This window comes from Mesorhizobium sp. LSJC280B00, assembly GCF_000502835.1.
In the GTDB taxonomy this organism is placed as follows: Bacteria; Pseudomonadota; Alphaproteobacteria; order Rhizobiales; family Rhizobiaceae; genus Mesorhizobium.
Genome location: NZ_AYVL01000028.1, coordinates 1 through 97,133 on the forward strand (window position 1 = coordinate 1; position 97,133 = coordinate 97,133).

The window sequence follows — 97,133 nt, forward strand, 5'->3', positions numbered from 1 at the left end:
CCTTCTACAACGGCCTGGCCTACTTCCGTGCCTGTGCCGATGGATGGGCTCTGCGAGATGTGTATATGCCCTAGCTCCCACAGGGGAGAAGGAAGAAACACTCAATGCCCCTCAAACCCGATCAGCGTCCTCACCGGTACGCCGAGCGCCTCTAACCTCTCTCGGCCGCCAAGGTCCGGCAGGTCGATGACGAAGCAGGCGGCGAGGATATCGGCGCCGATCTGCCGCAATAGCTTGACGGCCGCCTCGGCCGTGCCGCCGGTGGCGATCAAATCGTCGACGAGGATTACCTTCTCGCCTGGAGAAACACCGTCCTTGTGCATCTCCATCTCGTCCAGCCCGTATTCCAGGCTGTAGGCGACGCGCACCGTCTCGTAAGGCAACTTGCCCTTCTTGCGGATCGGCACGAAGCCGGCCGAGAGCTGGTGGGCGATGGCGCCGCCGAGGATGAAGCCGCGCGCCTCGATGCCGGCGATCTTGTCGATCTTGAGGCCGGCATAGGGATGCACCAGTTCGTCGATGGCGCGGCGGAAGGCCCGCGCATTGCCGAGCAGCGTGGTGATGTCGCGAAACAGGACCCCCGGCTTGGGATAATCCGGAATGGTGCGGATCGCGGCAAGCAGCGTCTCTTCGAGCGAGGATTTCATCAAGCGGCTCTCCGGGCCTTTCAGATTCGGCTGAAGACGTGAAGGGAATTGGCCAATCGTAACCCGGTGCAGCCAAGTCCGGCTACCGCCATGTGACGCCTGACGGAAAATTGTCCGGCAAAGGGCGTGCTCAGCGACGGCTGCAATAAATCGAAATGCCTGCAATGAAAAGGGCGCCTTTCGACGCCCTCCCGGTCTCGTGTGTTGCCGGGCTCAGTGCGCCACGCCGGCCCACACCTTGCGCTTGGTCAGGTAGACCAGTGCGCCGAACAGCAGCAGGAAGACCAGTACGCGAAAGCCGGTCTTCTTGCGGTCCTCGAGATGCGGTTCGGCCGCCCACATCAGGAAGGCCGACACGTCGCGAGAATACTGGTCGACCGTCTGCGGCGCGCCGTCATCATAGGTAACCTGGCCGTCGGAGAGCGGCTTCGGCATCTTCAGCGACACACCGGACAGGAAGTACGGATTGTAGTGCGTGCCTTCCGGTATGACCATGCCCGCCGGCGGCTGCTGGTCGTAGCCGGTCAGCAGCGAGTGGATGTAGTCGGGACCGCCCTGGGCATATTGCGTGAAGATGTCGAAGACGAAGCGCGGGAAGCCGCGTTCAACGCCGCGCGCCTTGGCCAGCAGCGACATGTCGGGCGGTGCTGCGCCGCCATTGGCCGCCGCCGCCGCTTCCGCATTGGGGAACGGCGCCGGGAAATGGTCGGACGGCTTGCCGGGGCGATCGAACATGTCGCCGGCATCGTTCGGGCCGTCGTGGATCGTGTATTCGGCCGCCAGCGTCTTGATCTGCGCATCCGAATAGCCAAGGCCTTCCAGCGTGCGGAACGCCACCAAATTCATCGAATGACAGGCTGAGCAGACTTCCTTGTAGACCTTCAGCCCGCGCTGCAACTGGGCCTTGTCGTAGGTGCCGAACGGCCCGGCGAAGCTCCAGTCCATTTCCTTTGGTTCGTGTATCGGGAAATGCGTCGGCGCCGCCTCGTTGTGCGCCTCTTCCTGGGCGCGCGCTCCAGTGCCTGTGGCCCCAATGCCCGCGGCCACAAGGCCAAGCAGCGCCAGCGAGGTGAGAATCTTCTTCATGCAAATCCCCTTGAGATTCTCTGACGCGCTGTCATCGTCTCGAGCATGATCTTGTCCGAAAACCGGTTTCCACTTTTCGGGATCATGCTCAGCCTTTGGTTTCCGGCGCGGCCGTGGCGCCGGCAGGATGTCCACCGCTACCCTTGTTCTTCCCGAGCACCGCCTCGGTGATCGAATTCGGCAGCCGCCGCGGCGTCTCGATCAGCCCAAGTACCGGCAGCGCTACCAGGAAGAAGGCGAAGTAGAACAGCGTCGCCATCTGCGCCATGAACACATAGCTGCCCTCGGCCGGCTGCGAGCCCAGCCAGCCGAGCAGGATGGCGTCGGCCACGAACAGCCAGAAGAACAGCTTGTACCAGGGCCGGTAGACTGCCGAGCGCACCTTCGAGGTGTCGAGCCACGGCACCAGGAACAGCATGACAATCGCGCCGAACATGCAGAGCACGCCGCCGAGCTTGGAGTTGATGGGCCCGATATTGAAGGTGATAGCGCGCAGGATCGCGTAGAACGGCAGGAAGTACCATTCCGGCACAATGTGGGCCGGCGTCTTCAGGGGGTTGGCAACGGTGTAATTGTCCGGATGGCCGAGATAGTTCGGCAGATAAAAGACGAAATAGGCGAAGACGAACAGGAACACGATCATGCCGAACCCATCCTTGATGGTCGCGTAAGGCGTGAAGGCGAGCGTNATAGGCGAAGACGAACAGGAACACGATCATGCCGAACCCATCCTTGATGGTCGCGTAAGGCGTGAAGGCGAGCGTGTCGGTCTTCGATTTGACCTCGATGCCGGTCGGATTGTTCTGGCCGACGACGTGAAGCGCCCAGATGTGCAGCACGACGACGCCGGCGATCATGAACGGCAATAGGTAATGCAGCGCAAAGAAACGGTTCAGCGTCGGATTGTCGACCGCGAAGCCGCCGAGCAAAAGCTGCTGGATCCAGTCGCCGACCAGCGGGATGGCGGTGAAGAAGCCGGTGATGACGGTGGCGCCCCAGAAGCTCATCTGGCCCCAGGGCAGCACATAGCCCATGAACCCGGTCGCCATCATCAAGAGGTAGATGATGCAGCCGAGGATCCACAGCAACTCGCGCGGCGCCTTGTAGGAGCCGTAGTAGAGGCCACGGAAAATATGGATGTAGACGGCGACGAAGAAGAACGACGCGCCGTTCGAATGCAGATAGCGCAGCAGCCAGCCCGAATTGACGTCGCGCATGATCTTCTCGACCGAATCGAAGGCGAGAGTGCTGTCGGCCGCGTAGTGCATGGCCAGCACGATACCGGTCAGGATCTGCGCCGCCAGCATGAGCGCGAGAATGCCGCCGAAGGTCCAGGCGTAATTCAAATTGCGCGGCACCGGATAGGCGATGAAGCTGTCATAGACCAGCCGCGGCAGCGGCATGCGCGAATCGAACCAGCGTCCGATGCCGGTCTTGGGCGTATAGGTCGAGTGTCCCTCGCTCATGGAAATATCCCTTGCCTCAGCCGATACGGATCTTGGTGTCGGAAATGAACTGGAACACCGGCACCGCCATGTTCTCGGGCGCCGGCCCCTTCCGGATGCGGCCGGCGGTATCGTATACTGAACCGTGGCACGGGCAGAACCAGCCGCCGAAATCGCCTTCCTGGCCGAGCGGGATGCAGCCGAGATGGGTGCAGACCTGGATCATCACCATCCAGGCTTCCTTGCCCGGCGTGGTGCGGTTGGCGTCGGTTGCCGGGGCGTCGGCCGGCAAATTGGCGTTGCGGGCGATTGGATCCTTGAGCTCGGCGAGATTGACCGCCTCGCCGTCCTTCATCTCTTGCTCGGTGCGGTTGCGCACGACCACCGGCTTGCCCCGCCACTTCACAACGAGCGACATTCCTGGCGTCAGCGAAGAGACGTCGACCTCCACCGAGGCAAGGGCCAGCGTCGAGGCATCCGGACGCATCTGATCGATGAACGGCCAAGCGACAGCGCCCGCGCCGACCACCGCCGCCATGCCGGTGGCGACGTAGAGAAAATCACGACGGTTGGGATCCTGGGTGTCGGTTGCGCTCACGGGTGCCTGATCCTTTCGTCTCTTCCGTGCCGGCGGCCGAGCCTGTTCCCCGCTCAATCACGCCGGCCCGACAGCGCATGGCGAACAGGCTAGCGAATTCCTCCGGCATTTGGGACTTGGGTTTATGCGTGAAGCCTGTTTTTGTCCAGACGGGTGAAGGCACAAGGGCAGATTGTCGCGGGGACGTAATTTGCCCAGCGGAACGATTGGAAAACAGCAGCAAAACCAAACGGCTGCGCTCACCTCGACAGCGGACGCTGGCCCGGTTTATCCTCGCCCTATGGCGCATGTCATAGACCGCGACAAGTGGGCCGAAGCGCCCGACCACTGGCCCGACCACTGGCAGGGCGAGCTGCAATGCGGCGCCTACGGCTCCAACAGCTGCCTGATCTTCAACTACCTGCCCGAGATCGGCGGCGGCCCCAGGCTGCACAGCCACCCCTATTGCGAGATTTTTATCATCCGGACCGGGACCGGCCTGTTCACCGTCGGCGACCGGCAGATCGAGGCCACAGCCGGCCAGATCCTGATCGTGCCGCCGAACACGCCGCACAAATTCACCAATCTCGGGCCAGGCCCGCTGGAAACCACCGACATACACGAGAACGGCAGCTTCATCACCGAGTGGCTGGAATAACGCTTCCCAAACCAGTTCCGGTTCGGATCATGCGCTAGCGCCGAGCCTGGCCAGCACGGCCTTGGGAATGTTGTATTCCCGGATCACCGCGTCGTGCTTGCGCAGGCCGCAGAGTTCGCGCTGGATGAAATACCCGTGCACCGCTTCGGCTGCATCCCTGAGCAGCCGGGCACGGTCGACACTGTCGCAATTCTCGCGCAGCCTCGTCAATGTTTCCTCGACGCGCCGGCCGGCGCGGCCGAGCGCTGCCGCCTTTTCACCGAGGATTTCATGGCCAAGCAGGTCCAACGCGCTCTCCTGCGCGCCGGACCGTCCGAAATTCGATGGCATTCTCACCGCCATGATTTCACTCCGCTTTATAGAAAACTACTCCGCCGGCCGGGTCTCGGCCAACGCGCTCTCTTCGTTGAACAGGAAGCCGCCGGACTGCCGCTTCCACAGCCTGGCATAGAGCCCGTCGAGCCCGACCAGCTCGTCATGCGTGCCTTGCTCGACGATGCGGCCCTCGTCGAGCACCACCAGCCGGTCGAGTGCCGCAATGGTCGATAGCCGATGCGCGATGGCGATGACCGTCTTGCCTTCCATCAGCCTTGCCAGATTTTCCTGGATCGCCGCCTCGATGTCGGAATCGAGCGCCGAGGTCGCCTCATCGAGCACCAGGATCGGTGCATCCTTGAGGAAGACGCGGGCGATCGCCACGCGCTGGCGCTGGCCGCCGGAGAGCTTGACGCCGCGCTCGCCGACATAGGCCTCGTAGCCGATACGATCGCGATTGTCGCGCAGACCGAGGATGAACTCGTGCGCCTCGGCCTTCTTCGCTGCCGCGACCACCTCGGCGTCGGTCGCTTCCGGCATGCCGAGCTTGATGTTGTCGCGCAGCGAGCGGTGGAAAAGTGCCGTATCCTGGCTGACGACGCCGATATTGGCGCGCAGCGAATTCTGCGTGACCCTGGAGACGTCCTGCCCGTCAATGGTGATCTTGCCGCTCTCGAGGTCGTAGAGGCGCAGGATCAGATTGACCAAGGTCGTCTTGCCGGCGCCGGACGGGCCGACCAGGCCGACCTTTTCGCCCGGCCGCACGACGAGGTCGATGCCGTCGAGCACGCCGGACCCCTTGCCGTAGTGGAACTCGACATTGCTGACGTCGATGCGCCCGCCGACGACGACAATCTCTTTCGCGTCCGGCGCATCGGTCAGGCCGAGCGGCTGTGAGATCAGCGCCTTGGAGTTTTCCAGCACGCCGAGGTTCCGCAAGATGCCGTTGAGCTGCATCATCAGCCGGCCGAGCAGCATGTTCAGCCGCAGCACCAAAGACAGCGTGAAAGCCACGGCGCCGACTGTGATCGAGCCCTCGACCCAGAGATAAACGGCAAAGCAGGCGATCGCCGTGATCATAATGCCCGACAGCATCGTCAGTGCCATGCGCACGCCGGTCAGCCGGCGGGTGAACGGGCGCAGCGCGTCGAGATAGATGTCGAAGCCGTTCCTGATGTAGCGGTCGTCGCCATCGGCCGAGAACAGTTTCAGCGTCTGCACGTTCGAATAGGAATCGACAAGGCGGCCGGTGATCATCGAGCCGGCTTCGGCGGTGGCTTCGGCATGCTTGCGGATCGCCGGCAAATAGCGCCTGGCCAGCAAGCCGAAGGCGGTAATCCAGATCACCACCAGCACCGCCAGCCGGAGATCGAGCCCGGCGACCAGCGCCAGCGTCGTCACCGTATAGACGACCATGAACCAGACGACCTCGATGAAGCTTTCCATCAGATCGCCGGTCGCCTGTCCCGCCTGCCAGACCTTGGTCGCGATACGTCCGGCAAAGTCGTTCTGGAAGAAGGCGTAGGATTGGCGCGAGACATGGCGATGCGCCTGCCAGCGCACCAGATTATAGAAACCCGGCGTGATCGTCTGCTCGTCGACCAGCGCCGACAGGCCGACGACGATGGTGCGGATGACCAGCACCACCGCGATCATGAAGACAAGTTCCGGGCCGGCGGCAGTCCACAACGCGTGCCAGCTGCGTTCGCCGGGAAGCTGGTCGAGGATGTCGACCAGCCGCCCGACGAAATAGAACAGTCCGGCTTCGACTAACGGCGCGATGCCGCCGATCAGCAGCATGGCGAAGAAGGCGATCTTCGCCTGCCCGACATAATGCCAGAGGAAACCCCTGACGCCGGCAGGTGGCCGAAGGTCCGCAGGCTCCCGGAATGGATAGACCCAGTTCTCGAACCAGCGGTAGATGGCAGTCATTCGGCGGCTTCACCCTTGACGAGTGCATCGTTGGCGGCTGCATCGTTGGCAGAGGGGCCGTCGTCGAGCAGGAAGCCGCCCGACTGGCGCTGCCAGAGCTGGGCGTAGAGCCCGCCGCTGGCAATCAGTTCCTCATGCGAACCTTCCTCGATGACGCGGCCCTTGTCCATGACGACGAGCCGGTCCATGGCGGCGATCGTCGACAGCCGGTGCGCAATGGCGATGACGGTCTTGCCTTGCATCAGTCTGTAGAGGTTCTCCTGGATGGCCGCCTCGGCCTCGGAATCTAGGGCGGAGGTCGCTTCGTCGAGGATAAGGATTGGTGCGTCCTTCAGCATAACACGGGCTATGGCGATGCGTTGCCGCTGGCCGCCGGACAATTTGACGCCGCGATCACCGACATGCGCGTCGAAACCCTTTCGACCGTTAGAATCCGACAATCCGGCGATGAAATCCAGCGCCTCGGCGCGCCGCGCCGCCTCGATCAGCATCTGGTCACTGGCGTCCGGCCGGCCATAGAGGATATTCTCGCGCACCGAGCGATGCAGCAGCGAGGTGTCCTGCGTGACCATGCCGATCTGGGCGCGCAGCGAGTCCTGCGTCACCGCCGCAATGTCCTGGCCGTCGATGAGGACCTTGCCGCTTTCGAGGTCATAGAAGCGCAACAGAAGATTGACCAGCGTCGACTTGCCGGCACCCGAACGGCCGACGATGCCGACCTTCTCGCCCGGCTTCACCGTCAGCGACAGGCTTTCGATCACGCCCTTCTGCTTGCCATAATGGAAGCGGATGTCCTCAAAACGGATCTCGCCCTTGGTCACGGCAATATCCTTGGCGCCAGGCCGGTCTTCGACGAGGCGCGGCAGCGAGATCGAGGCGATGCCGTCCTGCACCGTGCCGATATTCTCGAACAGCGTGGACATCTCCCACATGATCCATTGCGACATGCCCCAGAGCCGAAGCACGAGGCCGATGACCAGGGCGACGGCGCCGATCGTCACGGCTTGGCCGAGCCACAGCCATAGCGAGATTGCGGTGACCGAAAACAACAGCAGCGAATTCAGGACGTAGAGCAGGCCGTAGAGCTGTGTCACCAGCCGCATCGACCGGTAGACTGTATCGAGAAAGCCGGCCATACCGTCCTTGGCGAAGGATGCCTCGCGCCGCGCATGCGAGAACAGCTTGACCGTCTGGATGTTGGAGTAGCTGTCGACGACACGGCCGGTCATGGTTGAGCGCGCATTGGCCTGCTCCTCGCCGACCTTGCCCAGCCGCGGGATGAAATAGCGCAACAGCAGGACATATCCGGCAAGCCAGACGGCAAGCGGCGCAGCCAGCCGCCAGTCTGCCGAGCCGACAATGAACAGCATGCCGAGAAAATAGACGACGATATAGTTGAGCACATCGATGAGCTTGATGACGCACTCGCGCACCGCGAGCGCGGTCTGCATCAGCTTGGTCGCGATGCGCCCGGCAAACTCGTCCTGATAGAAGCTCATTGACTGCTTGAGCAGATAGCGATGCACCTGCCAGCGGATACGCATCGGATAATTACCCATCAGCGTCTGCTGGTTGAGCAGCGAATGGAACCAGACCGTCGCCGGCAGCGCGAAAATCACGATGAAGGCCATGCCGACCAGCTTCAAGCCTTCGGTCTGCAGGAACGTCTCGCGATTCTGTCCGGACAGCCAGTCGACGATCCGGCCCATGAAGCCGAACATCCACACCTCGGCAAGGGCGATGGCCGTCACCAGTACCGCATCGAGAGCGATGTAGGGCCACGCGCCGCGCGTATAATGCACGCAGAAGGCGATCAGTGTCCGCGGCGGCTCGACCGGCTCCTTGGCAGGGAACGGATCGAGCCTTTTTTCAAACCAGCTAAACATAGAGATGCTCACAATACTGTTTCCGCTCACGCGGCACGCGAACGGACGAGGTGCCCAGACCGCATGGCGTCAAGGACCGGCGATACGGAATCGTCCGCCTCGCCGGTCCTGCTTCGCGCTATATAGGTTGTCGCGGGCCTTTCGCCGACAGTCTCGTTTGACGATGCTGACGACGTTTTGACGATCCGGATTTTCGCGCTGGTTTTTGCACCAGGCCGGATCAGCCTGATGATCCGGCGCACCAGCGACGGCCGGCTATAGTCCGGAACGGCGCGCGAGAAATCGACGTCCGGCAGCATGCCGCGATGCGGACGCCGGCGGGTCTCGGCGTGAACCGCCGACGAGTAGGTCTCGCCGATCAAAAGCGCCCAGGTCGCAGTCTTGCGCTCGTGCAGGCTTCTTGAGCCGGGTATTCTACATGGATCGAACATCGGTCCGTCCTCCAGTTGAAGATGCAGGTAGAAGGGTGAACCAACCCAGGCCGCGGGCACGCGCGGCGCGGCAAAGGTGGCATCGGTCGAAGCGTGTTCAGGTGGGGCGTTCAGCCCCTTCCACAGCTTGAAAAACATCGCAGGATTCCTTCAAAGGCCGAAAAAGGTTTCGGCGGGAATCGGTGCGATTGAAGTCTAGAAGGTCAGGAGAATCGTCGTACCGAAACCGCCGTCGGGCTGGTAAGCCCACGAGAGGGGTGGTGGATGTGCATGGCCATCATGAATTACCCCTCCATCGGTTCGGGTTGACAATGCTGGCCGTATAACCGACTTCGCAGAAAATGACCACCCGCCAGTCCAGGAATTTCCAAAACCGCGAGAGCTCTGTGGCTGATCTGCCACTTATTAGAAAGACGCGGAAATGAACGACCGTCTCCGCATCGCGCTCTATCAGCCTGATATCGCCGGCAACACCGGGACAATCCTGCGCTTCGCCGCTTGCCTCGGTCTCGGCGTCGACATCATCGAACCGGCGGGCTTCCCGCTCGGTGACCGGGCGCTGAAACGGGCCGGCATGGACTACCTCGAAATGGCGGCGCTGACCCGCCATGTCGACTGGCACGCCTTCGAGGACTGGCGCAAGCTTGCCATGCGGCGGCTGGTGCTGCTGTCGACCAAAGCAGCTGCCGCCTACACGGATTTCGCTTTTGCCGGCGACGACATTCTCTTGTTCGGCCGTGAATCCGCAGGCGTGCCGGACGCCGTTCACGAGGCGGCGGATGCGCGACTGATCATCCCGATGCAGCCCGGCGCGCGCAGCATCAACGTCGCGCTTTCCGTTGCAATGGTGGCGGCCGAGGCGATCCGGCAGCTCCGCTAGGATGTGTACGCGATCGCCGGCCGCAGCGACCAAGGCGTCATCCTCACGCAACACTGCGTCCTCTCCGGTCATTCTCATCCAGACGCCCATCGCCTTCTCCTGCCGTTTGCATCTTCGAGGCTTCTTCGCTACAAGCTCAACTTAACTTGAGGTCAAGCGGAAAATCGGAGATGGCTGCGGCAACGGAATTAACAGTCGGCCAGGTGGCGATGCGCAGCGGCGTGGCGGTGTCGGCGCTGCATTTCTACGAAGCACGCGGGCTGATCCGCAGCCACCGCACATCAGGCAACCAGCGGCGTTACGGCCGCGACGTGCTGCGACGGGTGGCGATCATCAAGGTAGCGCAGGAGGTCGGCATTTCGCTGGCCGAGATCGGCACAGCCCTTCGATCATTGCCTGAAGGCCGGACGCCGACGCGCGAGGATTGGAACCTGCTTTCGACGGCTTGGCGCGACGACCTCGACCAGAAAATTAGTCAGCTCAAGAAGCTGCGCGACGGGCTGAGCGACTGCATCGGCTGCGGCTGCATGTCGATCGACAAATGTCCGCTGCGGAATAAGAACGACAGGCTGGCAAGGGACGGCGCGGGCGCCCGCAGGCTGGTCGTGCGTTGAAGCCATGACGGTCTGGACGGGTTCAGCGAACTTATCCTGTCCGTTAGTCACTATACAGTCTTGTGAAGGTCATGTGCCCGTGCTTGATACGCCCCTGCAACTAACCTTGGGGGGCAGAATTGAAATTTGCATACAAGACTTACGCCGCGTTGCTTGGCGCCATTGTGTTGGCTGGATGCATGCCGAGCGAAGGTGAATGGAATACGGCAAGGACTTTGGTTCAGGGCAGTCCTGCCATGTATAAGAAAGTGCTTACGGAATGCATCAGGCATTCGGAGCAATCGCCTCTCAGTTCGAAGCAGGAAGCTGGCAAGATCATGAATGTCAGCGCAGCCGCGGCGCCACGTGTCTGGTGCGGAAGAACCGTGCGGGCCTTCGCGAATGGGCGCCTGACGTATGCCGAGATGAAACGAGCGCATCTTGGAACGGGCGACAGAAGCGTGTTTATCAAGATCGTTCAGGGCAGATGAACTAGCCCTGATACGTTCAGCCTCGAGACCGGAGCGTTAATCCGCCGCCGGCAGCCGCCTGATGGTGAATTCGATGACGTCGCCCGGCCGCTCGAACCAGCTTTCGATCTCGGTCCAATAGGCCTGCTTAGGAAAGCGCTCGAACCATTCCTTCGCCTTGAGACGAGCGTCCGAGCGCGGCAGCACGAAGGTCTCGCGCAGGAAGCCGTCGCGCGGCATGCGCGCGTTCTCGGCGCGCGAACGGTCGAGCCTCTTCTTCAGGCCATCCAGCGGCGGTCTTGCCGGGGTGCGCACGAAAGAACTCCATTCACACTTGACCCTTGCACCCAAGAGATTAGGGATCGCGGCCGGAAAAGACGAGTCATTTGTCGGGCGCGCCCGCAACCGGAGACAGGATTTGCAACGACCCGAGATACCGGCGGGGCTGCCAGCCGACATCGAACAGAAGAAGACGAAGGCACGGCTGTGGTTCGAGACGTTGCGCGAGCGCATCTGTGCCAGCTTCGAGCAGATCGAGCAGGACCTGCAGGGGCCGCAGGCTAGCTGGTCGCCCGGCCGCTTCGAAAAGACGCCGTGGCAACGCGATGCCGGCAAGGGCGGCGGCGGTATCATGTCGATGATGCACGGCCGCGTCTTCGAGAAGGTCGGCGTCCACACCTCGACCGTCCACGGCGAGTTCTCGCCCGAATTCAGGAAGCAGATGCCGGGCGCCGAAGAGGACCCCTCCTTCTGGGCAAGCGGCATTTCGCTGATCGCCCATCCGTGGAACCCCAACGTGCCGGCCGTGCATATGAACACGCGCATGGTCGTCACCTCGCGCCAGTGGTTCGGCGGCGGCGCCGACCTGACACCGGTGCTCGACCGCCGCCGCAGCCAGGACGACCCCGACACGATCGCCTTCCACAGAGCGATGCAATTTGCCTGCGAGAAGAACGCGGCGATCGCCGACTACGTGAAATTCAAAGCCTGGTGCGACGAGTACTTCTACCTGCCGCACCGCGACGAGCCACGCGGTACCGGCGGTATCTTCTTCGACTGGCTGCATTCGGATGAGGACAAAGGCGGCTGGGACGCCGATTTCAACTTCGTCCAGGACGTCGGGCGATCTTTTCTCGTCGTCTACGGACATCTGGTGCGCGCCAACTTCAATGACAACTGGACCGATGGCGACCGTGACGAGCAGCTCATCCGCCGCGGCCGTTATGTCGAATTCAACTTGCTTCACGATCGCGGCACCATCTTCGGGCTGAAGACCGGCGGCAATGTCGCCTCGATCCTGTCCAGCCTGCCGCCAGAAGCGAAATGGCCGTAAAATCTCGGTGAGCACGACGTGAGCCGCAATCGGGTCCAAATCCCCAGAATTTGACGGCGAATGTGGCGCAAGGCGCGCCAGAAAATATCTTTTTCGTCTAATATGCCATTGTAAAGATTGGGCTATTTGTCGCGTCGGGCCGGGAAACGCCGGCGGTTCTTTACTCCCGAGAGCCGCGACCCGACGTGACCGGACGGCCCAGATTGAATGGGGCACCTTTCCCAAGCGGTGCCCGCATTTTCCAGGAGAGCATGCCATGCGCAAGCTTATTATGACCGCAGCCGCCGCTGCCGTTCTCGCCTCTGGTACTGCCGCATTCGCTGCGGTCAAGCACACCACCGGCACGATCAAAAGCTTTGATGGAACGGCGATGAGCCTAGTTCTGGATAACGGAGCCACCTTTACGTTGCCCCAGACCTTCAAGGATCCTGGCCTGAAGGTCGGCGAAAAGGTCCGCGTCACGTGGGATATGAGCGGCAAGGATAAAATTGCCGAGGCAGTCAAGATCGTGAAGTGATGTCCTGCCCGCTGGAGCAAGACGAGGTCTTACTCCTGGGTAGCGTAAGAGGGCGGAGCAGCGATGCTCCGCCTTTTCGCAACCCGATCACTAGAGGGCCGCGTGTCGGCTTGGACGCACGGCACTCTAAGGCAACCAAAACCGTTCGATCGTGTTATGCTAAGCTGGCCAGCGTGTAGCCCGGATACCGGACGCGGTTTCCGGATCGCGCAGTCAAAGGTCTGGAGCTTCCGTGTCATTGCGCGGCGCGGCGCTCCAAGGAGGAAATGAGGAGAAGCCGATGAAGGAATTCCATTGCGGGTCGCTCGTACCCGGCTGCGAGTGGCACACACGCGCCGAGGAGGAGGCTGAGGTCATGCGCCGTGCCGTCGAGCATCTGCGCGAGACGCACGGCGAGACGGTGATCCGCGAGACGATGATCGAGGCGATCCGCTCGCGCATCGAAAAGGTCCGCGACGCAGCGTGACGGTCAGGATTCGAGTGCCTCCGCGGCGCGCTTGAGCAGCGCGCCGCGATCAAGCGCAAAACCGGACTCGACCCATTCCTTTTCGAGATTCTTCAACGTTGCACCAAGCTTCGGCCCCGGTGATGCGCCAAGCGTCGTCAGATCGGCGCCCTTGACCGGAAAAACAGGGTTTTGCCATTTTGCAGCGAAGGCAAGCAGGCGCGAGAAGCCGCCGGCTTCGAGCAGTGCGTCATTGTCTTCGACCGCGCGGGCTCGAGCGGAAGCGAGCAACAGCCGCAACCGATCGACAAAGCCTTGGCGGTCGCCAAAATAAAGCCTTTTCGCCAACTCTCCTTCGGTCGTTTTCGGATCGACGGCAGCCGTGATCGCCCAATTCCGCAGCCGGCTTGCTTCGCTCACGGCAAGCCTCAATCTCTCGGCAAGCGTTTTCATGCGCGCGGCATCCGGCGGCACGATGGCTTCCAGCCTGAGCAGCGGGTCCGGCGCCCAGGCCAGATCCTTCTCGGTCTTGGTCAGCCCGTGGATGGCATCGATGCCCCATTTCTCGCTTTCCGGCAAAACGGCGGTCAGAACGCCGGCCTGGCGCATCCACAGCAGCGCCCGCGACGGATCTGGCGCTGACAGCAATTTCTTCAATTCCCACCAGACGCGCTCGACCGAGAGCTGGTCGAGCCCCTGCTTCAGCCGGGCACAAGCCTTCAACCCTTCGGCATCCGGCCTGCCGTCGCCATACCATGCGAAGAAACGGAAGAAACGCAGGATGCGCAGATAATCCTCGCGGATACGCGCTTCCGGATCGCCGATGAATCGCAGCCTCCGCGCTTCGATATCGGCGATACCGCCGACCAGATCGACGACTGTTCCATCGGCTTCGGCATAGAGTGCATTGATGGTGAAATCACGCCGCTCAGCGTCGGCTTTCCAGTCGCGGCCGAACGACACTTTGGCGCGCCGGCCGTCGGTTTCGATATCGGCACGCAGCGTGGTGACCTCATAGGCCTTGCCGTGGCCGACCGCGGTGACTGTGCCATGCTCGATGCCGGTCGGTACCGTCTTGAAGCCTGCCGCCTCGGCGCGCCGGATGGTTTCCTCGGGCACCGTGGTGGTGGCGATGTCGATGTCGGCGACCGGCTGGCCCATGAGCGCGTTGCGCACCGCACCGCCGGCGACACGCGCCTCCTCGCCGCCATCGGTCAGCGCGGCGAGCAGGCGCTGCAGGTGGCGTTCGCCGAGCCACCCGGCCTTGCCCGCGATCGACACTGGATCGCTCACGAATAGAGCCTTTCATAAAGCGTACGGATGATGCCCGCGGTGACGCCCCAGATGCGCTGGCCGCCATAGGGCATCTCGTAATAGAACCATTCGAGGTCGTTCCACATGCGACTGTCTCTGGTGTGGTTGGCGGGGTCCATCAGAAAGCCCAGCGGCACCTCGAAGACGGCATCGACTTCGTCGGAATTCAGCGTCAGGCTGAAACCGGGCCGTACAATCCCGAGCACCGGGGCGATGCGATAGCCGCTGCCGGAAACGTAGTCCGGCAGACGGCCGATGATCTCGATGTAATCACTATCGAGACCGATCTCCTCGGATGTCTCGCGCAACGCCGCCGTTTCCGGGCTCGCATCGGTTGGATCGATGGTACCACCGGGGAAAGCCACCTGCCCCGAATGGTTGCGCAGCTTTTCCGCCCGCCTGGTCAAAAGGACCGTGGCTTCATGGCCATGATCGACCACCGGGATGAGCACGGCGGCATCGCGCAGCGCCTTGGCCAGCTTCAGCCTGGGATGGCCCGGATTGAAGCGGTGGTCGCCAAAATCGTCGCCGGCATGCGCCAGCGGCTGTGCCGCGACGCGCTGGCGAAACCCGGCAGCGGAAAACGGCAACGGCATCACCTGATCCATCATAGGCGGTCCATCATGCGCTCAGCCGTTTCAGTTTCTCAGCCGGCATGATTGGATAGACCTCGCCTTTGGAACGGACGGCAAACATCGTCTTGCCACCGATGTCGATCTCTTCGCCGTGCTCGACCAATTCGTACATCACCGGCCGTGCCACCAGCGCCTCCAGCCGCCCGCGCACCAGCACATAAGGCTTCAGGCCACCTGTCTCGTCCTCATCGACGAAGCGCAGCGGGTGTCCCGCCCCAGCCTCTACCACGTCGCCGACATTGGTGCGAAAGGTGACGATTTGTCCGTCGCCGGCGCCCGACACGTCCATCTCGACGGCAATGAAGGGCGCGTCGGCGACGCGGATGCCGACCTTTTCCACCGGCGTCACCAGGTAGGTTCTACCGTCCGCGTCCTTGCGCAGCACTGAGGAAAAAAGCTGCACCAGCGGCATCCGGCCGATCGGCGTTCCCAGATAGAACCAGGTGCCGTCCTGCTTGATTTCCATGTCGAGATCGCCGCAAAATGCCGGATTCCAGCGTTCCACCGGCGCCGGCCCCTTGCCAGCGCGCGTCGCGCGCGAGACCAGCGCCTCCAGCCCGCGCGCCTCGGTCGCGGCCGTCAGCCTCTCTTCACGATGGTCGGCGGCTTCCGTCATGGTCACGAAATAGTCACTGTTGTTCCGCTTGTCAGCCTAAGTCTGTGATTTAAGTTCATTGCAGGCGCCATGCGAGGCCGAATCGCGGCATTCTCTGCGGCACCAAGGTGCCAAGCGGAATTTCCAACCAGAAGGATCGATGCTGCATGAGCGTTATGATCAAGGAAAGCCCGATCAGCGAAAAGGACATGGTGGCGCAGGCCGAGAAAGCGCTGGCCGACATTTCGAGGGTCCGTGACGGCGTCGGCCGGGTCATTTTCGGCCAGGAAAGCGTCGTCGAGCGCACGCTCGTCGCATTGCTGGCCGGCGGCCATGCACTGCTGGTCGGCGTGCCCGGCCTCGCCAAGACCAAGCTGGTCGAAACGCTGGGCATCGTGCTCGGCCTCGATTCGCGCCGCATCCAGTTCACGCCCGACCTGATGCCATCGGACATTCTCGGCTCCGAGGTGATGGAGCAGGATGAATTCGGCAAGCGCTCCTTCCGCTTCATTTCCGGGCCGATCTTTGCGCAACTGCTGATGGCCGACGAGATCAACCGCGCCTCGCCACGCACCCAGTCGGCGCTGCTGCAGTCGATGCAGGAATACCACGTCACCATTGCCGGCGTGCGCCATGATCTGCCGTCACCGTTCCACGTCCTGGCGACGCAGAACCCGCTGGAGCAGGAAGGCACCTATCCGCTGCCGGAAGCGCAGCTCGACCGCTTCCTGATACAGGTCGATATCCTCTACCCCGAGATCGAGGCGGAGCGCCGCATCCTGCTGGAAACCACCGGTATCGAGGATGCCAAGGCTGAAAACGTGCTGCAGCCGGCGCGGCTGAAGGACATCCAGACGCTCATCCGCCGTATGCCGGTGCCGGAAAGCGTCGTCGAGGCGATCCTCAAGCTGGTGCGCTCAGCGCGCCCCGGCCAGGGCAACGCCGATACCGACAAGTACGTCGCCTGGGGCCCAGGCCCGCGCGCCAGCCAGGCGCTGACGCTGTGCACCCGCGCCCGCGCCCTCTATGACGGCCGGCTGGCGCCGTCGGTCGACGACGTCCGCGCGCTCGCCGAGCCGGTGCTGCAGCACCGCATGGCGCTGACCTTCGCCGCCCGCGCCGAGGGCACCACGGTTCGCGATGTTGTGGCGAAGCTCGCGAAAGGGATTTGATGGCGCGCATCGGTGAAGCGCAGGCACCGGCAGCGACGCGCGATGCGCTCGCCAGAGGCCGGTTGCGGGCTTCGTTGGTGCCGGACCTGCTGGTCGAGGCGCGCCGCATCGTCAACACGGTAATTGCCGGCTGGCATGGCCGCCGCAAGCGCGGTATCGGCGAGAATTTCTGGCAGTTCCGGCCCTATGTCGAAGGCGATTCCTCGCGCATTGACTGGCGCCGTTCCGCCCGCGACGATCACACCTATGTCCGCGACCGTGAATGGGAGGCCGCCCACACGGTGTGGCTTTGGGCCGATCCCTCGCCTTCCATGCTCTACAAATCGACCGGAGCCAGCGTTTCCAAGGAATCGCGCGCCCTGGTGCTGGCGCTGGCCATGGCCGAGCTTTTGTCGCGCAGCGGCGAGCGCATTGCCTGGCCGGGCCTGACCGACCCGTTCACCGCCCGCAATGGCGCCGAGCGCATCGCGGCGCAACTGATGCACGCCGCCGACCTGCCGGCAAAGCCCGACCTATCCGGCATTCGCCGGTTCTGCGACATCGTCCTCGTCAGCGATTTCCTCGACCCGGTCGAGGACACCATGGCGTGGCTGGACGTGCTCGCCCGCCACGGCGTGCGCGCCCATCTGGTCGAGGTCGCCGATCCGGCCGAGGAAAGCTTCCCCTATGCCGGGCGCACCGAATTCACCGATCCTGAGACCGGCGACAAGCTGACCGCCGGCCGCGCCGAAATGCTGGGCGAGGAATATCGCCTGCTTTATGCCGCCCGCCGCCAGGAACTGGCCGCCTGGTGCAAACGGCTTGGCTGGAGCTTTACCGTCAATCATACCGATCGCCTTGCCTCCGAGGCGCTGGTGCGCATCCACATGGCGATGACCGGCGAAGGCGCCTTTGCCGGGAGGGCCCGCGCATGAGTTGGCTGCCGCTCTCCTTCGGGGCGCCGATGGTGCTGTGGGGCCTGCTGGCGCTGCCGGTGATCTGGTGGCTTCTGCGGCTGACCCCGCCCAGGCCGCAAACCGAGGTGTTTCCGCCGCTCAGGATTCTCGCCCGCGTGCTGAGGCGCGAAGAAACGCCGCAGCAGAGCCCTTGGTGGCTGACGCTGCTCAGGCTGCTGATGGCCGCGCTTGTCGTGGCAGCACTTGCCGAACCGGTCTTCAATCCGCGCGAAAAGCTGCCGGCCGAGGGCGCTGCCCTGGCGCTGGTGATCGACAATGACTGGGCAAGTGCCGCCGACTGGGGCAAGCGGGTCGCCACCGCCGAGCGGCTGATCGCCGATGCCAATTCGAACGGCGTGCCGGTGCTCATCGCTTTCACCGCCGAGAAGCCGAATGCCGAGATCGGTCCCTTCGATGCCGCTGCCGCGCTCGACCGGCTGCGCGCGGCAAAGCCGCGGCCGATCCCGACCGACCGCCCCGCCGTCTATGCCCGCGTCGCTTCAGCCTTGGAGTCGCTGCCTGGCGCCAGCGTCGCGGTGCTCGCCGATGGCTTGGCGGCGCAAGGCGACGAAGCCGCCTTCAACACGTTGTTGTCGAAGAACGCGGCACGTGTTGTCTGGGCCGTCTCCGACCGGCTGTCGCTGACCGGCCTGACCGGCGCCGACAACCAGGTCGACGGCTTCGCCCTGACCGCCATCCGCGCACCGGGCGATCCGGCACCTGCACAGGTGACGGCCGGCGCCTTCGACGACAAGGGGCGCCGCATTGCCGACGCGACGCTGACCTTTGCCCCGGGCGGAACCACCGCCACCGGCACGGTGGCGGTGCCGTTCGAACTGCGTAACGACTTCGCCTACATCGCGCTCGATGGCGAGCGCCAGGCCGGTGCCGTCCGCGTGCTCGATGAGAGCTCAAAACGCCGCCGCGTCGGGCTGTTGTCGCAGGCCGAGGCCGACCAGGCGCAACCGCTGCTGTCGCCGCTCTACTACATCCGCCGCGCCCTGCAGCCGTTCGCCGATCTGGTCGAGCCGTCGAGCGTCGATCTCGCCGACGCCATCCCGCAACTGCTCGACCAGAAGCCGGCGATGATCCTCATGGCCGATGTCGGCACCATTCCGGAACAAGCGCGGCAAAGGCTGGTTGACTGGGTCGACAAGGGCGGCACGCTGGTGCGTTTTGCCGGTTCGCGGCTGGCCGCTGCCGGCAATGACGACGACCTGCTGCCAGTTCGGCTGCGCACGGGCGAACGATCGCTTGGCGGCGCGCTGTCATGGACGGCGCCGCAGCCGGTCACCGAATTCCCGAAAACCGGTCCCTTCGCCGACCTCGCGCCGCCCACCGAGGTCACCGTCACCAGGCAGGTGCTGGCCGAACCGACGCCCGACATCGTCGAGCGCACCTGGGCCACGCTTGCCGACGGTACGCCGCTGGTGACCGGGATGAAGAAGGACAAGGGCACCCTCGTACTGTTCCACGTCACCCCCGAGGCGACGTGGTCCAACCTGCCGATCTCCGGCAGCTTCGTCGAGATGCTGCGGCGCATCGTGCAATTGTCGCGCAACCAGGGCGCGGCTGTCGCCAATGCCGAGGCCGCCGCCACGTCGCTGGCACCCTATCGTATGATCGCCGCCGACGGCACGCTGGTGCCGCCGACGCCGGATGCCAGGCCGCTGGTGCCCGGCGCCGGCCCGCTGCCGGTGACGCTGGAAAACCCGCCCGGCCTCTACGGCTCCGAGACAGGAGTGTTCGCTCACAATCTGCTCGGCGGCGACAGCGCATTCAGGCCGCTGGCCCGGCCTGAAATCACGGTGCCGGTCACCACCATCCAGTATGCCTTCGACGAGCAGCACAACCTCAAAGGTCCGCTTGTCACGGCCGCCCTGGTGCTGATGGTGCTCGACACGCTTGCCGTATTCTGGATGGGCGGCCTGTTGTCGCGCCGGCCGCGCCGTGCCGGCGCTGCGGCGACGGCAGCCGTCCTGCTGATTGCGCTCGGCGCCTTGATTGGCCACGCGGACGTCGCGCGTGCCGACGACGCCAAACCGGGAGATACGGAGGCGATCGGGGACATTTCAAAGACCCGGATCGCCTACGTGCTGACCGGCGAGCCGGGTGTCGATTCGATCAGCCGCGCCGGGCTCGAAGGCCTGACCCGCTTTCTTATCGAAAAAACCGCGCTCGAACCCGGAGCACCGGCCGGCGTCGACATCTCGAAGGACGAACTTTCCTTCTATCCGCTGATCTACTGGCCGATCGATCCCTCGGCCCCGCTGCCCAGCGAGGCCGCCATCGCCCGCATCGACGCCTACATGCAGCAGGGCGGAACGGTCTTGTTCGACACCCGAGACCAGTTCGCCAATGGTATTGGTGCGGATTCGACCAGCCCGGCGACGGAGCGGCTGCGCGACATCCTCGGCAACCTCAACGTGCCACCGCTGGAGCCGGTGCCGTCGGACCACGTGCTGACCAAATCCTTCTACATCCTTCCGGAGTTTCCTGGCCGTTTTGCCGGCAGCCCGCTTTGGGTCGAGGCATCGCTCGAAGCCAGCAACACCGAGAACCGCCCGGTGCGCACCGGCGACGGCGTTTCGCCGATCATGATCACCGCCAATGATTTCGCCGGCGCTTGGGCCGTCGACGAGAATGGCGACCCGCTATTGCCGACGGTGCCTTCGGATCCGATGCAGCGCATCTATGCGCTGCGCGCCGGCGTCAACATCATGATGTATATGCTGACCGGCAACTACAAATCCGACCAGGTGCACGTCCCGGTGCTGCTCGAACGGTTGGGGCAATAGACCATGAACTGGTCGCTCGCCTTCGAACCGCTCATCACCTGGCCGCTGCTCGCCGTGGTTCCGGTGCCGCTGCTGCTGCTGTCCCTCGCCGGCCTTTGGTTTCGCCAGCGCGGCGCGGTCTTCCGCCTGGCAGCCCTGATTGCGCTGGCTGCGGCGCTGCTCAATCCGGTGTTCCTCGACGAAGAGCGCGAGCCGCTGAAAAGCATCGTCGCCGTCGTCGTCGATCGCAGCCAGAGCCAGGATATAGGCGACCGCACCAAGCAGACAGATGCGGCATTGGCCGGGCTTCAGCAGCGTCTCGGCCGCTTCAAGCAGTTCGACGTCCGTGTCGTCGAGGCCGGCAAGTCCGAAGCCGCCGACGAGCGCACCGAGACGCGGTTGTTTTCCTCGCTCGAAAATGCTTTCCGCGACGTGCCGCCATCGCGCATCGGCGGCGCCGTCATGATCACCGATGGCGAGGTGCATGACGCGCCGCTTGGCGCACCTGACTTCAATGCCCCGCTGCATGCGCTGATTACCGGCAACGAGCATGAGAAGGATCGCCGCATCCGCTTCGAGAATGCGCCGCGCTTCGGCCTCGTTGGCAAGCCGCTCGACATGACCTATCGCGTCATCGCCACCAACAACGAAACCGGCCCGGTCGATGTCCGCGTATCGGTCAACGGCGAGCAGGTATCGGTCGAGCACGCCAACATCGGCCAGGCGATGCCGCTGCAGGTGACCATTCCCAGCGCCGGGCGCAACATCGTCGAACTCGCCATCAACCACGAGCCGGGCGAACTCACCGACACCAACAACCGCGCCATCGCGCTGATCGACGGCATCCGCGAAAATCTGCGCGTGCTGCTTGTTTCCGGCGAACCGCATGCCGGCGAGCGCACCTGGCGCAATTTGCTGAAATCCGACGCTTCGGTCGACCTCGTGCACTTCACCATCCTGCGCCCGCCGGAAAAGCAGGACGGCACGCCGATCAACGAATTGTCGCTGATCGCCTTCCCGACGCGCGAGCTGTTCGTCGAGAAGATCAAGGATTTCGACCTGATCATCTTCGACCGCTATCAGCACCGCGACGTGCTGCCAATCCTCTATTACGACTACATCTCCGAGTATGTCGAAAAGGGCGGCGCGCTACTGATCGCGGCAGGCCCCGAATATGCCGGCGAAAGCTCGATCGCCCGCACGCCGCTGATGTCGGCGCTGCCGGCAATGCCGACCGGCGAGGTCATCGACAAGGCCTTCTATCCGCGCCTCACCGATACCGGCCAGCGTCATCCGGTAACGCGCGGGCTCGATGGCTCCGCGACCGAGCCGCCGCACTGGAGCCGCTGGTTCCGCACCATCGGCGTTGAGAACCCCGAGGGCGAGGTGGTGATGAAGGGCGCCGACAACCGGCCGCTGCTGCTGCTCGATCGCAAGGGCGAAGGCCGCGTCGGCATGCTTCTGTCCGACCAGGGCTGGCTGTGGGCGCGCGGCTTCGAGGGCGGTGGCCCCCACGTCCAACTCTACCGGCGCATCGCCCACTGGCTGATGAAGGAGCCCGAACTCGAGGAAGAGCGGCTGACCGCCGACGGCCGCGGCATGGTGCTGGAAATCCGCCGCCAGACGATGAGCGACGACCCCGGCCCGGCGCAAGTCATCACGCCGTCCGGCAAGGCACTGATCGTCAGGCTCGAGAAATCCGAACCAGGCGTCTTCCTCGGCAGCGTCGAGACCAGCGAAATCGGTCTCTATCAGGTCGGCAATGGCGACCTGACGGCATTGGCCCATGTCGGGCCGGTCAACGCGCCGGAATTCACCGACGTCGTCTCCACCGAGAACCGGCTCAAACCACCGGCTGAGGCAACCGGCGGCAGCGTTCGCCGGCTGGCGCCGGCCTCGGCACTTGGCACTCTCACCAGCACGGTCACGCTGCCCTCGATCGTTCCGGTCCGTTCCTCGGGCGCTGCCTCCGGCGATGACTGGATCGGCCTGCGCACCACCGACGACAGCGTACTCAAGGCCGTCTCGCGCGTGCCGCTGTTCGGCGGCTTCTTGGGGCTCGGCCTGCTGCTTCTGGCGATGGGCTCGATGTGGTACCGCGAAGGGCGGTAACGCGGTTTATCTTTCTCCCCTTGTGGGAGAAGGTGGATTGGCGCGCAGCGCCAAGACGGTTGAGGGGTGCTGGACGGAGTGCAGGTGATGCCAAGCTGGAACACCCCTCATCCGACCGAGCTTCGCTCGGCCACCTTCCCCCACAAGGGGAGAAGGAAGAAAGCGAGCCGCCCTACTCCTCCGGCTCCGTCGTGAACATCAGCGGGTAGCCCTTGGCCTTGCCGGCATCGGTTGCCCGCGCCGCCTTGGTCTCGGCGACATCCCTGGTGAAGACGGCGACAACGCAGACGCCGCGCCGGTGCGCGGTGATCATTATCCTATGCGCCTGGTCTTCGCTGAGCTTGAACTCGGCCTTCAGCACCGTCACGACAAACTCGCGCGGAGTGAAATCGTCATTGACCAGGATGACCTTGTAGAGCTTCGGCCGTTCGACCTTCGGCTTCGTGCTGGTACGGGGTTTTGTCGTGATTTCAGGCATTGGACCGGCAATTGCGTACGACAGCTTTGCGGTCATTTTGACATGGGCAAAAGCGGTCGTCCATTCAACCGCGCGCGATCGGCTTTCCCGGCAGGCGCAGTTCAAAAGTCCGTGCCTATGTGGGAACTGCCGTCTGGCGTTCAACGGGGGGTGTGGGCCGGGACTGGCCCTACTGTCTGCACGCAACAAAAAAGACGACCGCTCCAGGCAAATCGCAACTGGAGCGGTCTTCTCATAGGGTAGAAAGATGTCGCTTGATCAGGCCTTCGGAGTTGCCTTGACCGCGTGCTTCTTGTGCTTCTTGACGGTCTTCTTGGCAGCGACCTTCTTCACGGCCTTGGCCGGCGCAGCGGTCGTCGTTGTCGTCGCAGCCGCGGTGGTGGTCGCGGCATTGGCGCTGCTGGCGCCGAGAACCGGCATCGAGACGGCCAGCGCGATGGCGAGACCGAGGGCGGAGAGGAGGGACTTTTTCATGGCTTCACTTCCTTTTTGTGCAGATCGGATTGTGTCACTGAACGGGATCGATCGGTGTCACTCCAAGCAGCTTCAAAGCATTCGCGAGCATCCGGATTCCCTGTGCCTGTTTCTTGTTGGCGCAGAACCGGTTTCCCTTTCTTTGAAGTGCTTTCGCAGCGGTGACCTGCGTTGCCGCGGCATGGGTTTCGAGGGCTTCGTCAAACTGGCGGTTCAGATCGATGCAACGCTCGCTGCGGGTGGTCGCCACCTTTGCATCGGCCGCCTTTGCATTGGCCACCTTCGCATCGGCCAGTTTTGCATCGGCATGTTCGACCGCGGCCGTGACGAGCGAAATGGAAAGCAACGCACCCATCAGACTGATCGAGAACCTTTGCATTGGTCTGTCCGTAATCCCGTAACGCGTGTCGCAGCCGATGACCTGACCGCCACGGCACCACTTATGCCTTTGATTTTTTTCGGCAGTTTTTCCGGATTGTAGAATTTTGTTTCTGGATTGTTTCTGGGCAGCCCAGATCGGGCCGCCGATCTCCACTGGCCAACTTATGGCCTGAATTCTATCGTCTGGCTGACGGCCGAAGCAGCGCTTGGGCGATCCACAAATGACAGGTTCCCTGTGAAATCCGACCCCCACATACTGATCGTCGACGACGACAAGGGCATTCGCGACCTCCTTCAGGAATTTTTCCAGAAGCGAGGGCTGCATACATCAGTCGCCGCCGACGGCACCGAGATGGAGACCATCCTGCGCCGCGCCCAGGTCGACCTGATCGTCCTGGACGTCATGCTGCCCGGCAAGAGCGGGCTGGAGCTCTGCCGCGAGTTGCGCGCCAATTATTCGACGCCGATCATCATGCTGACCGCGGTTACCGAAACTACCGACCGGGTGGTTGGGCTGGAGATGGGCGCCGACGACTACGTGCCGAAACCCTTCGATCCGCGCGAGCTGCTCGCACGCATTCGTGCCGTCTTGAGACGCAATGGCGCCGCCGAACCGCGACGCGCCGCCTCGCGGCAGATCTACCATTTCGCCGGCTGGACGATGGACTGTTCGCGCCGCGGGCTGATGGCGCCCGGCGACGTCAGGATCGAGCTGACGATGGCCGAATTCAATCTCCTGCAGACCTTCGTCAAGAGCGCGCAGCGCGTACTGAGCCGCGAGCAGCTGATCGAGCTGTCCGGCGGCGACAGCGGCTACAGCTTCGACCGCAGCGTCGACATTCTGGTCAGCCGGCTGCGGCGCAAGATGGAGGACGACCCGAAAACGCCGAAGCTGATCCTGACCGTGCGCAGCGGCGGCTACCAGTTCCTGCCTGAGACGACCTCCGAATGAGACGCATCCTGCCGCAAACGCTGCCGGTCTGGGTGCTGCTCATCGTCATCGCCGGCCTGCTGATCAGCCAGATCGCGACCCTTTACATCGTTTCGCGCGACCGTGCCGCCGCCAATGACGTCGTCGATCTCTACCGGCTGAACGACCGCGCCTTCTCGCTGGTGCAGCTGATGCATGATGCTACGCCGGAACAGCGCAAGGCGACGGCCTCCGGCCTGTTCAACGCCACTTATGCGCTCACCGTCTCCGACACGCCCGCCGTTACTTCGTCGATAGCCGGCGACGACGAACTGGCCGAATTGGAAGACATATTGGTCGGTCGGCTATCGAAGTTCGGCATCACCGACGCGCGGGTCCGCCGCGACCCGGCAACGCACGAAGCCGACGCTCCCGGTGGGACGGTCGCCGGTCCCGATATCGGCCAGGTCGAGCGCGACCTGCTGGTGCTGGCGGCCGATTTCGCCCAGAGCGACAAGCTGACCGCTTCGCTTCGCTTTGCCGACGGCCAATGGCTGAACTTCACCGAGCCGAACACACCGGCCGGACCGATACTGAGCTTCGATAGCCTGCCGCTCTATGCCTTGATCGCCGGGCTGGTGGTGGCTTCCTCGATCTGGTCGCTGCGCCGGCTGACGGCGCCCTACCGGATGATGGAGACCGCGGTGAAGCGGATCGGCGAGGACCTGAAAAGCCCGCCGATCGCCGAGAGCGGCAGCCGCGAGGTGCGTACCGCGGCAAAGGCGGTCAATGCCATGCAGGCGAGGCTGCGCGCCTACGTCGAGGACCGCGAGCATCTTGCGGCCGCACTGGCGCACGACCTGCGCACGCCGCTGACCAGGATGCGGCTGCGCCTCGAACTGCTGAGGAATTCGTCCGTGCGCGCCGCACTGGCGCACGACCTCGCCGACATCGAAGGCATTGCCAGCTCGGTCATCGACTTCGCCACTTTCGAGGTGACCGAGGAGAAGAGCGAGAGGATCGATTTCTGGTCGCTGGTAGAATCGATCGCCGACGGCTTCGACGAGGTCTCCTTCGACAATGAGGACGCGCGCTCGCGCGGCCTGATCTGCGTCGCGCGGCCGGTCGCGCTACGGCGCTGTGTCACCAACCTCGTCCAGAACGCGGTGACCTATGGCAAGAGGGCGCATCTCAGCCTGCGTCAATCAGGCAAGACAATCACGCTGGCGATCCATGACGAGGGTCCGGGCATACCGCAAGCCGAGCTCGACGCCGTGTTCGGCTCGTTCGTGCGCCTGGAACAGTCGCGCAACCGTCAGACCGGCGGCCTCGGCCTCGGCTTGACCATCGCCCGCAACATCGCCCGTAGCGCCGGCGGCGAAGTCAGCCTGTCCAACCATCCCGATGGCGGCCTGATGACGGAGCTGCGCCTGCCGCTGGCGGTTTAGCTTGCGGTATCGGGCTAAGCCGGCGTTCCTTCGCGCCCCCTCTGTTCTGCTGGACACCTCCTCCACAGGTGGGGAGATTGGCCGTCGTCGCCGATTTGGCCAATTACAAACGTTGGAATGTGAGAGCCGTCCTCGAAACCGCCGATCTCCCCCCAAGTGGGAGAGATGTCCGACAGGACAGAGGGGCGCGCGACAGAACTCGGCGTTTGGTCTTGGTTCTCTCCCCAAGGAGAAAAACTATCTTCGCAGTACCGCGCTCAGCACATCCCTGACGCCGATGGCGCCGACGAAGCGCGACTGGTCGTCGAACAGCGCCACCGGTGCGGTCTGCGAGCGATGCATAGCCAGCATCACGGTCTTCAGCGAGGTGCCGGGATTGGCCCAGAATACCTGAGCCGTCTCCTCCGGCTGGGCTTCGACATCGGCGCAGGACACCCAGACCGCCGGCTTGCCGTCGCGCTCGGCCGCCGCCACCAGCCCATGCTCGTCGATCTTGAAACGCGTCGTCCTGCGCCGGTCGAGCCACACCCAGCCGTTCTCGCCGTGTTCGAGGTCGCGGCGGTCGCGCATGACGTTCCACGCGGTCAGCACCGAGAGCGGGTTCACATTGGCGATGAAGTCGCGGACATAGTCGTTGGCGGGCCGCAGCACGATGTCTTCCGGCGCGCCGGTTTGCACGATGCGCCCGCCTTCCATGATGGTGATATGGGTGCCGATCTTCAGCGCCTCCTCGAGGTCGTGGCTGACGAAAATGATGGTCTTCTTCAGCTCGGCCTGGAGCTGCAGCAACTCGTCCTGCAGCTTGGTCCGGATCAGCGGATCGAGCGCCGAGAACGGCTCGTCCATGAGCAGGATCGGCGCCTCGGTGGCAAAGGCGCGCGCCAGGCCGACGCGCTGCTGCATGCCGCCGGAAAGCTCATGCGCGTATTTCTTCGACCACTGGTCGAGATGAACCAGCTTCAGTTGCCTGTTCACCCGCTCCTTGCGCTCGGCTTCGGGTACGCCGGCGAGCTCGAGGCCAAGGCCGACATTCTCCTCCACCGTGCGCCACGGCAGCAGGCCGAACTGCTGGAACACCATCGCCACCTGCTTCTGCCGCAGCCGCCGAAGCGTCGCCTCGTCGCAGGTGACGACGTCGACCGTACCGTCGCCGTCCTTGACCAGCACCTGGCCGCGCGAGACGACGTTCAGCCGGTTGACGGCTCTGAGCAGCGTCGATTTGCCGGAGCCGGAAAGCCCCATCAGCACCGAGATCTCGCCCTCGTTCACGGTGAGGCTGGCGCCGGCGCAGCCCAGCACGTTGCCGGTCTGTTCGAGGATCTCGGCGCGGGTGGCGCCGCTGTCGATCAGCGCCAGCGAGCCGGCCTGGTCGGCGCCGAAGACGATGTCGACATTCCTGAAATCGACGGCGACGGTCATTTCTTGCCTCCCACGCCGATGCGCGTCATCCGGTCGAGCACGATGGCGAGCACGACGATCGCCAGCCCTGCCTCAAGCCCGAGGTCGATTTTCCTGGAACCCAACGCGCGGTTGATCTCGGTGCCGAGGCCGCCGGCGCCGATGAGAGCGGCGAACACCACCATCGACAGCGACAGCATGATCGACTGGGTCAAGCCGGCCATGATGGTGGGCAGCGCCGAAGGCAATTCGACCTTCCACAGCAGCTGGCGCCTGGTGGCACCGAAGGCCTCGCCGGCCTCGATGATCGATTTCGGCACCGAGGTGACGCCGAGATGGGTGAGACGGACCGAGGTCGGGATGACGAAGATGATGGTGACGATCAGGCCGGGCGCGTTGCCGAGCCCGAACAATGTCAGCACCGGGATCAGGTAGACGAAGGTCGGTAGCGTCTGCATCAGGTCGAGCACCGGCAGCATGATGCGGTAGACCTTCGGCTTGTGCGCGGCCCAGATGCCGAGCGGCACGCCGATGGCCATCGAGGTGGCGGCGGCGGCAACCACCAGCACCAGCGTCTCCACCGTCTGCTTCCACAGGTTCTGGTTGAGGATGAACAGCAGTCCGAGGAAGACGGCCAATGCCAGCCCCTTCGAACGCTGCAGGGCATAGGCGAGCAATGCGATCAGCGCGATGAGCAGGACGGGCGGCAACAGAAGAAGTCCGTCGACCATCCCGTCGAGCAGGAAATTTAGACCATTGGAAAAGGCCCTCAAGACGGTGTTGAAATTGTCGGTGAGGAAGGTGAAAAACGCCTTCCCCCATGCCCCGATGGGAATCTTGTAACTGACCAGGAATTTGGAGATCGGATCCATCTAGCCCCTCTTCTGCCGGCGCCGTCCTTCGCCGGACGGTCATCTTGTCACAGGATATGAAAAAGGGCAGCCATTTCTACCGTGGCTGCCCCTTGTCTCGTCATGCCAGATGGTCGGGTCAGCTTCCGAGCGCCGTTTTCACCGCAGCCGCCGCATCGCCGCCGTCGAAGGTGGTGACGCCGGCGATCCAGGGAGCGACCGCGTCCGGGTGCTTCTTCAGCCAGTCGGTCGCGACCGTATTGGCGTCGCCGCCCTTCAGGATCGCGTCCATCATCTCGCCTTCCATGTCCAGGTTGAACTTCAGATTGGCGATGAACTTGCCGGCGTTCGGGCATTCGCTCATGTAGCCCTTGCGTACATTGGTATGCACGGTGGCAGCACCAAAGCCGCTATCTCCCATCCCCTCGAGATAGGTGATCTTCATGGCGCCCATCACCGGATGCGGCGTCCAGCCGAGGAAGGCGATCCATTCATTGTTCTTCATCGACTGGTCGGCCTGGGTGAGCATGCCGGCCTCGGAAGATTCGACCAGTTCGAAGCCTTCGAGATTGGTCTTCGGATCCTTGATCATGTCGAGGATGATGCGGTTGCCGTCATTGCCGGCCTCGATGCCGTAGATCTTGCCGTCGAACTTGTCCTTGAACTTGCCGAGATCGGTCAGCGTCTTGACACCGGCATCGGCGACATAGGTCGGAACGACGATGCCGTAGCCGGCACCGCTGAGATTTTCGCTGACGGTCTCGACCGAGCCTTCGGCGGCATAGTCCTTGATGTCGTTGGTCATCGACGGCATCCAGTTTCCGAGGAACACGTCGAGATCTTTGTTCTTCAGGGACGCATAGGTCACCGGCACCGAAAGCTGGATCACCTGCGGCTCGTAGCCGAGCGCCGTGAGCAGCACCGAGGCGACGCCGGTGGTCGCCTGGATGTCGGTCCAGCCGACATCGGACAGACGCACCGTCTTGCAGCTTTCCGGATCGCCGGCGAAGGCCCCAGTCGTGGATAGAAAAGCCGCCAGGCCGAGGCCGGCGACGAATGAACTCATACGCGACATGAAAATTCTCCCATTTTCAGTTCTCGGTGAAGCGAAGCGACGGTTTTATCTCCGCCTTTGTTCTGTCAGCCAAACATCATTCTGCTGCGGTTTCAAGCACTAAGGCAATCACGAACAACGGCGCAGGCTGGCCGATCAGCGACACGCCCGCCGCTTTCCGGATGGAAGTCGCCTTTTCCCGGTGGAATGTAGGCGCTCCCCCTCCCCGCTTTGTTGCAACTCGGCTTAAAAGGACGGCATGGCCAAGCTGTACTTCCATTATGCGACGATGAATGCCGGCAAGACGACGATGCTGTTGCAGGCCTCGTATAATTACCGCGAGCGCGGCATGACGACGATGCTGTTCATCGCCGGCCACTACCGCAAGGGCGATACCGGGCTGATCTCGTCGCGCATCGGCCTGGAGACGGAAGCCGAGATGTTCCGCGACGGCGACGATCTGTTTGCCCGGGTCGCCGAGCATCACGACCACGCCACGGTCCATTGCGTCTTCGTCGATGAGGCGCAGTTCCTCGAAGAGGAGCAGGTCTGGCAACTCGCCCGCATCGCCGACCGGCTGAACATCCCGGTCATGTGCTACGGCCTGCGCACCGATTTCCAAGGCAAGCTGTTTTCCGGATCGCGCACCCTGCTGGCAATCGCCGACGACCTGCGCGAGGTGCGCACCATCTGCCGTTGCGGCCGCAAGGCGACGATGGTGGTGCGCCTCGGCGCCGACGGCAAGGTGGCGAAACAGGGCGAACAGGTGGCGATCGGCAAGGATGTCTATGTCTCGCTCTGCCGCCGCCATTGGGAAGAAGAAATGGGCCGCGCCGTGCCCGACGATTTCATCGGCTTCACCAAAACCTGACCAGCGCTATTGCTTTCATCCGACCTCCCGGCCGACATTCGTTCACCAATCGCGCCATCGTGCGGCGCTTGTTTAAGGCCTGCTTGCTATTTCAGAACCTCTCAGCCAGAGCCGTCGGGGAGTTCCCATGCTTCGAGCCATTTCGTCTGCCGCTGCTTTCCTCATCGCCGGCGCTCTTGCCGCGCATGCCGACGGCGATGCCGCTCTCGGCAAGAAAGTCTTCAACAGATGCATGGCCTGTCATGAGGCCACGAGCGACCACGACAAGGTCGGCCCGCATCTGCTGGGTGTCGTCGGCCGCACCGCCGGCACCGCGGACAGTTATCTCAGCCGCTACTCGCAGGGGATGAAGGACGCCGGCGCCGCCGGCCTGGTCTGGGACGAAGCAAACCTCGCCGAATACCTGCGGGCGCCGCGGCAGAAGGTCCCCGGCAACAAAATGGCCTTCTCCGGCCTGACCAGCGACGACGACATCGCCAATGTCATCGCCTACCTCAAGGCCGATCCCAAGCCCTGAGCGTCGCTCCCGACCTAAAGTCCAGCCGCGGTTGAAGCGGTGTCTGACCGGACGGCAGTTACACCGTAATCATTGCCTGACTATCCTGCGGTCGGCCTCCTGAAATTCTTTTGTTTTCCTGTAATCCCATGTCTTCCGTCTTTCATTCGCCAAACCCGGCACATATATTCGCGGCGGTTTGCGAAACGAAACCGATGCCGAAGCGGGAGGCCCCAATGGCGACATTGCAGAATTTCGATGCCGAGATTGCCAAGACCAAGCAGGTCGTAGAGGACATGCGCACCAAGATCGAGCAGTCCGGTACTGTGCTCGACACGCTCGCCACCGCCGACAAGAAGATCGGCGACGCCAATTTCGACATCGAGAATGCCCGCATTGAGGATGTGCTGAAGCAGCAGAAGGTGATGGAAGGCAATATCGCCGACCTGATTATCGGCCTCGAGGACGCCACCAACGTCTTCGGCGCCGAATTCGAGAGCATGAAGAACTACACCGGCTGGGAAAATTTCGTCGGTGTCTTCTCCAGCCAGCGCAAGCAGCGCCTGCGCACCGACCGCGTCCGCAACATGTCGCTGGCCGGCAATCTGCAGGAGCTGCTGGCGAAATCCGACACCATCGTCGGCATCCTCAAGGCGCAGAAGCAGGTTCTCGACACGCGCTACAAGACCTCCGAGGCCAGCCTGTCGCAGGTGATCGAGCGCCGCAAGACCACCATGTCCAATCTCGAGACCGTGCAGAAGCGCATCGAGGAGCTCAACCCGATGCTGCTCGACATCGAGAACAAGATCGCCGCCTCGACCAGCCAGAAGGTGCGCACGCAGCTGGAAGGCGAACGCTCGAAACTGGCCACGGAATACAACGAGAAGCAGGCCAAGGAGCAGGAATTGCTGGCCGAAAGCCAGACGCTGGAGCGCTACACCTCGATGTTCCAGACCTTCGTCGATTCGCTCAACAACCAGATCGCGGCGCAATCGACGCTGATCAACAAGCTGACCATCGATACCGAGCAGCGCATCGTTCTGTACAAGGCGCTGGAAGATTCGCTGAAGACCGCCGCCCAACAGGATGTCGCCCACAAGATCAACACGCTGGGCAGCCAGGTCGACAACACCGCCGAAGAGACCATGGCCGGCATTGGTGCCGCCTCGCAAAAGCACATCGGCGATCTGCTTGAAATGCACGAGAAGAACATGGTCGCCACCGCCGACATCCAGCGCCGCAAGAAGCTCGCCGACGATGCCTTCGCCCGCCGCTTCGACGATGTGATGAAGAAGCACAATTCGGCAAATTACGTGCAATCGTAATTGCTGCACGTGCACTGCTCCCAAGGGCTGGCAGCATGACCCCCGAAAACGAAGCTGCGGCGCGCTATTTCTCGGCGATCACGGCGGCACTTGGCGGCCTCGAAGTGTTCATGCGCGACGATCGCTCGCCGCTCTATCGGCACGGCATCGTCGCCAAGGTCGTCGCCGAATATATTGCGCGGCTCGACAAGTCGTTCTCGTGCTGGCGCAACCGGCTGGGCTTCACCGAGACGTTCCGCATCTCGCGCGCCGAAAGCGGTTTTCCGGTCTTCCAGAACCTGCTCGAGTTGGAGAACGACCGGCTCCAGGCCGATGCGCGCCTCGCCAACCTTCCGCTGGCCGATGAGCTGCGCGAGGAAATGGCGGACTTCATCCTGCGCCACAAGGAATTTCCCGAAGCGCTGCAGAAGTCGATGGCCGAGCGGCTTTACCTCGAGGACGTCAAGAGCGAGACCACCTTCGGCCCGTTCACGCTGGCCCAGACGGTCAAGGTGTCGGTCAATCCGAAGACGTTGCGCCCCTATTATCTGGTCCACTGGGCCTGCTTCGACGGCAGCGCCAACCTGCCGCTTGTGTATATGGTGACGGTCGAGGATTCCTCGGACGACATGATCCGGCAGCTTGTCGACTCCAGTGGCAAACTTAATGAGAGGGTCGACATTCCGCTGCCGGTCGACGGCTTGCTCAATCCCGAGCTTGCCCACCGTTTCGACGATTTCACCGAGAAGAATTCCGCCTACGCGCTGTCGCCGGCGACCATCGCGGTCAACCTCGACAAGGATTTCGAGCCGCTGCATCCCAAGCAACTGCGTCGCGTCGTGCTCGGCCCGTTCTATTCTGCAGGGATTACCGACAACAATTCGACGGTGAGCGAAGTGCTGGCCAAGGTGCGCAAGCCGGAAAACGCCTGGCTGCTGACCTGGACCATCCAGGAGGTCTTTTCCAAGGCCGAAAAGCCAGGCCGCAAGGGGCTGTTTTCGAGCGAAAAGACGACGCAGGAATTCTTCATCAATACCGACGATCTCGAGGCCGCGCGGCAAGGCGTGTCGAGCTATGAGAACCATGCGTTGATTCCGCACGAGGCCTATCAGGCGCTCTATGCCGCCGGCGAGGCGCAGAAGATCTTTTCGGGCTACAAGGTCCACATCCTGTCCAAAGGGCAGGTCATCAGCGACGTCTGACCATCAAATCGCGGAGCATCCTCCATGGACACCGGCCTGACCACCATCCCGGAAGCGGCAATTGAAAAGCACCGTGCCACTGCGCAAAGTTTCATCACTCGCATCGTCGTGCTGGAGGACCCATCGCGCGAGTCCGGCACCGCGCTTGCCGGCACCAACCGCCGCTTCGTCTCTACCGTCTCGGTCGGCTCGGTGCGCCGCACGCGCGAGGTCGAGCTCTCCAAAACCGTCGCCGCCGTCCATTCCGACGACCAGTTGCTGACTATCCCGCAGCACACGCTGTTGTTTCGCGCCCGGCGCGGCACAGCGATAGCGCTGGCCATATCGGATGTCTTCGCCGAGGGCTCGGACCTCGAAAGTCTGCAGGCGAAAAACGCCCGCGCGCCGCTCGAAGGCGATGAAGCTGCCACCTTCAAGAAGCTGCTGTCGGCCTCTGCCTACATCTCCGCCTTCAGCCTTGCCTCCTATTTGTTCCAGCTGATCGACAGCGACGGCGAGGCGCCGAACGACACGCCCGAGCCGGACTTTCTGTTCGACACGCCACAGGATGCGGTGAAGTCGATCGTGGCCGGGCTCGACAGGGCGATAGCGGGTTCGAAGGACGATGCCGACCTGATGACCCGCGCCCGCGCCTTTGCCCGCGTCGCCATCGACGGGCTGTTGGCGCGAAAGGGCCGCTTCGACGGCATCGGTCCGTTCGAGAACGCGCATATCCGCATCGACGTCGACGATTTTACCCTTGACGGCTTCGACGTCGCGCCGGGTAAGCGGGCAAAGCCGCTGGTGATGACCTTCAAAAAACCGGAAGAGGTCGTCGGCAACCACATCGCCAAATACCAGTCGGTCAAGCTTGCCAAGATGCTGATGGCCTATGACTTCGAGCGCGAGCTGAACCCGTTCGTCGAGCTCGGCGGCTTCCTGTTCACTTTTATCGGCGATGGCGCGCCCGGCACCGGCAAGACAACCTTGATCCAGATGATCGCCGGTCTTCTCAATGGTTATTGCCAGGTCGCCGGTTATCCCTTCGCCTACGAGAATTTCGGCGTCGACCAGATCTCCTCCTACCAGGGCAAGTCCGGCCAGAACTGCCGCCAGTTCATCAACAATGTGCTGAACCCGCGCGTCATCGGCTTCGGCACCATCGACGATATCGACCAGGTGGCGGCACGCCGGTCCGACGACCGCGCCTCGGCCGGCCAGCAGGAAATCACCGGCGTCCTGATGGACGCCTTTGGAGGTGCGGCGACCGTGGTGCGCGGCAACTGCTCGTTCGGCATGTTCTCCAACTATCCCGAAAACGTCGACGACGCGCTACGCCAGCGCGCCGGCGCGCGCTGGCTGGTCGACGGCCCGCAGAGCCGCGACGACTACATCGACATCTTCGTTCTGCTCGCCGGCAAGAACCACAAGATCCCGCTCGGCGACCACAAGCTCTATGTGGCGCAAGAGATCCAGCGCGCGGTGATGGAAGCTTACGAGGAGCATGAGAAGCCACAGGAAGACGGGTTGATGAAGGTCTATGAGCGCTACATGAAGGAGAATGGCGCGCCAAAGACGATGGCCGACATCGGCACTTATCTGCATATGATCAAGGATGCCGAGCCGCGCTTTACCGGTCGCGCCATCAAGAACGTCACCGATGCCATCAAGATGCGCGCCATGGACATCGAATTGCCGGACGAGTGGTTCGAAAAGCCGGAAGCCTTCATGCACAAGGGTTACGACGACAAGAAAGCCATGATCGAGGAGCTGCGCGGGCCATTCTCGATGGACATGGTCATGCAGGAGATCAACCGCTACGCGGATTCCGAGTTCCGCTATTCCGACAAGTCCGATGATGCGGCGGTGACCAAGATGATCCGCGACACCCGTCTGCGGGAGCGTGCCGTCCGCGAGATCGAGGATATGAAGAAAAAGGGGCTGTGGAATGCGTGAGATGCGCCGACGCCCCCTTCTCCCCTTGTGGGAGAAGGGGTCGCCGAAGGCGACGGATGAGGGGTATTCGTCAAGCTGGAACACCCCTCATCCGACCGAGCTTCGCTCGGCCACCTTCTCCCACAAGGGGAGAAGGAGCGTTCGCGCCCCTCATCCGCCCTTCGGGCACCTTCTCCCCGTGAACGGGGAGAAGGAATAATGGCTAAGAAACCCGATCTGTTGCGCGACAACGAGCTGATCTACGGCCGGCTGCTGACGATCGACGAGCCGCACCTGATCCAGCGCTACAACAAGGCGATGGTCGCGTTCGGCTTGAAGCCGACCAAGTTGAAAAGCTTCGAGATCGATCGCACTGGCTTCTCGCCGCAGGTCGCCGAGGAATGCGGCGACTACAGCTACCTCGATCCGAACGAGGTCAACCGTCGCTTCATCATCCTGACGCCGTCGCAGATCGACCTGCCGGTGGTGCACACGGCGTTCTCCAACACTTCGCTGCTGATGTACGAGTTCATGTCCAAGAACCAGCGCGCCATCGATGCGCTGACGATCAAGGACGTCATCTACGGCGAGATCGAGGATTCGGTCCCCAAGGTCGACGACATCGAGGACCTGCTGTCGATCAATCAGGTCGAATTCAAGGTGCTGTCGGCCGAGGATGTGCTCGGCAAGGCCGCTGAACTCGGCAAGCTGGTCGACCGGCTGAAGCAGGAACCGGATGCCTGGCGCGACAACGCCATGCTTGCCCACATGGTCGAGCTGGCGAAGATCTGCGGCGACATCCGCGAGAATGCGCTGGTGCCGGACCAGGTGATCTTCCGCCACAATGCCTATTGGACCAGCCATTTCGGCGGACTTTATGTGTTCGTCGATCCCGACGTGACGACGGTGATCAGCGACCCGGCAGCGCCGGGCTTCCGCCGCTCGCGGCCATGGCAGGTGAGCTACCTTTCGATCCACGACGCCGACAAGGTATTCAAGTTCCTCGCCTCGACCGGCCGCCTCGAGTTGCCGCGCGCCTCATGGATCGAAACCTCCGGTTATCTCGAGCATCGCGCCGAAATGGTGGTGCGCGCGCTGATCCGCGACGCCGATCCCGACCGCAATCTGACCGACGTCGACAAGGTCTGGCTGCAGACCTGGATCCACGGCCATACCGATCTGATCACCAGGGACGGCAATTTTCCCTTCCTCAACGCCGCCAAGCGCGAGATCGCCCAGCTCGGCCATCTCAAGATCGAGGACGTGTTCCCGCAGCAGCGCTTCCTGGTCATCCGCGCCAAGCCGGACCATCCCGACGCCTGGCTGACCAACCAGCTGATCTCGGACTTCGTGCCGCAGGACTTCGTTTCGCGTTACGTCTTCAACAAGCCGGGCTTCTACAGGGACTATGAAGGCTTCAGCGACGCCTGGCGATCGCATGTTGTGGACGTTCTGAAAACCACATATCTGAAGGACAAGGTGGCGTTTCGCACACGCCTCTACGGCTTGACTGACTGAGGGGGTGACATCGCCATGCTTGATCCGATCGTGAATTTCTTCACCCGGATTTTCCAGTGGATTGGCCGCGGCATCGGCCTGCTCATCGGCGCGATCCTGTGGCCGTTCCTGTGGGCGGGGCGCTGGTACACGCAACGCGGCTGGATCCTGAAGGCGGTGCTCGGCCTGGCTGTGCTCGTGCTGATCGGTCTCTATGTCAACTTCTTCTACGCCACCCAGTGGTGGAACAATTTCGACCCGAATTACGTCGACAAATACACGTTCGAAAAACGCAACAGCTCCGCCGGTGAACAGGTTTCCGCCGGCGCCGGCACCGACACGGCCAAGACCTGCGGAAATTCAGCCATTGCCCAGGTCGCTGCCGACCTGACCGACTTCAACGTCAACCAGAATGCCTGGGTGTCGTCGATGATCCTCTACAAGCTCGGCCTGTTCGGCATCGACTGGGACCACACGCCGTTCATGGACAACAAGGCGTCGTTCCAGCGCGGCATCAACCAGGCGGTGCGGCGCACGGCGACCGAGCTTGCCGACAATCTCGGCCGCGTCCGCACCACCTCGCAGATCGACGCCGACCTGCAGGACGCCCGCGGCAATCTGCAGTTCGATGAGGAAACCTGGTATTTCGGCTTGAACCCGTTCGGGCCCAAGACGCCGACGCCGAGCTACTATCGCGACGCGGTGCGCAAGCTGCGTTCCTTCAACGCCCGCCTCGCAGCCTGCCAGGCGACATTCGATGCCCGCGCCGACAATCTCAAGCAGTATATCGACCGCATTTCGTCCGATATCGGTTCCACCTCGGCGATCCTCAAGGAGCGTGCCGAAAACCACAATAATGGCTGGTTCGACACACGCGCCGACGACCGCTTCTGGTTCGCCTATGGCCAGCTCTATGCCTATTACGGGCTGATGAAGGGCGCACAGGCCGACTTCGAGGACGTCATCAAGGAAAAGCACCTGCAGAACCTGTGGGATACGATGGACGCGCAATTCGTCTCGGCGCTGCGCATCCAGCCCTTCATCATCGCCAATGGCCGCGAGGACGGCTGGCTGTTGCCGACACATCTGACGACGATGGGGTTTTACATACTCAGGGTGCGCTCGAACATGGTCGAGATCAGCAACGTGCTGACGCAGTAGCGGATCGTCCCGCACAGCCGGCGCTGGTGAATTTGCGCCGTTGCTTCTGTCGCTTTTCGCGTATTACGCGGCTGTTTTGAGACGGCGGAACCGCGCCTGCTCTGGCTTCTATACGGCGCGGCAACCGGCGCGAAAAGAACCTGTAGCAGGGCAGCCGGCCGCAGAGGCATTTTCTTCGTAGGAAACATAGTTGCATGAAAGTTGACGCCGCGGCAGCGACAGGGGTAGAACATGCCCGCGCCTGCAATGCCGGGCTATTCTTGCGACCACACTAGTCAAATCCGTCCAATTCAGAGGGAAGTCGTCCATGGCCGAAGTGAAGTCCGACATCGAGATCGCGCGCGGCGCCAGGAAGAAGCAGATCCAGGAGATCGGCCAGAAGATCGGCATTCCGAGCGAACATCTTCTGCCCTACGGCCACGACAAGGCGAAGATCTCGGCCGAGTTCATCAAGTCGGTGAAGGGCAACAAGGATGGCAAGCTGATCCTCGTCACCGCCATCAACCCGACACCGGCCGGCGAAGGCAAGACGACGACGACGGTGGGCTTGGGCGATGGCCTCAACCGCCTCGGCAAGAAGGCCATCGTCTGCATCCGTGAGGCTTCGCTCGGACCGAATTTCGGCGTCAAGGGCGGTGCCGCCGGCGGTGGCTACGCGCAGGTCGTGCCGATGGAGGACATGAACCTCCACTTCACCGGCGATTTCCACGCCATCACCACCGCGCATAATCTGCTGTCGGCGCTGATCGACAACCACATCTATTGGGGCAACGAGCTCGGCATCGACACCCGCCGTGTCGTCTGGCGCCGCGTTATGGACATGAACGACCGGTCACTGCGCGAGATCATCTGTTCGCTCGGCGGCGTCGCCAACGGTTTCCCGCGCGAGGCCGGTTTCGACATCACAGTCGCCTCGGAAGTCATGGCCATCCTGTGCCTGTCGACCGACCTGAAGGACCTGGAAAAGCGCCTCGGCGACATCATCGTCGCCTATCGTCGCGACAAGTCGGCCGTCTATGCGCGCGACCTCAAGGCCGACGGCGCCATGGCCGTACTCTTGAAGGATGCCATGCAGCCCAATCTCGTGCAGACGCTGGAGAACAACCCGGCGTTCGTGCATGGCGGCCCCTTCGCCAACATCGCGCATGGCTGCAACTCCGTCGTTGCCACGACGACGGCGCTGAAGCTTGCCGACTACGTCGTCACCGAAGCCGGTTTCGGCGCCGATCTCGGTGCCGAAAAGTTCTTCGACATCAAATGCCGCAAGGCCGGCCTGAGGCCCGCCGCGGCGGTCATCGTCGCCACGGTTCGCGCCATGAAGATGAATGGCGGCGTCAAGAAGGAGGACCTCGGCAAGGAGAACGTCGAGGCGGTCAAGAAGGGCTGCGCCAATCTCGGCCGCCACATCGAGAACATCCGTCAGTTCGGTGTGCCGGCTGTGGTCGCCATCAACCATTTCTACTCCGACACAGAGGCCGAGATCCAGGCGATGAAGGACTACGTTGCCTCGATGGGCGAAGAGGCGATCCTGTGCAAGCACTGGGCTCAGGGATCGGCCGGCATCGAGGAACTGGCCAAAAGAGTCGTGGCGTTGGCCGAATCCGGCGCGTCGCAATTCGCCCCGCTCTATCCCGACGCCATGCCGCTGTTCGAGAAGATCAACACCATCGTCCAGCGCATCTATCGCGGTTCCGAAGCGATCGCCGACAAATCGGTGCGCGACCAACTCCACGCCTGGGAGCACGCCGGCTACGGTCATTTGCCGGTCTGCATGGCCAAGACGCAATATTCCTTCTCCACCGATCCGAATCTGCGCGGCGCGCCGACCGGCCACACCGTACCGGTGCGCGAGGTCAGGCTGTCTGCCGGCGCCGGCTTCGTCGTCATCATCTGCGGCGAGGTGATGACCATGCCCGGCCTGCCCAAAGCGCCATCCTCGGAAAAGATTTTCCTGAACGAAATGGGCCAGATCGAAGGCCTGTTTTAGGGATAATCAACGCTTGAACGGCAAAGGGCGCCGCAACGCTGCGGCGCCCTTTTGGCGACTTCGCGACGAGCTCGTCCCTAAGCCGCGCTTCGCGCCAGCGCGCGCTGGTTGGAGGCATAGGGTGTGTCGTGCTGGGGTACCACGCCGGTCTTCAGACAATCGATCCACTCGGCGGTCTTGAGAACGGCCGCGAAGCGCGACTGCAGGACGATCGTCACCACGCGATGGATTTCCTCCCCCGAAGCGTAGCCGGCGCTGTTGGCGTACGGCAATGACCCCGTTGCGTCCGACAGGAACTCGACCTCAAAACCCATATGCACGGCGTGGATGACCGTCGACAGGTCGCAATTATGCGTCATGTAGCCGATGACCGTGATCGTATCGATAGAGTTGGCGCGCAGCCACTCCTCGAGGTCCGTGCCGGTGAAGGCGCTGGGCAAGTTCTTTTCGATGTAGTGGTCGCGGTTTCGCCTGGCGATTTCCGGGTGCAACTCGGCGCCATGGCTGCCCTTGGCGAAGACCGGTGAGGTTTCCGGCGCCAACTGTTTGATGACCACCACCTTGACGCCTGCCTCGGTGGCCGCATCCATCGCTCGCGCCACATTGACGACGCTGTCGCGGAACGGCGGATGCTGGATGGCGAGGTTGCCGCCGTCATAGTCGTTCTGAACATCGATGACGATGAGGGCGCGGCGTGGAGCTTTGCCTTTGGCTGGTTGCGACATGGGGTTTTCCTTTCCCGTTGGACATGATGGGTGGACGATAAGCTCGGCACCGGATTGCAGAAAGTGTCCCGATTGACATTATTCGAAAGAATTGGGACAATCGGCCTCACCCGTTGCTGGAGCTCCCATGACCGATCCTGCCGTTGCCGCCATCGCCTTCGATGGCATCAGCCCGTTTCATCTCTCCGTGCCGTGTCTCGTGTTCGGCGCGGATCGCACGGAGCTCGGCCTGCCGCGCTTCGACTTCCGGGTCTGCGCGATTGAGGACGGGCCGATCCGCACCGATGCCGGGCTGACCATCAGCGTCCCGCACGGGCTTTCCGCGCTCGATGACGCCGACATCGTCATCGTGCCAAGCTGGAAAGATCTCGGGAGCTCGCCTCCAGCGGCATTGATCGACGCGTTGCTTGGCGCGCACGAGCGCGGCGCGCTGATCGTCGGACTGTGCTTGGGAACGTTCGCTGTTGCGGCGACCGGACTGCTTTCGGGGCGGCGAGCGGCGACGCACTGGGCCTACGCGGATCAGCTGCAGGAACTCTATCCCGACATTCTCGTCGAACCGGAAGTGCTCTACATCGACAATGGCGATGTCGTGACATCCGCCGGCGTCGCCGCCGGGCTCGACTGCTGCCTGCACGTCGTACGGGCTCGTTACGGCGCGGAGGCGGCACTTCGCCTTGCCCGGCAGATCGTGCTTTCTCCGCACAGGCAGGGCGGGCAGGCGCAATTCATCGAACGTCCCATCGCCAGGACCGGCAATGCGGACCGCTTCACCCAGGCTCTCGAAGCGGTGCGCAAAACCCTGGGTGAGCCGCACTGTCTGGACAGCGTTGCCGGTCACGCCGGCCTCACCCGCCGGACGTTCACGCGCCGTTTCCAGAAAACGATCGGCACCAGTTTCGGCGACTGGCTGACCGACCAGCGCGTCCAGCTGGCGCAACGGCTGCTGGAAGCAACGGAAAAATCGATGGACACGGTTGCCTTCGAGGCCGGCTTCGGCAGCGCTACCTCGCTGCGCCAGCATTTCGCAGCGCGCCTCAGAACCTCGCCGGCGCAATACCGGCGCGAATTCTCGAAGAGTGCTCAGGAGGAGCGCGTGGCGCACATGCCGAGGTGAAATTCGGCTCGCGCTCGATTCCAGGGCAATCGCTTCAGTGCCGACGTTGGACTGCCATCTGGCCCGAGTAGGCTATCTTTTCTCTCGAAGCGATTGCCCTGCTCTCGATCCTGTCGTGCTTGAAAGGCTCTGCGTCATCTGTCATATATTAAAGCGACAGATGACGCGAAGAGGGCTCGCCGTGGCGATGGCATTGGAAAAGGCTGCGCCAGCAGCAAAAAACAATGAACTTCAGAAGGTGGCGAAATTGCTAGGCGGCAGCCGCATTCTGGCAAGGCGCCTCAGCAGCGCTTTGGATGCCCACGAGTTGCTTCTGCACGGCCTGCCGGCTTCAGCGCTGGACCATCTTATCGGGCAACTCGTCTACATCCAGAAGACCGATTCGCTGGAGAAGGCCGTCGGCATGAGCCTGCGCACCTACCAGCGCCGCAAGGATGCTCCGTCCAAGCCTCTCAGTCAGGACCAGAGCGGACGCACCTGGAAGTTCGCGGAGATCCTGTCGAAAGCGACCGACGTGTTCGGTTCGCAGGCGGAGGCAGAGCAATGGCTGGAGCGCCCGGCGATTGGGCTCGACCAGCGTCGTCCAATCGACCTTCTGGCGACGCCGGCGGGGATCGAGCTTGTAGAAGACTATCTGGAACGGCTTGAATATGGCGTTTATGCATGACGCCGCTGCCGGCGGCGCTTGGTGGCTCCGACCTCATCGGATGGCGCCTCGATCAAGCCGCGTTTGCGCCTACATGGGATAGTGGCGAGGGCGCATACAGGGTGGGCGGACGCTGGAACAGCAAGGGCGTGCGCGCCGTCTACTGCTCGATCGATCCGTCGACTGCGATCCTCGAGGTTGCGGTTCATAAGGGCTTCAGGGCGCTCGACACGATAGCGCATGTCATGACGGCAGCGATCGTCAGCGATGTCGCGGATGTGCATATCGTCGACCCCGCCGCCGTGCCCAACCCCAACTGGTTGCGCCCGGGCATTCCGAGCTCCGGGCAACAGGCGTTTGGCGACGATCTTCTGCAACGGCACCGGTTCGTGGTGATTCCGAGCGCGGTATCGCAGCGTAGCTGGAACCTGATCTTCGACGCGAGCCTCGCCAGAGGGGCATACGCCATGAAGACCCAGGAGGCGTTTGCGCTCGACACACGGTTGCATCCACCTCCGGCCAAGTGACATAGCCGCCCCCATGTCCATCAGAACGAGGACGTGACCGGCAACAGAAGCACGGTGCTCAGTTGTTGCTGATTACCCGTGCCGGATTGCCGACCACCGTGGTGTTCGCCGCCACGTCGCGCGTCACCACAGCACCGGCGCCGACGATGGCGCCATCGCCGATCCTGACTCCGCCGAGGATGACGGCACTGCCGCCGATCCAGGCATTGTCGCCGATCTCGACCGGCTTGGCGATCTCCAGCCCTGTCCGTCGCCCGGCAGCCTCCTTGTGGTGCTCGGCGCAATAGATCTGCACATTCGGGCCGAGCAGCGTTCCCTTACCGATGCGCACTGGCGCCGTGTCGAGAATGATGCAGCCGGCATTGAGAAAAACACGGTCGCCGAGAAAGATGTTGAAGCCATAGGCGCAGTGGAACTGCGCCTCGATCCGGGCGCCCTCGCCCGCAGCGCCGAGCAGCGTCCGCAATCCAGGCCCGATATCGCCACGCTGCCGGGGTGGCAGGCTGTTGTGCTCGAACACCGCGTCTCGCGCCGTGATGCGCAACGCCTCCAGTTCCGGATCGAGGCAGCAATACCACTCGCCCGCCGCCATTTTCATGCGTTCGCTTCCGGCCATGGCTGCAACTCCAGTTTCAACTTTGCCAAAGCACAAGTGGTGAAAAAACGGAAGCGCCGGCGGCGACACCACCTCTGGTCAAATACCGGACCTATGGTAGCTTGCCCTCTCGGACCTGTCCCAAGCCGGCCATCGAGGGGATCAATCATGCTGTACATTTTTGCACTCCTGATTGGCATCGTTGCCGGGCTTCGCGCCATGACCGCGCCCGCCGCCGTCGCCTGGGGCGCCTGGCTTGGCTGGTTGCCGGTCGCGGACACCTGGGCGAGCTTCATGGGCCACTGGATCGCCGTCGGCATCTTCACCATCCTGGCCATCGCCGAACTGGTCACCGACCAGCTGCCCTCGGCGCCGAGCCGCAAGGTGCCGCAGCAATTCGGCACGCGTATCGTCTTGGGCGCTTTCACCGGCGCGGTGATCGGCGCCACCGGTGGCGCCATCATCGGCGGCCTGATCGCCGGCGCCGTTGGCGCGGTGATCGGCACGCTGGGCGGCGCCGAGGCGCGTAAACGCCTGGCCGCCGCCTTCGGCAAGGACCCGCCGGCCGCCTTCATCGAGGACGCTGTGGCGATCGTCGGCGGGCTTCTGATCGTGGCGGCGGTGGCATGACGGCAAAGACATTCGACGCCATTATCGTCGGTGCCGGGCAGGCCGGCCCACCGCTCGCCGGCAGGCTGAATGCGGCCGGCATGAGCGTGGCGCTGATCGAGCGAAAGCTGGTCGGCGGCACTTGCGTCAACACCGGCTGCACGCCGACCAAAACGATGGTGGCAAGCGCCTATGCCGCGCATCTCGCCCGCTCCGCCGCGGATTACGGGGTGACGCTATCCGGTCCCGTCGGCGTAAACTACAAGGCGATCAAGGCGCGCAAGGACAAGGTCTCCAACGACGCCCGCGGCAATCTCGAAGACTGGATTGCCGGCATGGACAAATGCACGCTCTATCGCGGCCATGCGCGCTTCGTAAGCGCCAACACGGTGCGCGTCGGCGACGATCTGCTGAGCGCCGAAAAGATATTCCTCAACACCGGCGGGCGCGCCTCGGTGCCCGGCCTGCCCGGCATCGACGGCATTTCTTACCTGACCAATTCCTCGATGATGGATCTCGACGTGCTGCCGCGCCATCTCATCGTTGTCGGCGGCAGCTATGTCTCGCTCGAATTCGCGCAGATGTTCCGCCGCTTCGGTTCCGAAGTCACGGTCATCGAAAAAAGCCCGCGTCTGATCGGTCGCGAGGACGAGGATGTCTCGGACGCCATTTTGTCGATCCTCGAAAACGAAGCCATTGCCGTCCATCTCGGCGCCGACGACATCCGCTTCGCCAGGCGAGGCAACGAAATCGCCGTGACCTTCTCGCCAGGCAAGGCGGCTGCGGTCGGCTCGCATGTGCTGCTGGCGCTCGGCCGCACGCCAAACACCGACGATCTCGGCCTCGACAAAGCCGGCGTCGAGGTCGACAAACGCGGCTTCATCGTCGTCGACGACCAGTTGCGCACCAGCGTGCCCGGCATCTGGGCGATGGGCGACTGCAACGGCAAGGGCGCCTTCACCCACACCTCGTACAACGATTACGAGATCGTCGCCGCCAACCTGCTCGACAACGATCCGCGCAAGGTCAGCGACCGCATCGAGGCCTATGCGCTCTATATCGACCCACCACTCGGCCGCTGCGGCATGACCGAAGCCGCGGTAAGGAAATCCGGCCGCCGCGCCCTGGTTGGCCAGCGGCCAATGACCCGCGTCAGCCGTGCAGTCGAAAAAGGTGAGACGCAAGGCTTCATGAAGATCCTGGTCGATGCCGACACCAAGGAGATCCTCGGCTGTTCGGTGCTCGGCCCGGGCGGCGACGAGGCGGTGCACTGCGTGCTCGACCTGATGTATGCCAAAGCGCCGGTCAGCACGCTGGCGCGCGCCGTGCACATCCACCCGAATGTCTCGGAGCTTCTGCCGACCATCGCCCAGGAACTCAAGCCGCTGGTGTGACGGCCGGGTAGAATCGTGCGCCCATGGCGGCGCCGGCTGGACCAATCGACAGCCCAGCGGCAAAAGGGCATGTGTTCCGCCTCTTCTCCCGGAGGCATCCCATGCAGAAGTCCATCGAACGCGTCGCCGGCGACAGCGAAGGCGTTTCCTACGAATTCCCCGTCTTCCGCTTCGCCGGAACGGACAAGACGGCGCCTTCCGTCTATCTGCAGGCGGCACTTCATGCCGGCGAATTGCCGGGCGTCGTCGCCATCGACACGCTGATGCCGATGCTCAGCAAGGCGGAAGCCGAAGGCCGCATCACCGGCAATATGACCATCGTGCCCTGGGCTAATCCGATCGGTCGCGCGCAATATCTTTACGGCGACCATCAGGGCCGCTTTCATCTGGGCACGCGCACCAATTTCAATCGCGGCTTTCCGCGGCTCGCCGCGCCCGACCTCACGCTGCTGCCGACGCACGGCACGGTCGACCAGCGGCTGAAAACGCGGCTGCTGCAGCTCTCCATCGGCCACGACATCGTGCTCGACCTGCATTGCGACGATGAGGGCCTCGCCTATCTTTACGTCCACACCAGCCTGTGGCCGGCCATGGCGGATTGTGCAGCGGCCATGGGCGTCGATGCGGTGATGCTGTGGGACGAAGACCCCGACGGCACCTTCGAAGGCGCCTCGATCATGCCGTATCAGAACGTTCCCGCCGACGTCGCGTGCCTCGACCGGCGCGTCGCCACCACCGTCGAATATCGCGGCATACTCGATGTCGACGGCGCCCACGCCGGCGCCGATGCCGAAGGGCTCTACCGGCTGCTGGTGGCGCGCGGCGTCATCCAGGACCAGGCGCTGCCCGCGCCTGGCAGCTTCGTTGGGCTCGTCGCGCCGCTCGAAAACATCGAGATGATGCCGGCGCCCCGCTCGGGCGCGATCCTTTACGACGTGAAGCCGGGCGACCGGGTCGCCAAGGGTGCGCGCCTTGCCACCATCGTCCACGCGCCCGGCGAGCCCGACGGCCGCACGGAAGTGTTGGCGCCGCAGGCTGGCCTCATCCTGACGCGGCGTTCCCGCCGCATCATCCGCGCCGGCGAAGACCTCTTGAAGCTGGTCGGCGACGGGACGAGCGCCGATGCAAGGTCGGGAACGCTGGAGGACTGACGCACCCCGCCAGGCTACCCCGAAATCGCCTGTCGCGCCTTGGCCTCCAGCCATTCGGCCATCTGCCGGTACGGCACCGGACCATGGCTCACGCGGGCGACGCCGAGTTCGGCAAGCCTCTGGCGCGGCGGCACATGCGCCAGGGCAATGATGTTGACCGGCAATGCCGTTGCCTCGCAGAGCGCCTCGATCAGGCCTTCATCGGCAAGCCCCGGCGCAAAGAAGCCATGCGCTCCGGCCCTTTCGTAGGCGTGCGCCCGCTCGATCGCCTGATCGAGAAGAGCCTTGTCGTGCGCATTCGGTTTAGTCTTCAGGAAAATGTCGGTTCGGGTATTAATGAAGGCCGGAATACCCGACGTCTTCACCGCCGCTGCAGCCGCTTCGATCCGCCTCACCTGTATGGCGATGTCGTGCAGCCCACTGCCGCCGACGATCTGATCCTCGAAATTAAAGCCGACGGCTCCAGCCTGCACGGCGAGCGTCACGCTGCGGGCGACAACCTCCGGAGCGACCCCGTAACCCCCCTCAAGGTCCATGGTTACCGGCACATCCACCACCGCAACGATGCGTTTGATGTTTTCGAGCGCCAGTTCAAACGGGATTTTCTCGCCATCGGCGAATCCGAAAGCGGCCGCGACCGGCCAGCTTCCGGTGGCGATGGCCTTGGCCCCTGCTTTCTCGATGATCTTGGCGGAGCCTGGGTCCCAGGCATTGTAGAGGACAATCGGGTTTCCCTTGACATGGAGGGAATGGAACGTCCGTGCGCGGTCGAACTGCTGGGTCATTTGATGTTTTCCCGTCTTCCTGCTGTTTGATGCAGAGTCTAGGCAGGACTGCCGGTCTTGGCCATGTGCCATGGGTTGCGAAAGCGGCAGCCACCCCACAGACTTTCAAACCTGTTGCGCATACCGCTTTTCGCGGCTATGGATTTCGCCATGAATATGCGTTCGATCAAGACCATTTGGTGGTGGGCTCGCTGACAGCGGCCTGTTCGAACGCGTTCGCGTGACAATAGAGGGTGGCCGCAGCGGAATGTCCGGGCGGCCATTTGTTTTTTCAAGCCATTCCCGGGTCCGTTGCCCCAAAGACGCTGATGGAGACGGCAATGACGACGAAAATTCTGGAGAATGGCGCCGAGCGCTTCGTCACAGCAGGTGGCGTGGCGATTACCCGCCAGCGCCATGACCGGCCTTACGAGGGGGCGATCGACGGCTATGTCGATGGCCTGAATTCGCGCCGCGGCGCCGTGTTTTCCTCGAATTACGAATATCCCGGCCGCTATACGCGCTGGGACACCGCCATCATCGATCCGCCGGTGGTGATCTCGGCACGCGGCCGCGCCATGCGCATCGAGGCGCTGAACCGCCGCGGCGACGTGCTTTTGCCGGTGATCGGCACGGTGCTTGCCGGCCTTGACGATGTCACGATCGCCGAGACGTCCAACAAACTCATCCGCCTCGAGGTCGCCAAGCCCGATCGTATCTTTACCGAAGAGGAACGCAGCCGCGTTCCCTCCGTCTTCACCGTGCTGCGCGCCATCACGGCTTTGTTCAAGACCGAGGAAGACGCCAATCTCGGCCTCTATGGCGCCTTCGGCTACGACCTCGCCTTCCAGTTCGATCCGGTCGACTACAAGCTCGAGCGCAAGTCAAGCCAGCGCGATCTCGTGCTGTTCCTGCCCGACGAGATCCTCGTCGTCGACCACTATTCGACCAAGGCCTGGACCGACCGCTACGACTATTCCGGCGATGGCTTCTCGACCGAAGGCCTGCCGCGCGACGAAATCGTCGAGCCGTTCAGGACCGCCGACCGCATCCCGCCGCGCGGCGACCACGAGCCCGGCGAATATGCCAAGCTGGTGCGCAAGGCGATGAAGAGCTTCGAGCGCGGCGACCTGTTCGAAGTGGTGCCGGGGCAGATGTTCTACGAACGCTGCGAAACCCAGCCCTCCGAGATTTCCCGCAAGCTGAAGAGCATCAACCCTTCGCCCTATTCCTTCTTCATCAATCTCGGCGAGGGCGAATATCTGATCGGCGCCTCGCCGGAAATGTTCGTGCGCGTCAACGGCCGCCGCGTCGAGACCTGCCCGATCTCCGGTACCATCAAGCGCGGCGACGACGCCATCTCCGACAGCGAGCAGATCCTGAAGCTGCTCAATTCGAAGAAGGACGAATCCGAACTCACCATGTGCTCGGACGTCGACCGCAACGACAAGTCGAGGGTCTGCGAGCCGGGCTCGGTGCGCGTCATCGGCCGCCGCCAGATCGAAATGTACTCCCGCCTGATCCACACCGTCGACCACATCGAGGGGCGGCTGCGCGAAGGCATGGACGCCTTCGACGCCTTTCTGTCGCATGCCTGGGCGGTCACCGTCACCGGCGCGCCGAAATTATGGGCCATGCGCTTCATCGAGCAGAACGAGAAGAGCCCGCGCGCCTGGTATGGCGGGGCGATCGGCATGGTCAATTTCAACGGTGACATGAATACCGGCCTGACGCTTCGCACCATTCGCATCAAGGACGGCATCGCCGAGGTACGCGCCGGCGCCACGCTGCTCTTCGACAGCATTCCCGAGGAAGAAGAAGCCGAAACCGAACTGAAGGCATCCGCCATGCTCTCCGCCATCCGCGACGCCAAATCAGGCAATGCCGCCAGCACCGAACGCAGCACCGCGCGTGTCGGCGACGGCGTCAACATCCTGCTGGTCGACCACGAGGACAGTTTCGTCCATACGCTCGCCAACTATTTCCGCCAGACCGGCGCCAACGTCTCGACGGTGCGCACGCCGGTGCCGGACGAGATCTTCGACCGGCTGAAGCCAAACCTGGTCGTGCTGTCGCCCGGCCCCGGCACGCCGAAGGACTTCGACTGCGCCGCCACCATCAAGCGGGCCCGTGCGCGCGACCTGCCGATCTTCGGCGTCTGCCTCGGGCTGCAGGCGCTGGCCGAGGCCTATGGCGGCGAGCTGCGCCAACTGCACATCCCGATGCATGGCAAGCCGTCGCGCATCCGCGTGTCGAAGCCGGGCATCATCTTCTCCGGCCTGCCCAAGGAGGTGACGGTCGGCCGCTATCATTCGATCTTTGCAGATCCGGTGCGGCTGCCCGATGGTTTTGTCGTCACCGCCGAGACCGAGGACGGCATCATCATGGCCTTCGAGCACCGCAAGGAGCCGATCGCCGCAGTGCAGTTCCACCCGGAGTCGATCATGACGCTCGGCCACAATGCCGGCATGCGCATCATCGAGAACATTGTCGCGCACCTGCCGCGCAAGGCCAAGGAAAAGGCCGCTTAATTCGAGGGCTCAGCGTTGGGATCTTTTCCCCAGTGACCGCGGCGGAAATCAAAGCCGCCGCCAGGCAGAAGGTCGCCAGCCTCGCCTTCTGGTCGATCGTCGTCGCCTGCGTCGTGCTCGGCCTGAAGCTGGTGGCCTGGTACGTCACCGGTTCGGTCGCGCTTTATTCGGACGCGCTGGAATCGATCGTCAACGTCATTGCCTCGGCCGCCGCCTATTGGGCGATCCAGGTCAGCTACAAGCCGGCCGACCAGGACCATCCGTTCGGCCACCATAAGGCCGAGTATTTCTCGGCCGTCCTCGAAGGCGTGCTGATCGTGCTTGCCGCCTTGCTGATCCTCAATGAGGTCTGGTGGTCCTGGCAGCATCCCGCCCTGCTGGAACAGCCATGGACCGGCCTTGCCGTCAATGGCGTCGCAACGGTCATCAACGCTGTCTGGGCCTTGACGCTGATCCGCACCGGCCGACGCGAAAAATCGCCGGCTCTCGTTGCCGACGGCAGGCACATCATGACCGACGTGGCGACCTCGGTCGGTGTGTTCATCGGCCTGGTCGGCGCCGTACTGACCGGCTGGCAGGTTCTCGATCCGGCTCTTGCGGTGATCGTGGCGCTGAACATTCTGTGGCAGGGCTGGCACGTCATCGGCTCGTCGATGAATGGGCTGATGGACCGCGCCGTCGACACCCAGGAACATATCCGCATACGCGACATCATCTCGGCCAATTGCAAGGGCGCGCTCGAGGTCCACGACCTGAAGACGCGCATCGCCGGCCGCGCCACCTTCATCGAGTTCCACCTGGTCGTCGACGCCGACATGTCGGTCGGCGCCAGCCACGTCATCTGCGACCGCATCGAGGACGCGCTGCAGGCCGAAATCCCTTCCGTGCGGGTCATCATCCATGTCGAACCCGACGACGAAGCGAAACTGCCCAAAGGCACGACGGCCGTGCCGTTCGCGTGAGGTGGCGTCGCGGAGAAAAATCGCTCAGTGGTGATCCTTCGCGCCCCCCTCTGTCCTGCCGGACATCTCCCCCTCAAGGGGGGAGATTGGATGTCGCTTTGGCTTTCGCCAATCTTCAAAGAAGAACGCTGTCGGTGAAGCTGCCGATCTCCCCCCTTGAGGGGGAGATGTCCGGCAGGACAGAGGGGGGTGCTGTCTCGCCGGCATCGCGTCTCTGAACTGCTACAGCCCGCAGGCAGCCTGCGGCATCGGCTCCAGCCGGTAGACCTTGTCGTCGGACATTGTGTCGCCCTCCGCCGAACACAGATCGATGATCGGCAGACCGCTGTTCGGGTTGGCCAGCATCATCGTGCCGTTGGCGCCGCGGCGAAGGAAGACCTCCTGTTGCGCGATATCGCAGGAGGCACCACCCGTCTTCGCGCTCGCCGCGCAGCGCCACTGGTCGCCCTCGCCCTGACAGTTATAGACCTGCGTGACCTTGGCCGATTTCTGCCGCGTGGTAACCGAAACGGCGATATCGGCGCCGCTTGGCCAATTGGCCGGATCGCCCTCCTTGGCGAAAGACGCCAGCTCGACCGGTCCGCGGAAAACCCTGATCGACTGGGTCAGCTGATCGGGATGCGAGCCGAGATGCTCGGCGTCGTAGTCGCGTCCGTAGCAGAAGGGCTGGTCCGGCTTCAGCCGCTCGCGCAATGGCGGGCCAAGGGCCGGGTCGATCGGGTCGATGCGCGCGAACTCCGCCTTGCAGGTGGCGGCCGGCATCGGGTCGAGCCTGAAGCCGTTGTCGTCCTTGCCCAGCGCCTGCCTTTCGTATTCCGCCTTGCCGAGCNCTTCCGATCCGGCGTCGAGATAGAGATCGGGCTGCACGTCCGAGACGATCAGCCGGCCTTTGTCGTCGACCTTCAGCGAAGCCATGGTGCGATCGCAGTCCATGCCGCAGCGGATCGGGCCGGTCTTGCCGTCCTCCGACTCATGACTGCACCAGCCGCCGAGCCATTCCGGCGCCTCGGCGCCGCGTACCGTCGTCGCCATGAAGCCATTGTAGGAGGAATCGATGCCGGTGCTTGGCTCCTCGTTTGCTCGGCTGACCGGATCGCGGCCGTAATAGAAGAAGATGCGCGCCACCTTCTGCTGCGGATGCGACTTGAGATGCGCGGCGTCGTAGACGCGGCCGAAGCAAGCGTCCTTGCCGTCGGGGCTGAGCTCGGTGAGTTTGAGCGTGTCGTCGGCGAAAGCAGCACCGGCGACGGCGGCAAGCAAGGCAACCCCAACTCCGGCGCCCATCACGGTCCTTGATATCATGCTGGCTCCCCCTGCCCCGACAAGACGTGGCTTCAATTTATGCTAGGATTGAGGTCGAGGCCACGCAAATTGCGCGGGCCGGCCAAATGGGAGATGAAGCCATGCGACGCCGCGATATTTTCCGCGTCGGTCTTGCCGGGGCCGCCGGGCTGTTCGGGCTGCGCCCCATCAAGGCCGCAGCTAGTGAAGTCAAGCCGGCGGCTGCCGAAGAGGAAAGGCAAAAGGTCGCCTATCACCTCAGCGACCTCGACAAGGTCAATTTCGTGCTCGGCAACATCAAGAACCACTTCGAAGGCACCGACGGCAAAATCGACATCGCGCTTGTCGTGCACGGCCCAGCACTTGCCGCCTTCAAGTCGAAGGGCATATCGGCCGCCATTTTCGGGCGGTTCGCCGGCCTTGTCCAGGATGGGCTCAGCCCGCACGCTTGCGCCAACACCATGCACGGCATGGATATCGGCCTGGCCGACCTGCTCGACGGCTTCCATGCAGCCGACAGGGGCGGCGTCGTCAAGCTCGCCGAATTGCAACGCCAGGGCTACGCCTATCTCAGGCCATAGGGCAATTCCAGGAAAAGTGTGAAACGGTTTTCCGTCCGGAATTGCGTCAAGACAAAGAGGGAGCGGTTCGTCGTTTCCGTGAAACGGTGAACCGCTCTAAACTTTTACGGACTTGAACGCGAGGACTGCGAGGGCCTACGAAGAGCAGGCAGAGTCCCCGGAGGAATAGAGGAATAGACGTGCCAGCCACCACCACCCTTGTCAGCCCCTCTCTGGTCATCCCCGACCTTGCCGGAAAGGCGGTCCTGGTCACCGGCGCCTCGACCGGCATCGGCGCGGCGCTCGCACTCGCCTACGCCGCGCAGAAATGCCGCGTCGCGCTGCATTACAATTCGAGCCGCGCGGCTGCCGAAAACCTTGCCGCGACCATTCGCAACGGCGGCGGCGACGTGTTCCTCGTCCGGGGCGATTTCTCGATCCCCGCCGATGTCGAGCGTGTCGTCGAGGACAGTGCGCAACATTTCGGCCGGCTCGACGGCCTCGTCAACAATGCCGGCGGCATGCTCGGCCGCGTGCCCTATGCCGAGCAGACCGAGGCGCATTACGACGCGGTGATGGACCTCAACGCGCGTTCCGTGCTGACAGCTTCGCGCAAAGCGATCCCATGGCTGAAGCGGCAGGGCGGCTTCATCGTCAACACCTCCTCGATCGCCGCGCGCAACGGCGCCGGTGGCGGCGCCGGCCTTTACGGCTCGGCCAAAGCCTTCGTCTCCAACGTCACGCGCGGCATGGCCAAGGAGCTGATCGGTTTCAACATCCGCGTCAACGCGGTGGCGCCCGGCACGATCGCGACACCTTTCCACGAGCGCTACTCGACCGACGACCAGATGAAAGGCATGATCGCCACCATCCCGCAGGGCCGCGCCGGCACCGCCGAGGACTGCGTCGGCGCCTATCTGTTCCTCTCCTCCGATCTGTTGAGCGGCTACATCATCGGCCAGGTGATCGAGGTCAATGGCGGGCAGTTGATGCCGTAGACGGCGAACTGCATACTCCTGGTTGCGTCATCTCAACGGAGCAAAGCGAATGTACGGACTGATCGGCAAGATGCGGGCGATGCGCGGCCAGCGTGACGCAATGATGGATATCCTGCTCGCCAGCACCGGCGCCATGCCCGGCTGCCTGAACTACATCATCGCCACCGACCCGGCCGATGCCGACGCGATCTGGGTGACCGAAGTGTGGACCGACGCCGAAAGCCACAAGGCTTCGCTGCAGCTGCCCGAAGTCCAGGCGGCAATCGCCAAGGCACGGCCGATCATCGCCGGCTTCGAGTTCCAGGTGGAGACGCATCCTGTCGGCGGGTTCGGGTTGGCGGCGGCGAAGGCGGGATAGAGGAGAGGCCGGCAGGACAGCGCCCCCCTCTGGCCTGCCGGCCATCTCCCCCTCAAGTGGGGAGATTGAATGTCACTTCGGCCTTCGCCAATCTTCAAAGAAGAGCGCTGTCGACGAAGCTGCCAATCTCCCCACTCGAGGGGGAGATGTCCGGCAGGACAGAGGGGGGCGCGAAGGATCGCTACGCATGGCGTGGTCCTATTGCCACCCGAGCCCTTTCCCGCGCAAAAAAGGTTCGCATTTTTTCGCGACCGGTCTAAGAGCCCATCTATGGATTCTTCCCCGAACCCGCCAGCCATCGAGCATCTGGCGCGGATCCACAAGGCTTGGCAGTGGCCGGTCCTGGTGGTGGTCTCGGTGCTGTTTGCCGGCGCGCTGGAAGTCGCTGCCCTGCCCGCCGCGCTCTTGATCGGACCGATGCTGGCGGCCATCGTCGCCGGCACCAACGGCGCCACGGTGCGCGTGCCGCGGGTTCTGTTCGGCTCAGCCCAGGCGGTCGTCGGCTGCCTGGTCGCCAGTTCCATCTCGGCCGATATCTTTCCCGTCTTCTACAAGGAATGGCCGCTGTTCCTTGGCGTCGTGATGGCGACGGTCGCGGCATCCAGCCTGCTCGGCTGGCTGATCAGCCGCTGGCGCATCCTGCCCGGCACCACCGCGGTCTGGGGCTCGTCGCCGGGCGCCGCCACCGCCATGGTGCTGATGGCCGGTGCCTTCGGCGCCGACCAGCGCCTCGTCGCCTTCATGCTTTATCTGCGCGTCATCTGCGTCTCGATGACGGCAGCCCTGGTGGCCAAGCTTTGGGTCGACACCTCAGGCATCGAGGTGCCGGCCATCGTCTGGTTCCCGCCGGTCGACCCGCAAGGCTTGGCCGCAACATTCGGCGTGGCGCTGGTCGGCGGCCTCGCCGGAAAGCTTTTCCGGCTGCCGTCGCCGTTTTTCCTCGGCACCTTCATTTTCGGCACCGTGATCCATCTCGGACTCGGCGTGACCATGCAGTTGCCACCCTGGCTGCTTGCCTTGAGCTATACGATGATCGGCTGGAGCATCGGCCTGAATTTCACCAGGGCCATTTTGCGCCACGCGGCCCGCGCGCTGCCGCAGATCGTCGGCTCGATCATTGCCCTGATCGTCTTTTGCGGCGGCCTCGCCTTCCTGATCAGCCGCCTGCTCGGCATCGATCCGCTGACCGCCTATCTGGCAACCAGCCCCGGCGGCATGGACAGCGTCGCCATCATCGCCGCCGCCGCGCAGCATGTCGACATCTCCTTCGTCATGGCGCTGCAATCGGCACGCTTCCTGATCGTGCTTCTGGTCGGCCCAAGCATGGCGCGGCTGGTGGCGAGAAGCCTCAAACCATAGCAGCTTGCCTCTCCCTGATTCGCAGCCGGTTTTCCTGAAACCGGTCGCACTTTGCTGCCGCCGACCGTAGCGGGCCAGCACCTGCACGAGCTCAAAAAATAACTTGACTCAAATACTCAGATTTGAGAGCCCCTTCCGTCAATGTACGGAAGAGTGGAGACGAGTTGATGCGGAAACGGACGATGACATGGCTCCTGGGGTTATCATTGCCGGGCAGCATGGCCCTGCTCGACCTGTCCGGGCCGGCTCACGCCCAGGACCAGGGCGGCGTCACCGTTCTCAACAAGATCGAGGTCGATGCCGAGAGCGACGAGATCCTCGTGCAGGACGGCTACGTCGCCAAGAAGGACCGCATCGGCACCAAGACCGACACGCCGATGGTCAAGATTCCGCAAGCCGTTTCGGTTGTGACGCAAAAGCAGATCGAGGACCAGAAGCCACGCACGCTGAACGAATCGCTCGGCTATGTCGCAAGCGCCAATCCGAACAGCTTCGGCTTCGACACCCGCTATGATGCCTTCTTCCTGCGCGGCTTCCAGGCCTTCTACAACGGTATGTTCCGCGACGGGCTGCGCCAGTACAACGGCCCCTCGGCCTGGTTCAAGACCGAGCCCTACGGCATCGAGGGCGTCACCATCCTGAAGGGTCCGGCCTCCTCGCTTTACGGCATCAGCGGTCCGGGCGGCATCGTCAATCTGGTCACCAAGCGCCCCAAGGAAGAACAGTTCCGCGAAGTCGAAATGCTGCTCGGCGCACACAATCGCTTCCAGGCCGCACTCGACGCTTCCGGCCCGGTGAACGAAGACGGCAGCATTCTCTATCGCTTCACCAGCCTCGGCCGCACCAGCGACACCGACCTGCCCGGTTATCCCGACGACAAGATCTATCTGGCGCCGGCAGTCACCTTCAAGCCGGATGAGGACACCAAGCTGACCATCCTCGGCGAATATTCGAAATCCGTCACCGGCGGCACCGCTGCCTTCTACAATTCGGGCGGCGCTCTGACGAACCTCTATGAGGGCGATCCCGCCTGGAACGACTTCGACCAGACCCAGGGCCGCATCGGTTACGAGTTCGAGCACCGTTTCAACGACGTGCTGACGGTCCGGCAGAATCTTCGCTACAGCGCCGTCGACAGCGACATCGAGTACAGCGGCCATTACCCGGACGGAGTGGATCTGAAACGCTATTGGGGCCACTACACCGAGACCATGAAGAACTTCGTCGTCGACAACATGGCGCAGTTCGAATTCGATACCGGCCAGGTCAGGCACACGGCGGTAGCCGGCATCGACTACGCCTGGTCTAATTATGACGCCGGCAGCGGTATCTCCTATGTCTCCGTCGACGACATCAAGGCTGCTCCGGTTCCTTACTATGGCGGGCAGGAGATGAACCAGCTCGGCGCCTATCTGCATGACCAGATGGAGTGGAACGATTTCACCCTGTTCGCCAGCGGTCGCTACGACTGGGCCGACACCACCTTGACCGCCGCCGACTTCACCAAGTCCAAGCAGAACGACAGTGCACTTTCCGGGCGGCTCGGCCTGTCTTACCAGACCGAATGGGGCATCACGCCCTATGTCAACTATTCGACGTCGTTCTCGCCCAATATCGGCTTCGTCTATGACGATGTCAGCAGCCCCATCGGTCGTGTCGCCCGTCCGACCATTGCGACGCAGAAGGAAATCGGCGTCAAATACGAGTTTGCCGATTACAACGCCGCCATCAGCGCCGCTCTGTTCGACATCGACCAGAAGGATGGCGTCGTCTTCGACGCCTCGACCGGCATCAACAAGCAGCGCCAGCTCGACCTCAACTCGCGCGGCGTCGAGCTGGAAGCCAGCGCTTCGCTCGACAACGGTCTCAGCATACTCGCCTCTTACACCTATCTGCGCGTGAAAATCGAACGCGGCGCCACGGGAACCGCAGGCAAGGAACTGTCGGCGACGCCAAATCACATCCTGTCGCTCTGGGGGCAGTACCAGTTCGAGGACGGCACGCTGCAGGGGCTCGGGCTGGGCAGCGGCGTTCGCGTCGCCGGCAGCAGCTATGGCGACGACACCAACACCTTCAAGAACGACGCGCGCGCCTTCGTCGACGCCTCGCTCTCCTACGATTTCGGCTACCGCAATCCCAAGCTCGAGGGCGTGAAGCTGCAGGTCAACGCCAAGAACCTGTTCGAGACTCAAAAATCCATCTGCTCGGCCGGCTATTGCTACCGCGACGAGGGCCGCTCGCTGTTCGCCAGCCTGCGCTACCGCTTCTGATGTCGATCGCCGTTTCCAGCCGGGCATCGACGCCTGTCGCGATCGTCCTGGCGATCGGCGGGCTCTACGTCGCGCAGAGTGTGATCGGCGGCATCACCTGGGCGGGCCTGCCGGCGGTGATGCGCGACCAGGGCCTGCCGCTCGACCGGATCGGCCTGGTCTCGCTGATCGCGCTGCCATGGGCGCTCAAGTTTCTATGGGCGCCGGCCGTCGAGCGCTATCGGCTGCCGCCGGTCGGCAAGAACCGCACCGGCACGATCGTAGCCGCCGGTGGGCTCGTGTCCATCGCCGGGCTGTGGGCCGTCGGCGCGCTCGGCCCGGAGGCCTGGTGGCCGGTTCTGGCCTGCCTGACCATCGTCGCCTTCGCCGCCTCGACGGTCGACATTGCCTGCGATGGTTTCGCCGTGCAGAGCCTGGCTAAGGAAAACCACGGTTGGGGCAATGCCGCGCAGGTCGGCGGCGCCTATCTCGGCTCGGCCATCGGCGCCGGCCTGTTTCTGCTTCTGGTCGACGCTTATGGCTGGCGCATCGCCGTTTGGGCGATGGCCTTGCTGCTCCTGCCGCTCGGTCTGCCCTTCCTGCTCGGCGCGGCCAGCCGCGCGCGCGAGGAGACGCGCGCGCATGTTCCCAGCCTTCTCGACGCGTTGAAGCGTCCCGAAATTCGGCGCGGCCTGGCAGCGTCGGCCATCTATGTCCTGGCCCAGAAGGCGGCACTCGCCATGCTCGGACCATTCCTGATCGACGCCGGGCTCGACCTCTCGATGGTCGGACTTGTCAACGGCGTCGGCAGCATGTTCGTCGGCCTGGCTGCCGCACTCGCCGGCGGCGCTCTCGTCAAATGGTTCGGCCCGCGCAACGTGCTCGTCCTGGCGCTTTTCCTGCAGGCCGGATCGCTGTTCTTCTTTTCGGTCTTCGATTTTCTTGGTGACTTCTCGACCACCGCTTTGATGGCCATCGCGGTGCTCAGCTCGTCCGGCTTCATGGCTCTCGGTTTCGTCGCGCTTTACGCGCAGTTCATGCGCTGGTCAGATCCAAGACAGGCGGGCGTCGACTTCACGCTGTTCCAGTGCATGGACGCACTGATGAGCATGGCCGGCGGGATCGCGGCCGGCTACGCGGCGCAGTATTTCGGCTATGGCGCGTTCTTCGCCGGCGCCGGCCTCGTCGCGCTGCTGGCCGCCCCGGCGATCGCCTTCGTATCCGACCGCCGCTGACTGCGGAGCATCGTCGCGCACTATTCTTCGCCGCCGTCCGCCGCTTGCGTCCCTCGGCGCCAGTAGGCGATGACCAGATGCCGGTCGCGCGGCACACCCCACTCCTTGCGGACAATCCTGCGGATCTCGCGGAAATCACCGAACTCGCATCCGGCCCAGACATAGAGATTGTCGGCAAGCGCGGTCCGGCTCCGCTGCCGCAGCACCGCTGGCAACAGGCTGGCTGTGCCAGCCTCGCGCCCATGCCGATAGAGCCAGGTGACGGCAACGGTCTCGCCTGCGGCCAGCGCGATCCGGTCGTCCGGGCCGTCGACCTCGATGAACGCTTCGGCGCGGGTTGACGGCGAAAGCTGCTCCAGCATCCTGCCGATCGCCGGAAGCGCGGTGTCGTCGCCGAGCAGCAGCAGGTTTTGCGCCTCGGGCACGCCGCCGCCACCGGGTCCAATCATGCCGATGACCTCGCCGGCAACCGCCTTTTCGGCGAAAGCGGCCGCCGGCGTATCCATACCGGGGTGGAGGACGAAATCGACATCCAGCCAGCCGCTTGCGGCGTCCAGTGCCCGGATCGTGTAGACCCGCACGACGAGCGCGTCCTCGCCCGACGGCCAGACCATCAGGCCGTCGGCGCCCATCGACGGCCACACGGGCAGCCTGCCGCGCGGCGGCAGCAGCAGCCGCACATGCAGGCCGCCACGGCCAAAGCGGCCGAGATCGTTGCCGGTGAAGCGGACGCGCTGCATATGCTGAGAAATCCGCGTCGAGGACACCACCGTGATCTCGCGGAAGAACACCGGCGTGCCGGCATCGCTGCCGTCGCCCTGCCAGGCGATGCCCCTGATCGTGCCGAGATGTTGCGAAAAATGGCCGGCAACCGCCATCTTCATGTAGGACAGGCAGGTTTCATCCTCGGCCGCGACGCGGATCAGCACGCTGTTGTCACCGAGCGTCGCCTTCAACGAGCCGTAATGCGTGCGAAATTCCCAATGATCGGCAAGGCCGGTATCGATCTCTGATTCGCCGTGCTCGGCGCGCAGCCTGTCCATCGCCGACCGGATGGCGGCACCGCTGATCCGGGTTTGCGCACTCAATTGCTCCATCGCTCAGCCTTTCGGTGCCGTTTGAATTCGAGATCGCCATACGGCGTCCTCGCCACGCCGGAATGCCACAGCCGGCCCGCTGTTTCCACTAAAAGATGATAAGTATAGTCATGTTTTGAAATCAGGCTTAAGGGAAGTCCATTTGCAGGCCGCATCACCTAAATATCGACATGCTCTAGTACTACAGTTGCGGATCATTTGATTTTCTGATTCACTTCGACAGGTTATGGAGGGAACCATGTCTGTCGCTTCGTGGTCAGGGTCGTTGTTGGCTTGGGAGCAGGAGCTCACAGCGCTGAAGGCGCGGGTTGGGCGGGTGCTTCCTCGTCGTGAGTTGCGGGAGACGGGCGCAGATTTCCTTGACGGCCTTCTTTCCGGCATTGAGCGCAAGACAGGCTGGCTGATGGCTGAGCANTCGGCGTGTTCTTGGCTTACGCGAGCCGCTACGGCCAAGCGCTGGTCGATCGTCGCCTTTATCTGCCGGAGAGCTGGACAAGGGATCGGGCGCGATGTGCCAGAGCGTCGATCCCGGAGACGGTCGAGTTTGCGACCAAGCCAAAGATGGCGCGCGCCATGGTCGAGGCGGCGCTCGATGCCGGCGTCCCGTGCGCTTACGTTCTGGGCGACGCTGTCTACGGGGCGGACAGCAGCCTTCGCCGGATGCTGGACGCTCGCGAGCAGCCCTATGTCTTGGCGGTTCGAGGCGCTCACTTCATGCGCCGGGGAGGGGATCGTCTGTTNCGAGCCGCTACGGCCAAGCGCTGGTCGATCGTCGCCTTTATCTGCCGGAGAGCTGGACAAGGGATCGGGCGCAATGTGCCAGAGCGTCGATCCCGGAGATGGTCGAGTTTGCGACCAAGCCAAAGATGGCGCGCGCCATGGTCGAGGCGGCGCTCGATGCCGGCGTCCCGTGCGCTTACGTTCTGGGCGACGCTGTCTACGGGGCGGACAGCAGCCTTCGCCGGATGCTGGAAGCTCGCGAGCAGCCCTATGTCTTGGCGGTTCGAGGCGCTCACTTCATGCGCCGTGGAGGGGATCGTCTGTTTGAGGAAACCTCGCCCGAGGAACTGGCCAGCGAGTTCGAGCCCGACGACTGGGTCTGTCATGCGGCAGGTGAAGGCGCCAAAGGGCCTCGGCTCTACGACTGGGCACGCATCCGCCGCCCTTGGACGTCAAAAGGCGGCTTCGAGCATTGGCTTCTCGTCCGCCGCAAGCGATCGACATCCGGAGAAAAAGCCTACTACCTGGTCTTCGCCCCGCCCGGTTCCTCCTTGGCCGAATTGGCGGCAGTGGCCGGCCNGCTCGCGAGCAGCCCTATGTCTTGGCGGTTCGAGGCGCTCACTTCATGCGCCGGGGAGGGGATCGTCTGTTTGAGGAAACCTCGCCCGAGGAACTGGCCAGCGAGTTCGAGCCCGACGACTGGCCTGTCATGCGGCAGGTGAAGGCGCCAAAGGCCCTCGGCTCTACGACTGGGCACGCATCCGCCGCCCTTGGACGTCAAAAGGCGGCTTCGAGCATTGGCTTCTCGTCCGCCGCAAGCGATCGACATCCAGAGAAAAAGCCTACTACCTGGTCTTCGCCCCGCCCGGTTCCTCCTTGGCCGAATTGGCGGCAGTGGCCGGCCTGCGCTGGGCGATCGAGGAGTGCTTTGAGCGCGCTAAGGAGGATCTCGGACTTGATCATTGCGAGGCTCGGTCCTGGCACGGATGGCATCGCCACATGAGCCTGTGCATGGCCGCCCTGGCATTCCTCTCGAAGCTATCGGCTGATCTTCGCCGCAGCGCATGGAGCAAACCGAACGAAACGAGTCCAAAGGAGCCAATCGCCGCCTGATCCGGATGGCTGCGCTCGTCCCGAGCGTCCCCGAGATCCGCTATCTCCTCGCCCNATGGCGACGACGACATCAGGCTGCGGCCACCATCTGTCACTACAAACGGCATCGGCATCCGCAACTGTAGTACTAGGTCGTGAACTCGTAAAGCGGGGCGTCGCCAGCGGCAGGGATCGAACCCGCACCTGAGCCAAGAGGCTCAGGATCACTGTGGTGATACTTTTACCAATTCCGTCACGCTGGCACCTGCCTCGTAGCGCAAATTTGCGCGGATCGCCATTCGAGGCTTCTCTTGTGGCGTCCGAGCCGATTCAGCGTCGGCATGAGCCGATACGACCTGCCCGACTTCGAGTGGCGCGTGATCGAGCCGCTCCTGCCCAACAAGCCGCCAGGCGTGCCGCGTGTGGATGACCGCCGCGTGCTGAACGACATCTTCTCAAGGCGACTGTGGCTGCGCTTATGAGTCGGTGGCCTAATCCAGCCGGTGCATCAGATCGTCGTCCAGCCAGCGAGCGAAGAAATAGACCAGTTGCTTGTGCCACCACGGCCAGTCATGGGCGGCATCGCCGCCCCAATAATCGACCCAGGCCGGAATCGACTTGTCACGCAGGATCTGTTCCAGCGCCTGCGTATCGGCCAGCATCCGTTCCTCCCAGGCACCCTGCCCGCAGCAGAAGATCAGCCGCAGCGCCTTCAGCCTGCCAAGCAGCCGCGGATCGACGATACCCGGCAGGTAGTCGAGCGGCGAGTTGAAGAAAATCTGTCCGTCGAGCGCGCTGCCGAAGAAATCGTGGGTCGAATAAACCCCCGACAGCGCGATGACGCCGCTGGCCAGCTCCGGAAAGCGGAAGACGAAATTCGACGAATGATAGCCGCCCATCGAGCAGCCGCAAAACAGCGGCTTCAGCGTACGCCCGCCATTGGCCTCGGCTGCGACAGACAGGAGTTCCGGCAGCGCCTCTTCGCGCACATAGCGGAAATACGCTTCATGCCGGGCGATGCGATGGGCCGGCTCGGCATGGCGGTCGAAGAAGGATTCCGCATCGATGCCGTCCAGCGTGAACAACTGGATGCGACCGGTGTCGACGAACTCGGCGAGAGCCGAGACCGCGCCGGAATCCTCGAACTGGTAGAACCGCCCTTGCGAAGTCGGGAACACAACCACGGGTCGGCCGGCATGGCCGTAGCGCTTGTATTCCATGTCGCGGCCGAGGTTGCGGCCAAAACCCTTGTGGTAGGAAACGTCCATCGCCTCACGCCTTTTCCGCATGGATATAGTCGACCGCCCGGCGCAGCGCCTTCGGGTCGGTGGAGCGCAGCTGATAGGCGTAGTTTCCCATGGCGCGGCTGAAAACCTCCTCGATGGCGTGATGATGGACGATCATGCCGCCATGGGCGGCCAGCACGTCGGCATGGCTGTGCACATAGTTGAGATGCCGCTTGCGGCTGGCATAGGCGGTGAAATACTTGCCCCTGTAAGGGCCGCCGGCGGCGTCCTTGACCACCATGTCGGCCCAGGCGGCATAGACATCGATATCGAAGGTGTAATTGATGGCATCGGTCATCCAGGCGCCAGGCGGCCGCATGTTGACCTCCAGCGCGATGACCCTGTCATCCCTGGTTTCGAACAGCTCGATGTGGAAGAAGCGCTCGCGCACGTCGAACGCCTTGAGGATTTTCCTGCCGGCCTCCTCGACCGCCCGGCTGATCTCGGGAAAACAGACATAGCTCATATGTCGGTCGCGGTTGACCACCTCCATGACGCTCTGGTCGTAGCGGTGGCTGGCGGCCAGCACCACCTCGCCGTCGCGGTTGACCAGCCCGTCATAGGTCACCACCAGCCCTTCGATGAATTGCTCCATGACGAAGCTGACGCCTTCCGGCTTGTCCCTGAAGAAGCTGTCGAGTTCGCCGGCGTTGGAGATTTTGAAAGTGTTTGAGGCGCCGGAGCCCGAATCCGGCTTCACCACCACGGGATAGCCGACACGTCGGATGAAGGTCATGGCGCCGGCGCGGTCGGAGCATTTGCGTTGCGGGATGGTTTCGACGCCGCTCTTGCGGAAGAACGCCCGCATGCGGCTCTTGCGTTTCAAATTCTTCACGAAGTCGAGCTTGGTGCCGAAGATGTTGAAGTCGGTGCGGATATTGGCTTCCAACTCCAGCCAATGCTCGTTGAGCGATTCGAACCGGTCGACGCGGCCCCATTTGTGGATGAAATGGCCGATCGCCCGGAACACCGGCTCGTACTCCTCCATGTCGTCGATGCGGTAATATTCCGAAAGGGCTGCCTTCAATTTGCCGTCCAGCGCATCGAACGGCGCGTCGCCAATGCCGAGCACGGTGGCGCCGGCCTTCTTCAGCCGGTCGCAGAAATCGGCGCCATTGGCTGGAAAATGCGGCGAGAAGAACACGAAGTTCATGGACGATCCCTCCCGGCGGCGAGCCATTGCACCCCCGCCGACAATCGACTCTGGCGCATTTGCCGGGCTCGGGGAAGAGCAACTGGATCAGGTGAGCGGCTGGGTCCGCGAAAGGTGACGCCAAAACCGTGAAATAAAAAACCCGCCTCGACGGCGGGTCCTCGGCGCCAATCAGCACCATACCCAAATTAGTAGCATAGCTGCCGGCACAAAGCAAGAACAAAGTTTCTATAATCAGGAAAAATCGCTTCATGTCGGCGCCGCGCCTTCATTGCAGCTTGGGTTCCTCGCCCCACGAAAATGGCATAGGTGGCTCGGCGAAGCCGAGACGGAGAGGGGACTGCGCCCTACGAAGCCCCCTCTCCGGCCGCGGAGCCTGTCCTCGGGCTTGCCGAAGGCAAGACCCGTGGGCGACCACCTCTCTCCCGTTTCGCGACGGCGCGGAACCCCGGTCTTGAGGCTGGATCGGCAGCTTCTGCGACAGCGAGGCTCCCACTTGCCTCGCTTTGCCCGCTCCTGTATGAAATCCGCCATGAGCCCGCGCGCCACCTCTTTTGCGTCCCGTCCGACCGGCATTGCCGGCCAGACCGTTCGCGCGCTTGCCTCCACCCTGCTGCTTCTCGGCCTTATCGGCGATCGCCGGGTTCGCTGAAGGAGCGCCCGGCGGTCGAATTGCCGCTCACGCGCACGCTCCTTGGCCATTCACAAATTGGCACGTCACATCAAGCGAACGAAATTCTGGTAAAGGCGCCGCTCGCCACCAATCCGCCTGAAGCTGGATCCGCGAGCCGCCGGGAGAAAAGACGATGAACGCACGAGAAGATATCCGTCTGAATGTAGAGGAAACCGCCAAGCCCGCGAGGGGCATGCCGGATGCTGCCCGCAAATACCAGCCCTATCCGACCGTCGGTCTTGCCGATCGCACCTGGCCTTCGAAAGTGATCGACAAGGCGCCGATCTGGTGCTCGGTCGACCTGCGCGACGGCAACCAGGCGCTGATCGATCCGATGGGCCAGGAACGCAAGGCGCGCATGTTCGCCCTGCTGCTCGACATGGGCTTCAAGGAGATCGAGATCGGCTTCCCGTCGGCCTCGCAGACCGACTTCGATTTCGCCCGCTGGTGCATCGAACAGGGCAACGTGCCCGCCGACGTCTCGCTGCAGGTGCTGGTGCAGTGCCGGCCGGAACTGATCACCCGCACTTTCGAGGCGCTGAAGGGCGCCACCAATCCGATCGTGCATTTCTATAACTCGACCAGCGAGCTGCAGCGCCGCGTCGTCTTCGAGAAGGACGTCGCCGGCATCAAGCGCATCGCCACCGATGCGGCCAAGATGATCACCGACATGGCGGCGAAAGCCGGCGGCGGCTACCGTTTCGAATATTCGCCGGAGAGCTTTACCGGCACCGAGCTCGAAGTGGCGCTGGAGATCTGCAACGCCGTCACCGAGATCGTCAAGCCGACGGCGGAAAACAAGCTGATCATCAACCTGCCCTCTACGGTCGAGATGTCGACGGCCAACATCTATGCCGACCGCATCGAATGGATGTGCCGCAATCTCGACAACCGCGAGAACCTGTTGATCTCGCTGCATCCGCACAATGATCGCGGCACCGGCATCGCCACCACCGAACTCGGCCTGATGGCGGGCGCCGACCGCGTCGAAGGCACGCTGTTCGGCAATGGCGAGCGCACCGGCAATGTCGACATCGTCACGCTGGCGCTCAACATGTACACGCAAGGCGTCGATCCCGGGCTCGACTGCTCCGACATCAACCGCATGAAGGACGTCTACGAATACTCCAACCAGCTGAAGATCCCGGAGCGCCACCCTTATGTCGGCGAGCTCGTCTACACCGCCTTTTCCGGCTCGCACCAGGACGCCATCAACAAGGGCATGAAGGCGCTGCGCAAGGCCAACACGCCGCATTGGGAGGTGCCCTATCTGCCGATCGACCCGGCCGATGTCGGCCGCAGCTACGAAGCCATCATCCGCATCAACTCGCAGTCCGGTAAGGGCGGCATCGCCTATGTGCTGCATGCGGATTACGGCCTCAACCTGCCGCGCAACCTGCAGATCGAGTTCAGCCAGGCTATCCAGGCGATCACCGACGCCGAAGGCAAGGAGGTGCCGGTCAAGCGCATCTACGAGCGCTTTCTCGACACCTATGTCGACCAGCCCGGCGCGCGGCTGAAGTTCCTCGACCACCACACCTATCCCGACACCGAGGTCAAGGGCCGGCGCGTGGTCGAAGCGGTGATCCTCGACAAAGGCAAGGAGGTGACCATATCAGGCACCGGCACCGGCCCGATCGACGGCTTCGTCGATGCGCTGTCGCGCCATGTCGGGGTGCCGATGTCGGTGCTGGATTATTCCGAGCATTCCATGCAGCGCGGCTCGAATGCCTCGGCCATTTCCTATGTCGAGATGGAACATCCGGGCGGCAAGCTGTTCGGCGCCGGTATCAACACCAACATCGTCGCCGCCTCGCTAGAAGCCGTGGTTTCGGCCGCCAACCGCATCGTCGGCCGAAAGGGCGGCTAGCCGAGACCGCCAGGCCCGCGCATCAGCCCACCGGAAATTTTATCCGGTGGGTACGCTATCGCACCATAAGCACATGCTTGTAAGGCGCCGCCAGCGCGATATGATCGTACCTCAACCTGTGCCGAATTCGAAGGGATCGACACTTGCAGCATACCACGCCTGCCGCCCCCGCAGTGCGCGAAACGTTGGAGCGATTGCTTGCCAGCGAAACGTTCGGACGATCCGAGCGCGCGCGCAAGCTGCTCCGCTACCTGGTCGAGCGCGAGCAGGCAGGCGAAGCCGACAGGCTCAAGGGCTTCTCCATCGCGATGGACGTGTTCGGCAAGGACGGCGATTTCGACCCGTCGACCGATGCGGTGGTGCGGGTGCAGGCCGGCAGGCTGCGCGAGCTTCTGCAGCAGTATTTCGCCAATGAGGGCGTTGCCGAACCGGTCCGCATCGCCATTCCGCGCGGCGGCTATGTTCCGTCCTACGAACTCAACGCCATTCGCTTGCCGGCGGAGGTGGAGCCCAAGGCAGAAAACAAGCCGGAGCTGGCAACAGAGGAAGCGGCGACGACCGCCCCGCCCGGATCGCTGGAGGACGCCCGCAACCGGGCACATCCGGCTGCATTGCTGAGCGTTCCAGCCGTCGCCCCTGCTGCTCCTTCGCTGCAACGCCATTTGCAGTTCTTCTGGCTGGCGATCGCGCTGGTCATCCTCATGCTGGGTGTGCTGATCCTTCGCCAGGGCAGCGTGGTATTGCTGACCGGCGGCGACACGGCGGTCGAGACCGCGGTGGCGACCGGCAGCATTGCAGCGCCTCCCGTTGAAAACCTCCCCCAGGTCTACATCGCCATCAAGGCCGACAGCGACCTGGCTCGCCGTGTCGCCGCATCGCTGCGCGCCGGCCTCAGCGGCTTCGATACCATCAATTTCATCGGCCGTGATGCCGACAGCCCGCCCGATCCAGTAACCGACGCCGCCAGCTTCGTATTCGATGTCCTGCCCGGGCCGCGTAGCGGCGACATCATGCTCGAGCTGCAAAGCGTGGCGACCGGCCGCGTGCTGCTCTCACGCAACCTGACCGCCGGCGACAGCGCGAACACCGCCATCGAGGACCAGATCTCCGGCATTTTGAGCTCGGCTCTTCCCGCCTCGGGCACGATCTACAACTACATCGAGCAGAGCGGCATTCAGACCGGGCTAACGGCGTGTCTGGTGCTCAACGGCAAATATTATCTCGACCAGAACGCCCAGACGCACGAAGCCGCTTACCGCTGCCTCGAAGATCTTGCCAACCGGGAGGCGAAGTCGTCGCTCGTCTATTCGGAACTCGCGTCCTTGCATCTCGAAGCGGTCACCGACCACTATCCCTACCCCGCCGACGCGACGATCGACAAAGCCATGACGTTTGCCCATCGCGCCATCCAGATGGGCCCGACCAGCCCCTACGCGCACCGCGCCCTTGGTTATCTCAACTCGCGCATGGGCGATTCCGCGGAATCGATCCGCTGGATGCGCAAGGCCTATGAGCTCAATCCCTACGATCTCGCAATGGCCGCCGCCTATGGCTACGGGCTGGTTTTCGCCGGCAGGTACAGCGAGGGCACCCCGATCATCGCTCACGCGGTGGACATCGCCAGCGCCCATCCGACATGGTGGGATTACGGGCTGTTCGCCGGAGAGTTCATGATGGGCGACATGAACAAGGCCACGCTCGCCAGCGACGGCTTGCGAACGACGGAAATGAAATCGCATTATCTGGCGGCGCGGCTGATCGGCGCCAAGGCTGCCGGCCGCGAGAAGCTGGCGAGCAGGCTGCTGCAGGAACTGACCACCAAATTTCCGAAATTCGCAGCCGATCCGCGCACAACCTTCGTCGAGCGAAGATATCCCGCCGATCTGACCAACCGGCTGGTGGAAGCCCTGCGTGCCGCCGGGCTTGGCGGCGCCAGCTGACGTCTCCCGGCGCGTGCACGACGTCAGGTGATCGCGAAGATTTTACTGGCCATCCGGACGGCCAAAGCGCAATTCAGACACAATTTGAACCGGCCAATCTGATCCCACATAGGTCTGATCCCGCATAAGACTGATCTCCGCATAAGTCTGACCTCCCGCAAAGACTGATCCGCATAAGACCGCCCCGGCATCCTGACTGATCCCGGCACCAAGCCATAAAGTTTGCATGACCTCATCCCTTTACGCTGCCGAACGGGGCACCGGCCCGACAACGATTGCCTTCCTGCATGGTTTCGGTGGCTGCCACGACGACTGGCGCGATGTGGCCGAGTCTCTGGCGCCCGGCGCGCGGACCCTGGCCTATGATCTGCCGGGACATGGGCTGTCGCTCGATTTTCCGGGCGGCGGTCCGGCCAGGATCGCGGCCAGTGCCGTCCTTGCCGATCTTTCCGCTCGCGGGATAAAGCGGGTTCATCTCGTCGGTCATTCGATGGGCGGCGCCGTGGCCGCCCTGATGGCATTGAGCGAGCCGGAAAAGATGGCCTCGCTGACGCTGCTGTCGCCGGGCGGTTTTGGTCCTGAGATCAATGGTCCGCTGCTGCGTCGCTACGCCGCCGCTGCCGGCACGGATGAAATCCGCGCCTGTCTTGCCGCCATGTCGGGACCGCAAAGCCGGCCCTTGCAGCATAGGGTCGATCTCGTCAACGAGATGCGCCGGCGTCCCGGCCAGTCGCGGACACTTGTCGAGTTCGCAGCCGCCATGACCAGGGATGATCGGCAAGGCGTCATTCAGCGCGAACGGCTGGAAACGCTGAATATGCCGGTCATGGTGGTTTGGGGAACCGACGACGCGGTGCTGCCGGTCAGCCAGGCGGACGGCGTGCCGAAGCATTTTCATCTGCACCACGTGCTGGAAGCCGGCCATATGCTGGTCGAGGAAGCGCCCGGCCTGGTCGTCGAGGCCGTCCGTCGCAATATGCGACGCCGCAGCAGGCGGCTTCGTCGGGGATTCGCCGCTGCGGCGAGCTGATCGGTCTTGGCACTGGCACGGCGGCGGCACTGGTGCTGCTCCAGCGAACCCTTGCCCGCTCCTCGATCTCGCAAGTGCAATTTGCCGGCGGCTGTGTTAATTCGGTGTTAACCAAACCCCGCGAGGCAACGCCGATGAAGGACGCAGGCGAGAACATCACCCAGATCGATCAGTCGCGAAAACTGTCCGATGCCATTCGCGACGTCAAGAACGCCTTCGCCGACCGCGACGACGTCGTCGTCGAGATGCGCGAAGCGCATCGCATGCGGCTCGATCTGCTTGCCGCCGAACTCGCGCCGGTCTTCGGCGACGTACCCACCGACATGGACAGTTTCGACTTCGCCGTCTCGTCCGGCCTGCAGCCACGGCTGTGGATCGACGCCGTCAGCCATGTCGCCATGGGACGCGACCGCCGCACCTACCGCTTTCTCAAGGACACGCGCATCGGCCGCGTCGTGCTCGCCGAGTCGACAGAGATGAAGGTCGTTGCCGACCAGGTGACGCGCTATGTCGCCGAGCGCGTCGTCGAACGCCAGAGGATGATGGAAGGCGGCATCGAGCAGGCCGTCGCCGGCCTGAAACGCGCCCTGGTGGCGGAGGCTGAGCCGCCGCTGCATGTCGCTGCGCGCAGCAACGGCTGGTCGGCGTTCTTCTCGGGCCTCGGCCTGATCGCCGCAGGCGCCCTGGTCGGCCTGGCGATTTCGCTTGTGCTGTTCTGGGACCGCATCGTCGCGATGAAAATCAGCTTTTAAAGCATTTGCAGCCAAGTGATGTCACTTGGCGTCGCAGAGTGCGGCTGACGACCGGCGAGACGCTCCCATCTGAGTTTACCGCGCCCCGGCAAGCGTGGCCTCGGCCCCCACGCCAAGCTCCATTGTCTGCAGGTCGCTGGGCGGCAATGCCGGCCCGGTCAGGCCGCGGCGCGTCAGCCTGATCCGCCAATTGTCCTTTTCACCGTCGATGTCGAGCAGATTGTATTGCGCCGGCGCATGCGAACTGCCGGGGGCCTGCCCCGCCGCGGCGACCCCGACCACCGGGATTTTGGTCTTGCGGGCGCCGATGAAGAAGAGCGACGGCACATGCGAATGGCCGTGCAGCACAAGCTCGGCGCCGTGTCGGTGAAGAACCTTGTGGAAGCGCGAGATGCCGAACAGCCGCTTGTTCTGCGAAACGGCGCCGCGCACCGGCGGGTGGTGGATCATGATCACCCGGAACAGGCCGCGCTTGCCCGTGGCGTCGAGCATGTCGCGCAGCCGTTCCGCCTGGCCCTCCAGAAAGAAGCCGTTGGCCATGAATGGAGCCGTGGCGCGCGCCGTCGTGACGCCGACCAGCGCAACATTGCCGCGTACGCGCAAATAGGGAAAGGTGTTGCGGTCGACCGGCGTATTGACGCCGTCGCCGGTCATCCACGCCGCCCAGGACCGGCAGGTCTTGTCGAAGGCGCCCGGCACATAGGCGTCATGGTTTCCCGGCACGACCGACACGTCATTGGGCGAGCCCAGCGTCTCCAGCCAGTGCTTGGCCATCTCGAGCTCACCGTCGAGCGCCAGATTGACCAGGTCACCGGTGATGGTGAGATGGTCCGGCCCGCTGGCCTTCATGTCGGCGACGATCGTGTCGATGACGGCATCATGCATGTAGCGGCGGCGGTTGCGCTGCCAATTGACATAACCGACCACGCGCTTGGAGGCGAGATCGCGATAGGTTACATCGGGAAGCGGCCCCAGATGGACATCGGAAATATGCGCGAGCCTGAACATCTTTTCTTCATAGGCGAGGCGCGCGCGGCTTTCCACTCACGGTTTCGCGGACGATGACGACGCCGGATCCGGAGCAAGCCCTGCGTCAGACCGGCTGGCCGGGCTTCAGGGCAAGGCTGTTTCACCTGTACTTCGTACTGCGGCGGCCGATGACGCTCGGCGTGCGCGGCTTGATCCACGACCGCCGCTCCAATTCCGTCTTCCTCATCCGCCACACCTATGTCCCGGGCTGGCACCTTCCGGGCGGTGGCGTCGAGTTGGGCGAGACGATGATCGAGGCGCTGACGCGCGAACTGTTCGAGGAAGGCAACATCGCGCTGACCGGACCGGCGGTGCTGAAATCCCTGCATTTCAACCGCCGCGCCAGCCGCCGCGATCATGTCGGCCTTTATCTGGTCGAAGAGTTCGACCAGCCAGCACCCAAGCTGCCCGACCGCGAGATCGCCGAAGCCGGCTTCTTCCCGCTCGACCGCTTGCCCCAGGGCACGACACCGGCGACGCTGCGGCGGATTGCCGAAGTTTTTGAGGGGAATTCGGCATCGCCTTACTGGTAGATCATCTCTTCAACAGCTTTGGCTGCTTCGGTATAGACCGGCAGCATCCATTGTTCTCAGAGAGATACATGCTGAGCGATGAGGAGAAAAAATGCAACACAGCCAAAACGATAGGTTTAGAATCGCGCTCTATGTATCACTTTACACGGGAATTTATGTGAATAGCATTTTCTGTGATAGCCTTAATTTCGACAATAGTTCTTGCGATAGATCCATATATTTTAGCAAAAGTTGGAAGATTCATCCAATTCGCAATACAATTAGTTGCGGCATTCGTGACATATTTCGTTTTTATAAAGCGACATGCTCAGCTTTTTACTCGCACTGAATTCTGGAAAATGGTCGGCTTCTCAACCATGATAGAAATGATTTTGGGAATGGCTGTGCTTCTGCCGTCGGGATTGTTACGCGCAATCCCGCCCCAGATGTCGGTCCTGATCGTCATGATCAGCGGCATCGTTGCGTTCCTGGCAACGTCGCTCGGCTACTCCAATCGATTTGGAAATACCATATTGAAAGCTGAACTCGTTAGAAGGGCAAAGATGGACTCCGAAACCTTCCGCTAGGTCACCGGTCTCACGCCGCCTTCCTGAATCGCGCCCGGTCATGCGGCGCGGCGTAGTCCAGCTCCGGCCCGACCGGCACGATGCGCGTCGGGTTGATCGTCTCGTGGCTGCTGTAATAATGCGACTTGATGTGGTGCAAATTCACCGTGCCGGCGACGCCTGGCACCTGGTAGAGGTCGCGCAGATAATTCGACAGGTTCGGATAGTCGGCGATGCGGCGCAGATTGCACTTGAAATGGCCGACATAGACCGGGTCGAAGCGGACCAGTGTCGTGAACAGCCGCCAGTCCGCCTCGGTGATGCGGCCGCCGACGAGATAGCGCTGCCTTGACAGACGGTCCTCCAGCATGTCGAGCGTCGAGAACAATTCGCCGAACGCCTCCTCGTAGGCCGCCTGCGTGGTGGCGAAGCCGGCGCGGTAAACGCCATTGTTGACCGCGGGATAGACCAGCGCGTTGACCGCATCGATCTCACCGCGCAGCGGTTGCGGATAGAAATCGAGCCTGGCATCGCCCCATTCGTCGAAGGCCGAATTGAGCATGCGGATGATCTCGGAGGATTCGTTCGAAACGATGGTCTGCTCGCGTTTGTCCCACAGCACGGGAACGGTGACCCGGCCCGAATAGCCGGGATCGGCCCTGGTGTAGATCTGGTGCAGGAAATCGAGGCCGTAGAGCGTGTCGCCGGTGGCGCCGTCCTCGGCCAGGAACGTCCAGCCGTCGGCGCCCATGAAATGATGGACGACCGAGATGGAAATCACGTCCTCGAGTTTTTTGAGCACGCGAAAGATCAACGTCCGATGCGCCCACGGGCAGGCGAGCGAGACATAGAGGTGGTAGCGGCCGGGCTCGGCCTTGAAGCCGCGTTTTCGCCCTTCGGCCGGCGCGCCGTCGCGGGTCACCCAGTCGCGCCACTGCGACTGCGCGCGCACGAATTTGCCGCCGCTCTCCCCGCTATCGTACCGGCGGTCCTGCCATTGGCCTTCGACTAGCAATCCCATGCAATATCCTTTCGCGTTCCTGTCCGATGTAGGGCACCAAGCGGCGCCGCGGAAATCCCCGATGCTGAACAGATCGTCAACGGCTGCGTCGTCGAGTGCGGTCGGCTGCGCGGGCCGATTGCGGCGGCTGAAAATTGGTGCTAGCGGACAATCCGCATGTTCGACTTTGCCGTGATCCGGTTCGACCGACGACGAAAGAGCGCCCGCGCTTGATGAAGCGCTGACTGGCGAATGCTGCCGCTTGCAGCAAACCTTTCCTCGCATACCGGAACGCAAAGACCATGAGCCTTGCCGACTTGAAATACCTGGCCGACGTGAAATACCTACCGGAAACTCCGGCGCACGATCCTGAAATCGAAGCCATCAATGACGAGGCCTTCGGGCCGGGCCGTTTCGTGCTCGCCGCCTACAAGATCCGCCAAGCTGGCCCGCACGAACGCGCTTTGTCATTCGTGGCCGTCGACGGCGCAATCGTCGTCGCCTCGGTACGGATGACGCGCATCGCCGCCGGTGCCGGCCGCGCGCTGATGCTCGGGCCGCTCGCCGTGCAGCCGGCCTTCAAAAATCTCGGCATTGGCCGCAAGCTAGTGGCAATCGCGCTGGAAGCCGCCGCCAAGGCCGGCGCACCGGCGGTGATGCTGGTCGGCGACGAACCCTACTACGGCCCGCTCGGCTTCAGGAGGCTGCCGCGCGGGCAGATCTCGATGCCGCGTCCGGTCGACCCCGACCGGCTTTTGGCGCACGAGATCGTGCCGGGCGCGGTGGCGAGGCTGGCGGGCGAGGTTTGCCACGCCGACCAGGCAAGGATTGCCGCGCACATCGCCGCGATGGCATGACCGTGCCGGTGCTGTCGCACGGTGGCTTCGCGGCATAGTCTGGGCACGGAGGAGGACGTCGAGATGAACCCGAACGGCCAGATTGCGATCGTCACCGGTGGCGGCTCCGGCCTTGGCGAGGCGACGGCGCGCGCTCTTGCCGCCGGCGGCGCCAGGGTTGCCGTCCTCGATCTCGGCATCGAGCGTGCGGCCAAGGTGGCGGCTGACATCGGCGGCATCGCCGTCCGATGCGATGTGAGCGACGCCGAGAGCGGTGCCGCCGCAGTCGCGGAAGCGGCAGAGACGCTCGGCGCACCGCGCATCCTGGTCAATTGCGCCGGCATCGTTGTCGGCATGAAGACGATCGGCAAGGACGGACCGCATCCGCTCGATCAATACCGCAAGGTGATCGAGGTCAATCTGATCGGCACCTTTAACATGATCCGCCTGGTCGCCGACCGGACCGCCAGGCTCGAACCGCTGCAGGGCGGCGAGCGCGGCGTTATTATCAACACCGCATCGGTCGCAGCCTATGACGGCCAGATCGGCCAGGCTGCCTATTCCGCGTCCAAGGCCGGCGTCGTCGGCATGACGCTGCCGGTGGCGCGCGATCTCGCCCGCTCCGGCATTCGCGTCTGCACCATCGCACCCGGCATCTTCAGGACGCCGATGATGGCCGGCATGCCGCAGGAGGTGCAGGATTCGCTCGGCGCCGCTGTGCCCTTCCCTTCCCGTTTGGGCGAGCCTTCGGAATACGCGGCACTTGCCTTGCACATCATCGAGAACCAGATGCTCAACGGCGAGACAATTCGCCTCGACGGCGCTATCCGCATGGCGCCGAAATAAACGCGACGGTGGTGCTTTGGACAAACCAAAAAAGGACGTGATCCGCGCGACCGATCCCAAGGCGATCAGGCTGGCAAAGACGCTGATCCGCAGCGCCCGTTTCGGCGCGTTGGCAGTGCTCGAACCAGGAACCGGTTCGCCGCTGGCCAGCCGGGTCGGCGTCGCCACAGACATCGACGGCACGCCATTGATCCTGGTATCGATGCTGTCCGCCCATACCGGCGCCATCCTTGCCGACCCGCGCTGTTCGTTGCTCGTCGGCGAACCCGGCAAGGGCGATCCGCTGGCGCATCCGCGATTGACGCTCGTCTGCCGCGCCGTGCGGCTGGAACGCGGCTCGAACGAGCACGCCCGCGCCGAGCGGCGCTACCTCAACCGCAATCCCAAGGCAAAACTCTATGCCGGGCTCGGCGACTTCTCGATCTTCCGGCTCGAACCGGAGCGCGCCAGCCTGAACGGCGGCTTGGGCAAGGCCTATCTGCTCGACCGCACCGATCTGGTCGCGACGGGAGCGATCGTCGAAGAGCTTGCCGCCGGGGAGCAATCGGCGCTCGACCACATGAACGCCGACCATCTCGATGCGATTGCCCTCTACGCAAGTCATTTCGGCGGGGCCGAGAGCGACGGCTGGATCGTCACCGGGTTCGACGCCGACGGGATGGATCTGATATCGGGCGACAATGTCTGTCGGGTTTTCTTCCCCGAGCCGCTGAGAGCGGCGCGCGACCTCAGGCCTGTCCTGATCGACATGGCCAAGGCTGCCCGATCGGCAAAATAATCACAGCCGCACGGTTAATCGGCTTGCATGGAAAGCAAGCCTTGAGATTTGAGCGAAATGTTCTACCTTTGCGAGTGACGCTGAATCGCTGGCGTGCATCTATAGGGAAAGTCTATGGAATCCGACGCTATTGCCCCCATAGCGGCGGATGAGCAAGAAGGCATGGGGGATCTATGGTCTCGAACAAACTAGTCGCCAACGCCGGAACCGCGGCTGCGTTTCTGACGCTGATGGGCAACGAAAAACGTTTGTTGATCATGAGCTATCTGGCCGAGGGCGAGATGTCGGTCGGCGCCATAGCCGAGAAGGTATCGCTCAGCCAATCCGCCCTGTCACAGCATCTGGCCAAGCTCAGGGCTTCCGACCTTGTCGAGACCCGCCGCGACCGGCAAATGATTTATTATTCCTGCAAGTCCGCGGCGGTGCGCGAATTGCTGCACATGCTGGACGGCATTTTCGGCGAAGGTGAACTGTCGCAGATGGCTCACCGGCTGCGTCGCGCCGGGACCTGAGCGGCCGGGCGGAGAATGCCCCGCCAAATCCGCCTTGCTGCCAAGTCCGCTTTGCTGCCAAGTCCGCTTTGCTACTGAACGCGCTCGTCGGCGGCCTGCGCAATCTCGTCCTTGAACTCGACCTTCGTGCCCGGCTGCACCATGGAGGCAAGGTCTTCGGCATCCCAATTGGTCAACCGGATGCAGCCATGCGAAAAGGTGGTGCCGATCTTGCCCGGTTCGGGCGTGCCGTGGATGCCGTAGCTTTCGATGGAGAGATCGATCCAGACCGATCCCACGGGGTTGTTCGGCCCGGCAGCGATGGTGAAGGGCCGCTTGGTCTTGACCCCCTTGAAAGCGAAGTCCGGATCGTAGTGATAGGTAGGGTTGTGCACCACGCGCCTGACCTCCGCCATGCCGCTTGGCGCCGGCTTCTCCTCGCTCCCAATCGAGGCGGGGTAGACCGCCAGCCATTTGCCGGCACGGTCGAGCACACGCACCAGGCGGGCGCCCTTGTCGACCTCGACGACGGCAACGCCGGCGGGAGGGTCGCTCCTGCCGACGTCAGGCACCACCAAGGTCGTGCCGGGCTTCCTGAACCTGGTGCCCGGACTGAGCATTCTCAGCAATTGTTCGCTGACGTGGAAGCGCTCAGCCAACCTCTCCACCGCATTGCGATAGCCGAGCCGCCGCAAGCGGGCCATCCTCTCCAAGCGAGCCGGAATACGCCTGGTGAAAGGTCCGCGCACATCCTTGCGCATCACCTCATAGGTCACCAGCACCGGCTTGGCGGAGGTTGCGATAAGTTTGCTCCAGGTCTGTGGACTGAGCTTGCCATCGGGCGGAAGTCCGTTTGCCACCTGAAACGCGGCGACGGCTTTGGCGAAGTTCTGGGAAAGGCGACCGTCGATGAGGCCCGGCGAGAAGCGGGCGCGATCCAGAAGGATCTGCGCCTTCAGCAGCATCGGATCGACACCCGTCGGTTCGCCGATAGTGAATTGGGCCTGATTGACGGTGGTTGGATCGAGCTTGGCCGCGCGAGCCACGCCGCATGCGAGGGCAAGCGTGGCGGCAAAGACGAGGAGGAGCCTGATCATCGATGTCCTCCCAGGACCGCAGCAGGAGCCCGCCTCTATGACGCGGCATGGCCCTGTGTGGTTCCTTCGCCCATCGAAATTCTGCATTGAAGCGGCTTGGCCGAAGAGCCGTGCCGCGGAAATCAAATATCGCCGTGCCGCCAGGAGGCCAGGCAGGGCGTCTCCGCCCGGCGCCTAGTGATTGGATTTGACCGTTAGAACGGCGTGCATCCATTTGGACGCTGAGATACGGTCTGAACTCCTTCGGATCGGGCATCGTGCCTTCCGAAACCGAATCCCGATTCGCGGCCGACGCATGGTCCGCCGAGGAAGCCATGAATCCGATCCGCATAGACGACCCGCAGGATCCTCGCGTCGCCGCCTATCTCGACATCCGGGAACGCGATCTTGCCGGCCGGCAGGGCCGTTTCGTCGCCGAAGGCAAGGTGGTGCTCGACGCGCTGCTTGCCGCCCGTCGCTTCGAGGCAGAATCGGTGCTGGTGCTCGAGAACCGGCTGGCCGGCCTCGATGACGTCCTGCGCAAGGCGCCTGCCGGGCTTCCGATCTATGTCGCATCCGGCGAAGTCATCGACAGGATTGCCGGATTCCACATGCATCGCGGCATATTGGCGATCGGCCGCAAGGGCGCGGCCGTCTCCGCTGAAGCTTTGCTCGGCGCACTGCCCGCCCGCGCGCTGATCGTGGTGCTGGTCGGCATCGCCAATCATGACAATATCGGCTCAATCTTCCGCAATGCCGCCGCCTTTGGCGCGGATGCCGTGCTTCTCGATCCGACCTGCTGCGATCCGCTGTACCGCAAGGCAATCCGCGTCTCGGTCGGCGCCGCCTTGAAAATTCCCTTCGCCTCCTTTGCCGACGCCGCGGCCTGCACCGCCATGCTCGACCGGCAAGGCTTCAGCCAATTCGCCTTGTCGCCGCGCGGGCAGACCGACATTCGCGATGCCAAGACAAACGAACGGCTGGCGCTCTATCTCGGCACTGAGGGCGAAGGCCTGCCGGAAAGCCTGCTTGCCCGCCTGCAGACGCTGCGGATCGGTATGGCGCAAGGTTTCGACAGCCTGAACGTCGCCGCCGCGTCAGCTATCGCGCTGCATCATTTTTCCGGAGCCTAATTTAGAGCCGGGGCGTCCCGCTCGCGCTTGCGGAATCTCAGTCGGTCGAAGCGGCCTTCTGCAGCGCCCGCACCCGATCGGCAAGGCTGCGTCCGCCGCTCCCCGGCCGCGTATCCTCAGGCGCTGCAAGCGCCCGGGCGATCGGTGAATCCGGCCCGTCGAGCTTTGCCGTCAAGGCCACGACTTGCGCCGCCAGATCGTTCATCTCTTCGCGCAACGCCGCGCTGGCGCTGCCGGTATCGTCTCCGGCCTGTGATTTCGACGTTTCGACGGCAGCAAGATCTGTCTTCAGCCGCCTGTTCTCGCGTGCCAGCGACGTCAGCCTGGCCTCCAGCCGCTCGCGGTCGGCGTCGAGCTTGGCGGTTGTCTGTTCGACGTCGCCGTTGACGGCCACATTGACCTGACTGCCTGGCACGCCGGCAACACCCACCGCAGGCGCCCTTTCAGCGCCTTTCGGCTTTTCGCGAAGGCGCACCAGTTCCTTCTCGCGGCGCTCCAGCCTGTCCTCGCGATCGGCCAGCGAGGCGAGCAGGCGTTCGACCTTCTTTTCCAGGTCGCCGGTTCTTTTCTTCTCGGCCTTCAGCGCGTCCCGCAAAACCTTGCTTTCGGCTGCCAATTCCTGGCTGCGCCTGTCCGCCTCCTTGCGCTGGCCGCGCAGCAGCGAAATGTCGCTCGCCAGCTTCTGCAGCTCGGATTCGCGCGCCACCAGCTCGATCTGCCTGCTGCTGGATGAAAAACTGGCGTCGTCATACATGTGCTCCAGTTTCCGCAGTTCGAGCCCGCGCTTTTCGAGGGCGCGCTCGGTCTCCGCAAGCCGTTCCGACAGCTGCTGCAGCTGCTCATCGCGCTTGCGAAGCTCCTCGCCCCTGGCTGTAAGATCGGCGACGACCCGGTTCTTGTCCTGTCGCTCGGCCGCCAATTCCTTCAGGGCTTCGCGGTCGCGGCCGATCTCGACCAGCTGTTCGGCGGCTTTCTCGCGCAATGATTTGACGGTCATTTCAAGCCGGCGCACCGAAACGGCGAACTCGGCGCGAATGCGATCCTTGTCCGCCTGGATCTCGGCCAGCGTCAACGGCATCGAGCCCTCGACGCGCTTGCGCGTCAGCGCCACCGCCCGCCGCCACACGGCCGGAGCAATCATCAGCGCCAGAAAGCCGGCGCAGAGAAAGCCGAGGACAAAGAACAGGATCGACTGGACCAAGATGACTATCCGTTGTGCATGGCAACCGCCAAAGGTCGACTTTGCCATCTTCGCATGACGGAAATCCGGCGCCACGGCAAGAGTATGCCGCGGCAAAGCTCAGACCGTGGGATCACAGGTCCAATCGCAGTGGCGCCATCATGCAGGTCAGAACGGATTCCAGGTCGCGCGCTGGGTGAGCTTGAGGTAGCCGAGATTGACGCCGAGCCGGGCGCCGACGCCGGTACGGATCGGCACGAGCAGCACATTGTTGTTCTTCAGCACGTTGAAGCCGACGCCGGCGACGACATAGGCGGAGCCGGCGACGCCGCCAAAACGATTATAGAGGCTGCTCACATCGTCGAGATTGTAGACCAGCATCATGACGCGCGAGCCCTCGCCGCCGAAATCCCAGCCGAGCGACGGGCCTTGCCAGAACACTTTGTGGTCGCCGGCATTCTTGGTGTAGAGCGTGCCTTCGCCATAGGTCAGGCCACCGATCAGCGCCCCGGACCCCTCTTCGCCGAGCAGATAGCCGTTCGGCAGGCCATAGGTGGCGAAAATCTTCTCGACGACGGTGGCGAGCCCGCCCGATGTAGCGCCGAAGAATTTATGACCGGAATCGACGATCTCCTGCGCCGTGTATTCCTGCGCCCGCGCGGCCGATGCCGAAAAGGCGACAAGGCCGATGAGCGCGATCGTCATTGAGATGACACGGAAAAAAGTCCGGTCGTAGAATCGGGAAACCATGCTTCCAATCTCCGTCAGGGAGCACTTTCGCCGACGCCTCGCACCCGTACGGCTCTTTGGCGGCCGTTAAGGATGACTGTTAGGGGCAAACTATGCCGTAATCCTTTTTCAACCATTAAACTCCCACATGAAGATGGCGGTTCGAAGGCTGTTTTCACATCGCCCGCGCAGCACCCTGCTGCGTGAACACGCCATTTTCGACAATCATGATTTCGGATTTGTTGCTGCACGCACAAGCGCTGTGTATTCAGAATGCTTGGGAGAGAGCGTGATTCGTGTGGACAGGCGTGATCATGATCGCCCGGTCATTGTGTTGTGAAATTTGCAGGGATTTTTGCCGATGGCCGAGCTTTTCACCCTTTCCGCACCCGATCTGGCAGCGCTGCTGTGCAGCCGGGTCTGCCACGACATCATTTCGCCGGTCGGCGCCATAAACAACGGGCTTGAGCTGCTCGACGAGGGCGGCGCCGACGAAGACGCCATGAAGCTGATCCGCCAAAGCGCCAAAAACGCCTCCGCCCGCCTGCAATTCGCCCGCATCGCCTTCGGCGCCGCCGGTTCCGCCGGCATGCTGATCGACACCGGGGACGCCGAGGCCGTGGCCATCGCCTTCCTGAAGAACGAGAAGCCGGAACTGATCTGGAACGGAACCCGCGCACTGTTGCCCAAGAACAAGGTCAAGCTGCTGCTCAATCTCATCCTCGTCGCCAACGCCGCCATTCCGCGCGGCGGCAGGCTGGTGGTCACGCTGGAGAACCTGGAGACCGAGCCGCGCTTTGCGCTCGCGGCGAGCGGCCCGATGCTGCGCGTGCCGCCCAAATTCCTGGAATTGCATTCCGGCCACAGGCCGGAAGAGCCGATCGACGCGCATTCGGTGCAGCCCTATTACACGCTGCTCCTGGCCCGCGAAGCCAACATGACGATTTCGATCCATGCGACCGCCGACGAGATCGTCCTTTCTGCAGTCTGAAGTTCTGCTAAGAGCCGGAAAAGTATTTTTCTCCAAATCATATTTGCGGCGTCGTCTTAACATCTGTGAGACCGGCTTGCAGATTGATTGCGTGAAGCATTGCGAAAGAATATTTCACTAAAAAACACCTTCAGGAAAATTTTACCTAACGGCTTTTCGGCTTCTTTACCAGATCGGCCTATGTTCCCCGGCAGATGCCACGACGCTGTCGGTTTGCCGCATGGCAAAGAGGGTCCGGGAATGAAACGCTGCATGTTCGTCGACAATTCGAGCGTCATCAGGAAGGTTGCAAGGCGTATCCTGGGCGGTTCCGGCATGATGGTGATCGAAGCCGCCAGCGGCCATGAGGCGATCGAGATGTGCGCGGTCGACATGCCTGATATCATCGTCGTCGACGGCGCCTTGCCGGACATGCAGGCGCAGGACCTCATCCGCCGCGTGCGCGCCATGGAAAGCCCGGTAGTGCCGCAAGTTTTGATTTCGCTGGTCGAGGTCGACGTCGGGGCGATCATGCGGGCAAAGCGCGCCGGCGCCCAGGGCTACCTGCTGAAGCCGTTCAACCGGCCGCAACTGCTCGAGTGCTTCCGCGCCTTGAAGATTGCCGCCTGATCAGAGCCTGTTCCATCTCGATGAAATCGGGATGAGCTCTATCTCGTTGTTTTACCAGGTTCTTTTCCGAAAGCCGGCGCCCATTTTGGGATCATGCCCTTGCTTCAGGCGCTGACCCGGATATCTTCAGGCTCACGCAGCACATAGCCGCGGCCCCAGACGGTCTCGATGTAATTCTGCCCGCCAGACGCGGCGTCGAGCTTCTTGCGCAGCTTGCAGATGAAGACGTCGATGATCTTCAGCTCCGGCTCATCCATGCCGCCATAGAGATGGTTGAGGAACATTTCCTTGGTCAGCGTGGTGCCCTTGCGCAGCGAGAGCAGTTCCAGCATCTGATATTCCTTGCCGGTCAGATGGACGCGCTGGCCACCGACTTCAACGGTCTTGGCATCGAGATTGACCACCAGGTCGCCGGTGGTGATGACCGACTGGGCATGGCCCTTGGAACGCCGCACGATGGCATGGATGCGGGCGACCAGTTCGTCCTTGTGGAAGGGCTTGGTCATGTAATCGTCGGCGCCGAAGCCGAGGCCGCGCACCTTGTCCTCGATGCCGGCCATGCCGGAGAGGATGAGGATCGGCGTCTTCACCTTGGAAAGGCGGAGTGTTCTCAACACTTCGTAGCCCGACATGTCGGGGAGGTTGAGGTCGAGGAGAATGATGTCGTAATCATAAAGCTTGCCTAGATCGACACCCTCTTCGCCAAGGTCGGTCGTATAGACATTGAAACTTTCTGATTTCAGCATCAGCTCGATGCTTTGTGCGGTTGCACTGTCGTCTTCTATCAGCAGAACGCGCATTTCATTCCCCTTTTCTGCTGCCGGACCATTTCACGACCCGTCCAGGACCGGAGCAGTGATTGCCCTGAGCAGAGGCTGCCATCGAATGGTTAATAAAACCTAATTCCCCGTCCGTGACGGTATCAGATTTTTTAACCCCTTTCTACACCTTGTTGAATCCAATAACGAATCACAGACCCAAACCGTTAATGCGGCACATTAATAAGCCAGACTAAGTGACTCTTCGGACTCGTTGGCCAGGTTTCGCGACGAGAAGCAGAATTTTTACCCGCCCTTAAGTCCTGAGCCGTATGATTAACAATGCCCGTAAACGAATGGTTACCGCCGGCAAAAAACTTTAGGAGTTTGTTTCCCATAGTTCGGGGAAAGCCGGTGGAAACGGGGTCAGGCCTGGGCCTTGCCGGGTGAATTGGACGATATGTGCAGGTGTGCGTTTCCGGGAGTACCGAATCATGAAGTCACGTGAAAACCTCGTTCGGCTGAAGCAATTTCAGGTGAGCGAGAAGCGGCGGCAGCTGCTGCAGCTCGACATGATGATCGCCGAATTCGAGCGCATGGCCGTCGAGCTGGAACTTCAGATCGCCGCCGAAGAGAAGAAGGCCGGCATCACCGACATCAATCATTTTGCTTATCCGACCTTCGCCAAGGCGGCACGCCTGCGCCGCGACAACCTCAGGAATTCGCAAAGCGACCTCGCCCAGCAGCGAAATGTCGCCGAATCATTGCTGAGCGAGGCCGAAGCCGAGCTTTCCAAGGCCGAGATGCTGGAATCGCGGGACACCAAGACGCGCGACACGGAAGCCGGCAGCCGCAGCGCCATGATCGGCTAAAACAAGGCTTTAACGCGCGCCGCGCTTGAGCGCCATTGCTGCGCACCGAACGGTGCCGGCCTCAGGCACCCAGATATTCTTGGTGTTCCGCCGCCCGCGCGCGGGCATCCTTGATGTCGGGCACATGCTGCTCCGACCAGGCTCTGATCTGATCGAGCAGTCCTGCCAGGTTCTGGCCGAGTTCGGTCAGCTCGTATTCGACTCGCGGTGGAATGACCGGGAAGATTTCGCGCCGCACAAGGCCGTCGCGTTCGAGGATGCGCAGGGTCTGCGTCAGCATTTTCGGCGTGACGCCTTCGAGCTTGCGCGCCAGTTCGCCGTTGCGAAGCCGGCCGCGGCGCAGCGCACAGATCACAAGGTGGACCCATTTGCTGGCGAGCGTCTCGAGCACGGCGTGTGACGGGCACGACCGCCGAAAGGCGTCATAGCCGAAAGGGGAAACATCTTCACTATCCATGAGGTGCGTATATATCAAAAAGGTACATACTAGACAAGAGAATGTGACTATCCAAATGATAGTGGTACATCAAAACCAGCAGGAGAGCCTTCCATGCGTGCCATTATCCAGAATTCCTTCGGCGGACCCGACGTCCTCGTCATTGCCGATCGCCCCGCGCCATCACCCGAGGCCGGCGAAGTGCTCGTCCGCATCGAGGCGGCCGGCATCAATCCGGTCGATGGTGCGGTGCGCGGCGGCCACTATCCGCTGCTCGGCGAGCCGCCTTTTGTCCTTGGCTGGGACGTTTCGGGAGTTGTCGAGGCGCTGGGCTCCGGCGTCTCCGGCCTCAAGGTCGGCGATGCCGTGTTCGGCATGACGCGCTTTCCCAAACAGGCGGCAGCCTACGCCGAACTCGCCGCTGTCCCGGCTGATGAGCTTGCGCCGAAACCTGAAGGCATAGATCACGCGCAAGCCGCCGCGCTGCCGCTGGCCGGCCTGACGGCCTGGCAAGGCCTTGTCCGCCATGGCCGGCTCGATTCTGGCAAGCGCGTGCTGATCCACGCCGGAGCCGGCGGCGTCGGCCATCTGGCGGTGCAGATCGCCAAGGCGCACGGCGCTTACGTCGTCGCGACCGCCAGCCCGGAAAAGCTCGATTTCGTCCGCTCGCTCGGCGCCGACGAGGTGATCGACTACACAAGGGATGATTTCACCGGGAAGGCCCGCGACATCGATCTGGTTCTGGACCCGTTCGGCGGCGTGCATGCGGAGCAATCACTGAAAGTGCTCACGGCCGGCGGCGTTCTGGTGTCGCTGCTCGATGTCAGCGATGCCACCAAGGCAAAGGCCAGGACGCGAGGCATCCGCGTCGAGCGCATGTCCGTAGTGCCCGACCGTGCCGCTCTGGTGGAGCTCGGCAAATTGATCGACGCGAAAAAGCTGGCCGTCCACGTGGCAAAGGCGTTTCCGCTCGAACAGGCCGGTGCCGCCCATGCCTTTCTCGCCACCAGGCCGATCGGCAAGGTGGTGCTGACGGTCTGAAATTGCAGATCGTCGCCCCTCGCAAACGTAAGGGCGCTGATCAGCGCCCTTATCGGCCTAATGCCGGTATTGCTGGATGCGCGTGGTGCGCAGGCCGGCAAGGCCGTATTCGTCGATCGACGCTTGCCAGGACAGGAATTCCTCGGTGGTGAGCTTGTAGCGCTGGCATGCCTCTTCGAGGCTCAAAAGCCCGCCACGCACCGCCGCCACCACTTCCGCCTTGCGCCGGATAACCCAGCGACGTGTGTTTGTCGGCGGCAGATCGGCGATGGTAAGTGGGCTGCCGTCTGGCCCGATAACATATTTGACTCGCGGTCTAATTAGATCGGTCATCGTACTCTCTACAAAAAACTCAAAGACCCAATCCCCACCACATTACCACCACAGCTTTAAAATTTGCCTAAGCAGACCCTAATGGTTAGGTAAGGATCATGAACGCGGCGTTAGCCTTTTCATCGGCATTTGAAACATCTGCCGGCAAGCGCATTGAACCCGGCAGGAAAAATGAGCCGGCCCGGCAAAGCTGGCGCAGCCGAGACGCTTGACCTATATTCCGGCCATTGGCATTGAAGCGCCGCGCACAACGAAAGAACCATGAACAGCCTCGATCTTCCCGGACGCCCCGAAAACACCCGCGTCGTCGTCGCCATGTCGGGCGGTGTCGATTCGTCGGTCGTTGCCGGCCTCCTGAAGCGCGAGGGCTACGACGTCGTCGGCGTCACGCTTCAGCTTTATGACCACGGCGCGGCAACGCACCGGGCCGGCTCATGCTGCGCCGGCCAGGACATCGACGATGCCCGCCGCGTCTCCGAGACGCTCGGCATCCCGCATTACGTCCTCGATTACGAGGAGCGCTTCCGCAAGGCGGTGATCGACCCGTTCGCCGAGAGCTATGTCGCCGGCGAAACTCCGATCCCTTGCGTTTCCTGCAATCAGACGGTGAAATTCGCCGACCTTCTTGCGACCGCCAAGGAACTCGGCGCCGACGCGCTGGCGACCGGCCACTACATCCGTTCCGGCGCCAATGGCGCCCACCGCGCGCTTTACCGGCCGGTCGACGCCGACCGCGACCAGAGCTACTTCCTGTTCGCTACCACCCAGGCGCAGATCGACTATCTGCGTTTTCCGCTCGGCGGCCTGTCGAAGCCTGAGGTTCGCGCCATCGCCGAGGAGATGGGACTGACGGTTGCGGCCAAGCAGGACAGCCAGGACATCTGCTTCGTGCCGCAGGGCAAGTATTCCGACATCATCGCCAAGCTGAAGCCGGCTGCCGCCAATCCGGGCGACATCGTCCATATAGACGGGCGCGTGCTTGGCCGCCACGAGGGCATTTTGCGCTACACCGTCGGTCAGCGCCGCGGCATCGGCATCGCCTCGGGCGAGCCGCTCTACGTCGTTCATCTCGACGCCGACCGGGCCCGCGTCGTCGTCGGCCCGCGCGAGGCGCTGGAGACCCACAAGATCTTCTTGCGCAACATGAACTGGCTGGGCGATGGCCCGCTGACCGCTATCCCGGCGGCCGGGCTTGAGCTTTTCGCCAAGGTGCGCTCGACGCGGCCGCCGCGCCCGGCCGTGCTGCATCACCGCGCCGGTGTCACTTCAGTGGAACTGGTCGACGGCGAATCCGGCATCGCGCCCGGTCAGGCTTGCGTGCTCTATTCCGACGATGGCAACGAGGCGCGCGTGTTCGGCGGCGGCTTCATCGAGCGCTCCGAGCGCGGCGCCGAGGCCGAGGCGATGCTGACGCGGCTTGCCGTCCAGCCGGCGCGCGTTCCCGCCGAATAGACGGCGTTTTCTCTTAGGGCCTTGTATGGGCGGGCCTTGTATGGGCGACGGTGCCGGCGGTCAGGATGCGCAGCACGCGGATGGCCTCCTCGCCGCTGGTGCGCGGTTCGGCCCGCGTCTCGATGCAATGGATGAAATGCTCCAGCTCGCGCGTCAGCGGCATGCCCTCACCGACCGCGACATAGGACGGCTCGTTGGCGGTGAACGCCCATTGGCCGCTGTCCTGCCACACCGCGTGGCGATAGACGGCAAGCTTGCGCTCCCACGACTCGACATCGTCGAACACCGCCATTGCCTTGGTGCCGACAACGGTCAGCCGCCGTTCGCGGTAAGGGTTGAGCCGCGAGGCGAACAGATGGCCGCGCAGGCCGTTGGGAAAGCGCATGTGCAGATGCGCAAAGTCGCTGAGATTGTCGAGAAGAGCAGCGCCTTCGCCGCGCACTTCGACCGGTTCGGTGCCGGTGATGGCCAGGATCATCGACAGATCGTGCGGCGCCAGATCCCATAGCGCGTCGTTTTCGGTGTGGAACTTGCCGAGGCCGAGCCGATGCGAATGGATGTAGCGGACTTCGCCGAGTTCGCCATTGTCGATCAGCGCCTTCAGCGTCTCGAAGGCGGGATGAAAGCGCAGCACGTGGCCGACCATGAAGACACGGCCATTATCGGCGGCCGCCTGCACCGAGCGTTCGGCATCGGCCACCGTCAGCGCGATCGGCTTCTCCACCAGCACGTCCTTGCCGCCGAGCACGGCGCGCACCGCCATGTCGGCATGGAACTGCGGCGGCAGCGCCATGACGATGGCGTCGACATCGTCGCGGGCAAACAGCGCCTCCGGCTCTATCGCCAGGCAATCCTGCTCGCTGGCAAAACCCTCCGCACGCGCGGGGTTGACGTCCGAAACCGCATGCAGCGCGCCGAGCGCCTTTAGGGTGCGGATGTGGTTGCTGCCCCAGTATCCGCAACCGAGGACTGCAATGCGCGGTTTCATCAATTCATGACCATGGCTTTCGTGGCCGAGACATAGCGACGTGCCTCGCTGAACTCAACCCCGGCCTGTGCGCCCAAATGTCTGCCCGGCAAAGCTTTAGGCGCCAGCAATATGCCGGCGCGGCAGCCACTTCGATGCTTGACAGGCTTGGCCTCGCAACCTTATATCCGCGCGACCTTGGCGAACGCGCCGATATGCCTGCCGATTTAAGCTGGATTTCGGGCCTTCGCCGCCCTGGCGGGGTAGCTCAGTTGGTTAGAGCACGGGAATCATAATCCTGGGGTCGGGGGTTCAAGTCCCTCTCCCGCTACCACCATTCCCCCCACTCCTCTGACGCCGTGGGGGAATGCCTCCTCGCCCAGGAGTGCTGTTAGTCGCCCAGCGATTTCGACTTCGATCCCGCCAATCCTCGATGGATCTCGAAACACCGTGACGGTTTCGATCAAGTCCCGCATCGCCTCTGCAGATTCGGAATCGCCAGTAGCAATGCCCTTCGCAAGCCCTGTCTGAAGCTGGTTCAGTTGTTCCTCGTAGCGTGCGAGCACCGAAGGATGCAGCGCGATCACTCCGGTCGCGGCGGGCACCCGATCCAACTCGGCCAAGATGCACTTACGCTCTTCATTCAGCGTTGTTGATTGCGGTCCCAGCACGGCTGGGTCGCCATGGCCCTTGGCAATGGCGTTGACCAGCCGATCGATCTCCCGAGATAATTCTCCAAGCCGTCGTCCCAAACGAGTGCGCCTGGCATCGGTGTCGGCTGCCAAGCGCTTCCGTTCTTCGTGGTACGTCTGGACGTACTGGGCAATCACTTCAGGATGGCGCAATTCGGCGGTAAGCCCGTTCAGAACTGCAGTTTCGACCGTATCCAAATAAAAGGTCTTGGGATCGGCGCATGTTCCGCTTTCTGTCGCGGCGGAACAGCGGATGCGAATGCGCTTGGACTTGTCCATGCCTTTTGACGACATTCCCGCACCACAGGCACCGCACCTCAGGAGCCCCGTGAACATGTGCCGTGGTCGGCGCTGGTGGCTTGGATGAGTGGTTGCACGCGCCTTCTTCCGCGCGTTCGCTGCGTCGAATAGGTCCGACGAAACAATGGCGAGGTCGGGTACTTCGACTATTCGCCATTCCCCCTTGGGATTCGGACGCGAGACACGTTTCCCCGTATCAGGATCCTTGATCATTCTGACCCTGTTCCAGACCAAGCGGCCAGCATAAAGCTTATTATGAAGGAGCCCCGTTCCTCTCTGCGCATTTCCATTGATGGTAGAGGCATTCCAGGCTCGACCACGGGGCGGCGGTATGCCGTCTCTATTTAGATTGTGGGCGATGTCGCGTGGGGTCTGTCCATCGACATACTCCCTGAAGATGCGACGCACGATCTCCGCTTCGTCCTGGGCGATTAGCCGCTTTCCAGGGTCGCCGAGCACATACGAGTAGCCATAGGTTAATCCACCGGCATGGAGCCCCTTATTAACTCGGCCGGCCTGGCCCCGACGGACTTTATGAGCGATGTCCTCTCGATAGAGTTGCCCAACAAGACCGCGAAGTCCGACCAAGACCGTGTTCACCACGCCCTCGTGGACGGCACGAATTTCGATACCGAGAAATGAAAGGCGCTTGTGAATGCCAGCAAGGTCTTCCATGTCGCGGGAGAGCCGATCAAGGGCCTCCACAACGAGAACATCAAATTCGTGCTCACGAGCTCTGTCCATGAGATGAAGCAAACCGTCACGGCCCATGACGGAGCCGCCGGAGCGCGCTCGATCATCAAAGGTTGCGACAACGTTCAACCGCTCACGTGCTGCATACGCCCGGCATAAAGCGAGTTGATCGTCTATGGATCGCTCATTCTGGAGGTCGGTTGAGAAGCGTGCATAGATCGCGGTTCGATTCATGATGAGTTTTCTCGGCCTGTTCACGCTGGTGGTCTTCGCGGGCGGCTTGGCGCGCGAGTGCTTTTGCAAGGCGCAGAATCGCCCGATCGGGCGCTCGGAGCAAGGCCGGTTTTTGAGATTTCACAACCATTGCGGGTAGCGCTCGCTACGGCTCGGCTGTGCCCCTGCGGAAAATAGCAGTCCGCAGGATGCGTGGCCTCCTTCAATCCTGCCGAGATCATGATCTTGGTCCATGTCTCCCAAGATGTGCAATTGCGGGAGATGAGAGAAGCCATCAAATCGATCGGTCGCAGAAAGGGATAGCAAGGCGTGCGTTTCGGAAATCCGCGAGCCTGATCGGTTGCGCTCCGTTCAGCCTTGATGGCAAATACCGCAGGTTCAAATCGCGGACATGCAACCACCGATACCGAAACTCGCTTTAGGTGGCGATTTGAGGTTCGAGTCTTCGAGATGCAACGCCGCACCGCCTGGCAAGTTGATTTTAAAGGATTTTCTCTGGAATTCCATAGCGATTTGTATCACAGTTTGTATCTCAGTCCGTATCGCACGACGCGGACCTGGCCACTTGGTAAGTCGCCCTTTCTTATGAGGAACCGAAACGACTTTCAGCGTTGCCGTGCTTGCGCCAAGATCTGTTCTCGCCGAGCCAACCTCCAAGTGTCGCATTTGGGGCCGCAATCGGACTGGCGGCCTCGAGGCTGGGATACAAGAGAGCAGACATTCAGGTCGTCACGAACATCGTCGTGACCTGACCCGAGGCGGATGCTTGATCACTAGGAGCGTATCGTCCGCTTTGCTGCCAAAAGCTATCACCGCCGCGGCAACCATGTCGGGCTCCAAGCCCCAAATTCTTCGAGAGGGACCTCCACTTCGACAGAAATCCGAGTCTACAGCATTTCCCTGGCATCTGAGTTAATATCGCGGCTGAGGGAACCGAATTCTTAGGAGAGCTGGTGTGGACGTTGCCGCTTGGTTGCGAGGCCTCGGCCTCCAGCAATACGAGCAGGCATTTCGCGACAACGCGATTGACGCGGAAGTCCTGCCTGAGCTGACCGATGCCGACCTTGAGAAGCTCGGTATGCTCCTCGGTCATCGCAAGCGATTCCGCAAGGCGATAGTGGGGCTGGGGCCGTCGTCAAGCCATCGCGACGCGAGCACCGATGACATCGCGGCTCAGAGCCGCACCCCGGGTCTAAGCGCGGAGCGTCGACAGCTGACCGTAATGTTCGTGGATCTCGTCGGCTCGACGGCGCTGGCGACGCGTCTGGATCCCGAGGACCTGCGTGAGACCATCGGAGCGTATCACCGCTGTGTCGCCGATACGGTCGCCAACTTCGGCGGCTTTGTCGCCAAGTATATGGGCGACGGAGTTTTGGTGTATTTCGGCTGCCCGCAGGCGCACGAGAACGCCGCCGAGCAGGCGGTGCGCGCTGGCCTTGCTCTCATCGATGCCGTTAGGCGACTCCCAGAGCCCAAGCCATTGCGGGTTCGTATCGGCATCGGCACCGGAGAGGTCGTCGTTGGCGATCTGATCACCGCCGGCGAAGGGCAAGAGCGCGGCGTCGTGGGCGAGACGCCGAACCTCGCCGCCCGCCTGCAAGCTCTTGCCGAACCCGACGCGGTCGTGATCGGGTCGCAAACGCGGCAGCTGGTCGGCGATCTTTTCGAATATCGCGATCTTGGCGCCGTCGAGGTGAAAGGCTTTCCGGAGCCGATCCATCCCTATCAAGTGTTTCGTGAGAGCGCTGTCGAAAGCCGGTTCGAGGCGCTGCATGGGACGACGCCCACGCCGCTGGTCGGGCGTGAGGAGGAGGTCGACCTGCTGCAGCGCCACTGGCATCGCGCGAAAAGTGGTGAAGGTCGTGTGGTGCTGCTCTCAGGCGAGCCCGGCATCGGAAAGTCGCGCCTCACCGTCATATTGCAGGAGCGGATCCAGAATGAGCGACACACCCGCTTGCGCTATTTCTGTTCGCCGCACCATCAAGACAGCGCGCTCCACCCGACCATTGCGCAGCTAGAACGTGCCGCCGGGTTGGAGCGCGACGACCCACCTGATAGGAAGCTGGATAAGCTTGCGGCCCTGCTTGGCCCGACCTCGCCGGAGGACGTGGCGCTGCTGGCCGAGCTGCTGTCGTTGCCGACCGAAGGTCGCCTCCCGCGTCTCCAAGTGACGCCCCAGCGTAAGAAAGAGAAGACCTTCGATGCGTTGCTCCGGCAGCTCGAAGACCTGGCGCGACAAGGTCCGGTGCTGATGCTCTTCGAGGATGTGCACTGGATCGACCCCAGCTCGCGCGAGCTGCTCGACCTTGTAGTCGAGCGCGTGCCGCGCCTGCCAGTGCTGCTTCTCCTCACGTTCCGCCCCGAGTTTCAACCGCCATGGACCGGGCAGGCGCACGTCACGGTTCTTGTCCTCAACCGGCTCGACCGTCGTGAAGGCGCCGCGCTGGTCCAGCGGGTCGTCGGCACCGGGGAGCTGCCGAGCGACGTTGTCGCGGAGATCATCGAGCGCACGGATGGGGTGCCACTGTTCGTCGAGGAGCTGACCAAGGCGGTGTTGGAGGGCGGCAACACCAGGACAGTGCTCTCAAGAGCTGCTGCGACGGCGTTGAACGTACCCGCCACGCTGCATGCCTCGTTGATGGCGCGGCTCGATCGCCTCGGCTCAACCGTTAAGGAGGTCGCCCAGGTCGGCGCGGTTCTCGGTCGGGAGTTCTCCTACAAATTGCTGGCAGCGGTCGCACAGCGAAATGCCGCTGATCTAAATGGCGCACTGGATCAACTCGTCGGCGCCGGTCTGGTGTTCTGCCGCGGGACCCGGCCACTGGCCACTTACCTCTTCAAGCATGCGCTCGTTCAGGACGCAGCGTATGGCACGCTGCTGCGCGCTAAGCGCCAGGAGATACATAAGCGTGTCGCAGACGTGTTGGAGGAAAAGTGGACCGAAATCACTGAACCGCAACCCGAGCTCCTCGCGCACCACCTTCAGGAAGCTGGGGATTGGGCGGGCGCGCTCGATCACTGGCAAAAGGCGGGAGGGGCCGCCGTGGCCAGAGCTGCCACTCGGGAAGCCGTGTCGCACTTTGCCAGTGCCATTGACTGCAACAGGAGACTTGGCGATGTGTCCGGCGGCGCCGAACGGATGACGCGTCTCCACCTTGCGATGGCCAATGCCTTGATGCAGGCTGAAGGGTATCGTTCTGAGCGCCTTGGGAAGACGCTTGAAGGTGCACGTTTTGCCGCCGCGAACACTGCATTGGTCGAATTGCAATGTGACGTTGCGCTTTCACTCGCTCCATTTTTTTATGCCACTGGGCGCAATCACGATTACCTGGCCCTGGCCGAAGAGCAGCTCGCAAACGATACCAATCTCGTTCCAGCGGCTTATCTGAGTGCACTTTGGGCGGCAAAGGGGATTGCTCACTACAACCGGGGAGAACAACCGCTGGCAGCGGAGGCCCTACGCAAGGCCTTAGCTCTGAGTGAACGTGTTGAAGCAAGTCGTCGTATCTTGTTCGCTGGTGCGGATCAACGGCTCTCTGCCCAAGAGTATCTTAGCGGTTCGCTGATCATATTGGGCTTCTTTGACGATGCCGTCGAACAAAAAGAGCAACTGATTCGAACTGTCGGTCAGCTCGATAAACCGTTTGACCTCGCCTGGTATCTTCTCGCTCAGTGTGAATTTTTTGCTATATTCGGCCAATACGAGGAACTACTTGAGACCGCTACGAAGATCGTCGAAATTTGCGATCGGCATGGCTACGCGGCGCGTCGAAGCAGCGGCATTAGGTGGCGTGGCCATGCCCGCTCGCATTTAGGTGAACTGGATGCCGGCATCGATGACGTCCGGGAGAGTATGGTTCTTTGGCGTGGGCAGGGCGTCGTATTTCATACCCCTGAGAAAACATGCGAACTTTGTGATCTTCTCCTGCGGGCCGGTCGCATCGAAGATGCATCGCAAATGCTTGATGATGTCGATGCCCTCGTTTTCGATACGGACGAGGCCAGCTACCTAGCAGAATGTATTCGCCTTCGTGGCCAGATCGCCGCAGGCAGAGGTGACCTGACGGGCGCCGCGCACCTATTCGAAACAGCAATTGCTACTGCCCGTCGGCAGCAAGCGAGACTCTTCGAGCTTCGCGCCGCAACGCAACTAGCACCAGTTCTGGCACGTCAAGGTCGTGTCCATGAGGCCGCGACGTGCCTACGATCCGTGATCGACGCGTTTGAGACCAGATATCCGGTCGTCGATCTGATCGCAGCGCAAAGGGCGCTGGAGACGCTGGGCCAATGAGTTTCGCCGCCTTGCGTTGGGGCTCCAATGACTGGTTAGCGTCGATTGGATACAATCTGCTTGGCTCATTGCGCACCCAAGGGCACCTTCATCCGTCTGGACCGGAATGTAACGGGAATGGTTGAGATGAGACGTTCACGCTTGTCCCCGCGTAGGTCCGCTACGGCGCGACCACGACTTCCAGCATGGTCACACGCGATGTCCGCTTCCGGGCGGAGGCAAATTTTGCCTCTAGGGCCGACTTTAGGCGCAAAGCTGTCATTCGCCGTTCGAGAGAGAAAAGTTTCTTTCGGTAAACCCATGACATGGACAACTAGCACGGAGTGGCCCCTTTCCTGCCGGAGCGAACACGGCATTGACCCTGCCGCGCTCGCTGCCACCGCAACACTGATGAATTCAAAGGAGCAGTGCGGCCGCTCCTACCCCGATGAACAAACAGAGGGCACCGATCTCGTTCGCCATCCGCCAATAGTCCCCGGAAAAAGCCCGTGGCGCCAATGAGAAGCCGCAGCATTCAGACTCGAACCAGTATCTCCATCCGCGTTTGAGAGATGTTCCGCACCTGCAAAATAATGACCGAATGATCTCAATCTATTATAGTTGAACACGAGTCTCACGAGATGCAACGCTGCACCGCCTCGCGAGTTGATTTTGAAGGATTTTTCTAGAATTCCATAGCGATTTGTATCTCAGTCCGTATCGCACGATACGGACCTAGCCACTAGGTAAGTGGCCCTTCTTACGAGGAACCGAAACGACATTCAGCGTTGTCGTGCTTTCGCCAGTTGCGGCCATTCAGAGAGCTGACCCAAAGCTGCGGTTCCGTAGCGATTTCCGGCTCGGACCGTCGTCACTCATAACTTTGACGCGACATAGTCCGCACGGGACGACAACGATTGATCCAGATGGACTCGCAGAGTGCCCAACAGGGGCGCACGCCAGTTCAGGTTGTTCGGGACTGGATTTGCGGCGCCGGGCTTGGATGCCGCAAATGCAGGGCTCCTTTTCGATCCATCCGGGCGAGACCCGCACCACACGGATCCCCTTTGGCGTGACCTCCTTGGAAAAGGCTCTTGCTGCAAGTCGAAAGCGCCGCCTTCGCTGCGGCCCGGTAGTTGATGCCGGGAGCGGAAGCTCGCGCTGGATCGAGGTGACATGGATGACCACGCCCGAGCCTTGCTCCATCATCATCGGCAACAGGGCAGATCAAGCAGGGTTCATCGGCTTCGCGCGAGGATGATTTGGAACGACGGGAAGACCAAAGACGTTCGTGCATATTGCATCCGCCAGCCACAGGTCTAACGCTTGCTATTCTCAGTAGTTCGAGGCGTACCATGTTTCGCAAATCGGGCATCATTTCTCTGCCTCGCCCGCTTGAGCGTCGTGTGGACACTCTTGCCCAGTCGTTCATGCGCCAGCGGCTCGGATCTCAGATGGACTTCTCGACTCCGGAAGGCGAGCCGGCGCTGTTACCACCCAATTCCGTAACCTGGCGCATTTTCAAGAACCCTGTTGCGCTGTTCATCGGCGGGGTAACGGCGGTGCTGCTCGAATTGGCAGAGCCGCGGGTTCGCGACGCCATTTGGCAGCACAGCAGCTTCCGCTCCCTCGCGCTCCGACGATTGCAGCGTACGGGCCTCGCTGCTTTGGTCACGGTCTACGGCCCCCGATCCAAGGCTAAGNGTTCATGCGCCAGCGGCTCGGATCTCAGATGGACTTCTCGACTCCGGAAGGCGAGCCGGCGCTGTTACCACCCAACTCGGTGTCCTGGCGCATTTTTAAGAACCCTGTTGCGGTGTTCATCGGCGGGGTAACGGCGGTGCTGCTCGAATTGGCAGAGCCGCGGGTTCGCGACGCCATTTGGCAGCACAACAGCTTCCGCTCTCTCGCGCTCCGACGATTGCAGCGTACGGGCCTCGCTGCTTTGGTCACGGTCTACGGCCCCCGATCCAAGGCTAAGGCCATGATTGAAGATGTGGTCAGGATGCATGGGCGCGTTTCGGGTCGAACCAGCGAAGGCGAGCCATACCACGCCACCGACCCGGAGCTGCTGGACTGGGTGCAAGCGACGGCCGAGTTTGGTTTCATGGAGGCCTATCACATCTATGTGCATCGTCTGCATTTTTTCGAACGGGACGCGATGTTTGCTGAGGCTCGCCCCGTGGCGCTTCTCTATGGTGCGGTCGGCGCGCCCACGTCTCAGGCCGAGCTTTACGCGCTGTTCGACGTGATGAGGCAAAGACTCGTCGCGTCGCCGATCGTGTCGGAGTTCCTGGAGATCATGGAAGAAGTTCCCGCCTTGCCGGGAGTTGCTCGACCCCTTCAGCGGCCGCTTCTGAAGGCGGCCGTCGAGATCCTACCCCAATGGGTCCGCAAGCGGTTGGAACTCGGCGACCGCTGGACCTTGAAGCCGTGGGAGCGTGCTGTTGTGAA

89 protein-coding genes, 2 tRNA genes and 4 pseudogenes are annotated in these 97,133 nt (G+C 62.8%); 57 read left to right on the top strand and 38 right to left on the bottom strand.

Going from position 1 to position 97,133, the window contains the following annotated elements; translation table 11 throughout:
- Nucleotides 1–101: 101 nt before the first annotated feature.
- The 4 genes and pseudogenes from X773_RS67275 to petA form a co-directional block, all read right to left on the bottom strand.
- Entirely contained in the window at nucleotides 102–647 is a 546-nt protein-coding gene (locus X773_RS67275) for an adenine phosphoribosyltransferase (RefSeq protein WP_023679476.1), read from the bottom strand.
- 213 nt (nucleotides 648–860) lie between these two features.
- Nucleotides 861–1,733, bottom strand: a complete 873-nt coding sequence (locus X773_RS67280; protein ID WP_023679477.1) for a cytochrome c1 — start codon at nucleotides 1,731–1,733, stop codon at nucleotides 861–863.
- Between the two features lie 88 nt (nucleotides 1,734–1,821).
- Nucleotides 1,822–3,199 (bottom strand): annotated as a pseudogene (locus X773_RS67285) (cytochrome b N-terminal domain-containing protein).
- 16 nt (nucleotides 3,200–3,215) lie between these two features.
- Nucleotides 3,216–3,776, bottom strand: a complete 561-nt coding sequence (gene petA / locus X773_RS67290; RefSeq protein WP_023679478.1) for a ubiquinol-cytochrome c reductase iron-sulfur subunit — start codon at nucleotides 3,774–3,776, stop codon at nucleotides 3,216–3,218.
- A gap of 280 nt (nucleotides 3,777–4,056) precedes the next feature.
- On the opposite strand from petA, the gene X773_RS67295 reads away from it, so the two are divergent.
- Entirely contained in the window at nucleotides 4,057–4,413 is a 357-nt protein-coding gene (locus tag X773_RS67295) for a cupin domain-containing protein (RefSeq protein ID WP_023679479.1), read from the top strand.
- A 27-nt stretch (nucleotides 4,414–4,440) separates the two neighbouring features.
- On the opposite strand, the gene X773_RS67300 is transcribed toward X773_RS67295, so the two are convergent.
- The 4 genes from X773_RS67300 to X773_RS0139215 are packed head-to-tail and all read right to left on the bottom strand — an operon-like array spanning nucleotide 4,441 to nucleotide 9,115.
- Nucleotides 4,441–4,755 carry a DUF6665 family protein gene (locus X773_RS67300; protein WP_023679480.1) on the bottom strand — a complete coding sequence of 105 codons (315 nt, stop codon included), beginning with the start codon at nucleotides 4,753–4,755 and terminating at the stop codon, nucleotides 4,441–4,443.
- A gap of 24 nt (nucleotides 4,756–4,779) precedes the next feature.
- Nucleotides 4,780–6,660 (bottom strand): ABC transporter ATP-binding protein, encoded by a 1,881-nt coding sequence (locus tag X773_RS67305; RefSeq protein WP_023679481.1) that lies wholly within the window; start codon nucleotides 6,658–6,660, stop codon nucleotides 4,780–4,782.
- Nucleotides 6,657–8,546, bottom strand: a complete 1,890-nt coding sequence (locus X773_RS67310; protein WP_023679482.1) for an ABC transporter ATP-binding protein — start codon at nucleotides 8,544–8,546, stop codon at nucleotides 6,657–6,659. The genes X773_RS67305 and X773_RS67310 overlap by 4 nt, the downstream gene beginning before the upstream one ends.
- A gap of 26 nt (nucleotides 8,547–8,572) precedes the next feature.
- A complete protein-coding gene (locus tag X773_RS0139215; RefSeq protein WP_031212588.1) occupies nucleotides 8,573–9,115 on the bottom strand; it encodes a hypothetical protein in 543 nt (180 codons plus the stop codon).
- Between the two features lie 283 nt (nucleotides 9,116–9,398).
- Here X773_RS0139215 and X773_RS67315 point away from each other — a divergent pair, with 283 nt between their 5' ends.
- From X773_RS67315 to X773_RS67325, 3 genes are all read left to right on the top strand, one after another.
- Nucleotides 9,399–9,857: a tRNA (cytidine(34)-2'-O)-methyltransferase gene (locus tag X773_RS67315; RefSeq protein WP_023679484.1), complete on the top strand. Its 459-nt coding sequence runs from the start codon at nucleotides 9,399–9,401 to the stop codon at nucleotides 9,855–9,857.
- 170 nt (nucleotides 9,858–10,027) lie between these two features.
- Nucleotides 10,028–10,471 carry a redox-sensitive transcriptional activator SoxR gene (gene soxR, locus X773_RS67320; RefSeq protein WP_023679485.1) on the top strand — a complete coding sequence of 148 codons (444 nt, stop codon included), beginning with the start codon at nucleotides 10,028–10,030 and terminating at the stop codon, nucleotides 10,469–10,471.
- Between the two features lie 119 nt (nucleotides 10,472–10,590).
- Complete coding sequence (locus tag X773_RS67325) at nucleotides 10,591–10,941, top strand: hypothetical protein (RefSeq protein ID WP_156937440.1); 351 nt, start codon at nucleotides 10,591–10,593, stop codon at nucleotides 10,939–10,941.
- 36 nt (nucleotides 10,942–10,977) lie between these two features.
- On the opposite strand, the gene X773_RS67330 is transcribed toward X773_RS67325, so the two are convergent.
- Nucleotides 10,978–11,235, bottom strand: coding sequence for a hypothetical protein (locus X773_RS67330; RefSeq protein ID WP_023679487.1), 258 nt, complete (start codon nucleotides 11,233–11,235; stop codon nucleotides 10,978–10,980).
- A 103-nt stretch (nucleotides 11,236–11,338) separates the two neighbouring features.
- Between X773_RS67330 and hemF the strand changes: the two genes are divergently transcribed.
- The 3 genes from hemF to X773_RS67345 all read left to right on the top strand — a co-directional run bounded on the left by hemF (nucleotide 11,339) and on the right by X773_RS67345 (nucleotide 13,236).
- Nucleotides 11,339–12,253 carry an oxygen-dependent coproporphyrinogen oxidase gene (gene hemF / locus X773_RS67335; RefSeq protein ID WP_023679488.1) on the top strand — a complete coding sequence of 305 codons (915 nt, stop codon included), beginning with the start codon at nucleotides 11,339–11,341 and terminating at the stop codon, nucleotides 12,251–12,253.
- 256 nt (nucleotides 12,254–12,509) lie between these two features.
- The gene (locus X773_RS67340; protein ID WP_023679489.1) at nucleotides 12,510–12,770 is read left to right on the top strand and encodes a DUF1344 domain-containing protein; all 261 of its coding nucleotides are present in this window, start codon (nucleotides 12,510–12,512) and stop codon (nucleotides 12,768–12,770) included.
- A gap of 280 nt (nucleotides 12,771–13,050) precedes the next feature.
- A complete protein-coding gene (locus X773_RS67345) occupies nucleotides 13,051–13,236 on the top strand; it encodes a DUF1059 domain-containing protein (RefSeq protein WP_023679490.1) in 186 nt (61 codons plus the stop codon).
- Between the two features lie 3 nt (nucleotides 13,237–13,239).
- On the opposite strand, the gene X773_RS67350 is transcribed toward X773_RS67345, so the two are convergent.
- From X773_RS67350 to X773_RS67360, 3 genes are read right to left on the bottom strand one after another with little or no spacing between them, the layout of a single operon-like run.
- On the bottom strand, nucleotides 13,240–14,508 hold the full coding sequence (locus X773_RS67350) for a CCA tRNA nucleotidyltransferase (protein WP_031212590.1): 1,269 nt from the start codon (nucleotides 14,506–14,508) through the stop codon (nucleotides 13,240–13,242).
- Nucleotides 14,505–15,137, bottom strand: coding sequence for a CoA pyrophosphatase (locus X773_RS67355; protein WP_023679492.1), 633 nt, complete (start codon nucleotides 15,135–15,137; stop codon nucleotides 14,505–14,507). Before X773_RS67355 ends, X773_RS67350 begins: the two co-directional genes overlap by 4 nt.
- A 13-nt stretch (nucleotides 15,138–15,150) precedes the next feature.
- Entirely contained in the window at nucleotides 15,151–15,780 is a 630-nt protein-coding gene (locus X773_RS67360; RefSeq protein ID WP_023679493.1) for a DUF1285 domain-containing protein, read from the bottom strand.
- A 146-nt stretch (nucleotides 15,781–15,926) separates the two neighbouring features.
- Between X773_RS67360 and X773_RS67365 the strand changes: the two genes are divergently transcribed.
- The 4 genes from X773_RS67365 to X773_RS67380 are packed head-to-tail and all read left to right on the top strand — an operon-like array spanning nucleotide 15,927 to nucleotide 22,755.
- Entirely contained in the window at nucleotides 15,927–16,931 is a 1,005-nt protein-coding gene (locus X773_RS67365; protein WP_023679494.1) for a MoxR family ATPase, read from the top strand.
- Nucleotides 16,931–17,845: a DUF58 domain-containing protein gene (locus X773_RS67370; protein WP_023679495.1), complete on the top strand. Its 915-nt coding sequence runs from the start codon at nucleotides 16,931–16,933 to the stop codon at nucleotides 17,843–17,845. Before X773_RS67365 ends, X773_RS67370 begins: the two co-directional genes overlap by 1 nt.
- On the top strand, nucleotides 17,842–20,664 hold the full coding sequence (locus tag X773_RS67375; protein WP_023679496.1) for a DUF4159 domain-containing protein: 2,823 nt from the start codon (nucleotides 17,842–17,844) through the stop codon (nucleotides 20,662–20,664). Before X773_RS67370 ends, X773_RS67375 begins: the two co-directional genes overlap by 4 nt.
- Nucleotides 20,665–20,667: 3 nt before the next feature.
- Complete coding sequence (locus X773_RS67380) at nucleotides 20,668–22,755, top strand: membrane protein (RefSeq protein ID WP_023679497.1); 2,088 nt, start codon at nucleotides 20,668–20,670, stop codon at nucleotides 22,753–22,755.
- A 172-nt stretch (nucleotides 22,756–22,927) separates the two neighbouring features.
- Here the strand turns inward: X773_RS67380 and clpS are convergent, their stop codons facing one another.
- The 3 genes from clpS to X773_RS67395 form a co-directional block, all read right to left on the bottom strand.
- The gene (gene clpS / locus X773_RS67385) at nucleotides 22,928–23,233 is read right to left on the bottom strand and encodes an ATP-dependent Clp protease adapter ClpS (protein WP_023679498.1); all 306 of its coding nucleotides are present in this window, start codon (nucleotides 23,231–23,233) and stop codon (nucleotides 22,928–22,930) included.
- Between the two features lie 258 nt (nucleotides 23,234–23,491).
- The gene (locus X773_RS67390; RefSeq protein ID WP_023679499.1) at nucleotides 23,492–23,707 is read right to left on the bottom strand and encodes a hypothetical protein; all 216 of its coding nucleotides are present in this window, start codon (nucleotides 23,705–23,707) and stop codon (nucleotides 23,492–23,494) included.
- Between the two features lie 34 nt (nucleotides 23,708–23,741).
- Nucleotides 23,742–24,086, bottom strand: coding sequence for a hypothetical protein (locus X773_RS67395; RefSeq protein ID WP_023679500.1), 345 nt, complete (start codon nucleotides 24,084–24,086; stop codon nucleotides 23,742–23,744).
- Between the two features lie 237 nt (nucleotides 24,087–24,323).
- Here X773_RS67395 and X773_RS67400 point away from each other — a divergent pair, with 237 nt between their 5' ends.
- Together X773_RS67400 and X773_RS67405 are read left to right on the top strand one after the other, a co-directional pair.
- Entirely contained in the window at nucleotides 24,324–25,040 is a 717-nt protein-coding gene (locus X773_RS67400; RefSeq protein ID WP_023679501.1) for a response regulator transcription factor, read from the top strand.
- Nucleotides 25,037–26,446 (top strand): ATP-binding protein, encoded by a 1,410-nt coding sequence (locus tag X773_RS67405; protein ID WP_023679502.1) that lies wholly within the window; start codon nucleotides 25,037–25,039, stop codon nucleotides 26,444–26,446. The genes X773_RS67400 and X773_RS67405 overlap by 4 nt, the downstream gene beginning before the upstream one ends.
- 237 nt (nucleotides 26,447–26,683) lie before the next feature.
- On the opposite strand, the gene choV is transcribed toward X773_RS67405, so the two are convergent.
- From choV to X773_RS67420, 3 genes are all read right to left on the bottom strand, one after another.
- Complete coding sequence (choV, locus tag X773_RS67410; RefSeq protein ID WP_023679503.1) at nucleotides 26,684–27,865, bottom strand: choline ABC transporter ATP-binding protein; 1,182 nt, start codon at nucleotides 27,863–27,865, stop codon at nucleotides 26,684–26,686.
- Complete coding sequence (gene choW, locus X773_RS67415) at nucleotides 27,862–28,716, bottom strand: choline ABC transporter permease subunit (protein WP_023679504.1); 855 nt, start codon at nucleotides 28,714–28,716, stop codon at nucleotides 27,862–27,864. Before choW ends, choV begins: the two co-directional genes overlap by 4 nt.
- Nucleotides 28,717–28,834: 118 nt before the next feature.
- Complete coding sequence (locus X773_RS67420; RefSeq protein WP_023679505.1) at nucleotides 28,835–29,770, bottom strand: choline ABC transporter substrate-binding protein; 936 nt, start codon at nucleotides 29,768–29,770, stop codon at nucleotides 28,835–28,837.
- Nucleotides 29,771–30,008: 238 nt separating this feature from the next.
- Here X773_RS67420 and X773_RS67425 point away from each other — a divergent pair, with 238 nt between their 5' ends.
- From X773_RS67425 to X773_RS67460, 8 genes are all read left to right on the top strand, one after another.
- Nucleotides 30,009–30,620, top strand: coding sequence for a thymidine kinase (locus X773_RS67425; RefSeq protein ID WP_023679506.1), 612 nt, complete (start codon nucleotides 30,009–30,011; stop codon nucleotides 30,618–30,620).
- Between the two features lie 127 nt (nucleotides 30,621–30,747).
- On the top strand, nucleotides 30,748–31,137 hold the full coding sequence (locus X773_RS67430; RefSeq protein WP_023679507.1) for a cytochrome c family protein: 390 nt from the start codon (nucleotides 30,748–30,750) through the stop codon (nucleotides 31,135–31,137).
- A gap of 215 nt (nucleotides 31,138–31,352) precedes the next feature.
- Complete coding sequence (locus tag X773_RS67435; RefSeq protein ID WP_023679508.1) at nucleotides 31,353–32,441, top strand: hypothetical protein; 1,089 nt, start codon at nucleotides 31,353–31,355, stop codon at nucleotides 32,439–32,441.
- Between the two features lie 35 nt (nucleotides 32,442–32,476).
- Nucleotides 32,477–33,622: a hypothetical protein gene (locus tag X773_RS67440; RefSeq protein WP_023679509.1), complete on the top strand. Its 1,146-nt coding sequence runs from the start codon at nucleotides 32,477–32,479 to the stop codon at nucleotides 33,620–33,622.
- 24 nt (nucleotides 33,623–33,646) lie between these two features.
- A complete protein-coding gene (locus X773_RS67445) occupies nucleotides 33,647–35,557 on the top strand; it encodes an ATP-binding protein (protein WP_023679510.1) in 1,911 nt (636 codons plus the stop codon).
- Between the two features lie 198 nt (nucleotides 35,558–35,755).
- Nucleotides 35,756–37,054, top strand: a complete 1,299-nt coding sequence (locus tag X773_RS67450; RefSeq protein WP_031212593.1) for a DUF6638 family protein — start codon at nucleotides 35,756–35,758, stop codon at nucleotides 37,052–37,054.
- Between the two features lie 15 nt (nucleotides 37,055–37,069).
- Nucleotides 37,070–38,194 carry a DUF2333 family protein gene (locus X773_RS67455; protein WP_023679513.1) on the top strand — a complete coding sequence of 375 codons (1,125 nt, stop codon included), beginning with the start codon at nucleotides 37,070–37,072 and terminating at the stop codon, nucleotides 38,192–38,194.
- 307 nt (nucleotides 38,195–38,501) lie between these two features.
- Complete coding sequence (locus X773_RS67460; RefSeq protein ID WP_023679514.1) at nucleotides 38,502–40,181, top strand: formate--tetrahydrofolate ligase; 1,680 nt, start codon at nucleotides 38,502–38,504, stop codon at nucleotides 40,179–40,181.
- A gap of 77 nt (nucleotides 40,182–40,258) precedes the next feature.
- Here X773_RS67460 and X773_RS67465 read toward each other — a convergent pair whose 3' ends face one another.
- Complete coding sequence (locus X773_RS67465; RefSeq protein ID WP_023679515.1) at nucleotides 40,259–40,906, bottom strand: cysteine hydrolase family protein; 648 nt, start codon at nucleotides 40,904–40,906, stop codon at nucleotides 40,259–40,261.
- Nucleotides 40,907–41,033: 127 nt separating this feature from the next.
- Here X773_RS67465 and X773_RS67470 point away from each other — a divergent pair, with 127 nt between their 5' ends.
- The 3 genes from X773_RS67470 (at nucleotide 41,034) to X773_RS67480 (ending at nucleotide 43,196) form a co-directional block, all read left to right on the top strand.
- Entirely contained in the window at nucleotides 41,034–42,023 is a 990-nt protein-coding gene (locus X773_RS67470) for a helix-turn-helix domain-containing protein (protein WP_023679516.1), read from the top strand.
- Between the two features lie 181 nt (nucleotides 42,024–42,204).
- Nucleotides 42,205–42,690, top strand: coding sequence for an antitoxin Xre/MbcA/ParS toxin-binding domain-containing protein (locus tag X773_RS67475; RefSeq protein ID WP_031212596.1), 486 nt, complete (start codon nucleotides 42,205–42,207; stop codon nucleotides 42,688–42,690).
- Complete coding sequence (locus X773_RS67480) at nucleotides 42,687–43,196, top strand: RES domain-containing protein (RefSeq protein WP_023679518.1); 510 nt, start codon at nucleotides 42,687–42,689, stop codon at nucleotides 43,194–43,196. The genes X773_RS67475 and X773_RS67480 overlap by 4 nt, the downstream gene beginning before the upstream one ends.
- 58 nt (nucleotides 43,197–43,254) lie before the next feature.
- On the opposite strand, the gene X773_RS67485 is transcribed toward X773_RS67480, so the two are convergent.
- Nucleotides 43,255–43,812, bottom strand: coding sequence for a sugar O-acetyltransferase (locus tag X773_RS67485; protein WP_023679519.1), 558 nt, complete (start codon nucleotides 43,810–43,812; stop codon nucleotides 43,255–43,257).
- 147 nt (nucleotides 43,813–43,959) lie between these two features.
- On the opposite strand from X773_RS67485, the gene X773_RS67490 reads away from it, so the two are divergent.
- The 3 genes from X773_RS67490 (at nucleotide 43,960) to X773_RS67500 (ending at nucleotide 46,945) form a co-directional block, all read left to right on the top strand.
- Nucleotides 43,960–44,421 (top strand): membrane protein, encoded by a 462-nt coding sequence (locus X773_RS67490; protein WP_023679520.1) that lies wholly within the window; start codon nucleotides 43,960–43,962, stop codon nucleotides 44,419–44,421.
- Entirely contained in the window at nucleotides 44,418–45,794 is a 1,377-nt protein-coding gene (locus X773_RS67495; protein ID WP_023679521.1) for an FAD-containing oxidoreductase, read from the top strand. Before X773_RS67490 ends, X773_RS67495 begins: the two co-directional genes overlap by 4 nt.
- A 101-nt stretch (nucleotides 45,795–45,895) precedes the next feature.
- Nucleotides 45,896–46,945, top strand: coding sequence for a succinylglutamate desuccinylase/aspartoacylase family protein (locus X773_RS67500; protein WP_023679522.1), 1,050 nt, complete (start codon nucleotides 45,896–45,898; stop codon nucleotides 46,943–46,945).
- Between the two features lie 14 nt (nucleotides 46,946–46,959).
- On the opposite strand, the gene X773_RS67505 is transcribed toward X773_RS67500, so the two are convergent.
- Nucleotides 46,960–47,730, bottom strand: a complete 771-nt coding sequence (locus X773_RS67505) for an isocitrate lyase/phosphoenolpyruvate mutase family protein (RefSeq protein ID WP_023679523.1) — start codon at nucleotides 47,728–47,730, stop codon at nucleotides 46,960–46,962.
- Nucleotides 47,731–48,050: 320 nt separating this feature from the next.
- On the opposite strand from X773_RS67505, the gene X773_RS67510 reads away from it, so the two are divergent.
- Together X773_RS67510 and X773_RS67515 are read left to right on the top strand one after the other, a co-directional pair.
- Entirely contained in the window at nucleotides 48,051–50,240 is a 2,190-nt protein-coding gene (locus tag X773_RS67510; RefSeq protein WP_023679525.1) for an anthranilate synthase, read from the top strand.
- A 47-nt stretch (nucleotides 50,241–50,287) separates the two neighbouring features.
- The gene (locus X773_RS67515) at nucleotides 50,288–51,202 is read left to right on the top strand and encodes a cation diffusion facilitator family transporter (RefSeq protein ID WP_031212598.1); all 915 of its coding nucleotides are present in this window, start codon (nucleotides 50,288–50,290) and stop codon (nucleotides 51,200–51,202) included.
- A 222-nt stretch (nucleotides 51,203–51,424) separates the two neighbouring features.
- Here X773_RS67515 and X773_RS67520 read toward each other — a convergent pair whose 3' ends face one another.
- Nucleotides 51,425–52,504, bottom strand: a complete 1,080-nt coding sequence (locus X773_RS67520) for a hypothetical protein (RefSeq protein WP_023679527.1) — start codon at nucleotides 52,502–52,504, stop codon at nucleotides 51,425–51,427.
- 101 nt (nucleotides 52,505–52,605) lie between these two features.
- On the opposite strand from X773_RS67520, the gene X773_RS67525 reads away from it, so the two are divergent.
- From X773_RS67525 to X773_RS67550, 6 genes are all read left to right on the top strand, one after another.
- Nucleotides 52,606–53,064 (top strand): DsrE family protein, encoded by a 459-nt coding sequence (locus tag X773_RS67525; protein ID WP_023679528.1) that lies wholly within the window; start codon nucleotides 52,606–52,608, stop codon nucleotides 53,062–53,064.
- Between the two features lie 179 nt (nucleotides 53,065–53,243).
- On the top strand, nucleotides 53,244–54,041 hold the full coding sequence (locus tag X773_RS67530) for an SDR family oxidoreductase (RefSeq protein ID WP_023679529.1): 798 nt from the start codon (nucleotides 53,244–53,246) through the stop codon (nucleotides 54,039–54,041).
- A gap of 49 nt (nucleotides 54,042–54,090) precedes the next feature.
- The gene (locus X773_RS67535; protein WP_023679530.1) at nucleotides 54,091–54,399 is read left to right on the top strand and encodes a putative quinol monooxygenase; all 309 of its coding nucleotides are present in this window, start codon (nucleotides 54,091–54,093) and stop codon (nucleotides 54,397–54,399) included.
- A 270-nt stretch (nucleotides 54,400–54,669) separates the two neighbouring features.
- The gene (locus X773_RS67540; RefSeq protein ID WP_023679531.1) at nucleotides 54,670–55,758 is read left to right on the top strand and encodes an AbrB family transcriptional regulator; all 1,089 of its coding nucleotides are present in this window, start codon (nucleotides 54,670–54,672) and stop codon (nucleotides 55,756–55,758) included.
- Between the two features lie 182 nt (nucleotides 55,759–55,940).
- Entirely contained in the window at nucleotides 55,941–58,028 is a 2,088-nt protein-coding gene (locus X773_RS67545) for a TonB-dependent siderophore receptor (protein WP_245274804.1), read from the top strand.
- Nucleotides 58,028–59,242 (top strand): MFS transporter, encoded by a 1,215-nt coding sequence (locus X773_RS67550; RefSeq protein ID WP_023679533.1) that lies wholly within the window; start codon nucleotides 58,028–58,030, stop codon nucleotides 59,240–59,242. Before X773_RS67545 ends, X773_RS67550 begins: the two co-directional genes overlap by 1 nt.
- Nucleotides 59,243–59,262: 20 nt before the next feature.
- Here X773_RS67550 and X773_RS67555 read toward each other — a convergent pair whose 3' ends face one another.
- Complete coding sequence (locus X773_RS67555) at nucleotides 59,263–60,339, bottom strand: siderophore-interacting protein (RefSeq protein WP_023679534.1); 1,077 nt, start codon at nucleotides 60,337–60,339, stop codon at nucleotides 59,263–59,265.
- Between the two features lie 355 nt (nucleotides 60,340–60,694).
- Between X773_RS67555 and X773_RS77595 the strand changes: the two are divergent.
- The 3 genes and pseudogenes from X773_RS77595 to X773_RS78440 all read left to right on the top strand — a co-directional run.
- Nucleotides 60,695–61,032: pseudogene (locus X773_RS77595) on the top strand (transposase); the annotation flags it as partial.
- Nucleotides 60,945–61,781 (top strand): transposase, encoded by an 837-nt coding sequence (locus X773_RS75200; protein ID WP_023679535.1) that lies wholly within the window; start codon nucleotides 60,945–60,947, stop codon nucleotides 61,779–61,781. The pseudogene X773_RS77595 and the gene X773_RS75200, both read left to right, overlap by 88 nt.
- A 172-nt stretch (nucleotides 61,782–61,953) precedes the next feature.
- Complete coding sequence (locus X773_RS78440; RefSeq protein ID WP_348625947.1) at nucleotides 61,954–62,172, top strand: hypothetical protein; 219 nt, start codon at nucleotides 61,954–61,956, stop codon at nucleotides 62,170–62,172.
- Nucleotides 62,173–62,328: 156 nt separating this feature from the next.
- Here the strand turns inward: X773_RS78440 and X773_RS76725 are convergent.
- Nucleotides 62,329–62,414: transfer RNA gene (locus tag X773_RS76725), tRNA-OTHER, on the bottom strand.
- Between the two features lie 78 nt (nucleotides 62,415–62,492).
- On the opposite strand from X773_RS76725, the pseudogene X773_RS0139225 reads away from it, so the two are divergent.
- A pseudogene (locus X773_RS0139225) lies at nucleotides 62,493–62,606 on the top strand (IS5/IS1182 family transposase); the annotation flags it as partial.
- A 36-nt stretch (nucleotides 62,607–62,642) separates the two neighbouring features.
- On the opposite strand, the gene X773_RS67570 reads toward X773_RS0139225, so the two are convergent.
- Together X773_RS67570 and X773_RS67575 are read right to left on the bottom strand one after the other, a co-directional pair.
- Nucleotides 62,643–63,419, bottom strand: a complete 777-nt coding sequence (locus X773_RS67570; RefSeq protein ID WP_023679539.1) for an alpha/beta hydrolase-fold protein — start codon at nucleotides 63,417–63,419, stop codon at nucleotides 62,643–62,645.
- 4 nt (nucleotides 63,420–63,423) lie between these two features.
- Complete coding sequence (locus X773_RS67575) at nucleotides 63,424–64,590, bottom strand: ATP-grasp domain-containing protein (RefSeq protein WP_023679540.1); 1,167 nt, start codon at nucleotides 64,588–64,590, stop codon at nucleotides 63,424–63,426.
- Nucleotides 64,591–65,396: 806 nt separating this feature from the next.
- Between X773_RS67575 and leuA the strand changes: the two genes are divergently transcribed.
- The 4 genes from leuA (at nucleotide 65,397) to X773_RS67595 (ending at nucleotide 70,855) form a co-directional block, all read left to right on the top strand.
- Nucleotides 65,397–67,133 (top strand): 2-isopropylmalate synthase, encoded by a 1,737-nt coding sequence (gene leuA, locus X773_RS67580; RefSeq protein ID WP_051406229.1) that lies wholly within the window; start codon nucleotides 65,397–65,399, stop codon nucleotides 67,131–67,133.
- A 143-nt stretch (nucleotides 67,134–67,276) separates the two neighbouring features.
- Nucleotides 67,277–69,073 (top strand): hypothetical protein, encoded by a 1,797-nt coding sequence (locus tag X773_RS67585; RefSeq protein ID WP_023679543.1) that lies wholly within the window; start codon nucleotides 67,277–67,279, stop codon nucleotides 69,071–69,073.
- A 226-nt stretch (nucleotides 69,074–69,299) separates the two neighbouring features.
- The gene (locus X773_RS67590) at nucleotides 69,300–70,103 is read left to right on the top strand and encodes an alpha/beta fold hydrolase (protein WP_023679544.1); all 804 of its coding nucleotides are present in this window, start codon (nucleotides 69,300–69,302) and stop codon (nucleotides 70,101–70,103) included.
- Between the two features lie 134 nt (nucleotides 70,104–70,237).
- Nucleotides 70,238–70,855: a hypothetical protein gene (locus X773_RS67595; protein ID WP_023679545.1), complete on the top strand. Its 618-nt coding sequence runs from the start codon at nucleotides 70,238–70,240 to the stop codon at nucleotides 70,853–70,855.
- 75 nt (nucleotides 70,856–70,930) lie between these two features.
- On the opposite strand, the gene X773_RS67600 is transcribed toward X773_RS67595, so the two are convergent.
- A complete protein-coding gene (locus tag X773_RS67600; RefSeq protein ID WP_023679546.1) occupies nucleotides 70,931–71,863 on the bottom strand; it encodes a metallophosphoesterase in 933 nt (310 codons plus the stop codon).
- A 53-nt stretch (nucleotides 71,864–71,916) separates the two neighbouring features.
- Here X773_RS67600 and X773_RS67605 point away from each other — a divergent pair, with 53 nt between their 5' ends.
- A complete protein-coding gene (locus tag X773_RS67605) occupies nucleotides 71,917–72,417 on the top strand; it encodes an NUDIX domain-containing protein (RefSeq protein WP_023679547.1) in 501 nt (166 codons plus the stop codon).
- Between the two features lie 307 nt (nucleotides 72,418–72,724).
- Here the strand turns inward: X773_RS67605 and X773_RS76730 are convergent, their stop codons facing one another.
- Entirely contained in the window at nucleotides 72,725–72,874 is a 150-nt protein-coding gene (locus tag X773_RS76730; protein WP_156937441.1) for a hypothetical protein, read from the bottom strand.
- Between the two features lie 119 nt (nucleotides 72,875–72,993).
- Nucleotides 72,994–73,983 carry a glutathione S-transferase family protein gene (locus X773_RS67610; protein WP_023679549.1) on the bottom strand — a complete coding sequence of 330 codons (990 nt, stop codon included), beginning with the start codon at nucleotides 73,981–73,983 and terminating at the stop codon, nucleotides 72,994–72,996.
- 281 nt (nucleotides 73,984–74,264) lie between these two features.
- Here X773_RS67610 and X773_RS67615 point away from each other — a divergent pair, with 281 nt between their 5' ends.
- The 4 genes from X773_RS67615 to X773_RS67630 all read left to right on the top strand — a co-directional run bounded on the left by X773_RS67615 (nucleotide 74,265) and on the right by X773_RS67630 (nucleotide 76,934).
- Nucleotides 74,265–74,819, top strand: a complete 555-nt coding sequence (locus X773_RS67615; RefSeq protein ID WP_031212608.1) for an N-acetyltransferase — start codon at nucleotides 74,265–74,267, stop codon at nucleotides 74,817–74,819.
- Between the two features lie 63 nt (nucleotides 74,820–74,882).
- A complete protein-coding gene (locus X773_RS67620; protein ID WP_023679551.1) occupies nucleotides 74,883–75,644 on the top strand; it encodes a 3-hydroxyacyl-CoA dehydrogenase in 762 nt (253 codons plus the stop codon).
- Nucleotides 75,645–75,660: 16 nt separating this feature from the next.
- The gene (locus X773_RS67625) at nucleotides 75,661–76,422 is read left to right on the top strand and encodes a HugZ family protein (protein ID WP_023679552.1); all 762 of its coding nucleotides are present in this window, start codon (nucleotides 75,661–75,663) and stop codon (nucleotides 76,420–76,422) included.
- A gap of 173 nt (nucleotides 76,423–76,595) precedes the next feature.
- Nucleotides 76,596–76,934, top strand: a complete 339-nt coding sequence (locus X773_RS67630) for a metalloregulator ArsR/SmtB family transcription factor (protein ID WP_023679553.1) — start codon at nucleotides 76,596–76,598, stop codon at nucleotides 76,932–76,934.
- A gap of 71 nt (nucleotides 76,935–77,005) precedes the next feature.
- Here the strand turns inward: X773_RS67630 and X773_RS67635 are convergent, their stop codons facing one another.
- Nucleotides 77,006–78,010 carry a L,D-transpeptidase gene (locus X773_RS67635; protein ID WP_023679554.1) on the bottom strand — a complete coding sequence of 335 codons (1,005 nt, stop codon included), beginning with the start codon at nucleotides 78,008–78,010 and terminating at the stop codon, nucleotides 77,006–77,008.
- Between the two features lie 314 nt (nucleotides 78,011–78,324).
- On the opposite strand from X773_RS67635, the gene X773_RS67640 reads away from it, so the two are divergent.
- Nucleotides 78,325–79,122, top strand: a complete 798-nt coding sequence (locus X773_RS67640; RefSeq protein ID WP_023679555.1) for an RNA methyltransferase — start codon at nucleotides 78,325–78,327, stop codon at nucleotides 79,120–79,122.
- A 37-nt stretch (nucleotides 79,123–79,159) separates the two neighbouring features.
- Here the strand turns inward: X773_RS67640 and X773_RS67645 are convergent, their stop codons facing one another.
- Nucleotides 79,160–80,323, bottom strand: coding sequence for a hypothetical protein (locus X773_RS67645; RefSeq protein ID WP_023679556.1), 1,164 nt, complete (start codon nucleotides 80,321–80,323; stop codon nucleotides 79,160–79,162).
- Nucleotides 80,324–80,470: 147 nt separating this feature from the next.
- The gene (locus tag X773_RS67650) at nucleotides 80,471–81,052 is read right to left on the bottom strand and encodes a DUF1134 domain-containing protein (RefSeq protein WP_023679557.1); all 582 of its coding nucleotides are present in this window, start codon (nucleotides 81,050–81,052) and stop codon (nucleotides 80,471–80,473) included.
- A 340-nt stretch (nucleotides 81,053–81,392) separates the two neighbouring features.
- On the opposite strand from X773_RS67650, the gene X773_RS67655 reads away from it, so the two are divergent.
- Together X773_RS67655 and X773_RS67660 are read left to right on the top strand one after the other, a co-directional pair.
- Nucleotides 81,393–82,022: a histidine phosphotransferase family protein gene (locus tag X773_RS67655; protein WP_023679558.1), complete on the top strand. Its 630-nt coding sequence runs from the start codon at nucleotides 81,393–81,395 to the stop codon at nucleotides 82,020–82,022.
- A gap of 240 nt (nucleotides 82,023–82,262) precedes the next feature.
- The gene (locus X773_RS67660; protein WP_023679559.1) at nucleotides 82,263–82,631 is read left to right on the top strand and encodes a response regulator; all 369 of its coding nucleotides are present in this window, start codon (nucleotides 82,263–82,265) and stop codon (nucleotides 82,629–82,631) included.
- Nucleotides 82,632–82,735: 104 nt separating this feature from the next.
- Here the strand turns inward: X773_RS67660 and ctrA are convergent, their stop codons facing one another.
- Complete coding sequence (gene ctrA, locus X773_RS67665) at nucleotides 82,736–83,431, bottom strand: cell cycle two-component system response regulator CtrA (RefSeq protein ID WP_006203583.1); 696 nt, start codon at nucleotides 83,429–83,431, stop codon at nucleotides 82,736–82,738.
- Between the two features lie 452 nt (nucleotides 83,432–83,883).
- Here ctrA and X773_RS67670 point away from each other — a divergent pair, with 452 nt between their 5' ends.
- Complete coding sequence (locus X773_RS67670) at nucleotides 83,884–84,261, top strand: flagellar export protein FliJ (protein WP_023679560.1); 378 nt, start codon at nucleotides 83,884–83,886, stop codon at nucleotides 84,259–84,261.
- Between the two features lie 61 nt (nucleotides 84,262–84,322).
- On the opposite strand, the gene X773_RS67675 is transcribed toward X773_RS67670, so the two are convergent.
- On the bottom strand, nucleotides 84,323–84,718 hold the full coding sequence (locus X773_RS67675; protein ID WP_023679561.1) for a helix-turn-helix domain-containing protein: 396 nt from the start codon (nucleotides 84,716–84,718) through the stop codon (nucleotides 84,323–84,325).
- Nucleotides 84,719–84,811: 93 nt separating this feature from the next.
- Here X773_RS67675 and X773_RS67680 point away from each other — a divergent pair, with 93 nt between their 5' ends.
- Nucleotides 84,812–85,738, top strand: a complete 927-nt coding sequence (locus tag X773_RS67680) for an NADP-dependent oxidoreductase (protein WP_023679562.1) — start codon at nucleotides 84,812–84,814, stop codon at nucleotides 85,736–85,738.
- Between the two features lie 57 nt (nucleotides 85,739–85,795).
- Here the strand turns inward: X773_RS67680 and X773_RS67685 are convergent, their stop codons facing one another.
- Nucleotides 85,796–86,071, bottom strand: a complete 276-nt coding sequence (locus X773_RS67685) for a DUF1153 domain-containing protein (RefSeq protein ID WP_023679563.1) — start codon at nucleotides 86,069–86,071, stop codon at nucleotides 85,796–85,798.
- Nucleotides 86,072–86,332: 261 nt separating this feature from the next.
- On the opposite strand from X773_RS67685, the gene mnmA reads away from it, so the two are divergent.
- On the top strand, nucleotides 86,333–87,523 hold the full coding sequence (gene mnmA / locus X773_RS67690) for a tRNA 2-thiouridine(34) synthase MnmA (RefSeq protein ID WP_023679564.1): 1,191 nt from the start codon (nucleotides 86,333–86,335) through the stop codon (nucleotides 87,521–87,523).
- A 13-nt stretch (nucleotides 87,524–87,536) separates the two neighbouring features.
- Here the strand turns inward: mnmA and X773_RS67695 are convergent, their stop codons facing one another.
- A complete protein-coding gene (locus X773_RS67695; protein ID WP_023679565.1) occupies nucleotides 87,537–88,511 on the bottom strand; it encodes a Gfo/Idh/MocA family oxidoreductase in 975 nt (324 codons plus the stop codon).
- Nucleotides 88,512–88,747: 236 nt separating this feature from the next.
- Between X773_RS67695 and X773_RS67700 the strand changes: the two genes are divergently transcribed.
- A tRNA-Met gene (locus tag X773_RS67700) sits at nucleotides 88,748–88,824 on the top strand.
- On the opposite strand, the gene X773_RS75215 is transcribed toward X773_RS67700, so the two are convergent.
- Nucleotides 88,781–90,409, bottom strand: a complete 1,629-nt coding sequence (locus X773_RS75215) for a recombinase family protein (protein WP_084641640.1) — start codon at nucleotides 90,407–90,409, stop codon at nucleotides 88,781–88,783. The genes X773_RS67700 and X773_RS75215 overlap by 44 nt on opposite strands.
- A gap of 955 nt (nucleotides 90,410–91,364) precedes the next feature.
- Between X773_RS75215 and X773_RS67705 the strand changes: the two genes are divergently transcribed.
- Nucleotides 91,365–94,700, top strand: coding sequence for an adenylate/guanylate cyclase domain-containing protein (locus X773_RS67705; RefSeq protein WP_023679567.1), 3,336 nt, complete (start codon nucleotides 91,365–91,367; stop codon nucleotides 94,698–94,700).
- 999 nt (nucleotides 94,701–95,699) lie between these two features.
- Here the strand turns inward: X773_RS67705 and X773_RS78445 are convergent.
- A pseudogene (locus X773_RS78445) lies at nucleotides 95,700–95,900 on the bottom strand (short-chain dehydrogenase); the annotation flags it as partial.
- 487 nt (nucleotides 95,901–96,387) lie between these two features.
- Between X773_RS78445 and X773_RS67715 the strand changes: the two are divergent.
- Nucleotides 96,388–97,133, top strand: a 746-nt coding sequence (locus tag X773_RS67715; RefSeq protein ID WP_023679569.1) for an oxygenase MpaB family protein, incomplete at its 3' end; no start/stop codon positions are given.

Coding starts and splice junctions, on each gene's coding strand:
- X773_RS67275 (WP_023679476.1), bottom strand. CDS start 647: ATGAAATCCTCGCTCGAAGAGACGCTGCTTGCCGCGATCCGCACCATT.
- X773_RS67280 (WP_023679477.1), bottom strand. CDS start 1,733: ATGAAGAAGATTCTCACCTCGCTGGCGCTGCTTGGCCTTGTGGCCGCG.
- X773_RS67295 (WP_023679479.1), top strand. CDS start 4,057: ATGGCGCATGTCATAGACCGCGACAAGTGGGCCGAAGCGCCCGACCAC.
- X773_RS67300 (WP_023679480.1), bottom strand. CDS start 4,755: ATGGCGGTGAGAATGCCATCGAATTTCGGACGGTCCGGCGCGCAGGAG.
- X773_RS67305 (WP_023679481.1), bottom strand. CDS start 6,660: ATGACTGCCATCTACCGCTGGTTCGAGAACTGGGTCTATCCATTCCGG.
- X773_RS67310 (WP_023679482.1), bottom strand. CDS start 8,546: ATGTTTAGCTGGTTTGAAAAAAGGCTCGATCCGTTCCCTGCCAAGGAG.
- X773_RS0139215 (WP_031212588.1), bottom strand. CDS start 9,115: ATGTTTTTCAAGCTGTGGAAGGGGCTGAACGCCCCACCTGAACACGCT.
- X773_RS67315 (WP_023679484.1), top strand. CDS start 9,399: ATGAACGACCGTCTCCGCATCGCGCTCTATCAGCCTGATATCGCCGGC.
- soxR (WP_023679485.1), top strand. CDS start 10,028: ATGGCTGCGGCAACGGAATTAACAGTCGGCCAGGTGGCGATGCGCAGC.
- X773_RS67340 (WP_023679489.1), top strand. CDS start 12,510: ATGCGCAAGCTTATTATGACCGCAGCCGCCGCTGCCGTTCTCGCCTCT.
- X773_RS67345 (WP_023679490.1), top strand. CDS start 13,051: ATGAAGGAATTCCATTGCGGGTCGCTCGTACCCGGCTGCGAGTGGCAC.
- X773_RS67355 (WP_023679492.1), bottom strand. CDS start 15,137: ATGGATCAGGTGATGCCGTTGCCGTTTTCCGCTGCCGGGTTTCGCCAG.
- X773_RS67360 (WP_023679493.1), bottom strand. CDS start 15,780: ATGACGGAAGCCGCCGACCATCGTGAAGAGAGGCTGACGGCCGCGACC.
- X773_RS67365 (WP_023679494.1), top strand. CDS start 15,927: ATGAGCGTTATGATCAAGGAAAGCCCGATCAGCGAAAAGGACATGGTG.
- X773_RS67370 (WP_023679495.1), top strand. CDS start 16,931: ATGGCGCGCATCGGTGAAGCGCAGGCACCGGCAGCGACGCGCGATGCG.
- X773_RS67375 (WP_023679496.1), top strand. CDS start 17,842: ATGAGTTGGCTGCCGCTCTCCTTCGGGGCGCCGATGGTGCTGTGGGGC.
- X773_RS67380 (WP_023679497.1), top strand. CDS start 20,668: ATGAACTGGTCGCTCGCCTTCGAACCGCTCATCACCTGGCCGCTGCTC.
- clpS (WP_023679498.1), bottom strand. CDS start 23,233: ATGCCTGAAATCACGACAAAACCCCGTACCAGCACGAAGCCGAAGGTC.
- X773_RS67390 (WP_023679499.1), bottom strand. CDS start 23,707: ATGAAAAAGTCCCTCCTCTCCGCCCTCGGTCTCGCCATCGCGCTGGCC.
- X773_RS67395 (WP_023679500.1), bottom strand. CDS start 24,086: ATGCAAAGGTTCTCGATCAGTCTGATGGGTGCGTTGCTTTCCATTTCG.
- X773_RS67405 (WP_023679502.1), top strand. CDS start 25,037: ATGAGACGCATCCTGCCGCAAACGCTGCCGGTCTGGGTGCTGCTCATC.
- choV (WP_023679503.1), bottom strand. CDS start 27,865: ATGACCGTCGCCGTCGATTTCAGGAATGTCGACATCGTCTTCGGCGCC.
- choW (WP_023679504.1), bottom strand. CDS start 28,716: ATGGATCCGATCTCCAAATTCCTGGTCAGTTACAAGATTCCCATCGGG.
- X773_RS67420 (WP_023679505.1), bottom strand. CDS start 29,770: ATGTCGCGTATGAGTTCATTCGTCGCCGGCCTCGGCCTGGCGGCTTTT.
- X773_RS67425 (WP_023679506.1), top strand. CDS start 30,009: ATGGCCAAGCTGTACTTCCATTATGCGACGATGAATGCCGGCAAGACG.
- X773_RS67430 (WP_023679507.1), top strand. CDS start 30,748: ATGCTTCGAGCCATTTCGTCTGCCGCTGCTTTCCTCATCGCCGGCGCT.
- X773_RS67435 (WP_023679508.1), top strand. CDS start 31,353: ATGGCGACATTGCAGAATTTCGATGCCGAGATTGCCAAGACCAAGCAG.
- X773_RS67440 (WP_023679509.1), top strand. CDS start 32,477: ATGACCCCCGAAAACGAAGCTGCGGCGCGCTATTTCTCGGCGATCACG.
- X773_RS67445 (WP_023679510.1), top strand. CDS start 33,647: ATGGACACCGGCCTGACCACCATCCCGGAAGCGGCAATTGAAAAGCAC.
- X773_RS67450 (WP_031212593.1), top strand. CDS start 35,756: ATGGCTAAGAAACCCGATCTGTTGCGCGACAACGAGCTGATCTACGGC.
- X773_RS67455 (WP_023679513.1), top strand. CDS start 37,070: ATGCTTGATCCGATCGTGAATTTCTTCACCCGGATTTTCCAGTGGATT.
- X773_RS67460 (WP_023679514.1), top strand. CDS start 38,502: ATGGCCGAAGTGAAGTCCGACATCGAGATCGCGCGCGGCGCCAGGAAG.
- X773_RS67465 (WP_023679515.1), bottom strand. CDS start 40,906: ATGTCGCAACCAGCCAAAGGCAAAGCTCCACGCCGCGCCCTCATCGTC.
- X773_RS67470 (WP_023679516.1), top strand. CDS start 41,034: ATGACCGATCCTGCCGTTGCCGCCATCGCCTTCGATGGCATCAGCCCG.
- X773_RS67480 (WP_023679518.1), top strand. CDS start 42,687: ATGACGCCGCTGCCGGCGGCGCTTGGTGGCTCCGACCTCATCGGATGG.
- X773_RS67485 (WP_023679519.1), bottom strand. CDS start 43,812: ATGGCCGGAAGCGAACGCATGAAAATGGCGGCGGGCGAGTGGTATTGC.
- X773_RS67490 (WP_023679520.1), top strand. CDS start 43,960: ATGCTGTACATTTTTGCACTCCTGATTGGCATCGTTGCCGGGCTTCGC.
- X773_RS67495 (WP_023679521.1), top strand. CDS start 44,418: ATGACGGCAAAGACATTCGACGCCATTATCGTCGGTGCCGGGCAGGCC.
- X773_RS67500 (WP_023679522.1), top strand. CDS start 45,896: ATGCAGAAGTCCATCGAACGCGTCGCCGGCGACAGCGAAGGCGTTTCC.
- X773_RS67505 (WP_023679523.1), bottom strand. CDS start 47,730: ATGACCCAGCAGTTCGACCGCGCACGGACGTTCCATTCCCTCCATGTC.
- X773_RS67510 (WP_023679525.1), top strand. CDS start 48,051: ATGACGACGAAAATTCTGGAGAATGGCGCCGAGCGCTTCGTCACAGCA.
- X773_RS67525 (WP_023679528.1), top strand. CDS start 52,606: ATGCGACGCCGCGATATTTTCCGCGTCGGTCTTGCCGGGGCCGCCGGG.
- X773_RS67535 (WP_023679530.1), top strand. CDS start 54,091: ATGTACGGACTGATCGGCAAGATGCGGGCGATGCGCGGCCAGCGTGAC.
- X773_RS67540 (WP_023679531.1), top strand. CDS start 54,670: ATGGATTCTTCCCCGAACCCGCCAGCCATCGAGCATCTGGCGCGGATC.
- X773_RS67545 (WP_245274804.1), top strand. CDS start 55,941: ATGACATGGCTCCTGGGGTTATCATTGCCGGGCAGCATGGCCCTGCTC.
- X773_RS67550 (WP_023679533.1), top strand. CDS start 58,028: ATGTCGATCGCCGTTTCCAGCCGGGCATCGACGCCTGTCGCGATCGTC.
- X773_RS67555 (WP_023679534.1), bottom strand. CDS start 60,339: ATGGAGCAATTGAGTGCGCAAACCCGGATCAGCGGTGCCGCCATCCGG.
- X773_RS67570 (WP_023679539.1), bottom strand. CDS start 63,419: ATGGACGTTTCCTACCACAAGGGTTTTGGCCGCAACCTCGGCCGCGAC.
- X773_RS67575 (WP_023679540.1), bottom strand. CDS start 64,590: ATGAACTTCGTGTTCTTCTCGCCGCATTTTCCAGCCAATGGCGCCGAT.
- leuA (WP_051406229.1), top strand. CDS start 65,397: ATGAACGCACGAGAAGATATCCGTCTGAATGTAGAGGAAACCGCCAAG.
- X773_RS67590 (WP_023679544.1), top strand. CDS start 69,300: ATGACCTCATCCCTTTACGCTGCCGAACGGGGCACCGGCCCGACAACG.
- X773_RS67595 (WP_023679545.1), top strand. CDS start 70,238: ATGAAGGACGCAGGCGAGAACATCACCCAGATCGATCAGTCGCGAAAA.
- X773_RS67600 (WP_023679546.1), bottom strand. CDS start 71,863: ATGTTCAGGCTCGCGCATATTTCCGATGTCCATCTGGGGCCGCTTCCC.
- X773_RS67605 (WP_023679547.1), top strand. CDS start 71,917: ATGACGACGCCGGATCCGGAGCAAGCCCTGCGTCAGACCGGCTGGCCG.
- X773_RS76730 (WP_156937441.1), bottom strand. CDS start 72,874: ATGCCGCTGATCATGACGATCAGGACCGACATCTGGGGCGGGATTGCG.
- X773_RS67610 (WP_023679549.1), bottom strand. CDS start 73,983: ATGGGATTGCTAGTCGAAGGCCAATGGCAGGACCGCCGGTACGATAGC.
- X773_RS67615 (WP_031212608.1), top strand. CDS start 74,265: ATGAGCCTTGCCGACTTGAAATACCTGGCCGACGTGAAATACCTACCG.
- X773_RS67620 (WP_023679551.1), top strand. CDS start 74,883: ATGAACCCGAACGGCCAGATTGCGATCGTCACCGGTGGCGGCTCCGGC.
- X773_RS67630 (WP_023679553.1), top strand. CDS start 76,596: ATGGTCTCGAACAAACTAGTCGCCAACGCCGGAACCGCGGCTGCGTTT.
- X773_RS67635 (WP_023679554.1), bottom strand. CDS start 78,010: ATGATCAGGCTCCTCCTCGTCTTTGCCGCCACGCTTGCCCTCGCATGC.
- X773_RS67640 (WP_023679555.1), top strand. CDS start 78,325: ATGAATCCGATCCGCATAGACGACCCGCAGGATCCTCGCGTCGCCGCC.
- X773_RS67650 (WP_023679557.1), bottom strand. CDS start 81,052: ATGGTTTCCCGATTCTACGACCGGACTTTTTTCCGTGTCATCTCAATG.
- X773_RS67655 (WP_023679558.1), top strand. CDS start 81,393: ATGGCCGAGCTTTTCACCCTTTCCGCACCCGATCTGGCAGCGCTGCTG.
- X773_RS67660 (WP_023679559.1), top strand. CDS start 82,263: ATGAAACGCTGCATGTTCGTCGACAATTCGAGCGTCATCAGGAAGGTT.
- ctrA (WP_006203583.1), bottom strand. CDS start 83,431: ATGCGCGTTCTGCTGATAGAAGACGACAGTGCAACCGCACAAAGCATC.
- X773_RS67670 (WP_023679560.1), top strand. CDS start 83,884: ATGAAGTCACGTGAAAACCTCGTTCGGCTGAAGCAATTTCAGGTGAGC.
- X773_RS67675 (WP_023679561.1), bottom strand. CDS start 84,718: ATGGATAGTGAAGATGTTTCCCCTTTCGGCTATGACGCCTTTCGGCGG.
- X773_RS67680 (WP_023679562.1), top strand. CDS start 84,812: ATGCGTGCCATTATCCAGAATTCCTTCGGCGGACCCGACGTCCTCGTC.
- X773_RS67685 (WP_023679563.1), bottom strand. CDS start 86,071: ATGACCGATCTAATTAGACCGCGAGTCAAATATGTTATCGGGCCAGAC.
- mnmA (WP_023679564.1), top strand. CDS start 86,333: ATGAACAGCCTCGATCTTCCCGGACGCCCCGAAAACACCCGCGTCGTC.
- X773_RS67695 (WP_023679565.1), bottom strand. CDS start 88,511: ATGAAACCGCGCATTGCAGTCCTCGGTTGCGGATACTGGGGCAGCAAC.
- X773_RS75215 (WP_084641640.1), bottom strand. CDS start 90,409: ATGAATCGAACCGCGATCTATGCACGCTTCTCAACCGACCTCCAGAAT.